Genomic DNA, 115,343 nt, shown 5'->3' on the forward strand with positions numbered 1-115,343 from the left:
CTCCGATGGTGAAATTTCGGTGGTGATATCGTTTTCAAATCTTACCTTGTAATAGTTTGGCTTTGCAACCTCATCCTGGTGACTAAATTTAGCTTCGCGCTTATCTTCGTTTACCTCCAGTTCATCAACCATGGGCATTAGAGAGAATACCGCATAGTCCCTTGTCCATGAGCTGCACTGGTGCGCCTGCTGAAAGCCCCTTATTTTATCTTTAAAGTATTGGTACTTCCAGCCATCGCCATTTTTACCGGTTTGGGGTGTCCAGGTGTGCATGCCAAACGGCAGTGCCGTTGTTGGGTAGGTGTTGCCCCGGGTAAGTTCGTGTTTAGAATTGGTACCCTGCAGGGTGTTTACATATTGAACCCAGTTTTTCTGCTGCGCCAATAAACCTTTGGTAGCGAGGCAGCATAAAATGGATATGATTAATTTAAATTTCATTTGTGTGTTTGGTTTTCTTTGTCTGGCCAATTAACCTCTATCTCACTTGTCTTTCACCAGTCGCATTGATCATTATAACCTGACCGGGAGATTGATATAAGCGTGATATCAGATTAATGAAAAAGCAAGCCCGATATTCTTGACTTCTGCAATTAAAAAATAACGAGGTTTAACTAAAGGAGAACTTTTTCATAACTAATATTTGGTCACTTCCACATATAAATCGTTTTACTAAACCTCATCTATTAATTCCAAATTTCAGGGAAAGAAAAACCATTAAATGATCGCTGGTTTAACGGGATGATGTTTGTTTGGTATCGATTTAACGTAAAACGATTTAGCAATCCAATATTAATAAAAAAACAAACAGCTTTTACTGTTTAAATATGTAACATATAGGTTACATATTTTTCGGATGAGAAACTATCTCATCATTTTTTCATAAAATACAAAGCCGCATCATAGTTTGATTTATGATGCGGCTTTTTTTAACCTAAATTATTTATTAATTGTAACCTGGGTTTTGTGCCAGGTTTTCATTAAGCGTACGCTGAACCTGAGGAATTGGAAACAGATTTCTGAATGTTGCAGAAGGGGTATGATCCCACCAGCTAGCTGTAGTGAATTTACCAAACCTGATTAGGTCATTTCTTCTAAAACCTTCAAAAATAAATTCCCTTCCTCTTTCAGATAAAAGTTCATCTAGGGTTAATGTTGCTGGTGTGTAAGCCCTAGTTGCCCAATCTGCGTCTTTAAATGCTCTCTTTTTACAATCATTAATTAATTGTACAGCTTCAGCAGTAGCTACCCCACCATTTTTACGCATAATCGCTTCAGCCTTGGCAAAGTATATCCATGTCAAACGGTAAATATTCCAATCTGTGTTATTGTAATTTGGATCGATAGGTACTGTCACTCCATTTACAACGCCAGCAACCTGATTACCTAATTTATATTTGTTAAAACGAACGCCACTGTTTTCTTCACCTTCGCTCATATTAGATACGGTAGATCCGATTTTATTTTTACGGATGTTATCTACAAAAACGATCTGTTGACCATCATATTCGTTTCCGCCTCTGGCAAGCGCTGGTTGACCATTATCAAATCTAAACATTGGGCCTTCCAATAACCAACCTCTTTTTCTTAGATCGGCATCTTCATAATTAGTAAATACTCCGGGAACTACTACGACACCATCATTTCCATTCCGAGAGCCGCCATAGATTTGATCTTGCTGGAAATGATAAAACTCACTTGTCCAGGAAGGTTGAAAAGAAGCTTTTTGGAATTCATAAGCAATTGAAAAGATTACCTCCTTAGATAAATCGTTACTTGGTTTAAACTGATCAACAATATTCGGGTCTAGCTGCATTGTACCATTTTGGGCACCACCATCACCTGAAATTAATTTATTTGCCGCTGCGATACAATCATCCCATCTAGCTGTGCCTGTCCAAATCTCGGCATTAAGATAAAGTTCAACTAACATGGCATAACCACCAGCTTGGCTCATCCTACCGATCATGTTCCTTGATAATTTTGGTGCTTTATCAATATTTTCTTTAATTTCCTTTTCGATAAAGGCAAAAACTTGTGCACGTGGTAAGGTGGTAGGTTTTGCAGGTATCCCCACTTGTGTAACCACGGGAATGTTACCAAAAAGATCCATCAGCTTAAGGTAGTGAAAAGCCCTAAACAACTTTAGTTCTGCGATATATGCATCTTTCTCTGCTTGAGTAATGCCCATCTGTACCAGACTACGTTTTTCAAGATTTCCTATTGGATCATTACATAGGCCCATCCCCCAATACATAAGTGACCAGGCATTATTTAAAGGCACGTCACCACTTAACCAGTTGTGGTAATGTAATCGTTTCCATTTACCATCGTCTTCTCCATGGCGTCCTTTCGTGGGCCATGCAAGCTGATCTGCCGATAATTCGGCAGGGCGCCACCAGCCATCCTGACCAGAAGGAGTAACCCAAGCATTGGCGTGGGTATATGGTCTTAAAACGGCTGAAAGTACCTCATTTTTATTATTATAGAAGTTATCACTAACCAATTCACTATACACTGTTTCATCCAATTTTGTACATCCATTTATTAAGAAAACAGAAGTTATTAAAACGGATGCCAAAATAATTTTTTTATAATTTTTCATCTTGTTCAATATTAAAATCCAAAGTTCACGCCGAATAGGAATTGTCTGGTCGCCGGATACGGGCTTCTTGTATCAATACCCAAGCTTCTTCCGTTTATCTCCTGCCCCATTCCTACGTCTTGAATATAATCTGGATCATTTCCAGTATAAGAGGTGAATGTTACCAGGTTCTGTCCGGTTGCATATATTCTTAAATTTCTGAAAGACTTAGAGTTCAATTTGAAAGTATAACCCAGGGTAATTTCGTCAATTTTCAAGAAATCACCTTTTTCCAGATAGTAATCGGCATACATATAAGTATCCTTTATTTCAGCATACTTTGTGAACGCACTATTTAAAAGATTGGTGGTCGCTCCATTTTTATTTCCATAAGAAATTGCAGTAGTATTTAACACATCAAAATCTAGTTTACTTCTTAGGAAAACCCTTAAATCGAAATTTTTATAGGTAAAGCTATTTGTTAATGATAGATAGTATTTGGGGATTGCATTACCAATTACAGCTAAATCAGTCTGATCTCTGAATGGCGAAGTATTAATGTTTTGGTTAGAAACAACCGCACCGTCTTTGGTATAGAATTGCCATTTACCGTCTGGCGTAAATCCAGCAAACCGCTTGCCCCAGAACTCGCCAATGTTACGTCCTTCGTAAGTTCTGAATGCATTACCTAAAGCTCCAAAACCTCCTATAGAACCAAACTCTTTCATATCTCTTCTATACTCATCATTGGAATAACTATCTAACTTATTATCTGTTGTACTTCCGGCAAAATCAATTCTCCACGTAAAATCACGTTTTTTAATTGCAGAATAGCTTAGCGTCAACTCGATACCTTTTGCAGACACTGTTCCAACATTAGTGTAAATTGATGATTGAATAAAAGGAGGTTGGGGAGACGTATAGGTATCCAAAAGATCCTTTGTTACCCGCTTATATAGGTCGATGGATCCAGTAAGCTTGTTATTCAACACGGTAAAATCAATCCCGATGTTGGTTTCTCTTTTACGTTCCCATCTCAAATTTGGATTAGGGTTTCTGCTTGGCCCATATGTTTGCTGATATTCTCCTGTCGGGAACAAATATATTCCACCTGGACCAAGAGTTACCAATGATGCATAATTGGCAAACCCTGAGTTGCCAGTTTCTCCGTAACCAACTCTAAGCTTCAAGTTATTTACAAACTTTACATTCTTCATAAAGTCTTCTTGGGTGATATTCCAACCACCAGAAATTGCGGGGAAAGTTGCCCATTTATTATTCGCACCAAATCTGGATGATCCTTCCCTTCTGATAATTGCCTGAGCAAAATACTTGTCGCCAAGGGCATAATTAATTCTTCCGAAAAGTGCAATAAGTGTGTTGTCGTTTTTAAAGCTACCCAATCCAACTGTATTCACCTTAATTGGCACACTTCCTAAGTTATTATCTTCAAAAAGATCGTTCACATAACCACGGTTATTTGCATTGAAGCCCTCATTCACTTCGTAACGATAGCTATAACCACCAATTGCCGATATCTTATGCTTGCCAAATAACTTTGTATACTCTAAAGTCGGCTCTATGTTAAAATTTTGATTAAGTTCTGTTACCCGTGATGCATAACCTCCGTTAGGAGCATCGTTATTTTCTACCGAGTTTTGACTTGCTCTATCACGATATTCGCTCCATATCCTGGAGTCGCGTTGTACAGCGCCAAAAACAGATGCTTTAAGATCTTTAATTATCTCCAATTCCAGTTTACCATCTGCCGAAGTAGTCTGTTGCTGAACCCCATAACGCTCCTGCTCTAATCTAGCTAGCTCATTCGTAATAGTTCTGGTAAATTGATAAGTGCCGTCAGGATTATAGTAAGATTCTGTTGGATTTTTAGTCAATACATTTTCCCATCCGCCACCACCTAATAAATTGGCTTTATTAAAATTGGTCGCTAAATTAAACTGCGCACTTAGTTTATTTTGAAATCCTCTTTGGGTTAAACTTAAACGGGCACCATATTCTTTTCTACTGTTTTCTTTGGCAAAGCCTTGCAGTTCACGGTAGTTAACACTTGCCCGGTAATTCGAATTCTCGCCCCCACCTGACACAGCGAGATTGTGATTGTTTGATAAGTTGTTTTTATTAATCAGATCTTGAAAATAATCAAAATCGCCCCCTTTATCTGAAGCCTTATATTCACCACTGGCAATCCGAGCTCTCCATTGCTCGGCAGTCATAAAGTCCGGTCTTTTTACTAAACTTTCATGTCTTACATAAGCATTGTAATTGAATACAGAAGGTCCTTTTTTACCCTTTTTTGTTGTAACGATGATTACACCAGCATTTGCTCTTGTACCATAGATAGCAGCGCCAGAACCATCTTTTAATACACTGAAAGATTCAATATCATCCTGTTGAAGCAAATCCAGATTACCACCGGGGATTCCATCGATAATAATTAAAGGACTTGAGGTACCAGTAATAGTAGTTACACCACGTAGTTGGATACCAACACCACTATTTGGGTTACTACTATTTCTAGAAATTTGCAGACCAGCTACTTTACCAACCAGTAAGTCAAGCGGATTACGAGATCCGCTCTGCCTGAATTGTGTGGTATCCACTTTCGCAATTGCTGAGGTTATTTCTTTTTCTTTAAGTGTACCATATCCCACCACGACTACATCATCTAGCTTCGTGTCAGATGATATTGCTAGTTTAATATTTAGTGAGGTTTGGTTTGCTACTGTGATGTTTTGAGTGATATAACCTACATAACTGATCCTTAGCACATCGCCTTCATTCGCCTCTATATTAAATTTTCCGTTACCATCAGTTACAGCACCCTTACCTGATGTGATATTTTTAATACCCACGCCCGGTACTGGCTGATTGTTTTCATCGACAATTGTTCCGGAAACAACTTTCCTTACCGAAACATGCTTTGCCAGCCGGCGCTCGCCCGATCGCCCTCCTTCGACTCCCGATTTTGTGTTCATTGAAAATGCAGGACTATTCAGCAATACAATTGCAGCCGACAGCCCCGTAATTTTAAGTAAATTAATTTTCATCAACGGTTTTGTTAAATTATTATAAAAGATTAGTTATTTTTTTTCCTGGTATTGGTTTATCTGGGTTAAAATGACCGCGCGAAACAAATTGCCGGACATTTTAGGATGTAATATGATTTAAGGTGTTGGATTTGGTGACGACATAAACGAATGAAACAAGCCATTCTACTTTCTAGCTTCGGTAAAGCCGGTTAAAATTTTGTAAGGAGCTGCTGTAATTTTCATGAAAAATTTAATTGGTTAGCCTAAAACGATTTAGCACACCAATAATAGGGATTATTAATTAAAATAAAACGATTTAGTATGTAAAAAAAATATTACACCTTAACCGAGAAGCATTTTTCAATTAATCCCTTAGTACCAGGCGGGTGGGGATAATCAGTTCTTCAGCAGGCAGTTTGCCTTTCGATGAAAGGCGGTTTAAAATCAGTTTAATAATGGCTTCAGCTATTTCTTCCAAAGGTTGCTGGATGGCTGATATGCGGGGAGTATGCAGTTCAAAAGCTTCATGGTCATCGTAGGCAATTACGGCAAAATCATCGCCTATTTTTTTATCAATCTGCTTAAGCGCTTTTAAGCCACTAATGGCCAGATAATTGGTTACAAACAATACGGCATCCACCTTTTTGCTCTCCAATAATGATTTAATCTGTACGATGGTTTCGTTTTCTTCCTGGTTAAAATGGATTTTTAATACCAGGTCATCGTCATAAGCAATTCCGTTATCTTCCAGTGCTTTTTTGTAACCATCGTGGCGTTCTGTAATCTGCGCTACATTGATATCCGTGGTTACCAAAGCAATGTTCTTTTTGCCCTGATCAATAAAACTCTGTATGGATTGGTAAGAGGCGTTAAAATGATCGGCACCCACATAACTGGTGTCAACATCGGGCAAATTTCTGTCGAAAAAGATTACCGGGTTACCGTCATCCAGCAGCATCTGAACATCTTCTTCTATCCCTTTTATCGGGGAGATGATGTAGGCATCAACTTTTCGCGATTTGAACAGGTTGATCAGTTCCTTTGCTTTATCAACATTGTTTTCTGTACTGGAATAAATAATTTTATAACCTCTTTTATAGGCTTTATCCTCAATTAACCTCGCAATCCTCGAAAAAAAGGAATTGGAAATATCTTCGATAATCAGGCCAATGATGTTAGAATTGCCCGTTCTTAAACTCCTGGCAATCTGGTTGGGTTTGTAACCGCTTTCTTCAATAATTTTCTTTACCTTCTCAATTACCGCTTCGCTGATCGACTTCTCTTTGGCTTTACCATTGATGATGAAGGAAACGGTGGTAATGGATACGTTTGCTTTTACGGCTATATCTTTGATAGAAAGCGATTTCATTTGGTTGGAATTTCTGTAAGTTAATTAATTCAAAGCTAAATAAAAAATGCAGCTTTTAAGTTTTTGCCATTTATAAAGGCGCAATTTAACATTTTTTGTATTAATCGTCTCAGAAACGTTTATTAATAATCCAGGTTCTATCTATTATATACGCTAAAAAAAATAAACTATCCAGTTGCCTGAATAATTTCTTAGGGCAGGTAACCCGGTATCGCCGCGGCCGGCTTTTCCCTTAAGTTCCGCGCCAATTTGGTCAACATTCCTTATTTCAGATAACCGGTAATCAATCCGGCCGTTTTTGCCGAAGCACCCGGTTTCCCCATCAGTAAAAGCAGTTCGTCATAATGTTTTAACATCGCCTCCCGTTCTGCTCCTGCTATAATCAAATCAAGTTCGGCTTTTACTTTTTGTGTGTTGCAATCTTCCTGGATCAGTTCGGTAACGATTTTTTTGTTTACGATCAGGTTCACCAATGAGATGAACTTAATTTTAACCAATAGCCGTGCAATGGCGATTGAAATGGTACCGCCTTTATAAACCACTACCTGCGGCACTTTAAATAAAGCGGTTTCCAGCGTTGCCGTACCCGAGGCAACAATTGCAGCATGCGCATGGTGCAATAGGTTATAGGTTTGGTTAAAAAGCAGTTTTACTTTTTCATCTCCGGTAAACTGCCGGTAATAGGCTTCGGTAAAGTTTGGGGCAGCAGCAATGGCAAATATATAATCCGGGTAATGTGCGGTAAGGCTTAGCATTACCGGCAATAAACGCTCTATTTCCTGCCTCCTGCTGCCAGGCAACAGGGCTATAATTTTTTCATCTCCAAGCTGGTGCCCGTTGCGAAAATCCCGATCTGGTGTAAACTGCGCAATTTCATCTAATAAGGGGTTGCCTACATAATCTACCTTCATGCCCCATTCCTGGTAAAAATCCACTTCAAAAGGCAGGATACAGAACATATGGTCAACAACCTTTTTAATTTTCAGTACCCGTTTCTGGTTCCAGGCCCAAACCTTGGGCGAGATATAATAACATACTTTTATGCCATTGGCTTTTGCAAATTCGGCTATTTTTAAGTTAAAACCCGGAAAATCGATCAAAATCAATACCTCAGGTTTCCATCTCATGATATCCTCCTTACACGCCTTCAGGTTTTTAAAAATGGTACGCAGATTTAACACAACCTCGGTAAAACCCATAAAAGCCATATCGGCATAATGTTTAACCAGTTCTCCCCCTTCAGCTTCCATTTTATCGCCGCCAAAATACCTGAACACCGCTTCGCCATCCTCCGCTTTTAAGGCTTTCATTAAATTGGCGCCATGTAAATCGCCTGAGGCTTCGCCGGCTACGAGGTAGTATTTCATGTTTATTTTTTTTAAATCGTCATTGCGAGGAGGCACTACAGCCTGTCCCGACCTTTCGGGGAAGCAATCTTTTATGCTATTATTTATTTCCCGATCTACCTTTTCTTAGAAAGATTGCTTCACCCAGCCCGCAATTCTCTTCTTCAGTTCGCAATGACGGCCATTTCTATCTAAAAAACTTTATACGCAAAAAACACAAAAGCGCACAAAAAAGTGGCCGCCAATATGCCCCTGCCAATGTTTTCTTTATTGTATTTAAAAAATGTTTGCATGGTATAAGCGTTTACCGCAATACCACCAATATACAACAGATCGGCTTTGGCCAATGATGCTACATGGTGGATAACATACCAGGCAATAGCACAGCACATGGCCGGTACCAGTAAACCAATGCCCAGGCCAATCCACACTGAATTATTTAATTTTCTTAAGCGCTCCATTATGGCAGTTAACCTAAATTTAGGCCATCGGGTGCACTCACCTTGCTGCCAGCAGCTTTCGCATCACGGCCCCCTATAAAGTCCCAACTGTTTAAGGCCTGTATGGCATGGTGTGCCGTTAAATCAAACTGCACCGGCACAACCGAAACATAACCATGCTCCAATGCCCAAACATCGGTATCTTCTCCTTTATCAAAATTTTCGAAAACACCGGTCAGCCAATAGTAGGGGCGTTTGTAAGGGTCTGTCCGCTCATCAAACTCTTCCATCCATTTGGCATTGGCCTGGCGGCAAACCTTTACCCCCTTTAAGTGTTCACCCTTCGGAAAATTCACATTTAAAAGGGTACCTGCCGGCAAACCGTTGGCCAAAACCTGCTCACAAATATTTTTAATGTATTTTTTGGTATGGCTAAAATCGGCATCGGCTGCAAAATCATCGAGCGAAAAACCAATGGAAGGAATTTTTTCTATCGCCCCCTCTACCGCTGCAGACATCGTGCCCGAGTACAGTACATTAATGGAATTATTTAAACCGTGGTTAATGCCCGAAACACATAAATCGGGTTTTTTACCCTTAAAAATCTTGTTTACGGCAAGTTTAACACAATCAACCGGGGTGCCGCTGCATTTGTACATCTCTACCCCACCGTAAAGGTCAACCTTATCAAAACGGATCGGTTTGCCTATGGTAATGGCATGCCCCATTCCGCTCTGCGGGCTATCGGGCGCCACCACCACCACATTGCCCAGTTCCTGCATTACTTCCATCAGGTTTTTTATTCCTGTAGCGGTAATCCCGTCGTCATTTACCACTAAAATAGTTGGTTTTGTGCCGTGTTTTGTCATGCCGGTAAAAATACAGATTATAATTTCAAGGCACAATAAACCAGCATCGATATGCCAAAATCATTTATTACTGACTTTTTAGTTTAGAAATCAAAATTATTTCTTTCCCTGCAATAAAGCCTTTATATTTGAGCAAATAACTTATTAAAAATGAATGCTGTATTTAACCCCGGCCGTAAAGCCTCAAATACTTATTCATTGTCATAAACCAAAAACAAATCAATGAAATTTAAATTATTTACTTTGGCTTGTTTTCTCATTACGGGTGCAGCGGCCATGGCGCAAACCACCTACCAATGGAAAACAGGAACCTCTGGCGGTTACAGTTACAAATATGTGACCAACGATCCGACCAAAACCCGTTTTTACACCTTAAAAAACGGTTTAACGGTTATCTTATCACAAAACAACAAAGAGCCCAATATTACCTATAAAATGGCAGTAAGGGCGGGCAGTAATACCGATCCGCGTACCAATACCGGCCTGGCCCACTACCTGGAGCACCTGTTGTTTAAAGGCACCGATAAGTTTGGCACCTTAAATTATGCCAAAGAGAAACCGCTTTTAGATAAAATCGAAGCCCTTTACGAAACCTATACCAAAACCACCGATCCGGCCAAACGTAAAGAAATTTATAAAGAAATCGATAAAACCTCGGGCGAGGCTTCCAATTATTCTATCGCCAATGAGTACGATAAAATGATGAAATCCATCGGCAGTAACTCTACCAATGCACATACCTCGGTAGAAGAAACCGTTTACGAAGAAGACCTTCCATCAAACGCCATTGATAAATTCCTGGCCGTACAGGCAGAGCGTTTCCGCGCACCGGTTTTCCGTATCTTCCATACCGAGCTAGAAGCGGTTTACGAAGAAAAAAACATCGGTATGGATAACGATGGCCGTAAAATGTACGAGAAAATGCTGTATGCCCTTTTTCCAACCCATAACTACGGACAACAAACCACCATTGGTACCATTGAGCATTTAAAAAACCCTTCATTGGTCGAAATCAGAAAATATTACAACAAATATTATGTGCCCAACAACATGGCGCTGATTATGAGCGGTGATATCAATTACGATCAGCTGATCAAAAAAATCGACAAAGATTTTGCCTACATGGTTCCTAAACCGCTTGCCCTTTACAACCCGGCGCCAGAGAAACCGTTAACACAGGTGCAAAAGGTTGATATTTACGGTCCAAGTGCCGAAAACCTGTACATTGCCTACAGGGGTTTTGCACAAAATACCCGCCAGAGTTTACTGTTAGATCTGATCGGAAGCATCTTATCAAACGGCAAAGCAGGTTTAATGGATATCAACATCAACAAACAACAAAAAATGTTGCGTGCAGGTGCGGGTTACAACTCCATGAAAGATTACGGGATGTTCATTTTATCGGGGTCGCCAAAAGCCGGACAAAGTTTGGAAGAAGCACAAAAATTATTATTAGAGCAGGTAGAATTGCTTAAAAAAGGCGAGTTTGACGAAAGCCTGATCAAAGCTACCGTAGCCAATATCAAATTTGCCGAATTACAGGGTTTTGATAATAACGATGTACGCGCCAACGCCACCATGAATGCCTTTATCTTAAACCGCGGCACCGAGTGGGATAAAATGCTCGCCTCAACTGATGATATGGGCAAAGTAACCAAAAAAGAGATTGTAGATTTTGCCAATAAATTTTTCATCAATAACTATGTAGTGGTTTTAAAACACAAAGGTGAAGATAAAAGCATCGTTAAGGTAGAAAAACCGGCCATTACAGCGGTAAAAACCAATACAAACGAAGTTTCGCCATTTACCAAAAGCATTATTGATGCGCCGGTAAAACCTATTGCCCCTAAGTTTTTAGATTATAGCAAAGACCTTAATTTTGGTAAAGCCGGTATTGCTGATGTAATTGCCATCCAAAACACCGAAAATGGTATTTTCCGCATGAGTTACCGTTTCGATATGGGTTCTTACAACTATAAATTGTTGCCTTACGCGGCGCAATACTTATCTTTTCTAAGTACCGATAAATATTCGGCTGAAGAGATCAGCAAGGCCTTTTATAACATTGCCTGCAGCTACAGCCTTAACGTAGGTAATGATGTAACCACGGTTTCCATTACCGGTTTACAAGAAAATTTCGATAAAGCAGTAGCTTTGGTTGAAGATGTACTGGCCCATTGCAAACCGAACGAAAAAGCGCTTGAAGATTTAAAAGGCCGTTTGTTAAAAGCGAGAGAAAACGCCAAACTGAATAAATCTTCCATCCTGGGCGGTTTAATGAGTTATGCACAATATGGTGCCGATAATCCTTTCAATTATGGCTTAACCAATGATGAGATCAAAAACATGAAATCGGCTGATCTGATTTACCTGTTGCATAACCTCACCAATTACAAACACACCATTACCTATTACGGCCCTAAAACGCTAACGGCATTTTCTGCTGATATTGTAAAGGCCCATCCTTTGGCCAAAGAGTTTACTGATGCCGCGCCGATCAAAAAATTCGCCTACACCAAAACCGATTCGAACAAGGTTTATTTTGCCGATTACGATATGGTACAGGCCGAAATCCGCTGGATACGCAACAGCGGTTTGTACGATCCGGCCAATGCCGCTAAAATTGCTTTGTTCAACAATTATTTTGGTGGTGGCATGGGTTCAATTGTATTCCAAACCATCCGCGAATCTAAAGCGCTGGCTTACTCTACCTTTGCGGTATATTCATCACCAAGCAGCAAAGATAAAGAGAATGCCATTGTGGCTTACGTAGGTACACAGGCCGATAAAATGAACGAGGCAGTAGCCGGCATGAACGATCTGTTAACCACTTTACCAGAGTCTGATAAATCATTCGCCCTATCGAAAGCCAACTCTTTAAACGGCATCGAAACCAGCCGCATCACTAAAGATGATATTATTGCCAGCTACCTGGCCGATAAAAAATTAGGTTTCGATCACGATTCGCGCATTGATGAGTACGCCAACCTTAAACCGCTTACTTTTGCCGATATCAAATCGTTCCACCAGAGCAACCTTTCGGGCAAACCATACAACTATTGTATCGTAGCTTCCGAAAAGAAAATCAACATGGCCGATGTAGCCAAATTTGGCCCGGTAACCAAATTAACCTTAGAACAGATTTTTGGATACTAGTTAAGCTGAAAGACCAAAGCTAAAAGTCTAAAGCTGAAAGATCAAAGCGATTCCCGGAAAACGGGGATCGCTTTTTTGTTGGGTATATTTAAATAGTTGTGTAATATTTAGAACCTGAATACTAACCCTTAATCAAACAGGGTAAGGTCTGGCCCTGATGGCCTGTTATTGTCTTCGTCCTTATTACGTGCATTGTTAATCCGCGGATCAACCTGCCAGCCCCTTAACAAAGAATTATCTATAGGATGTAGCACTTTTAACCGCTCGTTAACAGGTAACTCACGGTCTAACCATACAGCACTTTCACTTTGCGATAAAATACAGGGCATCCGGTCATGGATTTTTCCAACATAGTCATTTGCAGATTGCATAATCATCGTGCAAGATGGAATTACGATGCCGGTTTTTGGATCTCTCCAACTGTCCCAGTAGCCAGCAAGTAAAAGTATTCCCCCGTCGGTACGCTCAAAATAATAGGGCTGCCTGCTACTGCACGATCGGTCCCACTCATAAAACCCCTCAACCACAAATACGCAATGTCTACGCCCAATCAGATTTTTATAGCTGGGCAGAGAAAACATCGTTTCAATACGGCAATAAGTTGTAGAAAATTTAGGTATTTCTTTTGATCCTGATGGGATCAGTCCCCATTTCACATAATGTAATCTACCAGGTCTTGCATCCAGTATTACCGGCATATCTGTTCCAGGTGGGCGGTTGGTATCTTTTTCCCGTGCATCTCCGCCAAGTAGCAGGCCTGCCTTTGCAGCCATTGCCAAACTTTCACCTATTAATGTTCTTCCGCACATATCGTTTTCGTTAATTGTTTTTATTCAACCTTTATAATATCGCCCCACCTGGTGGTGTAGCCTTTTGAGAGGTATTCATGCTTTAACCGCCATTTTTTCTCATAACCTTCAGTGGCCATCCTCAGGGTTCCCCTACCATAAGCAAGGTTGAGTTTGTCCAGCACAGCAGATACCGTATCCTTTTTACCATAGTCATGATCATAAAAGGCGTTGAGCTGCAGTTCACTTTCTGGTACAAGCCCTGTTGCAATTACACCAGCCTTCCTGTATTTTATCCCTGGCCTGAAAAGCCTTGCTGATACCCTGACTGCAATACTTACCAGATCGGTGGTACTATTACTTGCAATCAGCAGTTTGTGGGTATGGCTTGGGAAATGCTGGGGATGGTCTTCCCTGTTCTTGTTTGTGTAAAGAAATATCTGCAAATAAAGGCAACGTAGTTTATCCCTGCGTAGTTTTTCTGCCAAACGGCTCGCGTATAGTGTTAATGCCTCGGCCAAAATTCCAGGGTCCTCTATGTAATTCCTAAAAGAACGGCTAACGGTAATCCCCTTTTTCACTTCACTTACCACTTCAAGCGGAATAGCGGGCCTGCCCCAAAGTTCGTTCCACATCCGTTGCCCCATAATGGTCATATTTTGTTTAAACCACATCTCGGGCATATCCCTCAGTTCAGCTGCTGTACGTATGCCCAGTTCCTCAAACTTTTTGTAATGCTGTCTTCCAACGCCCCAAAGTTCATGTACCGGAAACTCCCGAACTGCTGCCGTTATCTTTTCATGACTATCCAACACCAACACTCCTCCAGTCTTTTTAGACATTTTATTGGCCAATTTGGCTAGTGTTTTAGTTGGAGCTACCCCGATCGAAACCGGAATACCCGTATTGCGCACAACCGATTCCCTGATTCTGGGCACATAATTCTCCAAATCTTTAACCCCGCCAAGCCATCCAAAAGCCTCATCGATACTATATACATCCAGCCTCGGAAACCACCTCCCTAAATTATGCATTACCCGTTCACTCATATCCCCATAGAGTACATAATTGCTGGAGAAAACCTGGATTCCAAACTTTTTGATCAGGTCTCTTACAAGGAACTCTGGATCACCCATCTTAATTCCGCATGCCTTGGCTTCATCACTCCTGGCAATCACGCAGCCATCATTGTTACTCAGCACCACAACAGGCTTACCATTGAGTTCGGGTCGAAAAAGCCTTTCGGCAGAGGCATAAAAGTTATTGCAATCACAAAGTGCAAACACGGCTGTACCTCCCTACCTTCAATGATTTGGGCAGCATGTTCCTGCAAACAGATGTTACAACTCCCCAAATCTGTAATGTGCCCAATTCGGTTTCCGCAAGCGTCCCGTTATCACCCTTAAGCAAAACGGCACCCTGCTCCAAAAGAAACAGCCTGCAGATAAATGCCCCTGCAGGAAAGGCTATGACTATTGCACCATGCCGGGCAGTAAGCGAACGGTCAACAATGAGTATATCCCCATCTAAAATCCCACAGGATTCCATTCCCCCTCCCTGCATCTGAAAATAAAAAGTGGAATGCGGATCGATCACCAACCTGTCTGAAATATCAAGCCGTCCTTCCAGATAATCTGCCGCCGGGGACTGGAATCCCGAAATCTTCTGCTCTGCTCTTTTCTCAAACGACCTGATCATAAATCCATTTACTTTGTGTAACACAAATTTATGCTAAAATTTTTAGCAAATAAAACCTTCCCGTGATAGAAAACACAACCCAATGGAATAATCAATTTTGAGGCTCCTTAATCAGCGAAAATTTGTCTGAAAATAGTTTACCTATGGAAGGCAGCCTTACCGGATGAACCTGAAAAGTTTTATCTTGATAATACGTCAAGTGATATAACCAATGATCAATCCTGAGTATATTGTATATAGATAGTGATATGTAGAAACATAAGCATATGACAAAAAAAATTTAGAATATCGCTGAATGCCATCAGACTTAAGCATCGGTAAGTTTCCAGAAATATACCAGACTTAATCTCTCAAGGGGGATGGAATATAGTTAGCCCCCCCCGAGACATATCTCTAAGTTATTGTTTGCTCGAAATTGAAATCCCTTTCCAATCAACGGTATCATTTTTGAGAAAATATTGAGAAACTTCGCCGGCATCAAGCAGTTTTGGTTCTTTACGAATCCCAATGGAATTCAGGTAATTTAGATAATCTTTGTGATCTTTAAACCCCGACACTTTGTGGTTCTTAGCATTGATCACAAACCACGCTGCCTCAACCTCTTGATCGTTCAAAATGGTTTTTTTTCCAAAGATCAAAATAAGGGAATCTATAACATTTACCGCCCTGACACCTGGCATACTTAACGGCATATCAGTAGTATCCACAGATCTGGCACCCCATTCTTCTTCCCTAAGCGAGACTATCTCATACGGCTTGATGAGTGGAACCCGTCCCCAATCCATGCCACCTTTATCAGTATAAAATTCATCCGATTGTTTGCCATTTTTCGAATTGCTGCTACAACCGGCTATGGAAAAAATGGTAATTAGTAAAAAAATGTACTGTTTCATTTGTTATCGTTTAATCGTTTCTGTCCAATTAGCTTCAACTTTCATATCCATGCTTCCACCCCCGAGCCCATGGTAGACTGTACCAGTTAAGAAGCTGGCGACATTATAACTGGCCGATCTGGTCTCTTGTGGTGTGAGATCTAAGGTGTCGGATGTGCTGAATTGAACTACAATAGTTCCGTCAGGCTTAATTATCGCATCAGCTTTTACCCATGAATGACGAATTGCCCAGGTTAAAGTGTTCGTAGTTACACTTAATTTGTTACCCTCTTCCCACTTTCCTCCAAACTCTACAAGGTCAGTAAATGGCACTTTTTTCAAGCCAGGGTTATTTTTTATCTTTTCCATCAACTTTCTCCTAAACCTAACCATTCCAGGATCTTTTTTCAACTTTTCTAAGAGACCGCCAGTCAAATTTGTTTTACCTCTCTGCATACTTGAATTAGCCAATACCATAAAAAAATTGGACGAATTACTACCTACATCAAAGTGATCCAAAGTTTTGCCAACTATAATTCTACCAAATCCATTTGTCCACATCATAAGCCTTTCATAACTACGGGCTATACTACTCGCGGTTATATTAACAGTTCCCAGATTTTTGGCTTTGGCAGTATCTAATCCAAACTTATCAATGAACAAAATTGGATTATTCGCGCTAAAGGTATACGGCGAAGTCGCGTGAAACATATCTGCCAGTGGATCAGTAATATTCCATCTGCCAATGACAGGGTTATAGAATCTTGCACCATAATCATATTGTCCTAGTTCTTCCTGTATTTCCTTCCCACTGTAAAGATACTTGTTTGTTCCGCCACTCACAACTCTCCTTTGTCCAAACGCATAGTAATCGTCTCGCTGGATTGGTTCCAAAATTCCCGATACAGGATTTTGATGAAAACTTGTGCGAACATTATCCAAATGGTCCTGAAGATTATATTCATAGCTAAAACTACCGTTATTATTCCTCGCAATCCCTTCCTCCGTTTGGATGAAATCGATTACTCCGTTAGCTTTATAAGTGATGCCATCCAGATAATTTGCAGTGACCACTCCAGCATTTGTCTTTGCAAGTTTTTTCCCAGACGCATCGTAAGTGTAAGTGATATTCTGTCCCCCACTCACCGTTACAGGAAGGTTTAGATAATTATACCCAATGGTCGTTCCGGAAGGACCATCACTAATCAGATTTCCGTTTTCATTATAAACATAACTACCATTGGTAAAACCGCTAATAGTCTTCAACTGGTTGCCTTTATATTGGTCAATATGATAATTGTACCGGAGGAAGGCTTCGAACGCCTGCAACACTTCTACAGGCTACTAACCAATAATTATTATCTGACTTTAACTGTTCAGATCAACCGCCATTTCCGCCATATCCAGTACACCAGGCCAAGCACTACCAGCGCGCCTGCGCCAATCAGGCCCGGAGGCGGCTTCCAGCTCTTATCAACCTGTTGCAGCTTTGTTTTTGAGTTGGTGCTGCCTGAATTAACATTCCGGACCTGAAGCTGACGTCCTTTTTGCTGTTGCCCCTGCAGCATGCGCCTGTTGTTGGCCTTTCCTTTAATCACCACCTTCTCGGCCATCCCTTCAAAACCTTTTTCCGCACTGTAGAAAAATTTCCCCAATGGCGTAATTTGCACCACATATTCGCTGTTACTGGTATCAAGCAAAAGGGTATTGCTTTTTGCCCAGCTTTGCTCACTGCTGCTTTCCCGGCTGTCATGTTTTACCTCAAGGTCCTGTTCATGCAACATTTTTTTGCTTTTTAGTGTTGCACATGCCGAAAGCAAGAGCGTACAGGCCGCCAGGCATTTGATCAATTCAGTTTTCATTATCCGCTCCTTTCCTTTTCGCCCAGTCGGCAAAGTATTTAACGGCTTTTAAATGCCTGCGTTTACGGTACACCCCATCTCCTTCCCTGTTTCCTGCCGGGTTCGTATTGCCCTCAATGGTAACTATCCAGTCACCGTACTGCCGTTCAACCAGGCCACAATGGGCAATGCGTTTTAAGTGGCTAAAGTAAATGCCAAACACTACGGCCGGCATGATCTCTTTGGTGCGCTTGCTTAGCGGGAATAAGGCGGGGCTCCAGGCGGTGCGTGGTACCGGGTAACCGGCCTGGCCAAAAACCCAGCTCACAAAAGCTGCACACCAGGCACTGCCCTCCGGTACATTTATATAACTGAGGTATTCGGCAACCCGCGGGCCATCGTTTTTGCCCGAACGTTCGCGCACGCCCAGTTCCTTTTCAGCCACCTGCAACAGTCTTTTCCTATCGGCAAGCGCGGGGTCTTGCCGCAGGTTTATACTATTGCCGCCAGGCAGGCTATCGCTGCCAGCAAGAGCAAGGCAAACGATGCCCAGAAAAAACTTAACTGTTGCCATGAGGTTAACTGTTTAAATAGTGAAACCATATCTGTTAATTTATACAGGCCGAGGCTTTGCCAAAAGCGTTGCAACAGCCACCACGATAGCTGCAACAGGGCAGCATAACAGAGCAGGGCCAGCAAGATCAGCTGCCATATGCCTGCATCAAGCAGGGCCGCGGTGGGCTCAATGGTTCTTAACACTTTTGGGAGGGTATGCCAGCCCAGCACCAGTATTACGGCCAGCATCAGTTTTTCGAGGATCTGCTTTTTCGGCAACAGCGCCGTTAAAGCCGGTTTTAATGTTTTCATATCTTTTTAGTTTAATAGCCCAAACCTGGCATGGCTGGGTTTGGGCTTGTTCATATTAGTTAAGGAATGGTATAGGTACCCAGGTATTGGCTGTTTGCAACCGCAGTGGCATCGCGGTTTACCGCAAAGGCCCAGGCGTGGAAAACATCGCCGCTAAAGTTTGTACCGATTACCGCCGTGTAGGTCAGCGCAGCGCGCTGGGCTTCCTCGTACACCATATACATGTTTTTGGTAGCATTAAACAGCACAACCGTCAGCACATCATCCGCAAAGGCATTATAGCGGTTTATAATGCTCTGCCAGTTCAACAGCAGATCTGACCCCTGCAGGCTTCCGTTCAGGCCGTGCATTACCGAAAGCGAACCCTTGCTCAGCACCACCTTCGAAAAATCGATCTCAAAATCAGGGTAGTCGCCTGTAACGGCCTGGTTTAAGAAAATTTTTACCGCGGCATTGTAACCGGTAATCTTGTTCAGTTGTTTATCCTTAAAGCCGATATTTAAAATATCCTTGATGGGGCTCAGGTACCGGGCCGCAAGGGCAAACCTGGTGCGCTGCGCCAATTGAGGTTCGGTACTGGCTTTACTGCTTTTTTTAGGGAGTCCCCTCAGGTAATCTACACTGCGCCAGCTGCTGCCGATTACACTGCCTACCTTGCCCGAGAATGCGCCGTTGGCGCCTTTTGAATACGTTGCCATAATTTTTGTTTTTTAAGTGAAAAAATGTTTAATTCATCGGATTTCTGCTATACCGGTATGTTCAAATCCATGATCAAACCTAGGCGCTTTGAAGTAATGGCACCTCATTTTGGACTCAAATGAGCTAAATTGAGCTGATTATGGGCCATAATGAGCTAAAATGAGCCATGCTAATGCCGGCCATCCAGGCAAAGGAGCAACCGTAAACAACCTGCCTGCCCCCGGGCAGCATGGCCATAACCCCCGTAAATGTTTACCCCGGAAAAACCCATTGTTTACCTTTTAGGTAAGCCATGGGTAAACAACAGGTAAAGAATAGGTAACCAACAGGTAAGCAAAAGGTAAACAACAGGTAAGCAAAGGGTAAGCCAGGGGTAAGCCTGGTACCAGTGGCCTATACCGGAATAAGTTTACAGTAAAAAGTCTTATTACTGATTTGTGTTTACTATCGAATTTGTTTTTACTGTATTGGGTTTACAATGTTATGTTTTCTTCCTGATACTTGTGTACTATACTGGAATAAGTTCACAGTAAAAATCAGATACGGCCTTTTCGCTGGCTCTCCAGGTAGGCAGCCAGCAGGTCTTTCAGGTAAAAACGATCGCCGCCGGGCAGTTTGATGGGCTTTAAGGTGCCATCTTTCACTTTACGTTTGTAGGTACTTTCGCTGATGTTGAGGTAATCTTTTACCTGCTGCCGGGTGAGCTGCGTTTCAGGGTCGCCGAAGAGATCGATAAAGGTAAATTTTAACTGTTCTTTGTTCAGTACAAGGTATATGTTGTACAAGATCTGTACTAGTGCATCAAGGTTATTCATAGGGCGTAAAGTTTAAAAACAAAAACATATTGCAGCATGCTGATGGGGCATGCTGCAACCATATCTGGAAAATGTTTCTGTGCCGTTATCAGGGCGGCTAACCGATGGTGCCGGAGCGACTAAAATTGGTTAGAAAATTTGGGTCTATCTTAAAATTTTAGCGTCAAACAGCGCCAAAAACTGTTCAACATTCCCAATAATATGGAGGTTAATTAATCGGTATATAGATGATCATGAATGTACAGGGCACACAATGGCCAAAGCAATGGGTCGCCCCGGCTGGGGCACACCAGCCGGGGGTTAAACAGGATACAAGCCTTCCTTTGAGGGTGGCTTTGCCGTGCATGTGCGAGCGTTCCATGCAGCGGGGTAAATACAAAAATAATTAGGGATGAAAAAGCAAACAGGTAAGGTTTTTCCATCTTCTGTAAACTTAATCAGTAAATAAATTAGTATTATGGTTACATCTTATACCCTGTATAACGACAACTTATCTCAAATCGTATATCAATCAGGTTGTTTTACTGTAACCAGAAGCGCCAAATCGCTTCAGCAAAGCAAGGTAAAAAACTTTCGCCCAGCCAACAAAACCGCCTGTGCAGGCAGATAAAACAATTTAGCTAAAGCCTATGTCTGTGCCTCAAAATGGTCGGTCAGCGCATGGATGTTGCGTAAAAAAATTTTCAAATCAGGTTCACCCGGCAGGCAAAACAGGCATTTTTTTCGCAGATATCACGCACCTCAAGTTCCTGATCTACCCGTCCCGTGGTAAGAAATCACTCTTATCAATTTGAAAGATACTCTCCATGTAGGTACATACGGGTTGACGATATACCAAAAAATTAAAAATGATCGGTTAAAATGCCGGGCCATGGGATAAAATATAGATATGTACCCAAACATCGGCCGGGTTGCCCGGGGTTGCCAGCCCGGCAACTTGACAGGAGACCAAAAAGCTTTTTTCTTTAGGTAAAAAACAGATCATGGAAGAAAACGACTATTTAAAAACCATCCGGAACTACATCAGCCCATCTTTTGGGTTAAGCTGTTATTTAAACCTCCTGCTCAAAGAACGTACATTCAAAAAGAAAGAAACCCTAAAGCTTGCTGATGAATATTGTGCGGTATTACTTTTTATCAGCAGCGGTACGTTAAGGTTATATGCCATTGATGCAGAAGAAGAAACAACCCTCCTGTTCTGGCATCAGCACCAGTTTATTGTCCCCTTGGCCACTTTGGGTAATTACACCGAAGGCGAGCTGTTTATCGAATTCCTTGACGATGCTACACTGACCGGTTACAGTGATAAACACACCGCCAACCTTTATAAACTATTTCCCGAATACCGCGTACTGATGAACAAACTTTACCAGCACCAGCTTGCAGCATTACTGCTGCATACCACAGCGCTTTCCAGGCTAAATGCCAATGCCCGTTTCAACCAATTGATGCACACCAGGCCGGAACTGTTTAACCTTTGCGACCTTAAAACCATCGCCAGTTATCTGGGCATCCATCCCAAAGTTTTAAGCCGGCTGAGGTCAAAAGCGGTAAAAAAGTAACATCCGCTACCTGCATTTCATTGTTTGTAAGCCTTTTGGCAACTTAAATGGCCTTCACCTGGCCTGTTCTGCACCGAACTTTATACCAGTAATTTAAACTGTATAAGGTAAACCGCTTAAAATGATCAGGCCATGCAATTAAATCTAAGTAAAAGTGTTTATCAGCTCGGCTGCCTCTTACTCATTATTTTATGGGCTACTACTGCGGCCAGCAAACTTGGTAATCTAAACCAATTCAAAACCGAACTGGCCAAACAGGTTTTTTCTGAACGCTTTACTGCCTGGTTACTTATTGCCGTACCCGCTTCAGAAATGATTGCCGCTACCCTTTTGGCCTTTAGCAAAACCAGGTTATACGGCCTTATTGCTTCACTCCTGCTAATTACGGCTTTTACCCTATACATCGCAATGGTGCTGGCAGGCTATTTCAACAAGGTGCCCTGTAGTTGCGGCGGTGTTTTAAAATGGCTCGGCTGGAAAGCACACCTGGTATTTAACCTGGTGTTTACCGCAATAACGCTCATTACCCTAATTATTCACTTAAAGCGGGAGGTTCGTGACAAAGAGTAAGCAGCACAACCGGATACCGGTCCTATCCAATACAGCAAAAATCAACCGATCGCCAGACCACCGAAACAGATCAATTTCATTTATCCTCCTAAACGGAGATCATTTAAAAACTAAATACCATGTTAAACAAATTAAACCTTGGCCTTGTAGCCCTCGTATTGGGGTTCGGCCTAACCATTACCACCAGTGCATTTAAATCAGTCAAAGTAAGCGAACAAAAAAGGGATCAGTATAGGTTCGTTTATAATCCGCCCAGTTCTTCGCCCTACAGCGTGGCAAACGTTACCAATCCATCGCACTGGTTGTATGCTCCGGATAGCGAAGGTTGTTCAGGAGAAGAAAGAGCCTGTTCCATTGTTATCGACCAGGCCTATGTAGACCTGAGCGCTACTCCGGCCTTAAAGTCATCGGCCAATCTGACCGCGTCTTTTAATGCGCCAACCAATACCGCTTATGTTACCGGTTCTGCAGATGGCCTGATGCAGATCGAAAATTCCGATCAGCCTTAAACCAGGCATAGCAGTGAGGCCATGTACAGGAAATTGCTGTGCATGGCCTCTTTGTTAGTTTTGGGCAATTCCGGTCTGTTCTATAATATCAACCGGAATAGGCAGTGCATAATAAGCCGCATTTGGCTGCAGGCTGACCAGTTTACCCCTGATATTTCTGGAAATCACCAGGTTTTCACCTTCCCGGTTGTACCGTTTCAGGTCAATCCACCGCATCCCCCTCATCAAAAGTTCCTTTCTCCTTTCGGTCCTGATCTTCTTTAGCGCCTCGGCACGGTCAGCGGCCGTTAAGGGCACAAATACCGTCCCTTTCTTCCAACGCGATTTCAGCAGCAGGTTCAGGTCGTCCATGGCCGGAGCAACATTCCCTAAAAAAGCATTGCACTCCGCCCTGTTCAGGTAAACCTCATCGTTGGCAATACCGGTAAAAAATACCGATGCGCTTTCTGCATAACTTCCTTTATACTGCGGGTAACCACTTACCATTCTGAAAAAAGCCGTCCGGCGGAGATCGGCGGATTGATAGGAAGCATAAAGCACCGTATCTATCCTGGCCCTGCTGGTGGCATGCAGGGTAAACGAAGGGGCCATTTCGGTATAAAACAATGTTTCGCCGTTAAACTTTCTAAAGGTTACATTCGCCGTCAGATTGATCACACCCGGATCACTGTTATAATCCATCAGCTTACTGTTGATCTTCAGCGATTCATTGGCCCATTGCAGCCCAAGGTCGTACCTGCCCATATAAAGATAGGCCCTTGAGAGCAAAGCACAGGCTGCCGCTCTCGATGGCCTCATCACATGGGCCGGAACATCGGGCAACAAACCTGCAGCCTGCTGCGCATCCTGCAGTACACGGTTGTAACATTCGCGCACGCTTGCCCTTTTTCCCGGCAGGTTAAAATCAGAAGCCGTCCTGAGTATAATCCCCGGGTCGGCATCAGCCGTAGCCTCATTGTACACCCTGGCATAATTAGCGGTAAGCAGCAGGTAATAATATGCCCTGAAAAAAAGGGCAGAGCCTTTAACATTGTCCCAGGCCGTGGCATTAACATTCGTCCGCTCAATTTTCTCCAACAGCTCAAGGCCGATATTGCAGTTAAAAACCGCCTGGTAAGTATAGTTCCAGTCGTTGCCAAAACGCGAATCAAAAGGCTGCCACCGGTAAAGCCCCTGGCTTATCGCACTCTGGGAATTATAGGTGGCAGGCAACCAGAAATAGTCGTCTGCAGAACTCTCGGGTAAGCTTGGCGTGGTTTTCGTATTCATGGTCGGATAATCATCCAGCAGGGCCTGGATATCCTGCAGGCTTTGCGGGGTAACAAGCTTCGCATCCGACTTTACATCCAGGTACTTTTTGCAGGATACCAGCGAAACCGCCAGTACCCCTGTCAACAGCAATAATAATTTATTTTTCATCATATTTTCATCTAATTAAAAACTGCCCCTAAGCCCCAACAGGTAGCTTCGCGAAGGAGGGATATTGCCGGCATAATCTGGGTCAACCCCAAACTTATTGGCACGCCACATTATGCCGCCGTTCTGGAGCGCCGAAAACACCTCGAGCGCACGGAACACTTTTTTAAGTTTGCGCAGGCCCACTTTATACGAGAGGTTGATATAATCCAGCCTGATATTGTCGGCCCTGATGATGTTCACCTCCGAAGAGGTATAAAAGAAATCCCTGTTCTCATCAACCGGGTATACAAACGAAGGAACATTGGTTTTTAACTCATCGCCCGGGTTCTTCCACCGCAAAGCAAAATCACTGTGCCCGCTGCCGTTTAAAACCAGGCCGGGGTAGCTTATGGTAGGTTTTGAGGCATAATAACCGAGCTTGTAACTGATGTTTACAGCCAGGCTCAGCCTACCGTAAGAAAAGGTATTGATCAGCGAACCAAAATACAGGGGACTTGCCGAACCGTAGTAAACAATGTTCGCCCCCGTAGCATTGGCCTCGGCAAAAATGGCCCGGTAATCTTTGCTTACCTGCCCTGCCAGGTAACCCTGCGGGTTTCCGCCGGCATCAAGCCCCGCCCACTTCAGGGCGCCTACCGCATATAAAGGTTTGCCAACAATCGGGGTAATCTGCGTGCCGGTATTGAGCAACTGACTCAGACCGTTGGGCGTACTGGTGTAATACTTTACCGTTTTGGAGATACTGTAAGTAAAATAACCGTCGGTTCTCCAGTTAAAATCCCCTGCACGCAGGTTAAGCGAGTGCAGGTCAAGCTCAAAACCGTTGCCCCTCATATCGGCCACGTTCCTCACCAGGGTTTCGGTACGTCCCCAGCCCGTATAATCATAAGGGGCAGGGCCGTAAAGGTCAGTCCCCTTTTTGATAAAATAAGCCACCGATCCGCTCAGCCGTTTATCCCTGAAAGCAAAATCGGCGCCCAGGCTCAGCTGCGAAAGCTGCTCCCACCTCAGGTCGGGATTATTGATACTGGAAATCCGGGAGGTGAGCAGCCCGGTAAGCGGACTGGAAGCATAAGCGGCAATAGGGAGTGCCGTTTTGGTGAGGTCAACATTTCCGCTGTAGCCGAAAGTAGCTTTGAGCCTGAGTTCGGGCAGGAGTGCGCTTTTATAAAACTTTTCTCCCGAAACCAGCCATCCAAGCCCTGCAGACCAGAGCGGTTTCCAGCGGTCGTTGGTATTGGCGCCAAAAATATTAGACCCATCCCTCCTGATGCTGCCCGATAAGGTATACCGGCCATTATAGGTGTATGCGCCATTGGCATAAAAACTTAGGAAACGGTAGCGGGTGGAGGTGTAAAACTGCCCCGACCCCATCGAAGAAGCACTTCCCCTTAAAAAATCAGGATAATTATTGACCAGGTCTACATTTACAAAAGTAAGCGGATCGGCCGTATAGCCATACTGCGTAAGCGAGGCCGATGAGGCATCCGTCTGTTTGGCCTCGCCCCCCAAAATCGCATTGAGCTGATGTTTGCCGAAAGTACGCAGCAGGTTCAGCTGCGCCCTTGCCGTAGCAGATGATTGCCGGGCTTCGCTGCTGTTCAGCACCCCACCCCTTGGCACAATATACCTCACTAGCCCTGTAGCGCGGTTAAGCTGGCTGTAACTATTAATCAGGTCACGGGCATAATAACTCTGTTCATCCGAAAGCAGCTCACCGTCCGTCTGCTGCCGCTGGTACTGGTAGCTTAAATCCAGGTTCAGCCCCCGCAGGAGCCTGTACTTCAGCGCAACGGTTGCAAAAACCTCCTGCCGGGCAGACTTGTTGGTCCGGTGCAGGTAATCATCTGCAGGGTAATATTTCCAGTCGAGCAGTTTGCCGCTGCCGGCCGTATCGGTATAGGCCGCCCTGTAGGCAATGGCCACAGGCAGGGCATTCCCCGCCCCGTCCCTGAATTCCAGATAAGGGACCACCCTGCCGGCGGTAGTCAGCGAACCAAAAGCCGGCCGCCCCGAGGCCGTTTTATTGCCCGTAAAATAAACCTTTGTGTTTAATGTTAGCCTGCCGGTTACCTTAAAATCGTTAGACAGGCCGATATTCACCTTATCAGAAGCGGCATAGGTTTCGCCCAAAGACCGGTCATAGCTTACCGAAAGGCCAAAGGCATGTTTGCTATCGCCCCCCTTCAGGTTCAGCCCGTACTGCTGGGTCAATGCATGGGTATAAAATTCATCCAGGTAAGATTGCCGCGCATCGATACCTTTCAGCCTGTTCAGTGCCTCTTCGGCCGCCTGGGCGGAGAGGGTCCCGTTTCTTTTGGCCAGTAAAACCTCAACAGCAGGCGTGAGTGCAGAAAACGGTGTACTGCTTATCTGCGCATCAAAATAACCGCTGTTGAACATCGTGCGCTCTACCTCGATATAATCGGCACTGCCCATCTGTGGCGACCTGGACAGATCAGGCAGGGCAGCAACCAGCACACTGGATGAAAAAGCAGTTTCATAACGCTGGTTAAACTTTCCTTTTTTAGTGGTGATGACGATCACGCCGTTACCGGCCCTTGCGCCCCAGATCGAAGCTGCCGAAGCATCCTTCAGGATTGATACATTTTCGATATCCAGCGGGTTGAGGTTGGAGATATCGCCGTCATAAATAAAACCGTCAAGCACAATCAGCGGATCAAGCGGGCCGTTAATGGTGCCCAGCCCCCTGATGGAGATATTGGTTTTGTTCTGGGGGTTGTTGGGGTTGGTTTTGCCGATATTCAGCAGCAGGCCGGAGCTCTGCCCAACCAGCCTGTCGAGCAGGTTCAATCCTCCCCTGGCATTCAGCTGGTCGCTGTTGATCACGGCCACCGTGCCGTTGGTTTCATTGGGACGCAGCAACTGGTAACCCGTATTTACCTGCACGTCACCCAAATCAAAAGCCGCGGGGCTTAACTCCACATTGATCGCCTGATCTGTAGCACCTACCACCAGGCGCCGCGTTTGGTAACCGACTGCAGAAAAGATGAGCGTATCAGGCAGTGCTGAAAGCACCACACTAAACCTGCCCAACTGATCGGTCTGCGTGCGCGCCCCTTTTGCCCCGGTTACACTTATGGTAAGCCCTTCCCCTCCTATTGCGCTGGCCCTGCCCGATATTTTAATGCCCGTTCTATCTTGCGCAACAACAGATAATACCGAAAACAACAGGATCAGCACAGCAGATACCATTAACAACAGGTTCCACTTAAATTTATGTGTATTAGATTTTAAACCGCCCATATCAAATCCCCTCCTTTCCCATCAAGAGCTGCCCGCCCGCCAGAAAGCGACGAATATTCTGCTCATGGAGCGTACCATATCCGGTGATGGCCTTTATGCGGCCATCACCGCCAACCCACACATAACAGGGCAGCCTGCTGATCTTAAAATACCGGGCAAACAGCTCGTGCTGCGCTACAAACGGAACCGAAAAACCCGGATGGTCTTTTAAAAAGGCATCGACAAACCGGGCCAGTTTTCCTGCATCCCGGTCGCGCGCTGATGCATTCACCAGTACAATCCCTAAGGCCTGCCCGTTCGCCTTTAGCAGGCTGTCTGCATGGGGCAGGCTTTTGATACAGCTCCCGCACCAGCTTGCCCAAAAATCGAGGATGAAAGGCTTCCCCTTAAAATTGGCCAGTTTAAAAGCAGTTCCTGCCCCGGCACCCAGTAATTTGAGTGCTGCATTTAATAAAGAATCAGGAAGGGCCTGGCCAACGGAAAGTCCTGTGGCCTGGCTGGGCTCCTGTGCTGCAGCCCTATTTGCGGTTAGGGCCAAAATCAGCATAAAAACGGTGAATATTTTTAAAACGCTATGGTTAAGATGAAGGCATAGCCTGCCCCTTGAGATAGCCATTGTAGATGGGTTCATAAGTTTTGGTTAAGTTGATTAGAAAAAGATCCCGGCCTTAAAAAAAGACAGGGACTAAAAGCAAATGCAGGGGACTGCATTATTGTTACATCATTAAAAAACCTAAAGCCTGAATTCTATTGAACATGTGCTTTACTTTGGATTCAATTGGCACCTTGCATGAACGGTCGTCACCCTGAACTTGTTTCAGGGTCTTTAAGGCTAGCCAATTTGTCTTACTAAAGTATATTAATTGAACCCAGGGTAAAGCCCCCTGCACCGCCAAAACCTATACCGGGTTTTTCGGCTTTAAGGCATAAAGCCGATCGAAAGGATAACAACTACTGATCTCCATGGCCCACTCCTTCCTGCTCCGTTACATAATAAGACACCAAAAAATTGAGGTTACAATTAAAACCCCAGGCTTTATTTCCATAAAAAGTACAGAAACAGGTAAAATCATCAGGTACTGGCTTTTTGCCTTGTGGATGCTGCGACACCTGTTCAACCTGGCTTTTCTCCGCCACAACCTGTTGATGCCCGCCAGCACCTGCCAGCCAAATGCTCCATACGGCAAAGGGGCTGTACAAAAAAGCCCAGCAAAGGAAAAAAAGCGGCAGGTAACGGTTATTGGTGCTCATGGCAGATGGTTGGTTAGGTAGATTGGGTTGGCATTAACAGCAGAGCGCTCCCTTTATTTCATCACAAAAAAAGGGCAAAAGCCAGCCCCTCTGCCTAAAAACAGGCAGATACGGACACACCGTATTGCAAATGAGGAAAAAGATGCTTACCTTGGGAATGCGAATAACCACAGTAATGCACCCTTGCCTAACAAGCAGAAAAGGCTGGCCCCAGGCTAAATTAACCCACCGGGAATAAGTGCTCTCACACCAACCCCCTGTTTTTTATTGGGCTATTTTATACCTGTAATTCTGGCACTGGCATTACGATGGAGAACAGATGACGTTCTTTAACAATAGTTTTAGGGAATAATCTTTTATCACTTCCTGGAAGTGACAAAAGTTGATGGCGGTTAATTTTTTCGTTTTCATAAACGTTTAATTTTATGTAAAACGATGAGACTCAATAAAAGCAGAATGAAACCAGATTGGAAAGAAACCAATAGGGCGAACTCCAATGCTTTTGATAGAGGTACCGTCAAGAACCGCTTAAGCTGAAGGCTTAAGTTTCCCAAAAGACTGACATGAAGCCCGCCCTATTGAATATAAGATATCGCGAAGATAACAAAATCCAATAGATACGGCGAACTCACGGTCGGCTCATGGGAAAGTTTGACGGTTTTCTATCATGAGCAACATCGTTAAAGCCAGGATAACCCAACTCTGTTTGTCGCTATAAATAACTGATAACGAAGATAAGTAATATTTATTTATCAACCAACATGTAGGTTGATTTATTTTAAAAAAAATATGGAAAAAAAAGTAATCTCTGAAATAGATTACCTGTTAATAGAAGAAGTTAAAGCATTAAGAATAAAGAAGGGCATATCAAAAGCAAAGCTTAGTTCCAAACTTAAATTGGCTGGAAGCTTTGTTGGTAAGGTTGAAGACCTAAGCCAAAGAGATAAATATAGCATTAGACACCTCCCTCTTTTAGTAAAGGCTTTGGGTTTGAAATCAATTGGACAACTTTTTCCAAGTACGCCTGTCAAAAACATGATTGAAATAACCTATGAAAAAATTCCGAAGCTGAATAAGGACGGAAGTGAAAGTAAGCAATTTGTGGAAAAGATCATTCAGATCATAGAGGTAGAAGAACAGTAACCGAAGATCAATAAAATAAGAAGAAATAGGGAGTTTGTTTTACTAGCTGAGCAATTGGCATGGGAAACAAGCTCCCCCCTAATTGAAAATAGAGATAATCACTAACTTTGCACTAAAAATTACTACTTAATTCACTTATTTCAGATACTGAGAATGAAAGTCTTAAAATTAAGTTAAAAATTATTATTATAGCAAATATCCCATATTGCATTGAAAGCACTTACTGGCTAAAAGGCCATCATACTATCTGCTATTAAGGCATTCAGGAAAGTCCGACGATCTAAGGAATAAAAAAGCAATAATTCAATTTATGCCCAATCAAATGACTTCTTAATATCCTATAAGTGAATGGCTTCAAAATCCTTGGAAGGCTACCATTTCTGCACTTTTAACTGCTGTAACTTTTTTTGGAATAGGGTAATGGTAATATTAAACCTTTCGAAAAACGAGATAAAAACAGAAGTAATTCTTGGTTTGGTTCTGTAAAGAAATAAAAGAGACTAGTAATAAAAATGTCTCTTTTATTTTAAAGTATTTTTGCTTTTAGGGTAAAGATTAGGGTGACTTTAGCCTATTGCGGCCAAATGGAAAGTGTAAAGTAATATATCAGCCTAGCGTCCCATTCTTTTTAGTAATAATTATGGTTTTACAGACTGATCTTTTTTTAAGATTTTAATGTTGGCTCGGTTGTTCGGTTATATATCTTCTAGCTTTTCTGCCATCTCGCGAATGACTTCAGGACGAGTATAAATTTTACCTTTATTTGCTTGGACAATTATTGATGATCCTAGTTGATATAAATCCTCATCCGTTAGTTCATTTATCCTAAGGTCAAAATTCAAAGTATAATTCGCAGTCGCTAAAGAACCTTTAAGGTCATTTGCATCAGCATTTTTTTCAGTACTTAAATCAATGCCCATTCGCTTTAAACGGGCTCTTAATACAGGATTGATTTTATTAATATTATTCTTATAATTCTCCACCTCTTTATTCATCACAAAATTAAGCTGACTAAAAAATTGTTCTGGCGAGGGAGTTGTTAAGCTGGCTCCTTTTCTGAAGCGCTCAAAGCCAATATCGATGCGGAGTTTTCTATTTTTTGCTTTTCCTAGAGCCCTTGGCTTTATATCGTTAGTCGATGATTGTACTTCCTCAAATAAATGCAAATGAACTAATGTATGAGGAAATTTATCCTTAAATTTGTCCAAAAATTCTGTTATATATGTGGAAATCTTTGAATCCCGTATGAATGAATCCATACCGTGATTGATTTCAAGTTCGATTTTTTGCGCTTCCATTAATTTTTTGTTTTATATTGAATATTATTATTTATAGATGATTTTGCAATTTGGCACAGACTTTCCTTTCTATCTGATTCCTTGCGATTCTGAATATGAGCTGCTGGGCGCGAGCAATAGGTTAATACTCGTTTTTTTTAGATTAAATGTATTGTTTATAAAATTGCTTTTTTATTCTTAGTTCAATGCCTCATATGCTTAATTAATATCATAAGTATCGCCCAGCATGAAGCTATTGAAAAATCATGAGGATGATTAGCCTGCCTCAATAATTATATTGGGGCATAGCTAATAGAAGTTAAGGCATATTATAGCCTGCATTAAAATGGGAAATTAATTCGGGGGCTACCGCAGCTCTAATCCGGGCCTCATTCTGTGGTGAGCCAATCACGAAGCCTAACTCTATCAATGCGTCAATAAGTTCTATATTATTAACTCGGGTATCATATATATCGTAACCTGGTCTTCCTCCTGTTGTTGCTATACTTGCGAGTGAAGCAGGAAAACTCCCAGGATCAGTGACGTATATGTAACACCTCATTTCTCTTCCCCATTTGTTACCACCTGGCGGGATTACATAAACCGAAGGGTCTGCAGATCCTGGAAATGGAAGGCCTGAAGCAGCTAAGTAAATCGCTGAATATTTAGCTACCATCACCTGCGGCAGTTCTACTTCCAAATGGGTAAGTCTATTGGGATTTGCTAAATATCCGGCAATCTCGGTAATTTCTTGAATAGTCATATGAGCTTAATTTTGATTTAACTCAAATCTACGCTTTTAAGCGATATGAAAAAATAGTTAATATCAGAACACAGTTTACAAAAGGTAAGAAATAACAATATCCCGTGTTAAAATAATATCTTTATGCAAGTTTTTATTTCGTGGCTAGCAATATATTAATAAAAGAAATTTTTCACTAAATTGGATTAATTTTGGAGCACACTCAATTTGAATATGATAAATAATACAATTGGTCTCCGAAAGGCACTCAACAAGGCATTCCTAAAAGTGAAGCCCCACAGAAGTGAAATTGAACTTTTTAAGGGTAACCTGATCGATCTCTTAAACCAAATTAATGAAAGTGAATCGGAAGAATATCATAAGAATATACTTTCTACATTTTTGAATAAAACTTATTACGCATCACGACACTATATTAATACTAAAGGCAGAAATGATCTGGTAATCCATCATGATGATAATCCAAAAAGTGATGTAGGAGTAATTCTTGAAGTAAAAAAGCCCGCAAATAAATCTGAAATGTTAAAACTTGGAAATCTAAATACCAAGGCATTTCACGAGTTGATCTTATACTTTTTAAGAGAAAGAATTAGCTTGAAAAATAAATCTCTCAAATATCTGATCATCTCCAACATCTATGAATGGTTCATATTTGACGCGCAAATATTTGAGCGTTATTTTGCTGAGAATAGGAATCTAGTAAGACAATTTAAGGATTTTGAAGAAAAAAGGCTATCTGGAGTCAAGACTGATTTTTTCTACAAGGAGATTGCTCAGCCAATTGTTGCTGAAATCGGCCCTTTGTTAGAATTCACTTATTTTGATATAAATGATTATCAAAAGGCGCTAAGGAGTGATAATAAAACCGATGACAGGCCTCTAATTGCCCTGTATAAGCTTCTATCTCCACAACACATTTTAAAACTTCCTTTTGCTAATGATAGTAACACTTTAGACCGCAACTTTTATTCTGAACTGCTTTACATTATTGGATTGAAGGAATCCAATGGTGATAAGCGGATTATTACCCGACCTGCCAAGGGAGAACGAAACAATGGCTCACTTTTGGAAAATGCAATTCAGGAGATTGAGAGTATGGATAAAATCCAAAATCTAGAAAGACCATCAGAATATGGATTGACACATGAAGATCGTCTGTTCAATGTGGGGCTTGAATTGGTTATTACTTGGATAAACCGTATTCTGTTTCTAAAGTTATTAGAAGCACAACTACTTTCTTACCATAAAAAAGATGACAACTATCAATTTTTGAATTTAAAAAAAATTAGAAATTTTGATGATTTAAATAGTTTATTTTTTAGTGTTCTTGCTATTCCGCAGAACCAACGCAATAGTGAAGTTAGAGGGCTTTTTTCTAACATACCATATTTAAATAGCACATTATTTGAGGTTTCAGATATCGAACATAAGACTATTGCAATAAGCAACCTAAAAGACGATAGGTTTTTGCCGCTTTTTGTGCGTTCAGTATTAAAGAACCAAGATGGTAATCTTGTAAAAAAAACAGAACTAAGTACATTGGAATATCTCTTTGAGTTCCTTAATGCATATGATTTCAGTAGCGAAGGTTCCGAGGAAATACAAGAGGAGAACAAAAAACTAATTAATGCATCTGTTTTGGGGTTGATCTTTGAAAAGATAAATGGCTATAAGGATGGTTCTTTCTTTACACCCGGTTTTATTACCATGTACATGGCCAGGGAAACAATTAGGAAGAGTGTAATTCAAAGATTCAATTTGATCAAGGGCTGGAACTGCTCCTCTATGGCTGAGATTTACGATCAGATAACAGACAAAAAAGAAGCTAACAAGATCATTAACAGTCTTACTATATGTGATCCCGCAGTTGGCTCCGGCCACTTTCTAGTCTCATGTTTGAATGAATTAATCTTTATTAAAAGTGAGCTTAAGATTCTTTTAGACCAGGAGGGCAGAACCCTTCGAGACTATAATATTGAGGTGGAGAATGATGAGCTGATTGTAACCGATGATGATGGTAGGTTATTTGAGTATAGACCCGGAAATCTTGAGAGTCAGAACATTCAGCGTACTCTGTTTAGAGAAAAGCAGACAATAATAGAAAACTGCCTATTTGGGGTTGATATTAATCCTAACTCTGTAAGAATATGTAGGCTAAGGCTTTGGATAGAATTATTAAAAAGTACTTATTACAAAACTCCTACTGAGCTCGAAACATTGCCAAATATTGATATTAACATTAAATGCGGCAATTCTCTAGTTGCTAGATTCGAATTGGACTCTGATTTAAAGGGTGCTTTCAAGGAAACAGGTTATAGCCTCAATGACTATAAGGAGGCTGTTTATAATTATAAACATACGAATGATAAGGCAGAAAAAAAACGTCTAAATCAGATTATCGAAAAGATTAAGACTGCCTTTAAAAATAATATTGACAATAAATTCAGAACAAAGATTGCAAAATCACGTGGTAACCTGATCAATCTTGAGGCAGAATTGAACCGGAAAATGCAATGGGGAGAAAAAATTCCGAAGAAACTAATTGATGAAATTAAAAAGGCAAAAGTTAAGTTTAATACCAATGAGCTTGAACGTAACGATCGGTTGCATAATGCCATCTACATCAATGCATTTGAATGGAGATTTGAATTTCCGGAGGTTTTAAATGATGAGGGTGACTTTATTGGTTTCGACATTATTATTGGTAACCCACCTTACGGGGTAAAACTAAGCAAGAAAATAATTAAAAATTTACGCGAACGCGTCTTTCAATCTTCAGAAACAGCTATACTTTTTATTGCCCTTGCAAGAAATCTATTAAAAAGCCAAGGTCTTAATGCTTATATCGTTCCAAAAGCATTTACTTTTTCTTCGAACTATAAAACGATTAGAGATTTAACTAAAAAGGAACTTTCCATTGTAGTTGATTGCCATAAACCATGGCAGGAAGTAAAGTTGGAGGCCTGCCTCTACATACTTCAGAAAAATGTAGAATTCTCTTACTATGGCTCCTATACAATCATAAAAAATGAATTTATTTATCAAACAAACATAGATAAAAGTCTGATAGATGATTTTGATTTTATACTGAATGGCCTACTTGACCAGGAAATTGCTCTAGCTAAGAAAATCTTATCAAAGTCGGTGTATCTTGGAACAATATCCAGTAATAAACGAGGTGCAGGAATACAACGTGATTTAAGTCCCACTGGACAATTCGCAGTTCTTGGGGGCATTGATATTGCACGAAACAACATTCGTGATTCTAATCGTGGATATATTGTATCTAAGCAAAATTTAGATCCTATTGCTATGATAAATGATAATTCTGTATTAGTTCAGAATATAGTAGCCCATTTAACAAAGCCCGTTCCCCATTTAAAAATTATTTCAGCCGTGCCACCGGAGGACCGCGAAAATTATGTCATTTTAGATACTATTAACCAAATTACTTTTAACGAAGGGATTGATAAATATTTTGGAAATGCACTTTTAAACAGTCAAGTTATTAACTGGTATGTCTATAATTTTATTTACGGTAAAGCTATTAGAACGATGCACTTCGATAATGTGGTTACAAATAGGATTCCTTTTCCAAAAAAATATTATGACGAGAAAGCAGTAGTTGACGAGCAAATTCATGCCGATCCGGATCATACAATATTCAAGCTCTTCGAACTAGATCCACTAGAAATTGAGATAATATCAAAAACGTTTTAAACCAAATACAATTTATGAGTACAGACAAGCACTATTGGAAAGACGCCTATAAGGAATTTTGGGATATTTCTAGCGAGAAGGAAAAGACAATTAAATCTATCATTGAGAAAAGCACTGGCATGAAAGTCATTGAAATTGGTCTCGGAGCAGGGACAGCTGACTATATCAGGGGAAATGCATTAGATAACAATCTCCAAATTGGAGATGCAGACCTTTATATTCCAGAAAAGGATATTTATATCGAGGTGACTGGCCCCAATATACCCCTTGATTTCAACTTGCCACTTTGGATCCGTCCTGATAAACTTAACAATACAAGAGCAAAATTAAAAAGTGGTAAAGGGAAACTGCATGTTGTGTTTCACATCTTGACACAAAAAGGAACAGGAAAAAAAATTATTCGTGTTATAAAACTCGACGAGGAGTTTTACAAATACCTAGATGCTGGGCACTTTAAAATTGCAAAACCTTTCATCAGAGGGCGATACGAAAATTATATTGAATTACCACCTGAACATGTAACCATATTGACCCTTGATGAATTTTTAGCCCTAGTAATTAAGTAAATAATTGAAAGAATATATTTTTTGTATCAGAATGATTTTGTGCTAAAAAATTCTACCTTTGCAGCTCTTTAAGATTCCGTAGCTCAGCTGGTAGAGCATTACACTTTTAATGTAGTGGTCCTGGGTTCGAATCCCAGCGGGATCACAAAAACCCAATAAATCCTCTGTAAGTCAAACCCTTATAGGGGATTTATGTTTTGCAGCCACTATTAGTGTGAAAAATTTAGAGAGTTAAGCTACCTCTTTAATCATAGAATATATTGAGAGCAGAAATACTGTTATTAAAAACATTAGCCTAGAAAAAGCTTTATTATGGATGTAATCGTAAAACATTAAATCACTTAGATGTATAATTTATTTCTTTCCTCCACATAGATATATTATTGTGTTATTTTTAGTTTATCAACTATTAACGCCCATAATTATCAATGAAAATCAAGGCCTATTTTGGAAATATCAAAAATGAAATTGTAACATTAATAAAATCGGCAGAACATTCAGTACGGGTTGCGGTTGCATGGCTAACCGATGAGGATCTGATTCGGGAATTGACTACTATTAGCCTGAAAGGCATTACTGTAACCGTTATCCTAAGTAACTCAGAACAGAACTTCATTTACCCCCACCGTTTTAGAAAGTTTTTAGAATCTGGTGGTAGTCTTTACGTTTGCACAACAATTTTTATGCACCATAAATTTTGCCTTGTAGACAATAATTATCTCATTAACGGCTCTTACAATTGGTCATACACCGCTAGAAATAGCGAAGAAAATATAATTGTCATTGACATTTTTGACGATTTTGTAGATACTCTTTTATTCAAGCAATTTTCGTTTAGATTTGAAAAGATAAAAAATGAACATTCGCTTAAAGTAGATCATTATAGCAACTTAAACAGTATTACCTTGCTTGATAAAGAAAAGGTTCTAGATCCTGAAGAAACAAGATTGATGGAACTCCATAAAAAATTGGAAGAGGCTATTCAAAACTCAATCACCACTTCGAGAAAAATAGGAGTTCCGCTAAACTATGACGACTTACAAGCCAGAATTATAAGAGACGGTGGCGGGGCTAATTTTATCCACCGTATTTTAAGAGAGGAAATGGGGCAGAATGAAATGAAGTCAGGCTTTCGCAAACTAGAAGAGTTTATTCCACATAAAGTAGAGCTTTCACTTGAGTATCTTGTATGCATTCCTGAATACAGAGAGCTATTTACAAAAGAGGAATCAGATTTTTGTTTAAAATTGATGAAAAAATATGACTTCTTTTTGAATAGTTAAACTCATGTCCCCATCCCTTGTATGGAGGTTCTAATAAGTGTATTGAATAAAAAAATACTGCCACGATAGAAACAAAGGTCTAATTTATTTTTTCTTGATAATTGTGGAAAAATCCAACATCAAATGGTACAAAGTAACCTTTATTTTGCGATTTGTAGTATGAGAAGAGGTGTAACTAAACTCAAAATCATCAATAAATGGATATTTTTTTAATGAGGGAATTTTTAGTGAATTTTCATTGATTTTTAGAGGTTTGACTATAAACCCCAGCATTGCATTAACCTTCCTATTACTAGGATATCGATCCTGAATGAACCGGTCGATACCATTTTCAGTATACTTATCATTAAGTGTTTTTGATCCATCAATTCTCTTACATTCAATGATATAATATGCCAATTCATCCTTTACGTAAGTTAAACTATTATATACCATAAAATCCGTTCTGGCACTTTCATTATACTCCGCATCAACTTCTGGCACTTCCGGATGAAAAATATAATGCTCTAATCCTAAGCTTTGTTTGACCGAAACTTTTTTCAAATAATCTCTATACAGGCGATTTCTTATTTTATTTTCATTATTTTCCACCTCGGCATAATCTACTAACATGTTTTGATAGCACATGTAAATACCTCGAAGGATAAACTCAAACTCTCTATCCAAATAGATATGGCTTTTGGAGAAAATCGAAGCATTAAGGTTATTCATAGTCGGATTGCGTTTGATGAATAGCCTCAATAATTTCACTTAAATCCTGATACGCCAAAGCCTCATGCCAGCATTTATACTGGTTTGGCTTAATAATGTAAAAACCATCCTTCTCAAATCCTTTTATATCCTTTTGCATGAAAAGATCTTGACTAAGGGTAGAAAAACTCAGTGTTGTAAAAATTGTCAACAATCGATTGAAATCAGTTTTGACCCAATTGATCTGGCTCTCAAAGATAGACGGTTGAGGAATCACCTTACAGTAAATCCCTATAGCGTATTGGGATAAGAAAATTTCTATCTCAAAGTAATTATCATCTTTATAATAAATGTTGTTAAAATGCTCAATAAACACCCTTGCATATTTTGCTAAAAATAATCTATCAACTGCCCCTTTGAATTTGGCTGGGGAGAAATCATTTAGTGCTGGAATCACAAAATCAATTGTATATGAAATCAAAGAAAGCTCTTGTTTTGTTAGTCCGTATATCTTAAATAGCTCTCTAGTAACCTGTTTATTTAATGAAGTAATTAATTCCGCTAACTCTTGCCTTTCAAAATCATGAAAGTCCTTTTGATAATAGGTCATTGTTGCAGCAGTAATATCATCTGTCAACTTAATTAAATGGGAATCAATACCATTGTAAACAATCGGCATTGAAAACTTATCCTCCTTATCATGGGTTTGTTCTCTCTCTATACCTACAGAAGAATTTGTTTGAATAAGATAGTAGCTAAAAAGGTCAGAATTAAATAGAGCCAGTAAAAACTTTAGAAAACTGAGATCACCTTCTAAGGATTTTATAGATGTTATAGCATCTGTAAAAATTACATCTCTATCTGATATCGCTGCTTTTGCCTTAAATTCCTTCGTAATACCTTTGCCTACGAGTAAAGTAGGTGCCTGATAAAGTGCAAGCTGTCTAGGTCGGTGTACAAAATTTAGATTAGAGAGAAAGTTTTTTGTATAGTTAATATGATATGGCGCTAAACCTCTTTTCTTTGAATCTATCGAACTGTTTATTTTTTTATGTTCAATGATAGTATTTTCGTCGCCACCATTTACGCAGATTCCCTTCCCGTAGATAAACTTAGTGTCGTCGGAGAGATAATCATTTATTGAATCGTGATCCTTAAGTCTCTTGATAAAATGAAAATCTAACACGTTTCCATACACAAGGACTTTCCAAAGCCAGTCGTTATCGATAAAAAAAGATTGTTGCACTTCTTTATAATCATACTTCTCGATTACCAGCAATTTAAAAACCTCAAAGTACAAGTTGGGCTTTAAAGATATATGAGTAATGATATTAGTTTTATTATTGCTTTTTTCCTCCGTATTTTTAAAGAAGATAATAGATGCGGGTGCTACAGCGCTATCATTGGACTTATCAAAGACATGCTTTCGAACAGAGGATAGTTCCAATAATTTCCTTATTGTAAAATTATTGAGGAAGTAACTGCGAAAAGTAATTGCCTTTATATTGTATAAAATCTTGCTTGTAATAATAAGAGCACACTCTGAATATTTAAAATCAGAAACCCTGAGCAAAAAGGCCTGAGCAATTTCCCTATTGCTAAGCTTTATTACCGATTTTTCCTTTTTCTCCTTAGCTTCCCAATATATCTCGAATAATTGTTTGCCCACAGGATGTTTCGATGCCCAGGGAGGGTTACCTAAAATGAACTGAAAATGATGAGCATTTAAGATATTATTATAATCCGCAGATAGATCGAAAAAATCATTGACAAAAAAATTATTACCTAATAAAAACGGAAATTGGAAATTAACGATACTACTTGGTTTCAAATAATCCAATAAAGTAATGTAGAGGGAAAAGATAGCAACGCTAATTGCGTTCTCGTCTTTATCAATTCCATATATATTGTCTGTTAATAATTTTTTGAGGGCCTTTTTATAGCCTTCTGTATTGTGCTCTAGACTATATTCTGGGTTATTTTTCTGATACTGATAAACGATCTGACGCAGGGTTTCCACAAGAAAAATTCCTGAGCCACAAGCTGGATCAAGCACTTTACAATTGAATTCCAAGTGATTTTTATCAAAATACTTAGTAACTGTATCCTTTTGGATATAATCAACTAAAAAGAGAGGAGTATAATAAGCTCCATGTTTAGCTTGTTCGCTCTTTCCTATAAATTTCTCATAAACATTGCTTACAAACTCTATCGGTATGATAGAAAAATTGTAGACATCAAATAAAGATATCTGTTCGTTACCAATTATATTACCTTTTAGCAGGTCGACAATAACATTTAAATGCTGCTCGCTAACCGTATCACTTTCATTTACGTCGACGTCCTCAATCTTATACTTTAACGGAAAAAGATTCCCATTAAAATCTTTTTGAAGATTATTGAAAAAAGTATAAGCCTTTTGTTTAGAAACTAATATCTGATAAAAATCATCTTTGGATAGGATTCCGTATTTCTTGAGTTCGACTTCTCTATCTATAAGGTACCTGATGAATATAATTCTACCTATAAGAAAATTAGCTGTTTTAGCTGGTAAATTAAAATTATCAATTAATAAAGATCTTGCCGAATCAATGTTCTTGAGCAATTTGCTGTCGACACGATTCCGATTGTCAAATTGGTGTTTATAATTTTCCCAGGACTCTCCAGTAATTAATTTAAAATATTCAAAGTCAGTTGGATCTGTGGATAAAACATTTAGACCTACGTTCTTAAGGTAGCTAAATCCATTTAATATCCGCACATTATCATCCTCAATAATAAATACGACTGGTGCCTGATTAAAATTCCAGCATTGCCTTTCGATAGTTAAGCTATCAAGTGGATTATCAAAAAATAATATTAGAGGTTCGTCATTAATGCTAAAAAAAGCATCTGGACATAACTCACTCAGACTTTGCGCGATTCTTTTAGATAGATTTGATGCACTACGCCAACTTGAATCTGAAAGAAAGAACAAGCCTTCTTTACCGTATAAATTTAACTTTTTTATTAACGCGTCTAGTGGCACAATCAAAGATATAGAAATAGAGAAATAAAACTAAAAAAAATAGTAATAATCATGAATCATCTAAATTTACTACTAGATCAGTCATGTGGATAACCAAGAGACTAGTTACAACGCCCCCATATTTACTCAAATCTTAAGTGAGAATAAAGTTAGTGATGTGGAATAAAACTTTCTGCTTTTTCCAGAACAAACTTTAAACCTGCCGGATTTTTACCTCCTGCTGTAGCATAAAACGGCTGTCCACCGCCACCGCCCTGGATTTCTTTACCCAGTTCGCGAACAATATTTGAAGCATTTAATCCTTGTTTCACCAGCTGATCAGCCAGCATCACTGTTATTCCTGGTTTGCCATCAATTTCTGTCGTGAAAACCAGGAAAAGATTATCAACCATATCTCTTAAAGAGAAAGCCAGGTTTTTAACGGCCTCAGCGCTTTGTAGATCAATGTGTTTAGCAATCAGGTTAACGCCATTTATACCTCTTACATGATGTACAATATCTTGTTTCAACGTATTTACGCGTTCTATCGTCGATTTTTCGATCTCCTTTTTCAGTTTTGCATTTTCATCAAGCAATGCCTGCACAGCTGCAGATAAATCTTTACTCCCGTTTAGTAAAGCCTTTAAATGACCCAATTCTTTTCTTTGATCAAGGAAATACTGCTCAGCTTTATCAGCAGTTATGGCTTCGATCCGGCGAACCCCGGCTGCAACAGCGCTTTCTGAAACAATTTTGAACGAGCCGATCTGTCCGGTCGCTTTTACGTGCGTACCGCCACAAAGCTCTTTGGAAAAATGATCGTCAAAAGTGATCATGCGCACAAAATCGCCATACTTTTCGCCAAATAAAGCCGTAACACCACTTTCAATGGCATCCTGATAAGGAACATTACGTTGTTCTTTTAATTTAATGTTTTGTCTGATTTTCTGATTTACAATTACTTCAATCTGTGCTAATTCCTCATCAGTCACTTTAGCAAAGTGAGAAAAATCAAAACGCAGGTAATCTGCATTCACCAAGGAACCTTTCTGGTTGACATGTTTGCCCAGCACCTGTTTTAAAGCGGCGTGCAACAAGTGCGTAGCCGAGTGATTATCTTCAGTTAAGATCCGTTTATCTTCATCTACAACTGCCCAGAATTTTCCTTCCAGATTATCTGGCAATATATCGGTAAAATGAACGGTCAGACCGTTTTCTTTTTTTGTATCTGTGATGTCTACCCAAAACTGGCGGCTATGGTCTTCTAAACGTCCGGTATCGCCTACCTGACCACCGCTTTCAGCATAAAATGGCGTTTGGCGCAATACAATCTGATACTGTTCTTTCCCTTTAGCTTTTACTTTACGGTATTTTAAGATCTCGGTTTCAATTTCCAAATCATCATAACCCACAAACTCACTTTGATCATCAGCATTTACGATAATCCAGTCACCAGTATCAATGGCAGTTGCGGCACGGCTATCGTCTTTTTGTTTTTTAAGCGCCTGTTCGTAGCCTACAAGATCAACACTCCAACCGTTTTCGCGAGCCATTAATTCCGTTAAATCAATAGGGAAACCAAAGGTATCTGATAATTCGAAAGCAAAACCGCCTTCAACCACATTATTTGCAGCCTGGTATTTTTCGAAACGCTGAATACCTGTAGATAAAGTTCTCAAGAAAGAAACCTCTTCTTCCAAGACTACTTTTTGTACAAAATCCTGCTGCGAAATCAGTTCATCAAAAACACCTTTAAACTGCTCTGCCAATAGCGGAACCAATTGATTTAAAAATGGTTCTTTAAAGTTTAAAAAGGTATAGGCATAACGTACAGCCCTGCGTAAAATCCTACGGATAACATAACCGGCTTTATTATTAGAAGGCAACTGACCATCTGCAATCACAAAGGAAATGGCACGGATGTGATCGGCCATGACGCGCATGGCAATATCGGTTTTCTCGTCGGCACCATATTTAATACCCGATTTTTCTGCAATGAATTGAATCATCGGTTGGAAAACATCGGTATCGTAGTTGGAGATTTTTTCCTGTAAAACGCGCACCAAACGTTCAAAGCCCATCCCGGTATCAACATGTTTGGCTGGCAAGCTCTGCAATGAACCATTTTTTAAACGGTTAAACTGCATAAATACATTGTTCCAGATTTCGATTACCTGCGGGTGATCTGCATTGACGAGCGTAGCTCCATCAATCAAAGCCCTTTCTTCATCCGTACGGCAATCTACATGGATTTCTGAACATGGTCCGCACGGCCCTGTATCGCCCATTTCCCAAAAGTTATCTTTTTTGTTTCCAGGTAAAATATGGCTTTCATCTACATATTGTTTCCATAAATCGTAGGCTTCCTGGTCTTTCTCCAGCCCTTCTTTTTCATCGCCTTCGAAATAAGTAACATATAATTTATCCTTAGGGATTTTATAAACCTCCGTCAACAATTCCCAACTCCAGGCAATCGCCTCCTTTTTGAAATAATCGCCAAAGCTCCAGTTGCCCAACATTTCGAACATGGTATGGTGATAGGTATCAACACCAACCTCTTCCAGATCGTTATGTTTACCCGAAACACGTAAACAGCGTTGTGTATCTGCAACCCGAGAATATTTTATAGCGGCTTCCCCTAAAAAAAGATCTTTAAACTGGTTCATACCGGCGTTGGTAAACATTAAAGTGGGATCGTTTTTAACTACTATCGGTGCCGAGGGAACAACATGATGTTGTTTCGATTCAAAAAAACTAAGGAATGCCTGTCTAATCTCTTTTGCTATCATTTCAATATTATTGGAGGGAACAAAATTAAATTATTAAATTAATAACATGGTGGATTGCTAAATCTCATCAGAAAACAAATTTCGGAAAGTTCTTGCGAGATTACAACGGATTTCCGTTTGAGTCATAGTCATTTCGATTATTCTGGACTTTTAATGAATGATTTAAACTCGTCCTTTCAATATTTCTATAAAATTCTTTTAAATGTATATCTAAATTTAGTCAACAATGCTCCTGAATCAGGTCATTTTTTGCTGATTCATACCAGCAAAATTGAATTTTCAGTAATAGTTATTAATATGCCCTGAACCGGTGATATTTAAAAAAACTAAATTGATTAAATCACCTTTGATGGCTAAATTTGTTTAAGCCTACGGGAAAACTACCCATGTTGAATAAACCGGATTTGAGATAATGTCCCATCAAAATTTAATTGAATGACCATGATTATCGGGAGAAGACTTAAATGTTAACCAAGGAAAGACCAAAGCGTGAGCAAAAGGCCCGGTAAGTTAATGGTCAGCACCAATTAAAAGAACGGTCAGGTGAGTCAGAGCTATTGCTAAAGGTAAGACCTATTTTGTAGAAAAACGCCTGACCGTACAGGATGGGAAATAAAACCCTCACCTATGGATGCATTAAATAAAACAAAAAGGTATGTCTATTTCATCGGGATCGAAATATCAAAAGAAACCCTGGATATCGCTGTGATGGTTCAGGGATCTGTTTTGACGGCTAATGCTAGTGAAAATCTCTAAGTGACTGAATAATGTTGTTTATGCATTAAGCCTTGAAAAAATATTTCCTTAATCTCTATGTATTGAATATCTTGCCGCTGTATGATACCTATCGACGAACGCTTACCTGTAAACCTTTTAGCTGCAAGTTTCAATAACACATCTGCAACCTATAAATATTACTGGCTGTTATCCATTTTATCAGAACTAGAAGCAGGAAAGACCGTAATACCTAAGCATCACCTTTTTGCAGGCATGGTTTCGTTAGCCTGGTATACCGTAAATTATTTCCATATCTCATTCGGCAAGCAAGACCAATTGCAACGGGCCATAAGCCAGATCCGTGAACTGGAAGGTATTACCATTGATGAAAAACAGGAAGTGGTTAAACAGAAAATTATTAATAGCCTGAACCCGTTAACGGCCAGAGCCATACAGTATTTTGATAACGAGGTACCGCACCGCTACCTGAGCCCATGGTTTCCGGAATTAAAAGGTAACCGTGCTGAAATATACCGCCTTTCGGCAAATTTTGAAAATGATTGTCCATATGCCCTTGATGAGCAAAACCTTACCATAAACCCCCTATGGCATGGTTACCTGGTTGAGCATGCCGGTATTTTAAAGGCATTTTGCTACTGGCACCTGAGCATTTACCTGCAAAAACATAACCCCAACGTTCCTGATATCCCGAATAAACTGATTAAACCTGCACGCCGGAACAACCTGCTCAACCAGCGTAAATTCTGGAACAGGGTTTTAGACCATACCGGCCCGTTGGAATGTATATACACGCATAAAAAACTGGTACATGGCAGCTTCGCCGTTGAACATTTTATACCCTACGCCTTTGTATCGCATGATCTGATCTGGAACCTCATCCCGGCCGATCCATCATTTAACAGCCGCAAGAATAACAAGTTGCCCAGGATGGAAGATTACTTTGACGGATACTATCTGCTGCAAAAAACGGCTATACAAGTGATGACCGAAAACTACCCCAAAGAGCCCATAATGGAAGATTACCTGAGCCTGTTCCCTAATGCCGATGCACAGCAATTGCCTGAAACGGATTTACGGGGAAGGTTTTTAGAGAATATACAGCCGCTGCTTACCATTGCGAACAATAATGGTTTTGAGTATATGGGGAAGTTTTTGTAGCTTAACCTGGCTAAAATACAACACTATTTCTTCCAATACAGCGTTAACCTGATCCGATAGGTACCGGCCCCAAATATCATATTCAGATCAGTGTGCACCGCATCAGTTTCCCAAAGTGTTTTTTGGCTGAGGTAGCTCTGCCCCTCAAAAGGAACCGATTTCGGTTTTTCATCAGCCTGGTTAGGTTTGCCAAACGTTTTAATAAGCTGTTCCCTGATCCTTATATATTCACCTATATAGATGTCCAGTTTCCCGCCTTCCTCCATCCGGCTCTCCAGTACATCTTTCAGGTCTCCATAACGGCCCTTTTCCCAATCATAAGAAACCAGCCGCAATAGCGAATCTTTGTCCGTATAAAAATATTCTGCATAAACCTGTAATGCACCAACCGCCTTACGCTGAACAATAATCGGGTCTACCGTTTGATAACGGTCGCCGAGCGGATAATATTCCTTAGCAAGTGACACATGGTAGGAAAGAAATTTCGCATCAGGATCAAGCTTCTTTTCAAAAGCAATTACCTCGGTAATCTTAGTCTGTTTTGTCCAGATACTTTCCTGTGCAAAAACTGTCCTGCCAGAAACAAACAGTACAAGCGTAAACATTAATATTCTCATAATATGGGGCTGTAAATTGAGTGATAAAAAAAGCTCCTGCATTCTTTTCATAATTACACGATGCCAGGCACTTCATAATGAATCTCTTGAAGATTATTTCTTTGGTTGAGCCAAATACGCCCTTATCCGGTGCGTGGAGATCCTGAAAGCATGGGGCTGTGCCTGATGATAATTGGAAATTGCCGTATACATCAACACATCAACCTGGCCGTTAGTATTCCATTTATCGGTACGGGTTAACCCGCCAAGGCTATCAATTTTTGCAAGGTTAGTTAAATCTCCTTTGGCAGTACCAGGGCCATATTTTTTGGTAAAATACGCTAACAGCCCATTATAACGCTCAATTAAAACTTTATCAAAGGAGATAGGCTTAACGTTATGATCTGATTCATTAAAATTCCTGGCATCCCACTCATATTCAATGTTGCGGATAACAGAGTCGTTTTTGCTAAAGGTATATTGCACAATGAGGTTGGGGATATTTTTTTCTTCTCTGAGGTAACGGATCGGAAAGGCCATGTCTTTTGGTGTAAGGATATCGCCCCCACCTTTATAGATTTTACTTTTGAGCTGTTGTTCTTGCTTAACGGCTACAGCTATCTTTTGCCCCATCAGCTCTGGATGAACGATTTGACCATAACCGGCTATACCAGCAACCAGAAAGGTAGTTAAAATGAATAGTTTTTTAAACATGAGGCGCGTAATTAATGCTCAATAATAGCTAATTATTTCAGGATAGCAATTATACCTCGCTTCTTTTGTTGAAATACACCAGGACAACTGAAACCAGACGTTAACTAAAACTGACCCATAAGAACCAAACCGATTATGGAATTAGTCAATCTACCGCATCCTATATAAAACCTAAATCCATGAAAAACCTGCAATTGATTTTGACCAAGCCATGCTTACAGCAATGGAGCGGCATTGAGCAGCCTGACGGCAAACATTATTGCGGCAAATGCGAAAAAAACATCGTAGACCTCACCACCAAATCAGATACGGAACTGCTGGATTTTTTTAAGCACAAAAGCGATAAGGTATGCGGACGCCTGCTGGCCAGCCAGATGAACCGCGACCTGATACTGCCCCCGGCAAAGATAGGCTGGCAATGGCTCGTGCCACTAGCCCTGGCCGCAATGGCCGTTGGCCCGGCACAGGCACAAAAGACAAAACCGGCAGTGGTACAAACCGAAGCCCAGCACAAAGACGCCAATGAAACCACAGCATCATCGGCCAACCTCCCCACCTTACTAATTAGCATAAAGGGAACAGTAGTTGACCAGGAGAATGGTAAAGCACTTGCCTGTGTTAAAGTAAGGCGGATGGGAGAAGACGATGTAATGGCGATAACCGATTCACTTGGCAGATTTGAACTAAACCTGGCTGATCGCGACAAATTATCCAAATTCATCATCAACCTGCCAGGCTACACCCCTATCGAAACCTATCTGAATGATAACATGGTAATTAAATTAATCGCTGAGAAAAGGATCATGCTCGGCGGTATATCGACAATTTCCCTGAACAGATCGCCGCTTTACTTGATCAGGGCCGGAAATAAAAGCTGTACAATTGATGCCTCAAAAATAGCTGAGCTATCACCAGACTGGATTGAAAAAATAGAAATACTGAAAGATGTAAAGGCTACGGCCATTTATGGCGCAAAAGGCGCTAATGGGGTGATCCTGATTGACATCAAAAAAATGTACAGGAAGAAGATCAGGTTTTCAAAATGAACACACCCCAATCGTGAAGAGTATCGCGGGAATGGATATGGAAAACTTTTAATAGATAAAATTAATTTAATCCCGTAGTGGTGTATTTACATTTTTCCATTAACAAGCTTATCTTTTGTTCCACCTAAACCAGAAATTTGATCTTTCATTGTGATTGCGATTGCGTATTTTGTAAAATATTCGTTGCGCCTGCCATTATTGTATGTTGTTCATTACAAGTGTGTATATTCATATCATTAAACATTAAATCGTTTTACGGCTAACCAAATACATCCCAATCTATAAACATCAGCTTCAACTATGAAAAAGAAAATTACCATTAAGCCATGGGGGTTAAATACCTACGGACTGAAATTGAGCAATAAAAAACTTTTGGCAACCATATTCGCCTTCGGCTGTTTGTTTACTGCCTGTAAAAAAGATCAGTCGGATAGCGCACTGTTATCACCTGAAAAAAGCGCTCTCCATGCAACATCTAATGCGGTGGCAACCCTTTCCATACCTGCAAAGAGTGATGCCTTACTGGCCATGCAGGTTTATAACAACCATTTTTATAATCAATACGGTACATACGGGCCTTCATATAAAGCATATTACTGGAAAGATGATAACCATACCGGTAGAATGGATTTCTGGACCCAGCAGGAAGCGATTGAAATGCTGATAGATGCCTACAATATCAATCCCGGCACCGATTTAAAAAATAAGATATCTTATTTATACAATGGCGTAAGGGATGGTTATGGTTTACTGTGGGCCGACAATAAATTTAATGATGATATTGTTTGGGGGGCACTAATGTGTGTAAGGGCTTTTAAAATAACCAATGACGGCGGCATGCTGGATATGGCAAAAAACAACTTTAACATGATGTGGAACCGCGCCTGGGATACCCAATCGTTAGGTGGTGGCTTATGGTGGACTACCGATAACCAGACTAAAAATACCTGTGTAAACGCGCCGGCAGTAATATGTGCGATGCTGTTGTACCAGGCAACAGGCGATGTAAGTTATAAAAACAAGGCTAAGCTTATTATGGATTGGATGGTGAACAGACTTTACGATTCATCAAGCGGTGAAGTTAAAGGGGCAATAAACAAGGCCGGTACCATTACCGAGGGTGCGCTTTCTTATACGCAGGGAACTTTTATTGGCGCATGTGATTTATTACGTGCTGATTTCCCTGCAATAAACTACCTGGCAATGGGTACCAAAGCGATGGATTATGCACGCAATAGCCTTTGTAATACGCCCGGAGGAATTTTAAAGGATGAGAATGGCATTGCTGATACACAGGGCATGAAAAGTATTTTTGCACGCTGGGCCTGCCTTTTTGTAAAAAATACCGGTACAGCAGGTAATTACGGGTCCTGGCTTGATGCCAATGCAGCACAGGCATGGTCTATCCGCAATAACCAGGGCCTGATGTGGAATATATGGGGAACCCGTACCCCGGAAAGCACACGTAACGCTTTTGAAACTACCTGCGGCGTTGCGATGGTTAACGGCATTTATTATTATCGTTAATGATTAAGGCGTAATAAAAATGCAAGGGCTAAGGTGGCCGCTGTAATCGTCCAGCGGGCTAGCGATGCTATTATTTAAGTTAAAGGAAATCTATGGAAGTTTGGATTAATTGTCGCCTGACAAGGATGGCGCTTTAAAGCTGATACGCTTGAGGAAATCTAACAGCACTTTTTCACCCTGTTCCCTATTCTCTGCTTTGTATTGAACGCTTCCTGATATTCCCTTCAATCCTTTTTTGTCGGAAATAAAGGAACTGTAATATTCATCATCGTTCTTTAACGACATGATAAGGAACCTGGTATTGTTAATCTTGATGATCTCCGCCCTGTCGATATTGGATTTTAATCCAAGCTCGTTCATGCCTCCAAGCCATTCGTCCCTGCGGTCCTCCAGTGCCTTTAAATTGTTTTTTGTTTCGTTGTAATCTGAAAATGCCAGAAGCACTTTGTCAACCTCATATAGGTGTTTGTACTGCGATATGGCCATAGTGGATTTAAACCTGTTTTTTGTATCTGCAGATAGGTTATTATTGTTGATCCTTTGCGATTTTTGGGGAAGCTCAACATTGGCTACCTTGCTTAACGGCTCTTCCTGCTGTAAGATGGAAAGGCAGCTCAATAATGCTGCAATTAGTATTGTTTTCATGTCTGTTCTCTTTTTTGTTTATTATTCCACTGATCCCGGGTTACAATTAAATTCAGTAACATTTCCATCCGAACCCAGAACCATGGGCTTCATCACATTGTTGCTGTCGGATTTATAAAGATTGATCGCATTGCCCAATAGGCCAAGGATTGCCTGAGTGCTTCCTCCTGGCTAGCTCATCAGCAGGGCATAGTTTTCATTATAGGCCGTGATATCATTCTTATAGGTTGCATAAGCCGCGCTTAGCTGGGTCCAGTCCTTAACAGTTACTACATAGTTACCACCAGAAGTAAGTACCGTAATAGAAACATTCTGTTTGTAAAATGTAATATCAGCCGCCCCTGCATTCTGGAGAGCCGTATTGTTGAGATTTTTCACCATACCGAAAATATCGGCCGGTGAAGGAGCTGAACCAAGAGGATGAGTATGTACGTCCCCAATCGTATACCCATTTGTAGCATTCCAGCTAAAATTGGAATTAAATGAATTAGTACTGTTGTCAGTGCGCAATTCAATGTTTTTATAGGTACTTCCGTTCACGCTGGTCAGGTTTTGCTCATAACCATATTCATTTCCGGTTGCCGCTGTGCTCATTCTGGCATCGGTATTTTTTTTCGCAAAAGATGCATTCGAAGCCACAGCATGTACTTTCGCCAACCGGTCGCACAGGTTATAAGCATCTGGTGTCGGAGCCGTAGGCGGACTTCCGGTACTTCCGCCACCGGTACCACTACCACCACCCGTGTAACTTCCATCTCCGCCTGCCCCGTTACCTCCAGAGCCATAGCAAGTAATTGTCGAAACAGAATAGGCAAACTGGTAAGAGCAGTATGTTCCGTATTCAGGATGCCCTTGGATGTATACGCAGGTCTCGTAATAATAATCCGTAACAGATACATCGCAGTTGGTGTTGCTGTCATACAGCATAACGCGGTCACCGGGTCCATTACCAACAACATTTTTTCTTTCCTTCAGGTTGAGCAGCTGGCTCGCGGTCAGTGCCGATCGGGTGATGGTCTTCGCGACCTTTCCCGAACTGATTACATAACCGTTCTGGAACGAACCGTCGATATTGAAATATTTAATTGTACCACTATACTGCCCGAAGTCCTTGTAGTGAACGCTGGTGGGGGACTGTTTTTCATTGCCACGAAGCAACATATAGGCTGCGAATACGGCTTGCGAGCCTGGCCGATTGAAAAAGAGCAGTTTTACTTGTGTTTCAGTGGCAGCACGGTCTTTATCAGCGTCACCGGCAACTGTTGTTCCTGTAATTTCGGCAACTTTGTTGGGGTTGCTGAAACCGATCTCGGTGACCGTGTAACCCTCTTTTGAACTGGTATAGCTTCTTTCCCAGTTAGGAATGTAGCCTGCAAACATACTTGTCTTGTTGTCCAGTATCTGTTTGGAATACCAGCTTTTCAGCTCGCTTATACCCAGGCAGGAGATTTCCTCTTTGTGGTCCTTTTTACAGGAACCGATGAAGAGCAACAAAAGGCATGAGATGCCCGTCTGCCATAGCGTTTTAGATTGTCTGAGATTCATTTTTTTTCTAAAATGAAAGAGGTTAATGAATGATTAATTACAATAATATCATTCATTAAATATATACATATAATATCAAAAAACACAAGTAGCGACTTCTTTTGCGAACATACACTCCTCATAATAAAACTTACAGTAATATAATAAGTTAAAGCTCTTGATTAAGACCTACCCCGGCATTGCTAAAGCCTTCTTTAGCCCGAGCATTGCGAAGCAATTGCCTGAAACAGATTTGAAAAATAGGTTTTTAGAGAATATCCACCCCTTGCTTACCATTGCGAACAATAATGGGTTTGAATATATGGGGAGGTTATAATATCATTTAAAAAATATGATGAAAGGCACTGGAGGAAGAAAATGGCCGGTTTAAACTAAATGTTTACGTAAAAAAAGGTTTTATGAAATGTGGTTCAGAAGCCGCATAGTCAAAAATAAATCATGGCCGCACTGCTGTTCTTTTTATACTTAGAAGATAGCGGATTTATACACCTTCTTAGCTGCTAAACCCCTAATTATTTTTATTTACAATCCGGTAACCAGACGTTTATCGTACCCATGATGATCTATTTTGCCTTTAATTCTGTAATGATCTCGGCAGCTTTTTGTGCGTAGGATTTATCAAGGAACTCGTTGTTATACCAAAACTCCAGTTGATCTACTATTTGAGGCAGGTAGCGGTAAAAACGTTTGTCTACATTGTCTTTTAAGATTTCGTCTGCTTTTAGCTTATCGCCTAACAATCTCGCAATCATCACTTCATTTGCCCGGTTAAAATGTTCATACAAGCAAATTTTCCATTGGTTATAACCCTGCTCACTCATCTCCTTTTTAATGGGTTCAAATAAAGGAGCACTGGCACTAATGATTTTTTCATCAACCAGATCTATTGCCGGATTAACAAAGGCATGCCCAAATTCATGGACGGCTATGGTGCGTAAAGATAAACTATTGTCAAAACCAAGTTTCAGCTGCTTGATATCATCAACTTCTTTTGGTTGGTTAGTGCTTGCAAATATATTTCCTATTGTATTTTGACTTCCTACCGCAAAACCGGAACTGAAGGGCATGGTTAAACTTGGGTAAAGCACATAATGTTCTACCTCTTTTCCAAAAAGATTCTCCATTTCTACAATGAAGTTTGAGGCGGGCATGTTCAACTTAATTTCTTTCTGGACAGTTTCATAATAAGGCTTAAAATCCACCAAAAATTTCTGAAAATTTATTTCCAGGAAAAAGTTGTTAAATGCAGCTGTAAATCTTTGTGCATCTGACAAACTGGAAAAGGATTTCATAAAACGGTTATCTTTTTCTACCGTGGCATTCGGAAAATCCGGTAGGCTTATAACAAAGTTTGCATAATGCGCATAGAAATCTTTATCGAAATAGGTTTTGATTACCTTAAGATTTTCTGATTTTAAAAATGATTTAAAGGTGTTGGCTATTTTGGTAGTTAAGGCATAAAGCGCTTTAACTTTTACGGGTTGACCATTAATTTCAAATGACTGGTCATCAGAAAAGCCTGTAAAATCATCATAGTTTACTAAAATATAACTCAGTGCCAATAATTCGATGTTGGAATTATAGCGAACCTCAATATTTTTTTTGGCAAATTGAGGATAATTTAACCGAAAAGAGCCTTTGGCGTGGTTTCCTGCCAATTTTATCAGCAGTTTATTTTTTAAATCCAGCTTATGGTGGCTAACCGGATTGGGATGAGTTAACCTTTTCTCATTAGCAAAAAGCTGTAATGATCCCGAAGTTGTAGCCAGTTTAGCATTAAGATATAATATATGATCTTTATGAGGGGGAAATTTTAGCTTTTCATTCCCGCTAAAATCCTGAAACGTTGCCTCCCAGGATTGTTGGGTTTGCTTGCTATTCCACTGCTTGCTTACCGTACAAGCAGTGAACAATAATGAACCTGATAATAAGGTTAAAACTTTTTTTAACATGGTTTGATCATCTTTTACACAAAAAAAAATGTTATAACCTTCCAGGCCACTACACTTTAGTGTAAATTTACATAAACACGAACATAGACCTGAATAAACATCGGGGCAGCACCTTTTAACAAAAAAAACAAACTTACAATCATTACCGGGGCTGATCAATACCGAATCGAAACAAGACGTTGACCAAAACTGGCCAATAAACACCAGACCTGTTATGGAATTCCCCACTTTACCGCATCCTGTATAAAACCTAAGCCCATGAAAAGCCTGCAATTGATCCTCACCAAGCCATGCTTACAACAATGGAGCGACATTGAGCAGCCAGACGGCAAACATTATTGCGGCAAATGCGAAAAAAACATCGTAGACCTCACCACCAAATCAGATACGGAACTGGCAGACTTTTTTAAACACAAAAGCGATAACGTATGCGGGCGCCTGCTGGCCAGCCAGATGAACCGCGACCTGATACTGCCCCCGGCAAAGATCGGCTGGCAATGGCTCATGCCACTAGCCCTGGCCGCACTCGCCATCAGCCCGGCCCGGGCACAGAAGACAAAACCGGCAGTGGTACAAACCGAAGCCCAGCACAAAGACGCCAATGAAACCAAACCATCAGCGGCCAGCCTCCCCACCTTACTAGTTAGCATAAAGGGAACAGTAGTTGACCAGGAGAATGGTAAAGCACTTGCCAGTGTTAAAGTAAAGCGGATGGGAGAAGACGATGTAATGGCGATAACCGATTCATTTGGCAGATTTGAGCTAAACCTGGCTGATCACGAAACATTATCCAAATTCATCATCAACCTGCCAGGCTATACCCCCACTGAAACTTATTTGAATGATAACATGGTGATCGGATTAAGCGTGGAGAAAAGGATCATGCTTGGCGGTATATCAACAATCTCCCTGAACAGATCGCCACTTTACCTGATCAAAGCCCGCGATAAAACCTGTACAATCGAAGCCACGAAATTGGGTAAGCTATCGCCAGACTGGATTGAGAAAATAGAAATACTCAAAGATGCAAAGGCAACGGCCATTTACGGCGCAAAAGGCGCTAATGATAAACATAAAAATAAGTCTGCAGCTGATAAATTGGGAACATATTGTAATTGAGAAACATGAAGAAAAATATCACTTTATTATTGCTGTTAATATGTTCTTTTTGTTGTGCACAAGAAAAAAAGATACAGAACGATATAAGGCTAGTAATTAACAAGGTGTTATAAAGCATCTGGACAATAAGCTTCTTTCAGCGACACCAAGCGATTTTGTTCACTTATATTCAATTACCCTAGCGTTTGACAAAGCCGGAAAAATTAAGGACGTTTATTTTCCGAAAGAGGTGATGAACGAAACAACCAGAGCGATCAGACTGGATACCACATTAATTAAAAAAATAAAATCACTAAATGTTACCTACGAACAATATGCTTCAAAGCTTGTCTTGATTCCTTTTTTTCATTATCGAACCACTGATAAGGGGATAAATTATAATAGCGGTTTTTTAAATGCTTTAGAAAATCTACAGCCAAAAGTAGATAATAGCAAAGGACAAATAGATTTGGTTGTATTAAATGTGGTTATAAACCCATTTAATTTGATTATTAACTGAGAAGATAAAATCGATAATTGATTTGGGTATAGCCATTTTTTAAAAAAAAATTGACCAGGCTATAGAATGACGGAGGCAGAGTAATTATTAGTTGCAATTTGTATACCAACTGATAAATTAGCTCCATGCCCAACGCTTCGCCAACAGATGTTCTGCCTTGCATATGCTCCGACTTTTCATTCAATTCAGATGATGTATGAATAAAAAGGGAGAGCTTGAACCTCTCCCTTTTATTGTTCAACACTACCAGATAAATACATGCCCGCTATAATTGCCTGAGCCACCACGGGCTGAAGACCATGTAAGCGGAATGCTGGGTTCGCTCGTAGTGCCTGTAGTAACAAGGTTGGTATCAGAGCCGGTTGCAAAGTAGGCACTTACCGCGCCCGAGGTAGTGTAGCCACCCACTGTTGCATTGTTCCATACAAGGTTAGGTGCTGCTGGGGTAAGATTGTTCTGCGTTACAATAGTACCACCGATAGATACTGTTACATAGATTTGCTGTGCAGTTGTAGAAGGTGTACCTGTAATTACAAGCGGTCCATACGTACTGACTAAGTTTGAAGATGTGACGTTAACTGATTCCATGAGTTTTAGTTTAGATTATTAAAAATTTATATACTAATTTAATTATAATCATTTATTATTTACAGTGAGTTCAGGATAAGAAGCAAAGGATTTAGAGGATGTTGGCTATATAATATTTGAATTTCAATATTTAAATTTATTTTAGAGTTTGCTTTTGGGTAATCACTTCTTGTTTAGTCCAAAATCGCAGTGTTTAGGAAAAACTCAAGAATACTCCCTGGCAATCCTCAATTGAGCATTAAAGGTGAGGGAACCAATACCTCTATTGTTTTCATAAAAGATAACCACAGTTGGAACGATTTAGATTGCAAGGTAATGCTAAAACTACTTCAGCTATCTTTTATATTTGTAACGGTTTCCCGGGTTTTCGGAGTTGTTAATATCACCATTAATTTGATTTAGCTTTTTGCCGAAGAAGCCGAGGCCAGGCATTGTTTCGAAGATCTGTGTAAGATAGAAATAGAGACTAACATATTGTTACACACAATTAGCTGAAGTTATTGTTTGAGGCATCGGGTTTAAGCAACAGGGCGCTTTATAAAAATCACAGCCAACCAAATTACTAATCTTTCAACGATGATTATTCAACTCTACAAAGTAATTTACAATTATTATTTAAATAAGGATGGCTATAGCAGTGTGCTACCATTTCTAGCCTCGACAATTATTGCAGGCCTAATTATGGTTACTCTGATTGGGGTTTTGTCACTTGTGGGTTTAATGTTCAATTCTACTTTTTTATACATCAGTAGTTTTAATAAAGGAATTGCTTCAATTTTAGTGCTGATCTATATCCTTGGCTTTAATCTTTTCCTCTTTTATATATTAAATATCCCAATGAGGGGAGAAAACATAGACTTTACTTTTAACATATCTCCGGAGGCAGTGAAAATTGCGAAGACCACCATTATTTGCATGTTAACTTTAGCTTTTTTGTCAATAGCATTGTACATTACAAAGGTTAAGGCCCTGGGTTAAGCATTTTTAACAGTAAGTTACCGTGAAGCTACAATATTAACTATTAACTGCTTTGTTATACTTCCTGCAGGGATATTGCTTTTAAAACACGTGCAAAAATTAATTAGCCACGGAAACACAGAAATCACGGAGTATTAAAATTTTTCCGTGTTTTTCGTGCTTCCGTGGCAAACATAAACGCTTAGGCATGCGCAGAAAGAGCTAGAACTAACAGAGAAAAGTTAAAAGCGATTTTCCTGATACTTCCTGAACCTTCGGTCGGCGTGAACCTTCTTGTGTTAAGTATTTTCTGTTATTCCACTTCCGAACTAAATCTGCATTCGAGATGTTTGCTCAAATTGGTGTATATAAGTGATTTCAGGTTTCGCCAAACCTACTGCGCTAATTGCTGTTGCTAATGGTATACAATGGCTAAGTAATGGAGAAAAAGAACAACACCAATACGATACGGGTAAAGGGTGCGCGTGAACATAACCTGAAAGATATTTCTGTTGACATCCCGCGGGATAAACTGGTGGTATTTACGGGCGTTTCCGGATCAGGAAAATCATCGCTTGCATTCGGTACACTTTATGCCGAGGCGCAACGGCGTTACCTTGAATCTGTTTCGCCTTATGCCCGCAGGCTTTTTAACCAGATGGATGTACCCGAAGTAGACGCCATAGAGGGGTTGCCACCAGCAGTTGCCCTGCAGCAGCAACGTTCAGGAGCCTCTACCAGATCGTCAGTTGGTAGCGTAACCACTTTATCGAACCTGCTCAGGATGCTTTTCTCCAGGGCGGGAGACTATCCTCCCGGTCAATCCATCATTTATGCCGAGGGCTTTTCTCCGAATACACCTGAAGGTGCCTGCAGCGAGTGCCATGGTATGGGCAGTGTATTTGAAGTGAACGAGCAAACCATGGTACCCAACGATACGCTGAGCATCAGGGAAGGCGCCATCGCCTCCTGGCCACGGGCATGGCAGGGCCAAAACCAGCGCGACATCCTGGTATCCATGGGTTTTGATGTGGATACGCCATGGAAAAAATTGCCAAAAAAGCAAAGGGATTGGATACTGTTTACCGAAGAAACGCCCACAGCGCCAGTTTATCCCGGCCTTTCGCCGGAAGAAACTGCTGTAGCGGTTGCCAAAAAGCAATCGCCTGATTATATGGGTACCTTTATTGGTGCCCGCGCTTACGTATTAAAAACCTTTGCATCAAGCCAGTCTGAACTGATGAAAAAAAGGGTTTCGAAATATATGATCAGCAAGGCATGCCCCGTTTGCGGGGGCAAGCGGCTAAAAAAAGAAGCACTGTCTGTAAAATTTAAGGGCAAAGATATTGCAGAAACGGCCCGATTAACATTAGCCGAACTTTCCAGGCTGTTTAGTGAACCTGCCGCGAATAAAAAGGAGGTAAAACCAGAAGAAAAGCAGCTGGTGATACAAAGAATTGCGGCTGACATACGCGCCAGGATCAGTGTGATGCTGGAGCTGGGCCTGGGTTACCTTACCCTTGACAGAAGTACCCCTACCCTTTCTCCGGGCGAGTTACAGCGCCTGCGTTTATCAACCCAGGTACACTCCAATCTTTTCGGTGTGGTTTATGTGCTTGATGAGCCCTCGGCCGGATTACACCCGGCAGATACCGAAGCTTTATTAAGTATACTGGAGAAATTAAAAAGCGCAGGGAACAGCATATTTGTAGTGGAACATGAAATAGAAGTGATTAGGCGCGCAGACTGGATTATTGATGTAGGGCCGGGTGCAGGCGCGCAGGGCGGGCAGATTATGTACAGCGGCACCGTTGCCGGGCTGAAAAAAAACACCGCCTCTGTTATCGCAAGGTTTCTTAAGGGCACCAACAGCCGTACCGAACACCAGCCCAGAACACCCAAAGGGCAGCTCTGCCTGCGGGGTGCCAACAAACACAATTTGAAGGATGTGGACGTTGACTTTCCGCTGGGTGTGATGACTGCTATAACGGGAATTTCGGGTTCGGGAAAAAGCAGTTTGGTGAGCCAGGTACTGGTGGAGTTACTTGCCAGGCAATTGGGCATGCCGGCTGAACCCGATAGCGAACCTACAGATGAAGGTGCGTTAGCAGACAGCACAAAGCCGGCGGGAGGAAAAATAACCGGCGGGGCCGGGCAGCTAAGCAGATTGGTAGTAGTAGATCAGCGCCCCATAGGCAGAACCCCCAGATCAAACCTGGCTACCTATACCGGAATTTTTGACCACATACGCAAACGCTTTGCCGACACACCTGCGGCCAGAAAAAAACGCTACGATGCCGGGCGCTTTTCTTTTAACCTGGCCAAAGGCCGTTGTGCCAATTGCCAGGGCGAAGGTTTTGTAATGGTAGAACTGCTGTTTTTACCGAGTGTATATACCCCCTGCCCGGCCTGCGGAGGTACCCGGTACAACCCCGAAACCTTACAGGTAACCTATAGCGATAAAAATATTGCGCAGGTTTTGGAAATGACGGTTGAGGAAGCCTGCCACTTTTTTGATGAAGACCTGCAGATTTACCAGGGCCTTAATGTGGTACGGGAGGTTGGCCTTGGTTACCTGAGGCTCGGCCAATCGGCCACTGAACTATCTGGCGGGGAGGCGCAGCGCATTAAATTAGCAACTGAACTGCAAAAAAATAATAAAGGCTCTTCACTGTACATTCTTGATGAGCCCACAACGGGCCTCCACCCGGCTGATGTGGAACTGCTGCTGTTACAGCTGAACAGGCTTGTAGATAGCGGAAACACCGTAATTGTGGTGGAGCATGATATGCAGCTGATTGCACAAAGCGACTGGGTAATTGATATTGGCCCCGGGGCCGGAAACGAAGGCGGAAAGGTGGTGTTTGCGGGCTTTCCTGAAGCGCTATGCGAAAACCCTGACAGTAAAACCGCCAGGTACCTGAAAGCGTATAAAAACCAGTAATCAGTTTTATGGATATTGCTTTTAGAAAATATAGTGGATAGAACTGTTGAGTCTGTTTGGCGCAGTACCTGCATTGCTTATTGCACAAAACAAAACCAGGCCTGAAAGGGCCATTATCATTTTACGTAAGCTGCCTGCCGTTACTTGCCCCTGAATACCATGTCCGGTTATTGTATTAAGCAGTAAAGACGTCTATGTAATTACCCATAGCCATAAGGCGAAAGCCTGTGGCATTTCCATAGGTGCGCCATTCCTTTCAGATTCGTTTTTGCGCCTGCCTTCTGGCAGTTGCCAACCCAAAACAAGCATAAAGAGAAGCCGACCTGTAAAAAACATCCGGTACCCGGTCTCCGAAGCGTTTTGTTAATATTAATTTAACATTACCGCTGTTTTTTATTGATACCTTCGCCCCCGCATTTTAAAATGATCTGATTAGCGCCAACTCGTTAGACATTTAAAAAACAATGAAATTTAAAAACATCCTTATCTATTCAGGATTTATCGGAGTCCTGTCCCTATCTGCCTGTTCGAAAAAAATAGCCGTTGAAGGAGAAACACCCGTAACCCCACCAAAAGCGCCAACGGCTTACACCATTACCGAAACTTTTGAAGCCGGAACCAAAGCCAGTTATGCATTAGACAGTGTACAGTTGTTAACCGGTAAATGGACCCTGAGTGATGCCCTTTTGGGCAACCTTGCCGCTGATGCCAAGAATGGCACAAAATCTATCCGTTTAAGAACAGGTTATTTGGCGATGAACTTTGATGTGGCAGGTGCTAAAATGCTTTATGTATCGCATGCCAAATACGGCACTGATGCCAATTCTACCTGGCAGCTTTTAGCTTCTACAGATGGCGGAAAAACCTATGCCCAGCTGGGTACCGATATTACCGAAACCAGTACCACGCTGGTAACAGATTCATTTAAGGTGAGCACGACCGGAAAAATCCGTTTCCAGATTAAAAAAGCGGGTACCACCAGAATTAATATTGATGATATTATTTTTAAAGGTACGGGTGACCCGGGTATTACGGTAGGTGCCCCGGATACCGACCCAACAGACAATGGCAATACCGGCACTGCTGCACCGGGCAGAGGTACGCCTGATGCCGGTGCAGATGCACCACCGGCAGGTGGCGACAATTCTAACCTGTTGTTTGGTAATCCCTCAGGCGCGCAGGCCAATATTATCTCAGCAGAAAATTACCTGATTGATCAAAAATATTATGTAGAGAGCTATAGCATGACCCGCGGTATACCGAATTGGGTAAGCTGGCATTTAGATCCAAACAATTTTAACGGGGCCGTAACCAGAAAAGACGATTTCGCTTCTTTTACCGGCCTGCCGAGCAATTGGTACCAGGTACAGAGCAACAGCTATTCGGGTTCGGGTTTTGACAGGGGCCATAATTGCCCAAGCGGCGACCGTACCAGCTCTAGCGGCGCCAACTCCGCTACATTTCTGATGACCAACATGATCCCTCAGGCACCAAACAATAACCAGAAAACCTGGGAATCGTTTGAAAGTTACCTCCGTGCCCAGGCCTTAAATGGTTATGAAGTTTATGTAATGATGGGTAGCTACGGCACCGGCGGAATCGGCTCTGCAAGTGCATCGGTAATCAATACCATTAACAACGGAAAAGTAACCGTTCCGGCCAATGTATGGAAAGTGGCGGTACTGTTAAAAACTGGTGATAATGATTTAAGCCGCGTAACGGCTTCAACCAGGGTAATTGCCATTAATACTCCTAACGTAAATACCATTGGTGCCAACTGGAAAGATTATATTGTAACGGTAAGGGATATTGAAAGCGCAACGGGCTATAACCTGCTTTCTAACCTGCCACAAAATATCCAGGATGTGGTGGAGAAAGTGAAAGACCCGGGTAACTAATTTAAATAATATAAAACACCCCAGGCCTAAGCGCATTTAATACCATAACAGCCGTATCCCTAAAAAAGATACGGCTGTTGTGATGTTGGCCAAGTAAAAACAGCCCGCATGGTTTTGCTATCTGCAAACCGTATATCGGACCTGACCTGCCTTTAGCACATGGAGCCCGGCAGTATTGCCCTTACCGGGGGCATGTAACCTGTTTATCGGCTGTTTATGCCCTGCGCCGGGTAGCAGGATATGGCACCGAATTTAACGCCTGAAGATTCCGCCCCTGCAATACACCAGGTTCCTCATTCCCGCACACCAAATTAAAAAAACCTATCCCTTATTTTATTGTTAACCATTAAGCTTAGTTAACAAAACCACTATGGAAACAGATCTGCAGCACCCGCATCCCCAAGGGATGGAAACCCATTTAATTACCCTGAAGATAAATGGAAAACAACATAGCACCAATATCCGCCCCTGGGTGAGCCTGTTAGACTGTTTACGTGACCACCTGGATCTTACCGGAACCAAAAAGGGCTGTGACCACGGGCAGTGCGGCGCCTGCACCGTAATATGTGATGGAAAACGCATTTTAAGCTGCCTGAGCCTGGCGGTGATGAAAGACGGGGCAGAAATTACCACAGTGGAAGGAATTGCAACGGAAAACGGCCTTCACCCCCTGCAGCAGGCTTTTATAGACCATGATGCCTTCCAGTGCGGCTATTGTACACCAGGGCAGCTGTGCAGTGCTTTAGGCCTTTTATCGGAAGGCAGGGCTTCCTCGCGTGAGGAAGTAAAAGAACTGATGAGTGGCAACCTTTGCCGTTGCGGGGCCAATGTGGGCATTATAGATGCGATTATGCAGGTAAAAGACGGAGGAAGTGATGAATAGTTTCAAGTTTCTCACCGCGCCCGATGTACCTGCTGCCATTCAGCTTACCGATGATCAGCCCCTTGCTGCTTTCATAGCCGGCGGCACCAACCTGCTCGACTTATGGAAGTACAATCTGGTTAACCCTACAGCGCTGATCGACATCAGCCAGCTGGCCGCACTCTCAGCATTGCGTGAACTCGAAAATGGAGGGTTTAGGCTGGGTGCTGCTGTAAAAAACGCCGATACCGCCTACCACCCTATCATCGAATCCCGATATCCACTGTTATCAAAGGCCATACTGGCAGGTGCTTCGGCGCAGATCCGCAACATGGCCAGTAACGGGGGCAATCTGCTGCAGCGTACGCGATGTTATTATTTTTATGACCATCAGGTACCCTGCAACAAAAGGGTACCCGGCTCGGGCTGTCCGGCCAGGGAGGGTTATAACCGGATGCATGCCATACTCGGTGCCAGTGAAGCCTGCATTGCCGTGTTCCCATCGGATATGTGTGTAGCATTGGCCGCACTGGAGGCCCGGATAAATGTAACGGGTATAGACGGCGAACGCAGCCTGGCATTTTCAGATTTCCACCGCCTGCCCGGCGAAAGGCCCGAGCTTGACAACAACCTGAAACCAGGTGAACTGATTACCTCGATAGATCTGCCTGAAAAAGGCTTTCCCCTGAATTATTCCTACCTGAAACTGCGTGACCGCCACTCTTATGCTTTTGCGCTGGTTTCAGTAGCTACCGCACTCGAAATGGATGGCCATACCATCAAAGAGGCCAGGATTGCCCTTGGCGGGGTGGCCCACAAACCCTGGCGTTCCCTGGAAGCGGAAGAATTTCTTCGCGGAAAAACGGCATGCCGGGAAAACTTTGCTGCGGCGGCAGATATTATCCTTGGGGGAGCGGTGGGACTTGAATATAACCGTTTTAAGATTAAACTGGCAAAGAATGCCATTATACGCAACGGCATGATGGCACTTGATCCGGATGCACAGCTACCAGGCGCACAACCCTCCTTGTAATCAAATACCTAACAAGATCAACATGAATACAGATAAAAACGTAGGCCGGCCGATTAGCCGTTTGGAGGGAAGGGAAAAAGTTACCGGAGCAGCCAGGTATGCTGCTGAACACCCATTGGAAGGCCTGCTACACGGCTATGTGGTGAGCAGCCCGATTACCAAAGGAAAGATTGTGGAAATTGATACCACGGAAGCCATGGCCATACCGGGCGTGGTGGATATCCTCTCGCACCTTAACCGGCCCAAACTGGCCTGGTTCGATTTGCAGTATACCGATATGGACGCCCCTCCGGGAACCGTGTTTAAACCCCTCTATGATGAAAACATCCTTTATAACGGCCAGCCTGTTGCCCTGGTGGTTGCCCGTGACTTTGAGACGGCCAGGTATGCATCCACCAGAATAGTTTTACGTTACCAGCAGGAACCGCACCAAAGTTGTCTGGAAAAACACCTGGATAAGGCCAGAGCGCCTAAAAAAGGATTAGCTACCGCACTTAAACCACCACCCCCGCCCCCGACAGGGGATTTTGAAAATGCGTTCGAAAACGCTGCAGTAAAGGTAAGCGCAACATACCGCCACGGCACCGAACACCATAACCCCATTGAACTTTTTGCCACCACAACCCTTTACCAGGGGATGGAAAGCTGACCATTTACGATAAAACCCAGGGCACCATCAATAACCAGCTTTTTATTGCCAATGTGTTTGGACTCCATTATAAGGACGTAAGGGTACTTGCCCCGTTTGTAGGGGGTGCATTCGGTTCGGGGCTGAGGCCACAGTACCAGTTGTTCCTGTGTGTAATGGCAGCCCTGCATTTAAAAAGCCATGTACGTGTGGTACTGGACAGAAAGCAGATGTTCTCGTTTAGCCACAGGCCGCCGGCGGTACAACAGATGCGTTTTGCCACCGATATTAACGGAAGACTTACCGCGCTTGGCCACAGCACAATTGCCGAAACCTCGAATTTTGAAGACTATACCGAACCCACCTCCAACTGGAGCCATAAACTCTACCCTGCCCCGAACACGCTTTTTGAACATAAAGTTGTGCCATTGGATGTTTATACCCCTATGGATATGCGCGCACCCGGTGGTAGTACGGCCCTCCATGCCATTGAATGCACCATGGATGAACTGGCCTATAAGCTTAAGATAGATCCATTGGAACTCCGCCTGCTCAATTATTCGGATGTTAATCCATCGGCAGGAAAACCATATACCAGCAAAGCGCTCAGGGAATGCTACCTGGAGGCGGCAGCAAAATTCGGATGGGACAAACGTAGTGCTGAACCACGTAGCATGCAACGCGGCAATAAACTTGTTGGTTACGGCATGGCGACCGGGATCTGGGATGCTTTCCAGTTTCCTTCGAGGGTGCAGATCATGATCAACAGCGAAGGGAAAATGGTGGTTGACAATGCCACTACCGATATTGGTACGGGAACCCTGACGGTGATGACCCAGATAGCAGCAGATGAACTGGGACTGGAGATGGCTGATGTGGAATTCAGGTACGGGGACAGCAAAAAACCCTTTTCGATGTTCCAGGGCGGATCAGCAATCACCTCTTCAACAGGGGTTGCCATTGTGGTTGCCGCCAGATCGATGCGTAAAAAACTGTTAAAAAAAGCAGCGGAGATGGAGGGTTCCCCTTTCAGGAAGGCAAAGGAAGAAGATGTCGTTTTTTCTTCGGGCCATATCCATCTTAAAAACGATCCCACCGTAAAAATAAGCCTGAAGGACATCGTTGCCTTTAATAAGGGGGCGTCCATTAAAACCACAAAAATGGGCAGGCCCCACATGCTTAAACTGCGGAAATACAGCCTGGCCACCCACAGCGCTTCGTTTGTGGAGGTGGAGGTAGATCGCGACCTTGGAACCATCACCCTCACCCGGGCAGTAACCGCTGTTGCGGCCGGAAAAATCATCAACCCCAAAACAGCTAAAAGCCAGATCCTCGGCTCAATGGTATGGGGTATTAGTAAGGCACTCCATGAGGAATCGATTATGGATCCGCAGCTTGGCAAATACATCAATGCCAACCTGGGAGAATACCATATCCCCGTACATGCCGACATTGGTGAACTGGAAGTGATATTTGCCGATGAAAAGGACAGCCTGATTAATGAGCTGGGCACCAAGGGTGTTGGTGAAATCGGATTGGTAGGCATGCCGGCCGCAATCTCCAATGCCATTTACCATGCCACCGGCAAACGCATTTACAAACTTCCGATCCATTTTGATGAACTGATCTGACCGCTGGCAAAAACGCCACGGAAAAGGATAGCGAAAGTTAAGAAATTGATGGCAGGAAACTAAAGGATTAAATGGAAAGAAATGATATCAAGGCCGGGCGTTTGCACCAACCCTTAAGAAACGACCGCTGTTAAAGACCTTTTCATTTTTTAAACCAAATCAATAAAAATGAGTATACAGAACATAGATTACCTGGGTTCCCTTTTAAATGCAGATGAGCTGAACTCACTTAAAAAAGCGGCAGAACGGCATTCGCAGCAGTCGAATATGGATTTCAAAATCGTTTCTGTTGACGATAAGATGGTAGAAATAGAGACAACTCAAGGGGAGACCGCCTCAGGCAAATATGCTACCCAGCAGGTGCTACTGAAAAGAACAGCAGAACTGTTTAAAAAAAGGCTACCAGGATCAAAGCTGCAGATCACGGCAAATGCTGTTCTACCCGCTCCGGCCGATGTAGTTGATGTTTCCTGGATTGATCAGAAAATGCAGGAAAAGGGACTGCGGATCAAGCAGATTGCCTTTGAAACCGGTATTGACCGCGAAAGTATTTCAGACTGGGTAACAGGTAAAAAAGCTATGGGCAAAACCGTTAAGGCGATGTTTTATTTTTACCTGTCTGGATAATTTGCAGATCAGCCAATCCAAACGGAGAAATTAAACCAAAAAACCTATACAATTGATCAAAATGAAAGAACAAGGCAAAAGCATCCAGCCGTTTGAGATGGATATCAATCAGGATGGTGATCGTAAAATAATCAGTATACAGGAGGAAAACGGTGTATTTGAGATTATTCATGAGGGAAGGTTGATCGGTGCACTCAAGCCACCAGGGGAAGAATGGCAGCTACTTGATTATAGGGAAATTACCGGGAAGATTGCATTGTTTGAACCTGACCTTGAAGCCGAAAAAAAAGGGATCGAACTGCACTCACCCCTGGTCAATCAGATCGTTGGTGAAATCGAGAATCACCTGAAATAGCCGCTAAGTTATCGTAATAGTGGCCAGCTTGACCGGAATACAGTTTGGAGGCTTTGATTAATAAAAGAATATCGGAGCTACAGGAGATCAACCTGGAATTTAACCGGCCGGAACGATTATATAAAAAGAGTTTAGCACCGAAAAACGTGCATCATATTGCTATGGCAAATTAGAAATTCCGAAAAGACATTAAAAAAGGTGATGATAAATACTCTGCAACAATCAACACATTTTGAAATGGATATTCGCCGTGCTACCTTTACTCGCCAAAGAGAGATTGCAGCTTAAAAATTAGTCGGGATGAGAAGATTCGAACTTCCGACCTCCAGCACCCCATGCTGGCGCGATACCTGGCTACGCTACATCCCGTTTAACAATTCAAGCGACCGCAAATTAAAATAAATACATCAATATCTCTTAAAATTCCGAAAAAAATGTTGGATCAACCAAACCTCAATAATTCCATTGAATCCATCGAATCAAACGCCATGGATAATCATGAAATGGTCTGCCAAACACTTCATACCTGTAAAGATTTAGTAATTCGGTAACAGGATTAGTTTTGTAAACGGCTAATTATACCTGATGCGAATAAACATGAATGACCTTCCCTTAAAACGCAATTATTTAAGCTGCGTAACGGCTTCGACAAGGATAATTGCCATTAATACCTCTAAAAGCAACCCTATCGATACCGATTGGTAAGATTATATCGTAGCGGTAACCTGCTTTTTAACTTACCACGAAGTATTCAGGATATATGGAGCAAGCTAAAGTCCTTGATAACTCATTTAAACCATATAGAGACCCAGGCATAAGCAGAAAATCATAACAGTAGCATTACCACATCTTTCAGGCCTCCGCCTTTTATTGTTCGCAGCAGTCTTAGCGAGATGCTAAGACCAAAACGGACGGAAGAAAATAGTATCCATGAATATTAACGTAATTATATTACTGATTGACTTCTTGTCGGCAACCTAAAAAAATCAGAAAATATCACAAAAAAAAATTACTGTATAATTCACTATTCATAGCTGGTAATCGTAAATCTTAGAATTGGAGCAATCTTATATTTTTGACTTGCGCCCTCATTAAATGTAAATTTAGGTTATTAATATATTTTATTCAAATTCAACATCAGTATACCCTACTTACCTTAATTCCAATTTATATCACTGTAGAAGCATCGGCACCAAGGCCAGGCTAAAGTAGATTTTTAAAGTAAAAATCACCTAAAGCATTACCAATCTGGTCTTAGCCAAAGCCTAAGAACTAGTTATAGTAATCATTTTTCATTTATTAATTTTTGTTCTTTATGTTTGAACCTCAATTAAGTACTGACATCTTTTAAAACATCTTAACATAAATGTCTTATTCATAGCCAAAAATGTCAGAATTCAAAACATGGTTAAAGACAAACTCCTCAAGCTGGCAAATTCAATGACGCAGAATGTCAACCCAGTAAAACCATGATAGGATAAATCAATATAGAATGAACAAAGAACAATTATTTTGGGATTGGTTTAAAGCAAATGAAGCCCAGTTTTTTTTTCTTAATCAGATTAATGATACTAATGAGAAGGAGAGGATTTTAGAAGAATTTCTTCATCATCTACACAAATATTGCGACCAATTGTTTTTTGAAATTGGTGGTCATCCAAATGACAAGCAAGACCTCATTATTACTGCAGAAGGTAACAGCGCTCTTTTCGACAAAGTTGAAACACTTGTAAATCAAGCACCTTTGTTAGAATACTGAAATTTAATTGCGCTTAAACCAGCTATTGGAAATGGTACCATTGAATACAACGAGATTAAACTTGATCCACATACAATATACTTTATCCCGCTAAGCAGTAATGCTTCAAAAAAAATCGGCATAAGACTTTATATAGAGGATTATGACCCAGCTAACCTAAAGGATTTTTTAACCGCGGCTTACTTCCTATTAGACAACATTTTAGGAGAACGGTCAAACGCATTAGATATTGGCCATTTAGAGATTGAAAGTCTCAATGTTCATACGAAAAGAGAAGAATTGATAGAACTCGTTAAACTTCCTAAGTATATTAAATGGAAGAGGGCTCAGGCAGAAACCTAACAACGTGAGAGATTTTTTATTTCTTCCATAGTGTGAGAAAAATGTTTTTTATTAGAGAATGCTGCATATCCCAAACCGATGCATGGAGTTATATCAGCATCAGCGATATCTGATGAAAATTACGCAACGATTTGGTCCTAGTGTTCCCGTTATCAGCAATGATTTAAGATTAACTGAAAGATGCCCGGAACTCAACCGGAGTGAAATCGGTTTTACTTTTAAATAATTTGCTAAACGACTGGGGATAGTCGAATCCCAGCGCAAAAGCAATTTCCCCAACGGTAAGTGTGGTGGTGGAAAGTTTTTCTTTTGCTTTTTCAATGATCTTTTCGTGAATGTGCTGCTGGGTATTCTGACCGGTAAGGGCCTTTAAAATTCCACTCAGGTAGTTGGGAGAACAATGCAGAAGTGCCGCAATATAGGGTACGGTAGGCAATCCTTTATTGATCATGTTTTCATCATTAAAATAGTCATCGAGAATTTTTTCCAGTTTATCCAGGATTTGACTTCCGGATATTTTACGGGTAAGGAACTGACGCATATAAAAGCGGTTTGAATAATTGAGGAATGATTCAATCTGGGAGATGATGATCGACTCACTAAATTTATCGATGTGTGAATGGTATTCCTGTTCGATATTTTTGATAAAACTTCGCAATACCATTTCTTCTTTCTCAGAAACAAACAGCGCTTCATTTATTGCATAGTTGAAAAACTCATATTTTTTGATGGTTTTGGCCAATGGATTTCCCCAAAGGAAGTCAGGATGAATGAGCAGCATACTTCCTGCACTCCTGAAATCATCATCTGCTTTGAATGAAAATACCTGATTAGGGGATATAAAGAACAATATCCCCTCATCAAAATCATATTTTTGCTGCCCGTAGCCATACTGTACATCTCCGGCCTCCACTTTTTTGAGTGAGATCAAATAAAAGTCGAATACCACCCTGATGGTCTCTTCACTCCTGTAAGGTGTTATTTCGGCTAGATCTATAACACTAATCATAGGATGTTCAGGATGGCCTATACCTAGTATTTTATGATATTCCTTGATTGTTTTTATTCTGTAGGGCTGCTGCAAAATCATTCCGGTAACGTAAAAGTTCTAAATATAAGATTATTCCACATCAACTCTTTTCAAAGTCAGCCCGCGATTTAAGCCAAAGAAAGAAAGTCCCCAAAAACCTTTGATATTGAGGCTGCCGTTTTTGGTCATGGTCAGATATGAATCATAGGTATTTCCCTTTTCCCCATCGTAATCATAGAGCTTTCCCTTCCACTTGTTCTTCTTATCATTGAAAGTAATTTCTTTTAACAATAAAATTCCTACCAAAGGCCGTTTCCGTTTTTCCTTATCAGGATTATTGACATCTAAAACGGGTTTTCCATCATGATCAACAGCATGTTTTAAATAGGTTAGCTTGCCATAATAATTGTTACCGTTTTTAAATATCTGTACATTGCCCTCTTTTACCGGACTGTACCATACACCAACAATATCATCGGCTTTTGACTGTGAAAATAACATGGTAGAAAAATTTAGAAAGAGGATGGTTAGAAATAGCTGTCTCATTGCTCGTTATATTTTAAGGCGAATGCTTTCGCAAAATCATTCATTTTTGTTTTACCCAAAATGGCTGGCCTGTTTTTGAAATAATCCTCAAACAGACTACCATGATGCATCGCCGCATTCATTTCCGTAAATGCTGTGGCGATTTCGGACGATGCCCCTATTTTCGTAAACGCGTCAGTCATTTGCTTGTCACTGATCAGCACCCATTTTAAGTAGGGCTTTCCGATGGCCTTTCCCAAAACAGTGGCTATTTCCTGGCAGGTTAGTTCTTCACTGGCAACATATCTCACTTTCTTTCCTTCCTGCTGAGCGTTAACTTCCTCGGCGATAGCGGATGCGATATCTATCGGCGATACCCAGGCGATTTTGTCAGTTCCACCATAGTTCGACAATATGATGCCTGAATATCCTTTGAAAAGACCTTTCAGACCATAATGCCTGAAGTAAAGTAATTTGCCGATAAAACCTTTCAAAAAGCCTTTGCCCTTAACCATATCCATAAAGGCGTACAAATTATAATCGAAAGAGCCCGGGCGAAGATGGGTAACTGCTACATCCTCAGGAAGTTGTTTAAAAACGCCTTCTGCAATATGATGAAAAACCAGTACCCCAGCCCCGGTGGGCCTTTCAGCACCCACACTGCTCAGCTGTACTACTCTTTTTATCCCTGCGTTTTGAATCGCCTGAACATAATTTGTGCTGATGTTAAGTGCCTGCTTCTGATAATCAAGCGTTTGATCCCCGAAAAAGTTAAAGGGCGGAAGCATACAGTAGGCGGCATCATGACCATCAAAGGTTTTAGTTAAAAAAATGGGGTCCTCTAATTCTCCGATCGCAGCCTTTGCACCCAACTGCTCTATTGCTGCTTTCCTTGCGGCTGAGCTGCTGACTACGGTAACCTGATGCCCTTGTTCAATCAATAGCAACACCAGCGGTTTACTGACATTTCCTAATGAACCTGTCACGACTATTTTCATATTAATTTAATATTTATTTCCAATGCAAAGCTCAGTCAATTGAATTGAGCCAACGTATTCAAATCCGCTTTTCTTGTGTTCAAATACACGCTTGTACTCTTTGTAGATAAATATTTAACGCCCGAAATTATATAACTGAGCCTGATGCCAGCTACTGGTTACGTTTCCACCAGTCTGCCCTTTTAAAAACAGACGTACCCAGTACCCGTCCCCGCGGCCCCATCAGCTTGTCCCATTCAGCATTTGGTGCAAACCATGCGCTGACCTTTGAAAAATCGGGGCTATTTTCCCCTTCAAGTTCACCCAATTCCTCCAAAAACTCATCCTTAAAAGCGATAAAATCAATCCGGGTATCGTATGTATGTTCCAGAACAGCCTTGACCCTGTGCAAGTCATCAAATAGCGCATGCAATTCAAATGCCTTCCAATAAGCTGCTTTAGATAAACCAGGTTGAAGTTTTTTGTTACCGAAGAGCCAATTGAACATCGGGCATGAGACCAACAGTATGAGCGTTAAGATGATGATTTCCATTATATCCTGTTAAAAAAGTAAATTCAGTACTATTGGTTTTGCAGTCAATACCATTAATATAGTTCCACCTGGCCATTGCTATTCCAGCCAGTATGGTTGGCCACTGCCTAATAAGTTTGTGCCAGGTTAATAACATTCCCGCCTTGGCAGCGATTTGTGATCGAAAACGAAGTTCGTAAAAAATATTTCCTGGTTCACCGTTTGGTGATAAAATAAACAGGGAAATATTCTTTTATTATTTGTTGAAATAAAAAAAATGATAATTTGCAGCATCAGAGTCGGAATTTAGGGTTCTCTGAGCAAAATTTGTTAATCGAAACCATGAAAAACCGGATGTGGATAGCGATAGGAATGATGATTGTGGTGGCCGTATTCTACCTGATCAAATGGAAAAATGCTGGCGTGCTGGAACGCAATAAGGTGCCATTGGATCAGGCGTATCTGGATTTTCAGGAAATTAATGAACACTACCAGTCAAATAAGTTTAAAATCGAAAAACTTTGTACCGTAGCAGTGCGCAGTGCCTCATCACCTGAGCCCATCCGGGTATTTAAGACGGTAAATCAACAGCTGATTATAGATGCGGATCCGAAGGTAAACGAAGAAACTAAAAATGATTACCGCTATTATAAACTGGACCGGCAAGGAAGCCTGGTTGATTCTATTTATATCAAATATGAAGGTTACTGGCCAAAATTTATAGACCGTTTTATGGTTTTCAGTAATCAACGAAAAGCGTATTACACCACCTGGCCGCTGGATGGAGATACGACCCGGCATCACTTTGTTAGTTTAAACGCCGACTTTAGCTGGCCCAGGGATAAGATTGATCAAAAAATCAGGGCGGTTAAAAACCGTGGTGATTATTACTTTTTCAGTGCTTTCAGGGATAATGAAAATGACTTCAGATGGCTGGCGTTTTATGAGCAGGAGCATTGGTATATACTTTGGGAAAAGATGCCGGGTTTTACGCAGGTTGCTGACGGGGAATCGGGCTATCGTTTTCGTTCAGATGTATTTCATACAGGTAGACCTGATCCGGTGATACCTGAAGACGTGAGGCTGATACATTTCTATCCTGAAGAAAAAATGGAATATAAACATGCAATTGGAGGAGGAACGTCACCATCGTCAGCTACGAACTGGCGGGGAAAAGGATTTTTTTCAACCGTTATTGCAGGCAATAGTTTTTCTTTTAAGGTAGATCAGTTGGTGGTGGAGAAGGAACGATTTGACAAATTTAAAACCCGTTTGTATACCTTGAAGGAGCCGGGCGGCTTGGCAAGGATTTATGAACCCGCTTTTTACCGTTCAGAACAGGGCTTTGCGCTTTATTCTGGTAACTGGGATGAGCTTTATATCATCAAACCTCAACCATAATTTATCCAGGTGTGCCAACAGCCGTGATTGCAAAACTTTTCCGTTAAGTTTTAAACAGCTGGGATCAAAAAAGGCAGATATATGCCTAGTTCCCCATGCCAATCCTTTCAGGTTGATCATTTAAATCTGATTAGCCAATTGATTCTGTACATCATCAATCACCATCCTTTTCGGTTATCTGATAAATCTGGTCAAATCTTGCTTTTTTATTGTTAAGTCCACCGATCAAAAACGCTTTAGCCAATCAGATTAATGACTTTAACCAATCTAAAATTTGTTAAAATTCCTTAAATCTGACTACAATAAATACCAATTGAACTACTTTTTGCAGCGTGGTAATCCTGAATTTTGAAAGTGAAAACAATTTATTTTCAGTAATAACGAAAAGACAGCGTGATGCAAAAAAGAAAATTAGGAAATCAAGGATTGGAAGTTTCTGCTTTGGGCTTTGGCTGTATGGGCTTAAACTTTCTTGATGGAAAGGGGATGGAGAAAAATGCGGCCATATCGCTGTTGCGCGATGCTGTTGAGCGTGGAATTAATTTCTATGATACGGCGGAAGCCTATGGACCTTATACCAACGAAGAATTGGTTGGCGAAGCATTGAAGCCTTACAGGGATCGGGTGGTTATCGCCACCAAATTCGGCTGCAAAGAGGCCAGTCCGGCAATAGGCCTGGATAGCAGACCAGAAACCATACGGGCAGTGACCGATGCATCTCTGAAAAGGTTAAAAACTGATTATATTGATCTGCTGTACCAGCACAGGGTTGATCCCCATGTCGCGATAGAAGAAGTAGCCGGAACAGTAAAAGACCTGATACAGGAAGGCAAGGTGAAGTATTTCGGTTTATCGGAAGCAAGTACCAAAACGATCCGAAAAGCACATGCAGTTCTGCCGGTATCTGCACTGCAAAGCGAATATTCATTGTTCTGGCGCGGGCCAGAAGTGGAAATTATTCCCACTCTGGAAGAGCTGAGAATTGGTTTTGTTCCTTTTAGCCCCCTGGGTAAAGGCTTTCTTACAGGAGCCATCAATACGAAATTAGAAGCTGCAGACCGTAGAAATGTGCTGCCGCGCTTTACCGAAGAAAACATAAAGGCGAACCTGGTTTTGGTGGAAGCGCTTTCTGAAATTGCGCGAGAGAAAAAGGTAACGACAGGGCAATTAGCATTAGCCTGGCTGCTGGCTCAAAAACCCTGGATTGTTCCGATTCCCGGAACAACAAACCTGCACCGCCTGGCAGAAAACATAGCCAGTGTACAGGTTGTATTAACACCAGATGAACTAACAAAAATAGGCACCACAGTGGATGGAATTACATTGACAGGCAACCGGTATCCAGAATTTTTAGAAAAACAGATAGATAAAGACTAACAGATCACTATGGAAAATATTAAAGGAAAAGTAGTAGCCATTACCGGCGCCAGTAGTGGAATGGGGAAATCCATCGCCATAACATTAGCGAAAAATGGTGCAAAAGTTGTTTTAGGAGCAAGACGCACAGAACGACTGCAACAACTGGCAGAAGAGATCAAGGATAAGGGTGGTGAAGCCACCTTTATTACAATTGATGTGAAGAGTAAAACTGACCTGGTTCAGCTGGTTAATACCGCCCTGCAAAAATATGGAAAACTGGATGTGATGGTAAACAATGCCGGTATCAGCCAGCTTGGCCGTATTGATGAGCTGGATGTTGAAGGGTGGGAAGAAATGATTGACATTAACATTAAAGGTGTTTTATACGGGATGGCTGCAGCAATTGCTGTTTTTAAAAGGCAGCAGGCTGGCCACATCGTCAATATCATTTCCACTGCAGGGCTCAAAATTACGCCCATGATGGGCGTATATGCCGGGACAAAAAATGCCATTCGTACCATTTCAGAAGCTTTTCGGCAGGAATCTGATGGCAGCGTACGGATTACGGGCATTTCACCGGGATATGTGAACACTGATTTTGCCAGCAACATTAAAAACGAGGAAATGAAAACGGCCGTTAAGCAGGGCATGCAGCAAATGGCCATTGATCCCGTTGCCATTGCGAACGCGGTGCTGTATGCTGTGAGCCAACCGGCAGACGTTGAAATTGGCGAAATTGTAATTCGTCCATCAAAACAAAATTAATTAAATTAGCGATATTAAATGCAGCCATCAACTGACATCCATCACATCGCCGGTATATCGCAGCTCATGCGGTTGCTGGAACTTCGGCCACCCTCCCACCCGCTGATTGCATTGGTAGATTATAATGATGTACCTATTGAAAAGTTTCCGAAGGGGCAAAAAATAAGCCTGGACTTTTATAAAATTTCCTTTAAATCTGCTTTTAAAGGGCAAATAAAATACGGACAGGGTTATTATGATTTTGAAGAAGGCGGATTGGCATTCTTGAAACCAAGACAGGTTGTTTTTCCGCCGGAAGACAGCGCAAGCTACGAAGGGTTTGCACTGTATTTTCATCCAGACTTTATCAGGAATTATCCATTGGGAAAAACTATAAACCGATATGGCTTTTTCTCTTACGACGTTGCTGAAGCCTTGTTTTTATCAGCACATGAAAAGGAAATCATAGCTAGCCTATTTACTTCGATAATCAATGAGCTGAAGAACAATATCGACAGTTTTAGTCAGGACGTGCTGGTGTCGCAACTGGAACTGTTGTTAAATTACAGCAATCGTTTCTACAACCGGCAATTTATTACCAGGAAAGCCGTCAATCATGATATCGTTACTGCGCTCGACCAGTTATTAAACAGCTATTTTGATGAAGGGGTGGGTTTAAAGAAGGGCCTGCCTTCGGTAAAATACATCAGTAGCGAGTTAAAGCTTTCACAACGTTACCTGAGCGACATGTTACGCTCATTTACAGGATTAAATACGCAACAATACATCCAGAACACCCTTATAGAAAAGGCTAAAGAAAAACTATCCTCAACAAATCTGTCGGTTGCTGAAATCGCTTATCAACTTGGCTTTGAGCATTCGCAGTCGTTCAGCAAACTTTTCAAAACCAGGACCAAGGTTTCCCCATTGGCATTCAGACAATCATTCCATTAAGTATTGTGGTTTATACTGCTAACACTCCATTAACCTCATCTATTTAAGCCAGAACATTACATCAACGGCTAAAAATAGTTCAGCTTACTCAAAATCTCCTCAACAGAAAACCTGGCGCCACATACAAACTCATCGGCCGCGCCATAATAAATGGTGAGTTCATCACCATTAACCACGTGGCCATTGGTAAATACCACCTCGCCAAAAAAACCATGTAATTCATAATCTTCCTGAGGTACCATAATGGGGTCTTCAGTTCGCGCCAGTACTTTAGATGGGTCATTCAAATCCATTAAAAACGCGCCTAAACCATACTGGTGTTTTTCGTTGGCACCATGGTAAATTTCGAGCCAGCCGGCTGCGGTTTTAATGGGTGCGGCCCCGGCACCTACACGGGCACTATCCCAAAGGTTGGCCCTGGTTTTAATAATACACTGGTGTTTGCCCCAATGGATGCCATCGGGCGATTCGGCCAGCCAGATATAATTGCCACCCAACGCTACGCTGCTGGGGCGGTGCAGCGCATAAAATTTACCGTTAATCTGTTCTTCAAACAGGGCACAATCCTTATTGTGCGGAGGGATGATCATGCCATGATGCCCGAATTTTTTCCAGTCGGCTGTAGTCCGCAGCCCCACCCCCACGCCATCCGCCGAAACGGCCGTATAGGTTAAATAATAAGTTTGGCCAATTAAGGCTACGCGGCAATCTTCAATACCAAAGGTTTCATCTTTGCCTTCGCCCTGTAACAGCGGGTAACCTTCGGGTTCATAAAAATGAATACCATCATCACTGCAAACCAGCCTTAAATGTGATAGGGTAGTTAAATAATCGGCGCCTTTATAATTAATTACCCTGGGGTCGGTGGCATTTACACGGGGATCGTTTTCTTCAACCGCCAGAATTTCAATGCCACCTTGAGTTAAAATCGGGAAAGAAATGATACCCTGAGTTTGTTCCGGCCTTTCGGCTACCCTGATGAGTAACCATATTTTCCCCGCAAAAGTGAAAACACCAGGATTAAGCAAACAGGCAATTTCCAGTCCTTCTTTACTGGGCGGCAGGTTTTGGGGTGCGAGTAAGGGGTTTTGCGGAAAGCGCTGGGCAATATCGGCCATAAAAAATGCTTTTAAAACACACAGGCGACCAATTTTTTGATCGCCTGTTTTTGCTATTGATTCGAGATTATAAAGAGTTGATCCATTTTACCAGTTCATCTCTTCCTTTACCTGTTTTTTGTTGGAGCCTGCCTAATAACTCATCATCCTGCCCCTCTTCATGTTTTAAATCATCGTCTGTTAAATCAGCATAAGCTTGTTTAACTTTTCCTTTTATTTCGTTCCACTTTCCTTTTAATTCTAACTTATCCATGCCTTTATTTTTTTGGTGAATATTCTGTTTTGATATATGAATTAACAATTCTACCTCCGCTTTGTTTGGTTTTTTACTGCACTATACCAATGATTGATCTATTTTATCTTATTCGCCAAGGTTTTATGTATGTTTTTAATTATATTAAGGGTATTATTTCTATCCATTACTAAACATTACTAACTAAAACCAACAATTTGATGAAAAAACTACTCTTTAGTATGATTTTATCTCTTGGATTAATTTCGTTTGCTTTCGCGCAGGGCAAAGTCATTACCGGGAAGGTGACGTCGGCCTCGGGACCAGTTCCGGGTGTTAGCGTATTTGTAAAGGGCTCGCCAGCCAACGGCACACAGAGTGATGCCACCGGGGCCTTTAAATTAACTGTTGCAAACGATGCTAAAACGCTTGTTTTTAGTTTTATCGGTTACAAAATCAAAGAAGTGCCCATTACCGGGTCAATCCTCAATGTAAACCTTGAAGAAGAGAACAATACCCTATCAGACGTGGTTGTGGTGGGTTACGGTACGCAGAACAAACGGGATGTAACAGGATCAATTGCAAAGGTTACCGCAGCTGATTTTAAAGACAGGCCCGTACCTACCATTGAAGGGGCGCTGCAGGGTAAAGCACCTGGTGTTTTCATCAACTCGGGCAGTGGCAAACTGGGACAGGCGCTTCAGATCAGGGTAAGGGGTATTTCTTCTATTTCGGCAAGTAACCAACCCTTATTTGTAATTGATGGCGTTCCGATTGTAAGTGAAGCACTGGGTACCTATACCGAAGCCGATAACCCGCTTGCGGCGATAAGTCCGGATGATATCGAATCGATGGAGGTATTAAAAGATGCGGCTTCTGCAGCTATTTATGGAGCAAGGGGATCAAACGGGGTAGTACTCATTACCACAAAAAAAGGAAAGCAGGGCAGAACCAACATTGATTTTGGCTATTATGCCGGATTTAGCGACCCTACAAAAAAGGGGCAGTTTTTAAATGCCGACCAGTACCGCCAATTGCTTGATGCATCTTTTAAATATAACAATTATGATGGTGGTGACTATGCCAATGCTGCAGAGATGTGGAAAGATTATACCGGTACTGATGACTGGACAAGCAACAACAATACGAATTGGGTTAACGAAGCTTTTAGAAGAGGGCATACACAACAATATAACCTGAACATTAATGGCGGTGATGCAAAAACCCGGTTCATGTTATCAGGAAACTTCAATAACAATGATGGAATTATTGTGAGCAACCGCTATGTACGTACCGGTGGACGCTTAAGTGTAGACCACACCGTTTCTAAAATTTTAGACGTTGGCGGATCCATCAATGTTTCAAAGGTAGATAACTATCGGATCCCTACGGATAACGCCTTCTCTAATCCCCTACAACTAAACGCCTTACCCCCTATCCAACCGGTACGTGATGCATCTGGTCAGCTAAATGGTTCTACGGTTTATTACAACAGCTTAATCGATTATGAAAATGGCAAAAACCTATCAACCACTTACCGAACCTTTGCAAATGCTTATGCAAGCTTAAAAATTACGCCAGACCTGGTTTTGAGAAGTGAATATGGTTTTGATTTTAATAACCTGGAAGAAGAACAGTTTTTAGGATCGAAAACACAGGATGGTGGTAGTACAGGAGGCTCTTCAACGGATTACATGGCCAAATCTATCAACTTTAACACCAACAATACCCTTAACTACACCAAAACTTTTAATGAAAAACATAACTTAAATGTATTGGCTGGTTTTGCCTTTCAGGATACAAAATTCAGGTATTCATCGGTAACCGGAACCACTTTACCATCAGACAGTTTTACCAAAATTGCAAGTGCGGCGGTAATTGCTGCAGGAGAATCTTCAGAAACGAGGCATACTTTTGTTTCTTACCTGGCCAGGGTAAATTATAAATATGAAGATAAATACCTGTTCAGTGCATCGATAAGAACGGATGGTTCATCAAGATTTGGTGTAAACAACAGATATGGAACTTTCCCCGCACTTTCGGCAGGCTGGATTATTAACCAGGAAGATTTTTTACAAACCAGCACCTGGCTAAGCCTGTTAAAATTAAGGGCCAGTTATGGTTTAACCGGTAATGCCGAAATCGGTGATTTTGCTTCGCGTAACCTGTACCGTGGCGTTAATTATGCAGGAGTTGGCGGTACGCGCCCCAGCCAACTGGGAGACCCGAACCTGAGCTGGGAGAACACTACAAATTATAATATCGGTTTAGATTTTGGCCTATTCTCCGACCGGATTTCGGGTACTGTTGAATATTATAAAAAGAAAACGACCGATTTATTGTTAAATGCCCCGATTGCAGCAACAAACGGTTTTTCTTCAATTACACAGAACATTGGCGATATGCAGAACAAGGGTTTTGAATTCTCTTTAAATACCAGAAATTTTGTTGGAGCGTTTAAATGGTCTACCTCTTTCAACATTTCGTTAAACAGGAATAAGGTTTTACGCTTAGTGGACGACCAACCGATTTATACAGGCGGAAGATTTTTGGGCAGAGTGGCCGTTGGAGAACCTTTAGGTTACTTTTACGGTAAAGCTTATGCAGGTGTAGACCCGGCCAATGGTGATGCCCTTTATTACATTGATGCATCGAGAACAGCTACTACCAACGACTATTCACTTGCGCAAAACCAAAAACTGGGAGACCCGAACCCTAAATTCTTCGGGGGTTTTGGAAACCACTTTTCTTTCAAAAACTTCGATCTGGACGTTCAGGCACAGTTTGTATCCGGCAATGATATTTATAACATGGCAGGCGTTTTCCAATCAGCCAATGGCGATTATTTTGACAACCAGACCATTGATCAGTTAAATTACTGGACACCCACCAACAGGAATACACCTATCCCACAACCGAGGTTTGGTGAAGGAAATGGAACAAGCCCCTCATCCAGATGGATTCAGGACGGCTCCTACCTCAGGATAAAAAGTGTGGTTTTTAGTTATAATATCCCTAAAACATTTGCCAATAAATATAAATTACAGAATGTTAAATTATTTGCATCAGCCCTTAATCTGTTTACCATAACCGGATATAAAGGTTACGATCCTGAAGTAAATACCCCTAGCGGTGGCAATCTCCAGTCTGACAACATCCAGCTGGGCCACGATTTTTATACGCCACCACAGGCAAGAACCATTACTTTCGGCGTAAACATTGGCTTATAAAACATTGAGTATATGAAAAATTATAAAAATATATTGGCTGGAGTTTTCCTTTTGTTAAGTATATCCAGCTGCAAAAAGCAATTAGAAATAGATCCCAAACAGAACATCGACGCCAATGTGGCACTCAATACCACAGCAGATGTTCAGAATGCCTTAATAGGTGCATATACTTTTATGGCCACCGGAGATCTTTATGGCAACAACCTTGTATTTATACCAGATCTGTATGCCAGCGACAATTACCTGACCTGGCGTGGTACTTTTACTACCTACCGCAATATTGCAAGCAAGGCCATCGTAGCTGATAATGCTGATGTACGGAGAACCTGGATCACCGCTTACAGTGCCATTAATACCGCAAACATTGTGCTTTCTGCATTAAATGTAGTTAGTGATGCCAATACAAAAAGCGTAATAGAAGGCAAGGCATTATTTATCAGGGGCATTATGCACTTTGAATTGGTAAGATTGTTCGGTTTGCCTTATGATGCCAGCGGATCCAATACCAACCTTGGCGTTCCTATCATGACCAAAGCGGTAAAAACCATAGATAATGTAACCAATTCGGTGGCTAGAAACACCGTTGCCGAGGTTTATGCTGCAGTGGAAAACGACTTAAAATCGGCCATAACAAAATTGGCTTCAGTTGATGACCAATATGCAGCAAAAGCTTTTTTGGCCAGGGTTTACCTGCAGGAAGGAAAATATGCTTTGGCAAGAGATGTTGCAAATGATATTATTACCAACAGTCCATACCGCTTAATTACCAATTCACTTGAAGCACCGTTCAGGACCAAAAACTCAAGTGAGGGTATTTTTGAAATCAAACAGAACGAACAAAGTAATGCAGGTACCTCTAACGATGGATTGGCAACTTTTTATGCCAGTTACCAAAATGCTACCGGTGGAAATGTAGGCCGGGCTGATGCATTGGTAAACACCACATTTTACAATTCGTTTGAAACCGGAGATAAAAGGCAGACCGAAATGATTTACGAAGGCACTGGCGCCAGAACAGGTTTTTTCACTAAAAAATGGTATAGCTTTTATGATAACATACCCGTTTGCAGAATTACCGAGCAATACCTGATCCGGGCAGAATGTAATTTTAGGTTAGGCACGAACGTTGGCGCTACCCCTGCTGATGACATTAATACATTAAGGACGAGGGCCGGATTGGGAAATGTGGTTCCAACCCTGGATATTATTTTAAACGAACGAGAAAAGGAACTGGATTATGAAGGTTTCAGGCTGCATGATTATAAACGTACCAAGCGCACTATCGGTACTTTTGCTTATGATGATCCTAAATTGGTTTTCCCGATTCCTGATCGTGAAATAAATGTAAATAAAGCTTTAAAACAAAACCCGGGTTATTAGATGAACTGCTTATAAACCAAAGCCTCCGGATGTAATTCCGGAGGCTTTGTTGTTAAATGGTTTTTTATTAAAGTTTCTTCGCAGCTTCAATAATTTCTTCTACCACACCCGGATCAAGCAAGGTAGAGGTATCGCCTAAATTACCGGTATCGCCTTCTGCAATCTTGCGTAAAATCCGACGCATAATTTTGCCCGAACGTGTTTTGGGCAAACCAGATACAAACAAAATTTTATCAGGCTTGGCGATGGCTCCGATTACGCGGGTAACCGTTTGCAAAATATCTTTTTTAGATAATTCAGCTTCGCCATGCATATCAGGATAAATAACAAAAGCATAAATGCCCTGCCCCTTTACATCATGCGGATAGCCCACCACGGCGCTTTCTACCACACCCGCGTGCATGTTAATGGCATTTTCTACCTCTGCGGTACCAATTCTATGCCCCGAAACATTTAACACATCATCAACGCGGCCGGTAATCCGGTAATAACCATCCTCATCGCGCAAACAGCCGTCGCCGGTAAAATATAAATTCTCGTAAGTAGAGAAATACGTCTGCTTGCAACGTTCGTGGTCGCCATAAGTGGTACGCAACATACCTGGCCACGGGAATTTAATGCAAAGATTTCCCATTACCCCGTTTCCTTCAATTTCATTGCCGTTTTCATCTACTAAAATGGGCTGGATGCCGGGTAAGGGCAAGGTAGCAAAACTAGGTTTGGTTGGGGTTACGGTTGCTATAGGTGAAATCATGATTCCGCCGGTTTCGGTTTGCCACCAGGTATCCACAATGGGCGCTTTGCCATGTCCGATCTTCTCATCGAACCAATGCCAGGCTTCTTCGTTAATCGGTTCTCCTACCGAGCCTAAAACACGGATAGAGCTTAAATCTTTCCCATTAAGCGGATCATCGCCATAACTCATTAAAGAACGGATAGCCGTAGGTGCCGTGTATAAAGTATTTACTTTGTATTTTTCTACAATATCCCAGAAACGTGATGGTGTAGGGTAAGTGGGGATACCCTCGAAAAGTACCGAAGTTGCACCCTGCGAAAGCGGTCCGTAAACAATGTAGGAGTGTCCGGTAATCCAGCCGATATCGGCCGTACAGAAATAAACTTCGCCGGGTTGATAATTAAATACATTGGCAAAGGTATAGCCCGCATAAACCATGTAACCGCCACAGGTATGTACTACACCTTTGGGTTTGCCTGTAGAACCCGAAGTATACAAAATGAAGAGCATGTCTTCAGCATCCATTTCCTCTGCTTCGCAGATATCGTTTACGTGCTTCACTTCATCTTCCCACCATACATCACGTCCTTTCAACATCGAAACAGGCGTACGCACATGGGTTAACACAATACATTTCTCTACGGTTGGACAGCCGATCAATGCATCGTCAATTACATCTTTTAAAGGAATCTGTTTGTTGCCACGGTAAGAACCATCAGCGGTAATCACCACTTTGCATTGCGAGTCGTTAATCCTGTCGGCAATGGATTTGGCAGAGAAGCCACCAAAAATAACCGAGTGTACCGCACCGATGCGCGCGCAGGCCAAAACAGCAATAGCCAGCTCGGGCACCATGGGCATATAAATGCAGATACGATCGCCTTTTTTGGCACCATTGCGTTTTAACACATTGGCAAAACGGCAAACACGCTCATGCAACATTTTATAGGTATAGGTAACACTTTCTTCTTCCGGGTTGTTCGGTTCCCAAACAATGGCTGGTTTATCGCCATTGGCAGCAAGGTGCCGGTCCAAACAATTTTCGGTGATGTTAAGCTTTGCCCCTTCAAACCATTTGATATCGGGTTCGTTAAAGTTCCAGGATAATACCTTAAACCAGGGTTTGCGCCATTGGAAGTTTTGCGCCACTTCGCCCCAAAACTGCTCAGGGTTTTCTACGCTTTTCTTATAATCTTCTTCGTATTGCTTAAAAGAGGTAATTTGCATCGCTAGTTTTTTATATTTTTGGATTTAGTGGCAGCTAATTTAACTAAATAATGCCAATGAAAAATAGTCTTATCGTATCAAAATGGAGATCAAATGTTAAGCAGACTGTTTATTTTAAAAGCTGATAATTTAAATATCCGGAATAACGAACATGGCATGAACCTTTACCGGCTGCAAATATTAATTATAAAAAATAATTAGCTAGGCTATTGCTGTTTACAATTATTATTCAGATATTTGCAAACTCTTAAAAAAATTAAGCGGACGATATTAACAACTATATTTACAAGTCATGTCAAGAGTTTGTGATTTAACAGGAAAAAAAGCAATGGTAGGTAACAACGTTTCTCACTCGAACGTTAAAACCAAACGCAAATTTTACCCAAACCTACAACTTCAGAAATTTTATATTCCTGAAGAAAACCGTTGGATTACGTTGAAAGTTTCTACTTCAGCGATTAAAACCATCAATAAAGTGGGCATCAGCGAAGCAATTAACCGTTTCGTAAAAAAAGGATTTTTGTAAAAAACATTAACTGTTGAGATTAACAGTTTTCAATTTATATTAAAATGGCAAAAAAAGGTAACAGAGTTCAAGTTATTTTAGAATGTACTGAACACAAAGAAAGTGGCATGCCGGGTATGTCTAGATATATTTCTACCAAAAACCGTAAAAATACTACTGAAAGATTAGAATTGAAAAAATTCAATCCAGTATTGAGAAAAGTAACCGTACATAAAGAGATTAAATAAGGCTGAAGGTAAAAGGCTTAGGCTTGAGGGGTTAACCACTCATTCAATCCTTCTATCATTCAATCATTTAAAATTATAAGAACATGGCAAAGAAAGTAGTTGCAACCCTTAAAACAGGTACAGGTAAAGAATATTCGAAAGTAATTACAATGGTAAAATCACCAAAAACCGGTGCTTACTCATTCAAAGAACTTATCGTACATAACGACCACGTAAAAGATGCTATCGCATCTAAATAAGGTTAATATTTTTTAATATAAAATATTACAGGCCGTTCCGTTTTTAACCGGAAGGGCTTTTTTTGTTATATCAAATTTAGATATGGGTTTATTCGATTTTTTCAAAAAGAAAGAAACTGCGCCTGAAGCTCAGGAAGCGCTGGATAAAGGTTTAGAGAAAACCAAAGACGGTTTCTTTAATAAAATTACCAAAGCTGTAGCCGGTAAATCGACGGTTGATGATGAAGTTCTTGATAACCTGGAAGAGGTTTTGGTTACTTCTGATGTGGGTGTAAGTACCACCTTAAAAATCATCAAACGCATTGAAGAGCGTGTAGCCAAAGATAAATACCTGAATACCGCTGAGCTTAATTTTATCCTTCGTGATGAAATTCAATTACTGCTATCCGAAAACAACAGCAATGATTTCCGTCAGTTCGAATATGGCGATCATAAACCCTATGTAATTATGGTGGTTGGCGTAAATGGCGTGGGCAAAACCACCACCATTGGTAAACTGGCACATAAACTAAAAGAATCGGGTTTAAAAGTTGTTTTAGGCGCAGCCGATACCTTTAGGGCTGCAGCCGTTGACCAGATTAAACTTTGGGGCGAACGTGTAGGCGTAAGGGTTGTGGCACAGGCCATGGGCTCTGACCCTGCTTCGGTTGCTTTTGATACCCTGCAATCGGCCGTGGCCAATGGCGAAGATGTAGTGATTATTGATACCGCCGGACGTTTGCACAACAAAATTGGTTTGATGAACGAGCTGGGCAAAATTAAACAGGTGATGCAAAAGGTAGTACCAGGTGCGCCGCACGAAATTTTATTGGTATTAGATGCCTCTACCGGCCAGAATGCCTTTGAACAGTGCAAGCAATTTACCGAAGCTACCGATGTGAATGCATTGGCCATTACCAAATTAGATGGAACAGCAAAAGGCGGTGTGGTGATCGGGATTTCTGATCAGTTTAAAATTCCGGTTAAATATATAGGTGTAGGAGAGAAAATAGGCGATTTACAGCTTTTCGATAAAAAAGATTTTGTGAATAGTTTGTTTAAGTAGCACTTCGTGTATGATTCCACTGATTTAGGGGATCATACGGATTAGTAGATTTCATCGATTTTATATAGATTTAATAATGATCAAATATGAAAAAGATACGCTAACACAAAAGATCATCGGCTGCTGTTATGAAGTTCATAATCAGTTAGGACCAGGTTTTTTGGAAAAAATATATGTGAATGCATTAAAAATTAAACTCCAACAAAAAGGTTTAAATTACATTGCAGAAAAGGAATTTAATGTAATATTTGAAGATATTATTATTGGGAAATTCAGATGCGATCTTTTTGTTGAAAATAAGGTAATTGTAGAATTGAAATCCGTTACGGGGTACCAACCTAAGTTATTTCAAAGTCAACTTATATCATACTTAAAAGCCAGCAAAATTAAAACAGGATTATTGATTAACTTTGGCAACACAAGCTGCGAAGTAAAAAGACTGTCCGTTTAATAATATCTCATCGGTACTTCACCTGATCGGTGTAATCATTTTATATCGGTGCTATTACACATAACATGAATACCAAAACAATAAAAAAAACAACAATCAAACAACCTAAAATCAATGTGATTACTTTAGGCTGTTCTAAAAACATATACGATTCGGAAGTATTGATGGGACAGTTGCGCGGCAACAACCTCAACGTTACCCACGAATCAGACAAAATGGGTAAAGATGATATCGTAGTGATTAATACCTGCGGTTTTATTGATAATGCCAAACAGGAATCAATTGATACCATTCTGCAGTTTAGCGAACTTAAAGAAGCCGGCAAAATTGGCAAAGTGGTGGTTACAGGCTGCCTTTCTGAGCGTTATAAACCCGAACTGGAATCGGAAATTACCAACGTGGATGCCTTTTTTGGCACCAACGATTTACAAAATATTTTGCACGAGCTGGGCGCGAATTACAAACATGAACTGATTGGCGAACGTTTGCTCACCACCCCATCACACTTTGCCTACTTCAAAATTGCCGAGGGCTGTAACCGTCCATGCTCGTTCTGCGCCATACCGTTAATGCGTGGCAAACACATGAGTAAACCGATGGAAGAATTGGTTAACGAGGCTAAAATACTGGCTAAAAACGGCACTAAGGAATTAATTTTAATTGCGCAGGATCTTACCTACTATGGCTTAGACCTGTATGGCGTGCGCAAGCTGGATGAGCTGATGCGTCGCCTGTCAGATGTACCGGGTATCGAATGGATCCGCCTGCAATACGCCTACCCTTCTGGTTTCCCAATGGAAATTTTGGATGCGATGAATGAGCGCGACAATATCTGTAAATATCTGGATATGCCCTTACAGCATATTACCGATAACATGTTAAAATCGATGCGCCGCGGCACCACTAAGCAAAAAACCATTGACCTGGTTAACCAGATCAGGGATAAAGTACCAAATATTGCCATGCGTACCACTTTAATATGCGGTTACCCCGGCGAAACAGAACGCGATTTCGAAGAAATGGCTGCATGGGTTGCCGAAACCAAATTTGATCGTTTAGGCTGCTTTACTTACTCGCATGAAGAGAAAACACATGCACACTCATTGGTTGACGATATCCCTGAGGAAGTAAAACAACAAAGGGTAGACGATATCATGGAAATCCAGCAGGGCATATCATTTGATATTAACCAGGAAAAAGTAGGTAAAACCTTTAAAGTGCTGATTGATAAAAAAGAAGGAGATTTCTTTGTAGGCAGAACCGAATTTGACTCGCCAGAGGTGGATAATGAAGTGTTGATCGATGCGGCAACAGGTTACGCCGCTAACGGAAGCTTTGTTAATGTGAAAGTTGACAGAGCGGAAGATTTCGACTTATACGGAACGATCGTTTAAAAAAATATAGTCAACAAAAAGTCGCAAAAGCAAGCTTTTGCGACTTTTTGTTTTTAAAGCTTATTTAGTCGGACATGTCACGTTAAACCAGTTTGAATGCCTCCTAAAACATTTGAACAGTTCTTGTAGACAGATGACCATTCCCTATTTAGGGAGTGCTGACTAACTAATTTTTAGAAGCGGGCCTGTTTTTAATCTGACTAGGTTTTAACCAGATTTTAGCGCCTTTTGAGTTTACATAGTATTTCTCATTTTTTGCGTTAATGTAAACATCAGAGCCATCTGGTGCCATTTTACCTTTCCAGGTTTTATCAGCTACCTTCGAACTACCTTTTACCGCTACTTCAGCCGTTTTATTTCCTACTGATTTGGCACCTTTACCAATGGCTTTCCCGGTTTTGTCTAATGCTTTACCTACCTCAGTTTTTTTCTCTTGTGCGTTTACGCTAAGGGTTACACCGCCAAATAAGGCCATTGTTAATAAACCCATTACTAATTTCTTTTTCATGACAGCTATATTTTTTATTTAAACTGATAACAGTTGATGGTAACATTTGTTTTATTTCTGTTACATGAGTAGAGATAAAGTTTTAATATTATTTTTTGAGCATGTAAAATCAAGTGTACAGGATAGGAAAGGGCGATGTCAGCTTAAAAGCAGCAAGCCCTAATTTACAAATAATATTTATTCTTTTTTGGAGCGCAAAGACTGTAGCAACTATTAATGTCTGTTCCCGTGCTTCGCTATATCCCTCGCTGCGCTTCGGGGATGCCGCTGCGCCCGGGGCTAAAAACTCAGTCGCTGCAAAGAACAAAATATAAACTTTCAATATCGGGCAAAATACTTCTTGATTTCTTATTCTGTCTCCCCTTCAATAAACCTTATTGAAGCGGCTATCCTTTTTGGTGCACCAATCAAAATGTTCCTACTAACCCTCACAAAAAGATAATAGCGGAAAGAAGGACTGTACGAACCGAAAAGCAGCAAGCCCTGATTTACAAATAATTTTTATTCTTTTTTGGAGCGCAAGGGCTGTAGCAACGATTCATGTCTGTTCCCGTGCTTTGCTATATCCCTTGCTGCGCTTCGGGGATGCCGCTGCGCCCGGGGCTAACAACTCAGTTGATACAAAGAACAAAGTATAAGCTTTCAATATCAGGCAAAACACTTCTTGATTTCTTATTCTGTCTCCCGTTAAATAAACCTTATTGAAGCGGCTATCCTTTTTGGTGCGGAAACAAAAATTTGCATACAAACCCTCACAAAAAGATAATAGCGGAAAGAAGGACTGTACGAACCGAAAAGCAGCAAGCCCTGATTTACAAATAATATTTATTCTTTCTTTGAAGCGCAAGGGCTGTAGCAACGATTCATGTCTGTTCCCATGCTTCGCTATATCCCTCGCTGCGCTTCGGGGATGCCGCTGCGCCCGGGGCTAAAAACTCAGTTGTTGCGAAGAACAAAGTATAAGCTTTCAATATCAGGCAAAACACTTCTTGATTTCTTATTCTGTCTCCCCTTCAATAAACCTTATTGAAGCGGCTATCCTTTTTGGTGCACCAATCAAAATGTTCCTACTAACCCTCACAAAAAGATAATAGCGGAAAGAAGGACTGTACGAACCGAAAAGCAGCAAGCCCTGATTTACAAATAATATTTATTCTTTCTTTGAAGCGCAATGCAACGATCGGCATTAAAACTATTCCCCGGCTACTTGAATCTAAAAAGCAATGCTAATCTTTATTCTATTTAACTCAATTTCTCGGCTAATAACTTCATTTCGATCTGTGGGGACCGTTTCTCGTAAATAATGTTATGAACGGCCTTACAAATTGGCATATCTACATGATACTCCTGGTTTTTGATGTGCATACATTTAGCAGCATAATAACCTTCGGCAACCATATTCATTTCCAGCTGAGCCGATTTTACAGTGTAGCCCTTGCCCACCATATTACCAAAGGTTCGGTTGCGGCTAAACTGCGAATAAGCTGTAACCAGCAAATCGCCCAGATAGGCTGATTCTTTAATGTCGCGGTCTATTGGGTGAACCACATCTACAAAACGTTTCATTTCGCTTATGGCATTACTAATCAGCACGGCCTGAAAGTTATCGCCATAACCTAAGCCATGGCAGATACCACTGGCTACCGCGTAAATATTTTTTAAAACCGCAGCGTATTCGGTACCGAAAATATCGTCAGAAACATTGGTTTTGATATAGCGTGTACTTAAAAGAGAGGCAAATGCGGCTGCTTTTTCTACATCGGTACAAGCTATGGTGAGGTAAGATAGTTTTTCAAAGGCTACCTCTTCGGCATGGCAGGGACCGCTTACCACCAAAATATCATGGTATGGGATGTTGTATTTCTCGTGCAAAAATTCACCGATAATCAGGTTATCTTCCGGCACGATCCCCTTAATGGCTGAGACTATTTTTTTGCCTTTTAAATCATCTGGTGTTATGGTAGAAAGGGTTTCTTTTAAAAATGCAGCGGGTACATTTAAAATCACAAAATCGGCCGATTCTATAATCGATCGTATATCAGACGAGATATGGTCATGATTGAGCTTTAACTCAACAGAACTGAGGTAATGCGGATTGTGTTTAAATTTTTTAATGTGCTCAATGGCAGTTTCATTACGCATCCACCAAAAAATCTCTTTTTCAGACAAATTATCTGCAAGCATTTTAACGATAGCAGTAGCCCAGCTCCCGCCCCCTATCATTGCTATTTTAGGTACCATGATTATAGAAAAGGTTTTAGGTAAAAGATGTAAGGCAAAGGGTGTAAAACTTAAGGTTTAAAGCGAATGCCTTAAACCCTAAACCTTACACCCTAACCTTAGGAATACACCTTAAAGACGGCAAGTTACTATTTCTTACAGACATTTACGAGAAAAGTGTGAGGCGGACAGGCAAAACCTTACACCTCACACTTTTAACCTTATACCTTAAAAGGCTACTTCTTACCGTCTTTGCTGAACAATTGGTCTTTAGCAGTTTTTTCTACCACCATTCCGTCTTTCAATTTGTTCTGAATAGCCGAATACGGACCGGTTACAATTTCCGCACCAGCTTTGATACCCGATTTTACAATGATAAACTGATCGTTCTGGATACCGGTAGTGACCTCTGTCTTTTTAACTTTTTTACTCTTGGCATCGTAAGTATAAACATATTGCTTTACCTTTTTGTCGGTCAGTTTCGATTTTTGCTTATCGGTATTTTCCTGGTTGCCCTGATTATTGTTGTCGCCCGATTTCGCATTATCAGTGAAAACCGCCTGAATTGGAATGGCCAGTCCGGTTAACGACTCACTTTCAATATCAACCGTTGCCGACATGCCCGGGCGGAAAATAGACTGTTGTTTACCCTCCATTTCTTCGCTGATACGGATTTTTACCGAGAAGTTGGTCACCTGATCAACAGAAGTAGATGTTGTGGTTCCAACAGCTGTTGATGAACTTGCAATTTCGGTAACCACACCTCTGAACTTTTTATCAGAAAAAGCATCTACCTCGATCGAAGCTTTATCGCCAATTTTAACACGGGTAATGTCGTTCTCGTTTACATCAACATTTACCTCCATTGATGAGAGGTTAGAAATACGCATAATTTCGGTACCCGCCATTTGCGAAGTTCCCAAAATACGGTCGCCCAGCTCAATTGATAGTTTAGAAACTACCCCATCAACCGGTGCATAAATAGTGGTTTTAGCCAGGTTAGCACCTGCTTCTTTAACATTTGCACCCGTTTGCTCTAAAGTAAATTTGGCACCGGTTACATTCTCTTTGGCACTGGCTAGATTTGCCTTTGCGGTTAAAAATGCTGCTTTGGCTGCATCGAACTCTGAAGCTGAAATTACTTTTTTATTAAAAAGCTCAACATTACGTTTGTAGGTAGCTTCTGCATTGATAAAATTGGCCTGGTTTTGGGCAAGTTGTTGTTGCGCCGCAGCTACACTTGCTTTTTGTGCGTTAAAAGTAGCCACCGTTCTTTCATAACCCGATTGCAATACATCCGGACGTACTTTACAAAGTAATTGGCCTGCTTTAACAACATCACCTTCTTTTACCTTTAATTCTACCACCTCTCCAGATACCTCCGAACTTAATTTAACTTCGGTTTCCGGCTGGATTTTTCCGCTTGCCGTAACTGTTTCCACAACAGTTTTATCTGATGCTTTTTCTGTAGTTACCTTTTCGGTTTTGTTTCCACCGATTACGCCGGTCAGTTTTAACACAACCAGAAGGGCTACGATAGCAACTACGGTAATAATAATGTGCTTCAGTTTCATAATTTGTATTGTATTTCGTTTGTCTATTAAAGTTCTAATGTTAAAGTTAAAACGTTTTAAAGCTGGAAGGCTTAAGGTTTCCTTTTGCTGTCGGCGTTAGTTTTTGTTAAAAAACAATCTGTTTGCCTAAATAGTAATCAATTACTTTGGCCCTAAATAATAAGTCGTATTTAGCCTGGATAAAGTCAATCTCTGCTTTATTTCTATTGGTTTGCGCTGTACTATAATCAAGTGAATTAACAAGGCCAACATTATAACGTTGTTCCACAACATAAAAAGCATCCTTTTGGGCATTAAACGCATTCTGAGTTGAACTGTAGCGACTTTCGGCTGCCCTTAAATCAGTTGTTGCCTGAAAAATGACTTTATTCAAATTATTTTTGGCCAATTGCTCCTGGGTTAAAACATTGTTATAATTAATTTTCGCTCTCCGCACATTTGACCTGGCAGTAAAACCATTAAAAATAGGGATCTGCAAGTTCATTCCAATACTTTGACCTAAACGTTGATTGATTTGATCAGCAAATGAGGATTGTGGAAACTGGCCACTGTAGTTGAATTGATAAGAATAAGAAGTATTTAATCCAGCTCCCAGACTTAGCGATGGGTAATACGATCCTTTTGCAACAGCTATGGCTTGCTTTGCAGCCAATGAACGCAAACTGGCCAGTTTGATATCAGGAAAGATGTTTAACGCATTGTTATAAATTTCCTCTGCACTTTGGTTTGTTGGTGCTGTTTTAACATTATCAATCAGCGGCGCTTGAACAACGAACTTTTGATTAGGCTGCATTTCCATGAGCTGTCCTAAAGTTAAGTATGAAATGGAAAGCGCATTTTGTGCATTGGTTAAATTTAATTCAGCCGTAGCCACTTGCGATTTAGCCTGAGAGACATCCGCAAGGGTCTTATTTCCTGCATCTAATAAGGCATTCTCCCTTGCTAAAGTTTTATTAGCAATATCCAGCTGTTCTCTGGATGCCCTTTCTAAATCGGTATTGTATAAAACCTGTAAATATGCCGTAACAACATTTAGAACTAAGTCATTTTTTATTTTTTCAACATTACTTTTGCCAACTTCGAAGAGTGTTTTATTCTGCCGAATCTGATTAACTTTAGCAAAGCCTCTAAATACATCAACATTTGTACCTAGGTTTGCACTAGTAAATAATGAGGTTTGATTGGTTACCTGAAAGGTTGTTTGATCCAAACCGCGACCAAACGTCAACGTTGGACCTACAGAAGCATTTAGGTTAGGATAAAGCGCATATTTAGATTGTGTTAAATCCTCATTTGCCAATGCTGCACTAAATTGAGCCTGTTTAATCGTTAAGTTATTATTTAACGTGTTTTCAACCGCTTGTTGAATGGTGATAACCTGCTGGGCATTTACATTAACAGCAAAGTTCAATAATAATACTAAAGCAGATCCGGTAATTAACTTTTTATTGGTAAACATCTTCATAATTTGTTTCGATTCTAATATAAACAACTTTTAATCATTTCAATCTGTTCAGGCATTTACTAACTTTGAAGTTAAATGTACCTGATCAAATCACCGCTTCTGCTAAAATGGTATTATCCATCGCTGTTATGGAATAAACCCCGCACCGAAAAAGTTATTTATCTGACCTTTGACGATGGACCTATACCCAATGTTACAGATTTTGTATTAAAAACTCTGAAAGTCTTTAATGCTAAAGCTACTTTTTTTTGCATCGGTGATAATATTGTTAAACATCCCAGGGTTTTTGAACGTGTAAAAACCGACGGGCATGCCATTGGCAACCACACTTTCAATCATTTAAAAGGATGGAAAACCGATGATGAAACCTATCTGGAAAACACGCTTAAGTGCCAGGAACTTACACAATCTAATCTTTTCCGTCCACCTTACGGGAGGATCAAAAAGTCCCAAGTCCGAAGTCTAAAGTCTAAAGTCCTAAATTTCGGGTTTGACTCAGGACTAAAGACTACCGACTTAGGACTAGAAATCGTCATGTGGGATGTACTCAGCGGTGATTTCGACATTAACCTCTCGCCCGAAAAATGCTACCAGAATGTGATCAAACATACCGAAAATGGTTCTATCATAGTTTTTCATGATAGCTTAAAAGCATTTGATCGTTTGGAATATGCATTGCCCAGGGTTTTAGCCTATTTTACCGAAAAGGGTTTCACTTTCGCTACGCTTTAGCGATTGTTGTGCCAAGTCAGGCATACCTGCTCCAGTAAGCTGAAACAGGCTTTCTGCCAGATTACCAATGAGAAGCTGTTCGAAAACGGACAAAACTGTACGGAATTGAACGATATTATTTGGATATGGCATACTTTAAATTATCAAATAACCTTTCCATTAGCTTCCTATCCGATGTAATAATTTCTGCGGTTCCCTTTGTTTCAGGCTTGGCTTTCAAAGCTGTCCCATAATTAGTTTTTAACTCGTTAGGGAAATCAACTAAAACCTGATATGATTCTATATCGCCTTTTTCTACTTTAGTTAGATTTGAAGTTAATGATATAGACTTTACTTTTCCGGTAACGGAACCATATTCATTATATGGAAAGTTATCCAATTTTACAATAACCTCTTGCCCTTCCTTTACCTTTCCTGCACCTTGGGAAGCAATTGTTAACTGTCCAATCAGCTGATCTTGTTTAGGAATAACCGTAAAAACTGGTTCTCCGCTTTGAATAAATTGATTTTCAGTATAAAATTTAAGAAACTGTATTTTTCCATCAAATGGAGCCTTAAATAAGTACTTTTGTTCCCAAACTTTAATATTGTCTACCAAGTCATTATAAGATGAAATAAGGGCTATTTTTAACTCCTTTTCTTTTTCAGGTTTTGTAATATATAGTTCATCTAATTGATTGGTTGTTTGTTGAAGGTTTTGCCTCAGGCCAGTCAGATTACTTAAGGCACTTTGATACGCATCTTTAGCCGAAATATAGTTGATTTGTGTTTTATCTAATTCGGCTTCGCTAATTACTTTCTTGGTGAATAGAATAGAGTCGCGCCTAAAAAATTTATGAGTAAAATTCAAATTATTTTCGGACATGGTTATTCTTTGTTTCGCGACCTTAATTGCTTTTTCCTGTTCGTTTAAGATTTCTTTCAAGCTAGCATCTTTTTTATCATAAAGATGATCTTTCTGATAATTAATATATAGTTGAAGTGCTGACGTAAATGCATAATATTTAACGTTTAAGTCTCCTAATGAAAAATTCTTAGGCAGATGACTAAACAGCTCCATCACATTGCCGCCATTTGGATTATAGTCTTTAAGCAGTTTAGATATATAATCAACATTTTTAGGTTGCGTTGCATTTTCAATATAAGCTATAATTTGTTCTGCCTTTACATTATCCATAGATCTGACATTCACTATTTTCAATTTACCATAGGTATTAGAAACTAATTTTAATGGTGCGCTATTAGCATTAATGGTAATCTGACCTTGAACTACATCTGGATAACGCACTATCCAGCCGAAAACAGCCATCAGCATAAACAAAAAAAGTACGATCAGCGTTACCCAGATACCGAAACGGTGAGGCATGCGTTCAATAATATGCTGCACTTCTTCACTTCTTTCAGATTGAAGTGCTATATCTAACTTAGTATTTTCCATCAGATCGAGATTACAGGTGTATTGATTAAGTTTTCAAAGCCTTCGAGTCCTGCAATTTGAGATTGAACGAGTTGGAAGTAGCGACCTTTCCTTTCCATCAGTGTCTCATGATTTCCAATTTCCACAACCATACCTCCCTGCATAACAATAATCTGGTTTGCCTTTCTTATGGTACTCAAACGGTGTGCAACCACAATAACTGTTTTTCCTTTGAAAACATCATCAAGTGCGTCGGTTATTTTTTTCTCATTGATGGTATCTAAAGAATTAGTTGCTTCATCAAAGAAAAGGTAATCCGGATCTTTATATAATGCTCTTGCGATTAAAATTCTTTGTTTTTGCCCTCCGCTTAAACCACGGCCTTGTTCTCCCATCATAGTCTGATACCCCAAGGGCAAAGCTTCGATCTCCTGTGCGATATTGGCGGTACTTAAAGCTTTTTTTAACTTTTCATAATCTATATGTTCATCATCCAATACAATGTTGTTTAAGATAGAATCATTAAAAATTTTTCCGTCCTGCATTACGGCACCACATTTATTTCGCCATTGCCTGAGGCTCACATTGTTGATATTCATATCACCAATTTTGATTTCTCCATAGCTTGGTTTATATAAACGCAGCAATAGTTTTAATAATGTAGATTTTCCACTTCCGCTATCTCCAACTATTGCCGTTACTTTACCTTCAGGTATAATAAGCCTGACACCTTGCAAAACTAGCTTTCCTGCAGGTGTATATTGAAAGGCAACATTATTAACAATCAAACTTTTATTTTCAGGCAGCTCTACATGGTTTGTGCCAACATGATCATGCTCGTCTTCCAATTGATGAATTTCATTGAGGCGTAGAAAACTCAATTTTGCAAACTGAAAAGAAATGATAAACTGTATGAATTGCTGCACTGGCGCATTAAGCATTCCGATAATAAATTGAGTTGAAATCATCACCCCAAAAGTGATTTGACCATTAATTACCGCTTTGGCGCAATAAAAGGTTATAAAAAGATTCTTTAGCTGATCAATAAACTGAGCTCCTAAATTTTGTGTGTTGGTAATGCTTAAAACCCTAAGGTTGACCTTATAAAGCCGTGCCTGAATATTTTCCCACTTCCATCTTTTCTGCTTCTCATAATTGTTAATCTTGATATCTTGTATGCTACCAATGGTTTCTACCCAATAACTTTGGTTTTTACTAACCAATTCAAAATATTCCCAGTCAAGTTTTTTGCGAATACTTAGAAACGCCATTACCCAAAGCACATAGATTGCACTACCGCCCAGAAAAATCCAAAAGATGGTGGTGTTATAGATGAACATGATAACTCCAAAAACCACGAATGTTAAGGCAGAAAAAAGCATACCCAACGAATTGTTCATGATAAAGGCCCTGATGCGTTCATGATCCTGTGCCCGTTGTAGAATATCACCCGCCATTTTATTTTCAAAAAAGGTTATAGGTAATCGCATTAATTTAATTAGATAATCAGAAATAAGCGCAATATTGACACGGGAAGTTACGTGAAGCAGAATCCAGTCGCGCACCATGTTACTCAACAATACACTTATTATAATGGCGATATTGGCCAATAATACAATATTTATGAAATCAAGATCATGTGTCTGTATCCCTACATCAATAACAGACTTACTGATAAATGGCAGGAACCCTTGAAGTATTGTAACGAGGAGCATCACGATAAACAGGTTTGCAAAATTTTTCCGGTACGGATGAAAGTAACCTATAAAATTCTGAAAAGTCTTTTTACGTTCTGTTTTTTCGCTATCGCTTCGTTCATAAAAATCGGCCATAGGTTCTATGGCCATTAATACGCCCCTACTAGCCTGAACCCCTTCATAAACACCTTCGGTATTTACTTTAGCTTCTTTCTTTAACCACTTCGAGGCGAACTCAGTTGCTGAATATTTAAGATGGCCTTTGGCTGGATCAGAAACATAGATAGTAGCATCAGCATGATCATAAGGGTTTAGGTGCTCTGTATTATTATTCGTTCTTTTTGCCTTAGCCTCATAAACAACAATAAAGTGACTATTGTCCCAATGGACAATAACCGGTAATGGAACTTTATATAACAAATCATCAATGCTACATTTTAAAGATAAACTTCTCAAGCCAATTTCTTCCGCAGCATGACTAAGATCTGCAAAAGAAACACCCTCTTTGGTTACCCCGCATTTATCCCGGAGGTATTGTAAACTATAAAATTTTCCATAATGTTTGGCGATCATTTTCAAACAGGATGGACCACAGTCCATCATATCCATTTGACGATCAGAAGGGAAAGCACTGTATTTCATGCGTTAAAATTAGATAGCACAAAAATGTTACTTTAAGCTGATGATTACCAAATAAAGTATTCCAAATCAGAATAAATGTCAATATCTAATAAGTATTGGTTAAAATATGAAAATTCGCCATAATGTTGTGTGTTTACATTTACCACCTAAAAAATTAATAGCACTTAATCAATATTATTGATGATAAAATCTAAAGCAAGGCTCGCATTCGAAATGTTAGAAAAAGAAATGGAACTTCTTATTCCAGAAGAAACAACCCGGTATCTTGGGGGTACCAGTAGTGATGGCAGTACCATTTGGGGAATAGACTCACAAGGAAACTTCTATTACAAATACGAAGGTGAAACTACCTGGACAGCCTTTAATCCCTTGAACGAGGTAACCGTTACGAGTAATGGCAATAGTACGTTAAACAATATGTACAGCGATTACCTGTACTGGAAAAATCAAACATCTAGCACAGGTTATAATACCGGGCAATATTCTAGTACGGGTTATAATAGTAATGGTTATAACAGCAACGGATACAATAGCAATGGAAATTACGGTGGTGGTGGAGGCGGTGGAGGCATTAGCTATCTTGGAAATAGAAATTCAAATAGTGGCAGTTACTTAACCCCTCAAAGCGGTGGAACTCCAGGATCAATATCTTCCGAGTTAATGCAAACCTTAACGGATATTTGGAATGGGCCAGTTATGAGGGCGCTAATTCCTGATTTAATAAGTATTAATGTTTCTGCCAATTTCGTTCCACTTATTGGTAGTGGACAAACATTAGCTATTAACTTTATAACAAGAGGTGATGCTAGTGTATCACTAACATGGAGTGGTAGTTTTCGAGCAGGATTACACGCCGATGCATCTGCAAACCTTTCTGTAGGCCGTTTTCTGGGCGATGCTGAAAATATTTCGTTAAATTCATTACTAGGTACGGGATATGATGCATCATTAGACTTGGAAGCTGTTGGCGTAGGAGGATGGATATCACCATCCAGCAATCCTAACACTATTGTTCCAACTTGGATTGGAGCATCTTTAGGAGTCGGACCAGGAGCTGGCGGTTCAGGAGGTAAAAGTGAAACGTATTTAATTTATATAAATGGTAAACCGATGGTTTGGGATTTTTAATATTAAAATTAGATGAGATCTTGGCAGATTATTTTTATATCTATAATTTTGATTGTCATGATGATAATGATATTCAGTACTTTTCTGGAAAAAAGAAGAGTACTGAACGAACAATTTAAAGGCAAAATTGAAAAAATTCTTTATTATGAAAAGAATGAAGTTTCAGTAAAAGTGAATGGCCAATATTTTTTTTTAGGATCCGTGAGACAAGAATTTTTTGATAAGGTTAGGATAAATGATACCATAATTAAGAATAAAGGAAATTTATACTATGTTATCATTACTCAAAATGGTAAGTCACTTAAATTTTAATAATTAATATTTGTCATGCGCAAAGTTGCATTTACCAGATACGAAATATATTATAAATTAGCCTTAGCCTTTTCCACACTTGTCATCATCTCATGTACATTCACTACAAGTAGAATTAACCAAAAAGAGGATCAGCATATGGCAGTAAAAAGCATAAATCAATTTTATGATCAACTCAAAAAAAATGACTTTGCTAACACATTAAGTTTTTATTCAGATACTTTCAAAAGAAAATTAGATACTACAACTTTATACAGTTTTTATAGGAGTTATTATACCAGAATTGGTGGAATTAAGTCAGTTGATTTATTAAACTGCCAAACGCTTGCGAGTAATAATAATGGCCACTTGTTTAAAACATTTGTGATAACTTACAATGTACACCGAACCAAGGGAAAAACAAAAGAAAGATTCATCTTGAAATCCTATGATGATGAATCTCCTAAAATATCTAGGTATGACATTTTGGAGAATGCAATAAAAAACTAACCGTATAATTTTTGTTCAAGTGGAAAAGTATTATCAGGCGATCTTCAATTTTTTTTAAAAAAAGATGGGTATAACAATCTTACCCATCTTTTAGCTGCCATGATATTTTCGCTTATGCTAACGATAACTTTATTAAGTCTTACTATTATCGTGGATATATTATGGCCTGGCATAATCAATTTTCATTTTCAGAAACCATGGCTTTATATTGACGTTATAATTCAGTCGATTTTGGCTTACCTTATCGTTTTTTACATTTTTAAATTTAAAAAGAAGGGAGATAATGAAGATTACTCTTTCACTATTAGTAAAAAAAGCAGAAATACGGTTAGATTATTTATTGTTCAGTTTGTAATATTTTTAGTTTTATCCCTCTTGAGAGATTTTTTAAAAGGATAAAACTATTTGCCAAACTATTTAAGAAAAGTACAAACAATATGAAACCTAAAACGCCTCAAACCACTATTCTTATTCCATCCTATAATTGTGGGAATTACCTGCTGGAATGCTTAGGTAGTATTTTACGTCAGAATTATGATGATTATGAAATACTCCTTATTGATGATGGAAGTACTGATCAAACAGAAAAAATTATAAGATCACTAGAAATTACAAATCTTCGGTATTATCAAAATAAATCTAATTTAGGAATCGTGCCTACACTAAACCGTGGACTTAAACTGGCGAAAGGAAAATACATTGCCCGCATGGATGCTGACGATGTTATGCTGGGTAACCGATTGACAGAGCAAATTGAATTTTTGGAGAACAACCCCGATTTTGGAATGATTGGGGGAAGTTATCAGATCATGGATGGAAGCGGTATCTATAGAGATACCGTTCATACCCGAAATGACCCTGACTTTTTAAAGCTTTCGCTGATGTTTAGGAACCAGTTTCATCATGCTGCAATAACAATGCGCGCTGAAATAGCCAAAGAGTTAAAATACAGCACTAAATTTCCATATTGCGAAGATCATGAATTATGGATAAGGTTTTCAGAAGTTTCTAAAGTAAACAATCTAAAAGGAATTTATTTAAGTTATAGATGGCACGTCAATAACAGCTGCAGCAAAAATCAAGCAACGCTAAAAACTTCTGTGTTATCACTCATGTCCAGAGAATTAGATAAAATTACTGTTGAACATAATGCCAGAGAACTCATGCTTCATGGATCTGTTTGTTTTGGGATGGGGAATTTTAAATTTAGAGATACAGTGAGCGTAGCTGAATTAAAGAAATGGTATGATAAAATTTTTACCTCTACAATCTTAAAACAGCAATATTCCAGCGAATGGCTCGAAAATTTCAGAAAGGAAATTCTGAAGTCTTATTGTGGAATAAACGAATAGTATTAAATAACGCATCTCATCATGACAGCTAAAGCTCATTTTCCCAAAATAACCTATTTGATTTTGGCACATAAAATGCCCTTGCAAATCAGTCGTCTGATCAATGCACTTAGAGGTCCCGAAGTAAATTTCGTCATACACATCGATGCATCAGTTTCTATTGACGACTTTCATGAGGTGCTCAAGAATGATAAAAAAGTATATTTTTTGGACAAGAGGGTTAAAAGCAGCTGGGCAAGTTATGATATGATTCAGGCGTGCCTTAATGCTTTTCAATTCATCTTAAATAACCTAACAACAGATAGAATTATATTATTAAGTGGGCAGGATTATCCGATTAAATCATCTAAACATATCCATTCATATTTTTCGGCGAACAGAAATAAAATTTTCATAAACTATGTAAAATTGCCCTTTTTAAAAAGACTTGGGGGCGGTTTGATGAGATTTCCTAAAATTCCGAAACCACAATATATCGAGCATTTATATTCAGGATCTCAATGGTGGTCATTTCCGATAAACTTGATCCATTATATATTAAATTTCCTGGAAGCACATCCCGATTATATCCGTTACTTCAAACAGGTGTATTTACCCGATGAAAGCTTCTTTCAAACCTTGCTTTTAAATTCAACTGAAAATTTCATTAAGCAAAACCTAGTTAATTCTTGTTTGAAGATGATGCGGTGGGATGCGCCTTTTATGCATCCAAGGATGTTAACCTCTTCTGACAAAAACATTATAACCAGAAGTAAAGCACTTTTTGCTAGAAAATTTGATATTATCGAATCCAGGTCAATTTTAAAAACAATAGACGAGGCCTTTTTAAAAAGCGGGAAAATTCCGGACGGACAATCTTCTGATAACAAGGGAGAAGTATTCTTATTTATTATTTCTGGAAATGATAAAAGCCCAATTATTAAGGCCAAAAAATTTTTATCGTCCAAAACAACTCGGTTGCTCTACCATCAGGATAGCAATTCTGAACTTCTTAAAGGTTGGCCACTTAAAGATTGTATTGCTTTTAGCAATGACATCCTTCACAACCTCGGATATTTTGCAATTTCAGAAGATATATTTCCTGCAAATGTGCATTTTCCCTTGCTCAGAGTTTTTCTGGAGTATCCAGACTATGAATATTATTGGATTATAAATTCAGAAATTTATTCATCTGATGAATTGAATCACTTTTTCCTACACATTGAACAATCGGATGCAGATTTTCTTTCCCTCTCGTTTAAAAGCCGGGAAGAATTAAAGGATTGGCCCTGGTGGCAAAGTTTAATTTATAAATTAAAACCAATAGCTGATCAGGAACTAATTAAATCTGATAATACCATTTATAGGATCTCCAATTCGGCATTGGAATTTATACATTGTTGCCTTTCTGCTGGCTGGTCGGGCCATCATGATGTACTTTTACCAAGTCTTTTAAACAAAGCGGGATTCAACCTTGGAAAGATAAATATAATTGAGTAGAAAATACCTACTCAAAAAATAATCCCGATAAAGATAAAAAACAAGTAATCTATGTTAATAAATTGCTATATCAATGTAGCTAAAATTATTATATTATTAATCTCTTAAAATTAACGATTATGAACAAATCTAAAGCAAGGCTCGCATTCGAAATGCTGGAAAAAGAAATGGAAACTCTTTCTCAAGAACAGCAAAGAAATTTAAAGGGTGGCGATATCGGAGCTGTTACTTCAGGAACAGGTACAAGCAATGACCCTTTTATTATTACAATACCTATTTATTATGGAAATGATTTATCACTTGATATGCAAAATAGTATACATTCATCGATAAACAGTATTAATACAATAAGTTCAAATGGACTTACAGTGAATGGGAAAATGTATAGATATAATGCAGTGGCGACCATATCTGCAAATACTGCTTCAGCTCAAAACGATGCCGGAGCAAATAGCAGTTATTCAGGACTAATAAAAACGGGTAATCTAACAAGTTCAGTTGGTGGTGCACCTATTTTGGGTGATGCTGGTTCCGTAGTCGCAACTATTGATCCATTCAATGTTTCAATGAGTAATAGTTCACTTTCAAAAGTTATAAGTCATGAAATAGGTCATTTATTAGGATTAAATCATTCAACAAGCAGTAGTTCAGGGATGACGGCATCTGTAACCGGCAACTCTAATTCTGGGCTAACACAAGAAGATTTGGAAAATGTAATTCGAAATAGAAATTGGTAATATAATAACAATTGAAAATCCTCAAATAAAGATGAGGTTTTGTTAAAAAGTAGATAATAAACTATCGTTGGTTAGATAAAATAAATATTAGTTGTGATTAACTAAAATGCAATTAGGATGAAAATTTATGCAACCATAATTATGATTGCAATAAGAAAGCAAAAGGAGTTTAAATAGTATAGTTTGTCTCTACAAGAACTACTTTTTCTTTCTTGTAAGGATAATCATACTCCATTCCATACACTAGCAAGCAATAATATTACTCACGTAGATATGGAAAGGCACGCTGTGCAGCATCCATATAATATCGTTAATGATAAACTACGGTGAGCAATTGTGAAAAGAATAATAAAACGTCCGTTTACATAGGTTAGGTTGTTATTAAACCGAAAGCAGAATATATTATCCTGCCTGAATATAAAGATTTGCTAGTCTATGACCTGTTAAGAAATCATCTAAAATTATTGCTAAACCTTCGACAATAACACCGCTACAAACAAATTTAACAAGCTTTCATTAAATATTTATCTAATCTAAAAATTATGTTCTATCGAATCACTCCCTCAACCCACAAAATCTGTGCATTTATTTTATTGTTGATATGCTCAACAGCTGTAGCTGCACAGGTTAAAACCGACACCGTAACCATGTCGGTATTTTTCATACAGTTAAAGACAAACCAGGATACGCTAAAAACACCTGTTGATGATAACAGAAAATTAATCACCATCAGTGATTTGAACCAAACCGTGCCTGATCTATTAAAGAACATTACAGGAGATCAGCCAGATCAATTTAATGGAATGTTTATCACTTCTATAGATGATTTAATAATAAACGGTGGTGCCTTTATAGATCGTACTCAAGATGGCATCAGCATTTCTGATTTTAACAAAAATATTTCCTATTTAGAAGCACTAAAATTTTCCAGTTTCACGGCTTTACCCAAACCTATCCCTCCTTTCAATGAATATGCTATTGTTAAGGCAAAAGTGAAGTGGGTTAAATATACCAGAAAAAACCTAAAACCCACCGAAAACAGGTATAAGCAATCCTATTTAAAAGTTGTTAAAGGTGCAGACCAGATTCATTACCATTACTGGATACCCTTTCAAATCATTCATCAAAGTATAATCAATAACTAGGCACCATAAGTTCTGAAAAATAAATGACGAATGCCTTGGCGTTTTTAATCTGGTAAGGTAGTTATAATATTCATGAACTGTACTCGCGTTGTTTCTTGTTTTCTTAGCTAAAGGATCACAGTTTAAGGCTCAATCGGCAATTTAGAACAATTCCAAATTACGTAATCACCTACTCATGTCCGATAAAAAGATTGCTTTTTATTATTTTTGTTCCATCCAAAAAATTCACTTTTTTGGCCTATAACCACAAATTAATCACAATTAATAGTATTCTTTGGGAAAGTGTATTGATATATAACACTCCGCGAAAAAGGATAAATAGCTAAGATGAGTATTTATAACGATTATATTAAAGAGATTGAAGAACGTAAAATCCAGGGTCTTCATCCTAAACCTATTGATAGCGCCGATTTATTAAGCGAAATCATCGATCAGATCAAAAATGTAAATAATTTTAACAGGGCAGATGCTGTTAATTTTTTCATATACAATACCTTGCCGGGTACCACGGCCGCAGCAGGTGTTAAAGCCCAGTTCTTAAAAGAAATTATTGCAGGTGAAACTGTTGTTGCAGAGATTACACCTGATTTTGCTTTCGAGCTCTTATCTCACATGAAGGGTGGTCCTTCCATTAAAGTTTTGTTGGATATTGCCCTGGCAGACAATGGTGATAAAGCCAAAAAAGCTGCCGATGTGCTTAAAACACAGGTATTCTTATACGATGCCGATACCGACCGTTTAAAGGAGGCTTACCACAACGGCAATGCCATAGCCAAAGAAATACTGGAAAGTTATGCCAGAGCCGAATTTTTTACCGGATTACCTCCTGTTGCTGAAGAAATTAAGGTAGTAACCTTTATCGCGGGTATTGGCGATATTTCTACGGATTTATTATCTCCGGGTAACCAGGCGCACTCGCGTTCTGATCGTGAATTACACGGAAAATGCATGATTACACCAGAGGCACAACAGGCCGTTAAAGACCTTCAGGCACAACATCCCGATAAAAGCGTGATGCTGGTAGCCGAAAAAGGTACCATGGGCGTAGGTTCTTCACGTATGTCGGGCGTAAACAATGTGGCCCTTTGGACAGGTAAAAGATCAAGTCCTTATGTGCCATTTGTAAACATTGCACCAATTGTTGGTGGTACCAATGGTATTTCGCCTATTTTTTTAACCACAGTTGATGTGACAGGTGGTATTGGTATCGACCTTAAAAACTGGGTAAAGAAAACCGATGAGAATGGAAATGTAGTGCGCAATGAAAATGATGAACCGGTTTTAGAAGAAGTATATTCAGTAGCTACCGGAACGGTGCTTACCATTAATACCAGAACCAAAAAATTATATAACGGCGATCAGGAGCTGATTGATATTTCAAAAGCTTTAACGCCGCAAAAAATGGAATTCATTAAAGCGGGTGGCTCTTACGCCATCGTTTTTGGCAAGAAAATCCAAACCTTTGCGGCCAAAACTTTAGGGATAGAAGCTCCGGTTGTATTTGCTCCGGCTAAAGAAGTATCTGTTGAGGGTCAGGGTTTAACTGCTGTAGAGAAAATATTTAACAGAAATGCGGTAGGTTTAACACCAGGTAAGGTTTTACATGCCGGTTCTGATGTGCGCGTAGAAGTAAACATTGTAGGCTCGCAGGATACTACCGGTTTGATGACGGCTCAGGAATTAGAGGCTATGGCTGCAACGGTAATTTCACCGATTGTTGACGGTGCTTACCAGTCAGGTTGCCACACGGCATCTGTATGGGATAAAAAAGCACAGGCAAACATCCCAAAACTGATGAAGTTCATGAATGATTTCGGGGTGATTACGGCGCGTGACCCTAAAGGTACTTATCATTCAATGACTGATGTTATCCACAAAGTATTGAATGATATTACAATTGATGAATGGGCAATCATCATTGGTGGCGATTCACACACCCGTATGTCAAAAGGTGTGGCTTTCGGCGCCGATTCTGGTACAGTGGCGTTGGCACTAGCTACCGGCGAAGCCTCTATGCCGATTCCGGAATCAGTAAAAGTAACTTTCAAGGGCGAGATGAAAGCACACATGGATTTCCGTGATGTGGTACATGCCACACAACTGCAGATGCTGCAACAGTTTGATGGTGAAAACGTATTCCAGGGCAGGATCATCGAGGTACACATCGGAACTTTACTGGCCGATCAGGCCTTTACTTTTACCGACTGGACTGCTGAAATGAAAGCAAAAGCTTCGATCTGTATTTCGCAGGATGATACTTTAATCCAATCGCTGGAAATTGCAAAAAACCGTATCCAGATCATGATTGACAAAGGTATGGACAACCATAACCAGGTGCTTCAGGGATTGATTAACAAAGCGAACAAACGTATCGAGGAAATTAAAACCGGTATTAAACCCGCTTTAATGCCTGATACAAATGCCAAATATTATGCAGAGGTAGTAATCGACCTGGATTTAATCAACGAACCTATGATTGCCGACCCTGATGTGAACAATGCGGATGTTTCTAAACGTTATACGCATGATACCATCAGAGATTTAACTTTTTACGGTGGTGATAAAAAAGTAGACCTTGGTTTCGTAGGTTCTTGCATGGTACACAAAGACGATTTGAAAATCGTTTCACAATTATTAAAAAACGTAGAGAGCCAAACTGGTAAGGTAGAGTTTAAAGCACCACTGGTAGTGGCTGCTCCTACTTACAATATTATTGATGAACTCAAAGCAGAAGGCGACTGGGAATACTTACAGAAATACTCAGGATTTGAGTTTAGCGATGCCTTGCCTAAAAGTGTAGCGCGTACCGAATACGAGAACATCATGTACCTGGAGCGCCCTGGCTGTAACCTTTGTATGGGTAACCAGGAAAAAGCTGCTAAAGGCGATACTGTGATGGCTACTTCTACCCGTTTATTCCAGGGACGTGTGGTAGAAGACAGAGACGGCAAAAAAGGAGAATCATTACTGGCTTCTACCCCTGTTGTGGTGCTTTCAGCTATCCTGGGTCGCATTCCAAGCATCGAAGAATATAAATTAGCAGTAGATGGCATTAACCTAACCAAGTTTACCCCTATTTCTACAAAACAATAAGAAACAAAAAAGCATATTATTTGTTAACTTTTAGAAAAGGCTATCGGAGAAAATCTGATGGCCTTTTATTTTGCATAAATAATTGCATAGAATGGTTTTAAATAAGATATTATGACAAATCTCAAAAATTAATCTGTTTAAAATTGTTTACTTTAGAGAGTACCTTATTGATAATAATTATAAAAATTTAAGTATGGCTTTTGATATAGACATGATTAAAAAGGTGTACGCAAACTTCGGTAGCCGCGTAGAGGCTGCACGTAAAGTTGTGGGCAGACCTTTAACATTATCTGAAAAAATATTGTATGCACACCTTTGGGATGGAGATCCTAAAAAGGCGTTTAAGCGTGGATCTGATTATGTAGACTTTGCACCAGACCGCGTAGCGATGCAGGATGCTACCGCGCAGATGGCTTTATTGCAATTTATGCAGGCGGGCCGTCCGAAGGTTGCTGTGCCTTCTACTGTACATTGCGATCACTTAATTACAGCCAAAGAAGGCGCGGCGATAGATTTACCTCACGCCAAAACGGAAAGTGCAGAGGTTTTTGATTTCTTATCATCTGTATCCAACAAATATGGTATCGGTTTCTGGAAACCAGGCGCTGGTATCATCCACCAGGTAGTACTGGAGAATTATGCTTTCCCGGGTGGAATGATGATCGGTACCGATTCGCACACGGTAAATGCCGGCGGTTTAGGCATGGTGGCTATTGGTGTTGGTGGTGCTGATGCCTGTGATGTAATGGCGGGTTTACCATGGGAACTAAAATTCCCTAAATTGATCGGGGTAAAACTAACCGGTAAATTAAACGGCTGGACGGCTGCCAAAGATGTGATTTTGAAAGTAGCTGGTATTTTAACCGTAAAAGGTGGTACCGGAGCTATTGTAGAATATTTCGGCGATGGCGCTACTTCCATGAGCTGTACCGGTAAAGGTACCATTTGTAACATGGGTGCCGAAATTGGTGCAACCACATCTACTTTTGGTTATGATGAGAGCATGGAACGTTACCTACGCGCTACCAACCGAAACGAAGTGGCAGATGAAGCAAATAAAATTGCTGCTTATTTAACGGGTGATCCGGAAGTTTATGCCGATCCTGAAAATTATTTCGATCAGGTGATCGAGATTGATTTAGATACCTTGGAACCTTACTTAAACGGCCCTTTTACACCAGATTTGGCTACTCCGGTTTCGCAAATGAAAACGGAAGCAGAGAAAAATGGCTGGCCATTAAAAGTAGAATGGGGTTTAATCGGTTCTTGTACCAACTCTTCATACGAAGATTTATCGAGAGCAGCTTCTATTGCCAACCAGGCCATTGCTAAAGGTTTAACCACCAAAGCAGAGTTTGGTATTAACCCGGGTTCTGAGCAGGTGCGTTATACTGCAGACCGTGATGGTTATTTAAAAACTTTCGAAGATTTGAATGCAACAATATTTACCAATGCCTGCGGTCCATGTATTGGTATGTGGGACCGTACAGGTGCAGAGAAAGCGGAAAAAAACACCATTGTACACTCATTTAACAGAAACTTTGCCAAACGTGCCGATGGTAACCCGAATACTTTCGCTTTTGTAGCTTCGCCGGAAATGGTGGCAGCCATCGCCATTTCAGGTAATTTAGGATTTAACCCATTAACAGATACCTTAACTAACGATAAAGGCGAGCAGGTTAAATTAGACCCGCCTACCGGCTATGAATTGCCAACCAAAGGTTTCGCGGTAGAAGATGCAGGTTTCCAGGCACCGGCAGCTGACGGCTCGCAGGTACAGGTTTTGGTTTCGCCAACTTCGCACCGTTTACAATTGTTAGATCCGTTTGCACCTTGGGAAGGCACCGACCTGAAAGGGCTTAAACTCCTGATCAAAGCTAAAGGTAAATGTACAACCGACCATATTTCGATGGCAGGCCCATGGTTAAAGTTCCGTGGCCACCTGGACAATATCTCTAACAATATGCTAATTGGTGCGGTAAACTATTTCAACGATAAAACAGATACCGTTAAAAACCAGTTAACTGGCGAGTATGGTCCGGTACCAGCTACACAACGCGATTATAAAGCTGCTGGTTTAGGCTCAATCGTAGTGGGTGATGAAAACTACGGCGAAGGCTCATCACGTGAGCATGCAGCCATGGAGCCACGTCACCTGGGCGTACGTGCCGTATTGGTAAAATCTTTTGCCCGTATCCACGAAACCAACCTTAAAAAACAAGGTATGCTGGCCTTAACTTTTGCCGATAAAGACGATTACGATAAAATTTTAGAAGGTGATACGGTAGACATTTTAGGTTTAACCGAGTTTGCTCCTGACCAACCGTTAACACTGGTATTACACCATGAAGATGGTACTACAGAGCAGTTTGCTGTTAACCATAGTTATAATGCACAACAAATTGAGTGGTTTAAAGCTGGTGGTGCGTTGAACATCATCAGGGCTGAAGCAGCGGCGAAGGCAGCGTTATAGTCTGAAGTCCGCATGTAGGATATCAATCCCGTTTTGTTAAGTCAAAACGGGATTTTTTGCTAAAACTCATCACCCTGGTATTATAGACGTCACCCTGAATTTATTTCAGGGTCTTTCCTGCTAAAAAGATGCTGAAACAAGTTCAGCATGACGATTGCCTTAGGAATATGTATTAAAAACTTTCTCAAAATAAAGGAAAGATAACAAGATAAAATCTACTCAAACTCATATCCACAATCATAACAATGATGGCACTTATTGGCTTTGATTGGGGTAGTAAAAGTTAAAAAAGCTAATATGGTTGCCCAAAGACTATATTTTTTATCGGTTGCCATACCATAGCCTACGTTGGTAGAGCCGCATTTTTCACAAACGGTTTTACCTTCGGCTGATTTTTCTTCACCGGTAATTTCATCTGTTGATTCAAAATCCAAACTATTGTCTTCAGCCAACAAAGCATTAATGGCTTCCACATCGCGTTCAAAAACAATGAGTTTAACACCACCAATGGCCTGGTTGTAGAGCGGCTGGATTGTGGAAACATTTTCATCAGCCAGGAAACAGGCAAATCCGCTATCTTCCAATTTGGCTTTTATGATATTGGCCTCCATCGGGTTATAATAGGTGCTATAAACTACGGTTCTATCATCCATACTCCAAACATAAGAATTTGTTTTATAATCAGAATGGCTGAAAATCAATTATGTTTTGAGAAATTCTTTCCACCAGTAGCCCGAATCTTTAATGGTACGTTCCTGGGTTTTAAAATCATTATAAACCAGCCCAAATCTGGCGGTGAAACCCTCGGCCCATTCAAAATTATCCATTAATGTCCAGGCCATGTAACCCGCGATATTTACTCCTTCATTTTTTAGTTTGAGCAGTGCTGAAAGGTAAAGTTTAAAATATTCTATCCGTTCCGGATCATTTACACGCTTATCAATTAATTTATCGTGGTAGGCAGCGCCATTTTCGGTAATGATAATATTTTTGATGGCCGGATAGGCTGCAAACTGTTTTACTATATTGTAAAAGCTATCGGCATTAATTTCCCAACCCATTGCCGTATGCGGTTTTTTTCTGCTCTTGGCTTTCACTTCCCAGGCCTGGATGACCGGGATGAAAGCATTGTATTTCACCGTTAACGGAAAATAGTTTTGAAGACCGACAAAATCAAAGTCGAACTTCATCCTTTCCTGCAATCGCCAGGTACCATACTCAATCTGGAATTTTTCAAGTACATCCCAATCTGCCGTAGGAAAACCCATGCCTAAGGTAGGCTCTACAAACAAACGGTTCATTAAACAATCTATCCGCTTTGCAGCCAGTACATCATTATCGCTTTCGGTATAAGGGATTATTTCTGAGCAGGAATATGTAGTTCCGATGTTAGCATTGGCCACCTCGGCACGTAAAATTTTGGCGCCATCGGCCTGTGCTAAAGCCGTATGCAATACTGCAGGAAAGAAATTGGTCAAGCCTGTTTTCCCCGGTGCATGTATTCCAAGCATATAACCCAAAGAAGTATAACCAAACGGTTCATTCAGTACGATCCAGTTTTTTACTTTATCGCCATATTCTAGTGCACAGATCGTAACAAAGGCATTAAAGGCTGCATTAATGCTAAAGCTCGTCCATCCACCCTCATCTTCTAAGGCCTGGGGCAAATCCCAGTGATAGAGTGTAACATAAGGTGTGATTCCTTGTGATAGACATTCATCAATAAGATGATGGTAAAAACGGATGCCTTCCTCGTTTACTTCTCCTCTTCCATTGGGCAAAATCCTTGCCCATGCGATAGAAAACCTAAACACATTAAATCCCAGATATTTAACGAGCGCGACATCTTCGGCATAACGATGATAAAAATCGCAGGCAGGATCTAATTTATGGTTCTTTTTAATCTTTCCGTTTTTTGCCGTAAAGGTATCCCAGATGGATGGGCCTTTACCGTACTGTGTTGCTGTACCTTCTATCTGCGCCGCAGCAGTCGCTACTCCCCACAAAAAATCCGAACCAAAATCACTTGCTTTAACCATTGTTTACCGATTAATTGCCATAAGTTGCGAGTTTAATATTAACAAATCATTAACAAGCAAAATGATTCGAAATAAAAACAATTTTTAATATTTTTACCCATGCGCTACTCATTCATTTCTTTTCTATTGGTATTACTAAATCTCGCTGCCTTTGGAAAATTTGCACCACCTCTTAATGATGAACTGATAAATGCCATAAATATTACCAATACGAGTGCATATTGTAGTGCGGATGCCGAATTTAACAATTTAGAAGCTACAGCAAGTAACTATAATAAAGCCCTAAACTGGCCATCGGTTGGAAAGGATGTATGGTATAAGTTTACCGCATCTAAGTTTGATGTTAATATTTCTGTTAGCGGAAAAATTGATGCCGCTAGTAAAAATACCCTGATTGCCCCATTGGTGGCCCTATATTCGTTTGATGCGGCAACAGGCTCGATAAGCGAGCAGGCTGGCTCGCAAGCTACATCAAATAATGTTATTTCATTATACAAAGGCGCTTTAACAGTGGGCCAGGTATACTATGTTAGGGTAAGTGCAGCGAACGATGCTACCGGTACCTTTAAACTTTGTATTGATAATTATTTCCCACCCATACAACCGGGGCAAGATTGTGGAACCTTCTCGGTACTATGCACAAAAGAAACCTTTACACAGCTTAATGTAACGGGAGCAGGAGTTAACAATCGAGAATCGGCCGGAACCTGCCTGGGTAAAGAATCTAACTCCGCCTGGTATATGTTTAAGGCTTCCAAGTCCGGTGATTTGACTTTTGTAATCACGCCTACGGTAACCTCAAATGATATTGATTGGATTTTTTATGATTTAGGCATAAACGGAGATTGCAGTAAAGTTAGTGGCGCAACAGCTATACGTTGTGCATCGGGCAGTGGTGTAGATTGCAGTCCTTCTTATTATAAAACCGGCCTGAGCATGACGGAAACAGATTTAACTGAAGCATCAGGATGCCCTGCTGGCCAAAATGGCTTTGTGAAATACGTAGAGCTCGAACAGGATCATGTTTATGCGCTACTCATCGATAATTACTCGGGAGGTAATAATGGCTTTACTTTAGAATTCGGTGGTACGGCAGATTTCGCGGGTCCAACTGCCGAAATTGATGTGCAAAAGTTAAATCCATGTACCAACAGCCAGGCCTACATTTTTGAAAGCAGAGCATCAAACTTCGCCACCTTAAAATGGTCTTTTGGCGAAGGGGCAAGCCTGGCTTCTGCCACCACATCAGGGCCATTTACCATAACATACAGCACTCCGGGAGAGAAGATTGTGGTTTTAGAAGCCAAAGGTACAAACGGTTGCAATGTAGTGACCACGCAAACGTTTATTGTAGCAAATACACCTGAAAAACCAGCAATAAGCGCATCAAATGTGAATTTATGCCAGGGGGACGTACTAAAACTAAGTACTCCCTTTTTAAATTTGGCGAGCTACCACTGGTCAGGCCCAAACAATTTTAATTCGACAAGCCAAAATCCCGAAATTCCGGCAATCGGACCTGAGATAGCTGGTACCTATAAGCTTTATGTTCAGGTTGGGGATTGTGTGAGTGAGATAAATTCGGTGGAAATCTTATCGGTCGATTTAAAACCTGAAGCAATGTTTTCGATTGAGGTGAATAATAAGTGCGAAACCGACCAATCTTTTTCTTTTATCAATGCCTCTAAAAATTATACAAAGCTTACCTGGGATTTTGGCCGGGGAATAAAAAGCCAGGTTGCCACGGGTAACGACAGCAAAACAATAACCTTTACCAACCCTGGACTTAAAACAATCACGCTAACAGTTGAAACCAATAATGGCTGCCTATCAACTTTTACAAAAGACATTTTAGTAGAAGTGAAACCGGAAAAACCAGAAATAACTATTAATCAACCTGCTTTTTGTTTAAAAGATATTATAAAATTATCGGTACCGGCACAAGAAGGGATCACTTATGCGTGGACCGGGCCAAACAATTATTCTGCCAGCACAAATGCCATTGAAATTCCGATAACAGATTTTAATGTGGCCGGAGAATATCAGGTCGTATTAACATCAGGATCTTGCAGCTCTGCCCCTGCAACTATCGTCATTCCGGCTATTGCCAGAATTCCAATTTCTAACTTTTATACCGAACCCTC

General features: G+C 40.6%; 93 protein-coding genes and 2 tRNA genes (2 of these 95 running past the window's edge). 47 read left to right on the forward strand and 48 right to left on the reverse strand.

What is annotated here, in order from left to right; translation table 11 throughout:
• The 7 genes from DV942_RS08500 to surE all read right to left on the reverse strand — a co-directional run.
• Positions 1–438, reverse strand: the 5' portion of a protein-coding gene (locus tag DV942_RS08500) for a GH92 family glycosyl hydrolase (protein WP_145856813.1). It extends 1,830 nt beyond the left edge of the window; 438 of the gene's 2,268 nt are visible here — the first part of the coding sequence; it begins with the start codon at positions 436–438; its stop codon lies beyond the left edge, outside the window.
• A gap of 505 nt (positions 439–943) precedes the next feature.
• The gene (locus tag DV942_RS08505) at positions 944–2,602 is read right to left on the reverse strand and encodes a RagB/SusD family nutrient uptake outer membrane protein (RefSeq protein WP_134204128.1); all 1,659 of its coding nucleotides are present in this window, start codon (positions 2,600–2,602) and stop codon (positions 944–946) included.
• A gap of 11 nt (positions 2,603–2,613) precedes the next feature.
• A complete protein-coding gene (locus DV942_RS08510; RefSeq protein WP_134204129.1) occupies positions 2,614–5,649 on the reverse strand; it encodes a SusC/RagA family TonB-linked outer membrane protein in 3,036 nt (1,011 codons plus the stop codon).
• Between the two features lie 346 nt (positions 5,650–5,995).
• On the reverse strand, positions 5,996–7,000 hold the full coding sequence (locus DV942_RS08515) for a LacI family DNA-binding transcriptional regulator (RefSeq protein WP_134204130.1): 1,005 nt from the start codon (positions 6,998–7,000) through the stop codon (positions 5,996–5,998).
• A gap of 263 nt (positions 7,001–7,263) precedes the next feature.
• Entirely contained in the window at positions 7,264–8,367 is a 1,104-nt protein-coding gene (lpxB, locus tag DV942_RS08520; RefSeq protein ID WP_145856815.1) for a lipid-A-disaccharide synthase, read from the reverse strand.
• 170 nt (positions 8,368–8,537) lie between these two features.
• Positions 8,538–8,807 carry a stationary phase survival protein SurE gene (locus tag DV942_RS08525; protein ID WP_244950859.1) on the reverse strand — a complete coding sequence of 90 codons (270 nt, stop codon included), beginning with the start codon at positions 8,805–8,807 and terminating at the stop codon, positions 8,538–8,540.
• A gap of 8 nt (positions 8,808–8,815) precedes the next feature.
• Complete coding sequence (gene surE / locus DV942_RS08530; protein WP_134204133.1) at positions 8,816–9,655, reverse strand: 5'/3'-nucleotidase SurE; 840 nt, start codon at positions 9,653–9,655, stop codon at positions 8,816–8,818.
• 222 nt (positions 9,656–9,877) lie between these two features.
• Between surE and DV942_RS08535 the strand changes: the two genes are divergently transcribed.
• A complete protein-coding gene (locus DV942_RS08535) occupies positions 9,878–12,811 on the forward strand; it encodes a M16 family metallopeptidase (protein WP_145856819.1) in 2,934 nt (977 codons plus the stop codon).
• Positions 12,812–12,939: 128 nt separating this feature from the next.
• Here the strand turns inward: DV942_RS08535 and DV942_RS08540 are convergent, their stop codons facing one another.
• The 10 genes from DV942_RS08540 to DV942_RS08585 form a co-directional block, all read right to left on the reverse strand.
• Positions 12,940–13,620: an SOS response-associated peptidase gene (locus DV942_RS08540; protein WP_145856821.1), complete on the reverse strand. Its 681-nt coding sequence runs from the start codon at positions 13,618–13,620 to the stop codon at positions 12,940–12,942.
• Between the two features lie 20 nt (positions 13,621–13,640).
• On the reverse strand, positions 13,641–14,885 hold the full coding sequence (locus DV942_RS08545; RefSeq protein ID WP_145856822.1) for a Y-family DNA polymerase: 1,245 nt from the start codon (positions 14,883–14,885) through the stop codon (positions 13,641–13,643).
• Positions 14,869–15,321 (reverse strand): LexA family protein, encoded by a 453-nt coding sequence (locus DV942_RS08550; protein ID WP_145856824.1) that lies wholly within the window; start codon positions 15,319–15,321, stop codon positions 14,869–14,871. The genes DV942_RS08545 and DV942_RS08550 overlap by 17 nt, the downstream gene beginning before the upstream one ends.
• A gap of 374 nt (positions 15,322–15,695) precedes the next feature.
• Positions 15,696–16,190 (reverse strand): hypothetical protein, encoded by a 495-nt coding sequence (locus DV942_RS08555; protein WP_145856826.1) that lies wholly within the window; start codon positions 16,188–16,190, stop codon positions 15,696–15,698.
• Positions 16,191–16,193: 3 nt separating this feature from the next.
• Positions 16,194–17,435, reverse strand: a complete 1,242-nt coding sequence (locus DV942_RS08560; RefSeq protein WP_186462456.1) for an RHS repeat domain-containing protein — start codon at positions 17,433–17,435, stop codon at positions 16,194–16,196.
• Between the two features lie 110 nt (positions 17,436–17,545).
• A complete protein-coding gene (locus tag DV942_RS08565; RefSeq protein WP_145856830.1) occupies positions 17,546–18,031 on the reverse strand; it encodes a hypothetical protein in 486 nt (161 codons plus the stop codon).
• Entirely contained in the window at positions 18,021–18,584 is a 564-nt protein-coding gene (locus DV942_RS08570) for a C40 family peptidase (protein ID WP_244950860.1), read from the reverse strand. The genes DV942_RS08565 and DV942_RS08570 overlap by 11 nt, the downstream gene beginning before the upstream one ends.
• Complete coding sequence (locus DV942_RS08575; protein ID WP_134204630.1) at positions 18,503–18,877, reverse strand: hypothetical protein; 375 nt, start codon at positions 18,875–18,877, stop codon at positions 18,503–18,505. The genes DV942_RS08570 and DV942_RS08575 overlap by 82 nt, the downstream gene beginning before the upstream one ends.
• A gap of 59 nt (positions 18,878–18,936) precedes the next feature.
• Positions 18,937–19,575: a DUF6266 family protein gene (locus DV942_RS08580; RefSeq protein WP_145856834.1), complete on the reverse strand. Its 639-nt coding sequence runs from the start codon at positions 19,573–19,575 to the stop codon at positions 18,937–18,939.
• Between the two features lie 537 nt (positions 19,576–20,112).
• Positions 20,113–20,391, reverse strand: a complete 279-nt coding sequence (locus DV942_RS08585) for a helix-turn-helix domain-containing protein (RefSeq protein ID WP_134203701.1) — start codon at positions 20,389–20,391, stop codon at positions 20,113–20,115.
• 983 nt (positions 20,392–21,374) lie between these two features.
• On the opposite strand from DV942_RS08585, the gene DV942_RS08590 reads away from it, so the two are divergent.
• The 3 genes from DV942_RS08590 to DV942_RS08600 all read left to right on the forward strand — a co-directional run bounded on the left by DV942_RS08590 (position 21,375) and on the right by DV942_RS08600 (position 23,032).
• Positions 21,375–21,953, forward strand: coding sequence for a Crp/Fnr family transcriptional regulator (locus tag DV942_RS08590; protein WP_145856835.1), 579 nt, complete (start codon positions 21,375–21,377; stop codon positions 21,951–21,953).
• Positions 21,954–22,085: 132 nt separating this feature from the next.
• A complete protein-coding gene (locus tag DV942_RS08595) occupies positions 22,086–22,523 on the forward strand; it encodes a MauE/DoxX family redox-associated membrane protein (protein WP_090980735.1) in 438 nt (145 codons plus the stop codon).
• Between the two features lie 119 nt (positions 22,524–22,642).
• Positions 22,643–23,032: a hypothetical protein gene (locus DV942_RS08600; protein ID WP_145856836.1), complete on the forward strand. Its 390-nt coding sequence runs from the start codon at positions 22,643–22,645 to the stop codon at positions 23,030–23,032.
• 54 nt (positions 23,033–23,086) lie between these two features.
• Here the strand turns inward: DV942_RS08600 and DV942_RS08605 are convergent, their stop codons facing one another.
• From DV942_RS08605 to DV942_RS08620, 4 genes are all read right to left on the reverse strand, one after another.
• On the reverse strand, positions 23,087–24,454 hold the full coding sequence (locus DV942_RS08605) for a RagB/SusD family nutrient uptake outer membrane protein (protein WP_145856838.1): 1,368 nt from the start codon (positions 24,452–24,454) through the stop codon (positions 23,087–23,089).
• A 12-nt stretch (positions 24,455–24,466) separates the two neighbouring features.
• Positions 24,467–27,718 carry a SusC/RagA family TonB-linked outer membrane protein gene (locus tag DV942_RS08610; RefSeq protein ID WP_145856840.1) on the reverse strand — a complete coding sequence of 1,084 codons (3,252 nt, stop codon included), beginning with the start codon at positions 27,716–27,718 and terminating at the stop codon, positions 24,467–24,469.
• Between the two features lies 1 nt (position 27,719).
• The gene (locus DV942_RS08615) at positions 27,720–28,349 is read right to left on the reverse strand and encodes a TlpA family protein disulfide reductase (RefSeq protein WP_222431179.1); all 630 of its coding nucleotides are present in this window, start codon (positions 28,347–28,349) and stop codon (positions 27,720–27,722) included.
• 320 nt (positions 28,350–28,669) lie between these two features.
• A complete protein-coding gene (locus tag DV942_RS08620) occupies positions 28,670–28,969 on the reverse strand; it encodes a hypothetical protein (RefSeq protein WP_145856844.1) in 300 nt (99 codons plus the stop codon).
• 789 nt (positions 28,970–29,758) lie between these two features.
• On the opposite strand from DV942_RS08620, the gene DV942_RS08625 reads away from it, so the two are divergent.
• Entirely contained in the window at positions 29,759–30,112 is a 354-nt protein-coding gene (locus DV942_RS08625; protein ID WP_145856846.1) for an XRE family transcriptional regulator, read from the forward strand.
• 695 nt (positions 30,113–30,807) lie between these two features.
• On the opposite strand, the gene DV942_RS08630 is transcribed toward DV942_RS08625, so the two are convergent.
• Positions 30,808–31,410 carry a hypothetical protein gene (locus DV942_RS08630; protein WP_145856848.1) on the reverse strand — a complete coding sequence of 201 codons (603 nt, stop codon included), beginning with the start codon at positions 31,408–31,410 and terminating at the stop codon, positions 30,808–30,810.
• A gap of 298 nt (positions 31,411–31,708) precedes the next feature.
• Complete coding sequence (locus DV942_RS08635) at positions 31,709–32,152, reverse strand: hypothetical protein (RefSeq protein WP_145856850.1); 444 nt, start codon at positions 32,150–32,152, stop codon at positions 31,709–31,711.
• Positions 32,153–32,365: 213 nt separating this feature from the next.
• On the opposite strand from DV942_RS08635, the gene DV942_RS08640 reads away from it, so the two are divergent.
• The 4 genes from DV942_RS08640 (at position 32,366) to DV942_RS08655 (ending at position 37,721) form a co-directional block, all read left to right on the forward strand.
• On the forward strand, positions 32,366–35,872 hold the full coding sequence (locus tag DV942_RS08640) for a DUF7149 domain-containing protein (RefSeq protein ID WP_145856852.1): 3,507 nt from the start codon (positions 32,366–32,368) through the stop codon (positions 35,870–35,872).
• A gap of 14 nt (positions 35,873–35,886) precedes the next feature.
• Entirely contained in the window at positions 35,887–36,438 is a 552-nt protein-coding gene (locus tag DV942_RS08645) for a hypothetical protein (protein WP_145856854.1), read from the forward strand.
• A 72-nt stretch (positions 36,439–36,510) separates the two neighbouring features.
• Positions 36,511–36,583, forward strand: a tRNA-Lys gene (locus DV942_RS08650).
• 283 nt (positions 36,584–36,866) lie between these two features.
• On the forward strand, positions 36,867–37,721 hold the full coding sequence (locus DV942_RS08655) for a phospholipase D-like domain-containing protein (RefSeq protein ID WP_145856856.1): 855 nt from the start codon (positions 36,867–36,869) through the stop codon (positions 37,719–37,721).
• A gap of 84 nt (positions 37,722–37,805) precedes the next feature.
• Here the strand turns inward: DV942_RS08655 and DV942_RS08660 are convergent, their stop codons facing one another.
• The 3 genes from DV942_RS08660 to alaS form a co-directional block, all read right to left on the reverse strand.
• Positions 37,806–38,432: a hypothetical protein gene (locus DV942_RS08660; protein ID WP_145856858.1), complete on the reverse strand. Its 627-nt coding sequence runs from the start codon at positions 38,430–38,432 to the stop codon at positions 37,806–37,808.
• The gene (locus DV942_RS08665) at positions 38,425–41,439 is read right to left on the reverse strand and encodes an Eco57I restriction-modification methylase domain-containing protein (protein WP_145856860.1); all 3,015 of its coding nucleotides are present in this window, start codon (positions 41,437–41,439) and stop codon (positions 38,425–38,427) included. The genes DV942_RS08660 and DV942_RS08665 overlap by 8 nt, the downstream gene beginning before the upstream one ends.
• Before the next feature lie 149 nt (positions 41,440–41,588).
• Positions 41,589–44,207 (reverse strand): alanine--tRNA ligase, encoded by a 2,619-nt coding sequence (gene alaS, locus DV942_RS08670; protein ID WP_145856861.1) that lies wholly within the window; start codon positions 44,205–44,207, stop codon positions 41,589–41,591.
• A gap of 627 nt (positions 44,208–44,834) precedes the next feature.
• On the opposite strand from alaS, the gene DV942_RS24000 reads away from it, so the two are divergent.
• Together DV942_RS24000 and DV942_RS08675 are read left to right on the forward strand one after the other, a co-directional pair.
• A complete protein-coding gene (locus tag DV942_RS24000; RefSeq protein ID WP_280525562.1) occupies positions 44,835–44,963 on the forward strand; it encodes a hypothetical protein in 129 nt (42 codons plus the stop codon).
• 81 nt (positions 44,964–45,044) lie between these two features.
• Positions 45,045–46,103, forward strand: coding sequence for an HNH endonuclease domain-containing protein (locus DV942_RS08675; protein ID WP_145856863.1), 1,059 nt, complete (start codon positions 45,045–45,047; stop codon positions 46,101–46,103).
• Between the two features lie 23 nt (positions 46,104–46,126).
• Here the strand turns inward: DV942_RS08675 and DV942_RS08680 are convergent, their stop codons facing one another.
• Both DV942_RS08680 and DV942_RS08685 read right to left on the reverse strand, forming a co-directional pair.
• A complete protein-coding gene (locus DV942_RS08680) occupies positions 46,127–46,720 on the reverse strand; it encodes a hypothetical protein (protein WP_145856866.1) in 594 nt (197 codons plus the stop codon).
• A 93-nt stretch (positions 46,721–46,813) separates the two neighbouring features.
• On the reverse strand, positions 46,814–47,413 hold the full coding sequence (locus tag DV942_RS08685; protein ID WP_145856868.1) for a hypothetical protein: 600 nt from the start codon (positions 47,411–47,413) through the stop codon (positions 46,814–46,816).
• 179 nt (positions 47,414–47,592) lie between these two features.
• Here DV942_RS08685 and DV942_RS08690 point away from each other — a divergent pair, with 179 nt between their 5' ends.
• Positions 47,593–48,459 carry a hypothetical protein gene (locus tag DV942_RS08690; protein WP_145856870.1) on the forward strand — a complete coding sequence of 289 codons (867 nt, stop codon included), beginning with the start codon at positions 47,593–47,595 and terminating at the stop codon, positions 48,457–48,459.
• A 300-nt stretch (positions 48,460–48,759) separates the two neighbouring features.
• A complete protein-coding gene (locus DV942_RS08695) occupies positions 48,760–49,986 on the forward strand; it encodes a glycoside hydrolase family 76 protein (protein WP_145856872.1) in 1,227 nt (408 codons plus the stop codon).
• Between the two features lie 105 nt (positions 49,987–50,091).
• Here DV942_RS08695 and DV942_RS08700 read toward each other — a convergent pair whose 3' ends face one another.
• The 3 genes from DV942_RS08700 to DV942_RS08710 form a co-directional block, all read right to left on the reverse strand.
• Complete coding sequence (locus DV942_RS08700) at positions 50,092–50,631, reverse strand: hypothetical protein (protein WP_145856874.1); 540 nt, start codon at positions 50,629–50,631, stop codon at positions 50,092–50,094.
• 171 nt (positions 50,632–50,802) lie between these two features.
• On the reverse strand, positions 50,803–52,176 hold the full coding sequence (locus DV942_RS08705; protein ID WP_145856876.1) for a hypothetical protein: 1,374 nt from the start codon (positions 52,174–52,176) through the stop codon (positions 50,803–50,805).
• A gap of 563 nt (positions 52,177–52,739) precedes the next feature.
• On the reverse strand, positions 52,740–54,128 hold the full coding sequence (locus DV942_RS08710; RefSeq protein ID WP_145856878.1) for a DUF4932 domain-containing protein: 1,389 nt from the start codon (positions 54,126–54,128) through the stop codon (positions 52,740–52,742).
• A gap of 258 nt (positions 54,129–54,386) precedes the next feature.
• Between DV942_RS08710 and DV942_RS08715 the strand changes: the two genes are divergently transcribed.
• Together DV942_RS08715 and DV942_RS08720 are read left to right on the forward strand one after the other, a co-directional pair.
• Positions 54,387–55,247, forward strand: a complete 861-nt coding sequence (locus DV942_RS08715) for a hypothetical protein (protein WP_145856881.1) — start codon at positions 54,387–54,389, stop codon at positions 55,245–55,247.
• Positions 55,248–55,479: 232 nt separating this feature from the next.
• Complete coding sequence (locus DV942_RS08720) at positions 55,480–55,746, forward strand: hypothetical protein (protein ID WP_145856883.1); 267 nt, start codon at positions 55,480–55,482, stop codon at positions 55,744–55,746.
• Positions 55,747–55,989: 243 nt separating this feature from the next.
• Here DV942_RS08720 and DV942_RS08725 read toward each other — a convergent pair whose 3' ends face one another.
• Positions 55,990–56,334 carry a hypothetical protein gene (locus tag DV942_RS08725; protein ID WP_145856885.1) on the reverse strand — a complete coding sequence of 115 codons (345 nt, stop codon included), beginning with the start codon at positions 56,332–56,334 and terminating at the stop codon, positions 55,990–55,992.
• A 576-nt stretch (positions 56,335–56,910) separates the two neighbouring features.
• Here DV942_RS08725 and DV942_RS08730 point away from each other — a divergent pair.
• The 9 genes from DV942_RS08730 to DV942_RS08765 all read left to right on the forward strand — a co-directional run bounded on the left by DV942_RS08730 (position 56,911) and on the right by DV942_RS08765 (position 67,269).
• On the forward strand, positions 56,911–57,312 hold the full coding sequence (locus DV942_RS08730; RefSeq protein ID WP_145856886.1) for a hypothetical protein: 402 nt from the start codon (positions 56,911–56,913) through the stop codon (positions 57,310–57,312).
• A gap of 418 nt (positions 57,313–57,730) precedes the next feature.
• Positions 57,731–60,235, forward strand: coding sequence for an excinuclease ABC subunit UvrA (uvrA, locus tag DV942_RS08735; protein ID WP_145856889.1), 2,505 nt, complete (start codon positions 57,731–57,733; stop codon positions 60,233–60,235).
• A gap of 464 nt (positions 60,236–60,699) precedes the next feature.
• Complete coding sequence (locus DV942_RS08740; protein ID WP_145856890.1) at positions 60,700–62,133, forward strand: DNA/RNA non-specific endonuclease; 1,434 nt, start codon at positions 60,700–60,702, stop codon at positions 62,131–62,133.
• A 370-nt stretch (positions 62,134–62,503) separates the two neighbouring features.
• Positions 62,504–63,016 carry a (2Fe-2S)-binding protein gene (locus DV942_RS08745; protein WP_145856892.1) on the forward strand — a complete coding sequence of 171 codons (513 nt, stop codon included), beginning with the start codon at positions 62,504–62,506 and terminating at the stop codon, positions 63,014–63,016.
• Positions 63,009–64,028: an FAD binding domain-containing protein gene (locus tag DV942_RS08750; protein WP_145856894.1), complete on the forward strand. Its 1,020-nt coding sequence runs from the start codon at positions 63,009–63,011 to the stop codon at positions 64,026–64,028. Before DV942_RS08745 ends, DV942_RS08750 begins: the two co-directional genes overlap by 8 nt.
• A 22-nt stretch (positions 64,029–64,050) precedes the next feature.
• A complete protein-coding gene (locus DV942_RS23785; RefSeq protein ID WP_244950861.1) occupies positions 64,051–64,677 on the forward strand; it encodes a hypothetical protein in 627 nt (208 codons plus the stop codon).
• 26 nt (positions 64,678–64,703) lie between these two features.
• Complete coding sequence (locus DV942_RS08755; protein ID WP_244950885.1) at positions 64,704–66,287, forward strand: xanthine dehydrogenase family protein molybdopterin-binding subunit; 1,584 nt, start codon at positions 64,704–64,706, stop codon at positions 66,285–66,287.
• A 168-nt stretch (positions 66,288–66,455) separates the two neighbouring features.
• Positions 66,456–66,914, forward strand: coding sequence for a helix-turn-helix domain-containing protein (locus DV942_RS08760; RefSeq protein ID WP_090983865.1), 459 nt, complete (start codon positions 66,456–66,458; stop codon positions 66,912–66,914).
• A gap of 61 nt (positions 66,915–66,975) precedes the next feature.
• The gene (locus DV942_RS08765; protein WP_090983867.1) at positions 66,976–67,269 is read left to right on the forward strand and encodes a hypothetical protein; all 294 of its coding nucleotides are present in this window, start codon (positions 66,976–66,978) and stop codon (positions 67,267–67,269) included.
• 295 nt (positions 67,270–67,564) lie between these two features.
• Here the strand turns inward: DV942_RS08765 and DV942_RS08770 are convergent.
• Positions 67,565–67,638 (reverse strand) — tRNA-Pro (locus DV942_RS08770).
• Positions 67,639–68,761: 1,123 nt separating this feature from the next.
• Between DV942_RS08770 and DV942_RS08775 the strand changes: the two genes are divergently transcribed.
• Positions 68,762–69,028: a hypothetical protein gene (locus DV942_RS08775; protein WP_145856896.1), complete on the forward strand. Its 267-nt coding sequence runs from the start codon at positions 68,762–68,764 to the stop codon at positions 69,026–69,028.
• Positions 69,029–69,539: 511 nt separating this feature from the next.
• Here DV942_RS08775 and DV942_RS08780 read toward each other — a convergent pair.
• From DV942_RS08780 to DV942_RS08795, 4 genes are all read right to left on the reverse strand, one after another.
• A complete protein-coding gene (locus DV942_RS08780; RefSeq protein ID WP_134204162.1) occupies positions 69,540–70,460 on the reverse strand; it encodes a helix-turn-helix domain-containing protein in 921 nt (306 codons plus the stop codon).
• Between the two features lie 30 nt (positions 70,461–70,490).
• Positions 70,491–70,946 (reverse strand): DUF2147 domain-containing protein, encoded by a 456-nt coding sequence (locus tag DV942_RS08785; protein WP_090983873.1) that lies wholly within the window; start codon positions 70,944–70,946, stop codon positions 70,491–70,493.
• Complete coding sequence (locus DV942_RS08790) at positions 70,943–71,923, reverse strand: NmrA family NAD(P)-binding protein (protein ID WP_145856898.1); 981 nt, start codon at positions 71,921–71,923, stop codon at positions 70,943–70,945. Before DV942_RS08790 ends, DV942_RS08785 begins: the two co-directional genes overlap by 4 nt.
• A gap of 151 nt (positions 71,924–72,074) precedes the next feature.
• Positions 72,075–72,455 (reverse strand): hypothetical protein, encoded by a 381-nt coding sequence (locus tag DV942_RS08795; protein ID WP_134204164.1) that lies wholly within the window; start codon positions 72,453–72,455, stop codon positions 72,075–72,077.
• Between the two features lie 321 nt (positions 72,456–72,776).
• Between DV942_RS08795 and DV942_RS08800 the strand changes: the two genes are divergently transcribed.
• From DV942_RS08800 to DV942_RS08815, 4 genes are all read left to right on the forward strand, one after another.
• A complete protein-coding gene (locus DV942_RS08800) occupies positions 72,777–73,835 on the forward strand; it encodes a hypothetical protein (RefSeq protein WP_145856900.1) in 1,059 nt (352 codons plus the stop codon).
• A gap of 396 nt (positions 73,836–74,231) precedes the next feature.
• On the forward strand, positions 74,232–75,212 hold the full coding sequence (locus DV942_RS08805) for an aldo/keto reductase (RefSeq protein ID WP_090983881.1): 981 nt from the start codon (positions 74,232–74,234) through the stop codon (positions 75,210–75,212).
• A 9-nt stretch (positions 75,213–75,221) separates the two neighbouring features.
• On the forward strand, positions 75,222–75,959 hold the full coding sequence (locus tag DV942_RS08810) for an SDR family oxidoreductase (RefSeq protein ID WP_090983882.1): 738 nt from the start codon (positions 75,222–75,224) through the stop codon (positions 75,957–75,959).
• A gap of 18 nt (positions 75,960–75,977) precedes the next feature.
• Positions 75,978–76,892 carry a helix-turn-helix domain-containing protein gene (locus DV942_RS08815; protein WP_090983884.1) on the forward strand — a complete coding sequence of 305 codons (915 nt, stop codon included), beginning with the start codon at positions 75,978–75,980 and terminating at the stop codon, positions 76,890–76,892.
• A gap of 68 nt (positions 76,893–76,960) precedes the next feature.
• Here the strand turns inward: DV942_RS08815 and DV942_RS08820 are convergent, their stop codons facing one another.
• Both DV942_RS08820 and DV942_RS08825 read right to left on the reverse strand, forming a co-directional pair.
• Positions 76,961–78,010 (reverse strand): glycoside hydrolase family 130 protein, encoded by a 1,050-nt coding sequence (locus DV942_RS08820; protein WP_145856902.1) that lies wholly within the window; start codon positions 78,008–78,010, stop codon positions 76,961–76,963.
• A 67-nt stretch (positions 78,011–78,077) separates the two neighbouring features.
• On the reverse strand, positions 78,078–78,263 hold the full coding sequence (locus DV942_RS08825) for a CsbD family protein (RefSeq protein ID WP_090501239.1): 186 nt from the start codon (positions 78,261–78,263) through the stop codon (positions 78,078–78,080).
• Between the two features lie 200 nt (positions 78,264–78,463).
• Between DV942_RS08825 and DV942_RS08830 the strand changes: the two genes are divergently transcribed.
• Both DV942_RS08830 and DV942_RS08835 read left to right on the forward strand, forming a co-directional pair.
• Positions 78,464–81,472 (forward strand): SusC/RagA family TonB-linked outer membrane protein, encoded by a 3,009-nt coding sequence (locus DV942_RS08830; protein ID WP_145856904.1) that lies wholly within the window; start codon positions 78,464–78,466, stop codon positions 81,470–81,472.
• Between the two features lie 12 nt (positions 81,473–81,484).
• A complete protein-coding gene (locus tag DV942_RS08835; protein WP_145856906.1) occupies positions 81,485–82,852 on the forward strand; it encodes a RagB/SusD family nutrient uptake outer membrane protein in 1,368 nt (455 codons plus the stop codon).
• Positions 82,853–82,919: 67 nt separating this feature from the next.
• Here DV942_RS08835 and acs read toward each other — a convergent pair whose 3' ends face one another.
• Positions 82,920–84,815: an acetate--CoA ligase gene (gene acs / locus DV942_RS08840; protein WP_145856908.1), complete on the reverse strand. Its 1,896-nt coding sequence runs from the start codon at positions 84,813–84,815 to the stop codon at positions 82,920–82,922.
• Between the two features lie 292 nt (positions 84,816–85,107).
• Here acs and rpmB point away from each other — a divergent pair, with 292 nt between their 5' ends.
• The 6 genes from rpmB to rimO all read left to right on the forward strand — a co-directional run bounded on the left by rpmB (position 85,108) and on the right by rimO (position 88,697).
• Positions 85,108–85,341 (forward strand): 50S ribosomal protein L28, encoded by a 234-nt coding sequence (rpmB, locus tag DV942_RS08845; protein WP_025145121.1) that lies wholly within the window; start codon positions 85,108–85,110, stop codon positions 85,339–85,341.
• A gap of 44 nt (positions 85,342–85,385) precedes the next feature.
• Positions 85,386–85,568, forward strand: coding sequence for a 50S ribosomal protein L33 (rpmG, locus tag DV942_RS08850; RefSeq protein ID WP_010599807.1), 183 nt, complete (start codon positions 85,386–85,388; stop codon positions 85,566–85,568).
• 83 nt (positions 85,569–85,651) lie between these two features.
• On the forward strand, positions 85,652–85,807 hold the full coding sequence (locus DV942_RS08855) for a DUF4295 domain-containing protein (protein ID WP_010599808.1): 156 nt from the start codon (positions 85,652–85,654) through the stop codon (positions 85,805–85,807).
• Between the two features lie 82 nt (positions 85,808–85,889).
• A complete protein-coding gene (gene ftsY, locus DV942_RS08860; RefSeq protein ID WP_090983894.1) occupies positions 85,890–86,852 on the forward strand; it encodes a signal recognition particle-docking protein FtsY in 963 nt (320 codons plus the stop codon).
• Between the two features lie 76 nt (positions 86,853–86,928).
• The gene (locus DV942_RS08865) at positions 86,929–87,303 is read left to right on the forward strand and encodes a GxxExxY protein (protein WP_134204166.1); all 375 of its coding nucleotides are present in this window, start codon (positions 86,929–86,931) and stop codon (positions 87,301–87,303) included.
• Between the two features lie 65 nt (positions 87,304–87,368).
• Complete coding sequence (rimO, locus tag DV942_RS08870; protein ID WP_145856910.1) at positions 87,369–88,697, forward strand: 30S ribosomal protein S12 methylthiotransferase RimO; 1,329 nt, start codon at positions 87,369–87,371, stop codon at positions 88,695–88,697.
• 166 nt (positions 88,698–88,863) lie between these two features.
• On the opposite strand, the gene DV942_RS08875 is transcribed toward rimO, so the two are convergent.
• From DV942_RS08875 to DV942_RS08890, 4 genes are all read right to left on the reverse strand, one after another.
• Positions 88,864–89,205: a hypothetical protein gene (locus DV942_RS08875; protein ID WP_090983898.1), complete on the reverse strand. Its 342-nt coding sequence runs from the start codon at positions 89,203–89,205 to the stop codon at positions 88,864–88,866.
• A 1,242-nt stretch (positions 89,206–90,447) separates the two neighbouring features.
• Positions 90,448–91,446 carry an NAD(P)H-dependent glycerol-3-phosphate dehydrogenase gene (locus tag DV942_RS08880; RefSeq protein ID WP_244950862.1) on the reverse strand — a complete coding sequence of 333 codons (999 nt, stop codon included), beginning with the start codon at positions 91,444–91,446 and terminating at the stop codon, positions 90,448–90,450.
• 215 nt (positions 91,447–91,661) lie between these two features.
• Entirely contained in the window at positions 91,662–92,999 is a 1,338-nt protein-coding gene (locus tag DV942_RS08885) for an efflux RND transporter periplasmic adaptor subunit (RefSeq protein WP_145856912.1), read from the reverse strand.
• A gap of 106 nt (positions 93,000–93,105) precedes the next feature.
• Entirely contained in the window at positions 93,106–94,458 is a 1,353-nt protein-coding gene (locus tag DV942_RS08890; RefSeq protein WP_450091371.1) for a TolC family protein, read from the reverse strand.
• Between the two features lie 81 nt (positions 94,459–94,539).
• On the opposite strand from DV942_RS08890, the gene DV942_RS08895 reads away from it, so the two are divergent.
• Positions 94,540–95,196 (forward strand): polysaccharide deacetylase family protein, encoded by a 657-nt coding sequence (locus tag DV942_RS08895; RefSeq protein ID WP_145856917.1) that lies wholly within the window; start codon positions 94,540–94,542, stop codon positions 95,194–95,196.
• Positions 95,197–95,311: 115 nt separating this feature from the next.
• On the opposite strand, the gene DV942_RS08900 is transcribed toward DV942_RS08895, so the two are convergent.
• Together DV942_RS08900 and DV942_RS08905 are read right to left on the reverse strand one after the other, a co-directional pair.
• Entirely contained in the window at positions 95,312–96,634 is a 1,323-nt protein-coding gene (locus tag DV942_RS08900; RefSeq protein WP_145856919.1) for an HlyD family secretion protein, read from the reverse strand.
• Positions 96,634–98,952 (reverse strand): peptidase domain-containing ABC transporter, encoded by a 2,319-nt coding sequence (locus DV942_RS08905; protein WP_145856922.1) that lies wholly within the window; start codon positions 98,950–98,952, stop codon positions 96,634–96,636. Before DV942_RS08905 ends, DV942_RS08900 begins: the two co-directional genes overlap by 1 nt.
• Positions 98,953–99,132: 180 nt before the next feature.
• On the opposite strand from DV942_RS08905, the gene DV942_RS08910 reads away from it, so the two are divergent.
• The 8 genes from DV942_RS08910 to DV942_RS08945 all read left to right on the forward strand — a co-directional run bounded on the left by DV942_RS08910 (position 99,133) and on the right by DV942_RS08945 (position 111,160).
• Positions 99,133–100,080 carry a hypothetical protein gene (locus DV942_RS08910; RefSeq protein WP_145856924.1) on the forward strand — a complete coding sequence of 316 codons (948 nt, stop codon included), beginning with the start codon at positions 99,133–99,135 and terminating at the stop codon, positions 100,078–100,080.
• Positions 100,081–100,407: 327 nt separating this feature from the next.
• Entirely contained in the window at positions 100,408–100,881 is a 474-nt protein-coding gene (locus tag DV942_RS08915) for a hypothetical protein (protein ID WP_145856926.1), read from the forward strand.
• Positions 100,882–101,318: 437 nt separating this feature from the next.
• Positions 101,319–102,233 (forward strand): glycosyltransferase family 2 protein, encoded by a 915-nt coding sequence (locus DV942_RS08920; RefSeq protein WP_145856928.1) that lies wholly within the window; start codon positions 101,319–101,321, stop codon positions 102,231–102,233.
• A gap of 21 nt (positions 102,234–102,254) precedes the next feature.
• Positions 102,255–103,712, forward strand: a complete 1,458-nt coding sequence (locus tag DV942_RS08925; protein WP_145856930.1) for a beta-1,6-N-acetylglucosaminyltransferase — start codon at positions 102,255–102,257, stop codon at positions 103,710–103,712.
• 119 nt (positions 103,713–103,831) lie between these two features.
• Positions 103,832–104,449, forward strand: coding sequence for a matrixin family metalloprotease (locus DV942_RS08930; protein ID WP_145856932.1), 618 nt, complete (start codon positions 103,832–103,834; stop codon positions 104,447–104,449).
• A 542-nt stretch (positions 104,450–104,991) separates the two neighbouring features.
• Positions 104,992–105,594: a hypothetical protein gene (locus DV942_RS08935; RefSeq protein WP_145856934.1), complete on the forward strand. Its 603-nt coding sequence runs from the start codon at positions 104,992–104,994 to the stop codon at positions 105,592–105,594.
• Positions 105,595–105,921: 327 nt separating this feature from the next.
• Complete coding sequence (locus tag DV942_RS08940) at positions 105,922–108,687, forward strand: bifunctional aconitate hydratase 2/2-methylisocitrate dehydratase (protein WP_145856936.1); 2,766 nt, start codon at positions 105,922–105,924, stop codon at positions 108,685–108,687.
• A gap of 193 nt (positions 108,688–108,880) precedes the next feature.
• On the forward strand, positions 108,881–111,160 hold the full coding sequence (locus tag DV942_RS08945) for an aconitate hydratase (protein ID WP_145856938.1): 2,280 nt from the start codon (positions 108,881–108,883) through the stop codon (positions 111,158–111,160).
• A 215-nt stretch (positions 111,161–111,375) separates the two neighbouring features.
• Here the strand turns inward: DV942_RS08945 and DV942_RS08950 are convergent, their stop codons facing one another.
• Both DV942_RS08950 and DV942_RS08955 read right to left on the reverse strand, forming a co-directional pair.
• A complete protein-coding gene (locus DV942_RS08950) occupies positions 111,376–111,813 on the reverse strand; it encodes a putative signal transducing protein (protein ID WP_145856940.1) in 438 nt (145 codons plus the stop codon).
• Positions 111,814–111,861: 48 nt separating this feature from the next.
• Positions 111,862–113,199 carry a GH1 family beta-glucosidase gene (locus tag DV942_RS08955; protein WP_145856942.1) on the reverse strand — a complete coding sequence of 446 codons (1,338 nt, stop codon included), beginning with the start codon at positions 113,197–113,199 and terminating at the stop codon, positions 111,862–111,864.
• 99 nt (positions 113,200–113,298) lie between these two features.
• Here DV942_RS08955 and DV942_RS08960 point away from each other — a divergent pair, with 99 nt between their 5' ends.
• On the forward strand, positions 113,299–115,343 hold the 5' portion of the coding sequence (locus DV942_RS08960) for a PKD domain-containing protein (protein ID WP_145856944.1). The gene runs 496 nt beyond the window's last position; the window shows 2,045 of its 2,541 coding nt (coding positions 1–2,045); it begins with the start codon at positions 113,299–113,301; the stop codon falls past the right edge of the window.

This window comes from Pedobacter suwonensis, from assembly GCF_007833675.1.
In the GTDB taxonomy this organism is placed as follows: domain Bacteria; phylum Bacteroidota; class Bacteroidia; order Sphingobacteriales; family Sphingobacteriaceae; genus Pedobacter; species Pedobacter suwonensis.

What these genes read in the sequence shown, in the direction of transcription:
- DV942_RS08750 (WP_145856894.1), top strand. Translation starts at nt 63,009, where the DNA reads ATGAATAGTTTCAAGTTTCTCACCGCGCCCGATGTACCTGCTGCCATT.
- DV942_RS08625 (WP_145856846.1), top strand. Translation starts at nt 29,759, where the DNA reads ATGGAAAAAAAAGTAATCTCTGAAATAGATTACCTGTTAATAGAAGAA.
- DV942_RS08535 (WP_145856819.1), top strand. Translation starts at nt 9,878, where the DNA reads ATGAAATTTAAATTATTTACTTTGGCTTGTTTTCTCATTACGGGTGCA.
- rimO (WP_145856910.1), top strand. Translation starts at nt 87,369, where the DNA reads ATGAATACCAAAACAATAAAAAAAACAACAATCAAACAACCTAAAATC.
- DV942_RS08620 (WP_145856844.1), bottom strand. Translation starts at nt 28,969, where the DNA reads ATGAGCACCAATAACCGTTACCTGCCGCTTTTTTTCCTTTGCTGGGCT.
- DV942_RS08700 (WP_145856874.1), bottom strand. Translation starts at nt 50,631, where the DNA reads ATGAAAACAATACTAATTGCAGCATTATTGAGCTGCCTTTCCATCTTA.
- DV942_RS08745 (WP_145856892.1), top strand. Translation starts at nt 62,504, where the DNA reads ATGGAAACAGATCTGCAGCACCCGCATCCCCAAGGGATGGAAACCCAT.
- DV942_RS08575 (WP_134204630.1), bottom strand. Translation starts at nt 18,877, where the DNA reads ATGAAAACATTAAAACCGGCTTTAACGGCGCTGTTGCCGAAAAAGCAG.
- DV942_RS08600 (WP_145856836.1), top strand. Translation starts at nt 22,643, where the DNA reads ATGTTAAACAAATTAAACCTTGGCCTTGTAGCCCTCGTATTGGGGTTC.
- DV942_RS08820 (WP_145856902.1), bottom strand. Translation starts at nt 78,010, where the DNA reads ATGGCCGATATTGCCCAGCGCTTTCCGCAAAACCCCTTACTCGCACCC.
- DV942_RS08915 (WP_145856926.1), top strand. Translation starts at nt 100,408, where the DNA reads ATGCGCAAAGTTGCATTTACCAGATACGAAATATATTATAAATTAGCC.
- DV942_RS08615 (WP_222431179.1), bottom strand. Translation starts at nt 28,349, where the DNA reads ATGAACCCATCTACAATGGCTATCTCAAGGGGCAGGCTATGCCTTCAT.
- DV942_RS08780 (WP_134204162.1), bottom strand. Translation starts at nt 70,460, where the DNA reads ATGATTTTGCAGCAGCCCTACAGAATAAAAACAATCAAGGAATATCAT.
- DV942_RS08605 (WP_145856838.1), bottom strand. Translation starts at nt 24,454, where the DNA reads ATGATGAAAAATAAATTATTATTGCTGTTGACAGGGGTACTGGCGGTT.
- DV942_RS08830 (WP_145856904.1), top strand. Translation starts at nt 78,464, where the DNA reads ATGAAAAAACTACTCTTTAGTATGATTTTATCTCTTGGATTAATTTCG.
- DV942_RS08810 (WP_090983882.1), top strand. Translation starts at nt 75,222, where the DNA reads ATGGAAAATATTAAAGGAAAAGTAGTAGCCATTACCGGCGCCAGTAGT.
- alaS (WP_145856861.1), bottom strand. Translation starts at nt 44,207, where the DNA reads ATGATAGCAAAAGAGATTAGACAGGCATTCCTTAGTTTTTTTGAATCG.
- DV942_RS08905 (WP_145856922.1), bottom strand. Translation starts at nt 98,952, where the DNA reads ATGAAATACAGTGCTTTCCCTTCTGATCGTCAAATGGATATGATGGAC.
- DV942_RS08885 (WP_145856912.1), bottom strand. Translation starts at nt 92,999, where the DNA reads ATGAAACTGAAGCACATTATTATTACCGTAGTTGCTATCGTAGCCCTT.
- DV942_RS08890 (WP_450091371.1), bottom strand. Translation starts at nt 94,458, where the DNA reads ATGTTTACCAATAAAAAGTTAATTACCGGATCTGCTTTAGTATTATTA.
- DV942_RS08565 (WP_145856830.1), bottom strand. Translation starts at nt 18,031, where the DNA reads ATGAAAACTGAATTGATCAAATGCCTGGCGGCCTGTACGCTCTTGCTT.
- DV942_RS08815 (WP_090983884.1), top strand. Translation starts at nt 75,978, where the DNA reads ATGCAGCCATCAACTGACATCCATCACATCGCCGGTATATCGCAGCTC.
- DV942_RS08945 (WP_145856938.1), top strand. Translation starts at nt 108,881, where the DNA reads ATGGCTTTTGATATAGACATGATTAAAAAGGTGTACGCAAACTTCGGT.
- DV942_RS08570 (WP_244950860.1), bottom strand. Translation starts at nt 18,584, where the DNA reads ATGGCAACAGTTAAGTTTTTTCTGGGCATCGTTTGCCTTGCTCTTGCT.
- DV942_RS08705 (WP_145856876.1), bottom strand. Translation starts at nt 52,176, where the DNA reads ATGAATCTCAGACAATCTAAAACGCTATGGCAGACGGGCATCTCATGC.
- DV942_RS08510 (WP_134204129.1), bottom strand. Translation starts at nt 5,649, where the DNA reads ATGAAAATTAATTTACTTAAAATTACGGGGCTGTCGGCTGCAATTGTA.
- DV942_RS08765 (WP_090983867.1), top strand. Translation starts at nt 66,976, where the DNA reads ATGAAAGAACAAGGCAAAAGCATCCAGCCGTTTGAGATGGATATCAAT.
- DV942_RS08880 (WP_244950862.1), bottom strand. Translation starts at nt 91,446, where the DNA reads ATGGTACCTAAAATAGCAATGATAGGGGGCGGGAGCTGGGCTACTGCT.
- DV942_RS08865 (WP_134204166.1), top strand. Translation starts at nt 86,929, where the DNA reads ATGATCAAATATGAAAAAGATACGCTAACACAAAAGATCATCGGCTGC.
- DV942_RS08910 (WP_145856924.1), top strand. Translation starts at nt 99,133, where the DNA reads ATGATAAAATCTAAAGCAAGGCTCGCATTCGAAATGTTAGAAAAAGAA.
- DV942_RS08875 (WP_090983898.1), bottom strand. Translation starts at nt 89,205, where the DNA reads ATGAAAAAGAAATTAGTAATGGGTTTATTAACAATGGCCTTATTTGGC.
- DV942_RS08675 (WP_145856863.1), top strand. Translation starts at nt 45,045, where the DNA reads ATGATACCTATCGACGAACGCTTACCTGTAAACCTTTTAGCTGCAAGT.
- DV942_RS08925 (WP_145856930.1), top strand. Translation starts at nt 102,255, where the DNA reads ATGACAGCTAAAGCTCATTTTCCCAAAATAACCTATTTGATTTTGGCA.
- DV942_RS24000 (WP_280525562.1), top strand. Translation starts at nt 44,835, where the DNA reads ATGGATGCATTAAATAAAACAAAAAGGTATGTCTATTTCATCGGGATC.
- DV942_RS08690 (WP_145856870.1), top strand. Translation starts at nt 47,593, where the DNA reads ATGAAAAACCTGCAATTGATTTTGACCAAGCCATGCTTACAGCAATGG.
- DV942_RS08555 (WP_145856826.1), bottom strand. Translation starts at nt 16,190, where the DNA reads ATGAAACAGTACATTTTTTTACTAATTACCATTTTTTCCATAGCCGGT.
- surE (WP_134204133.1), bottom strand. Translation starts at nt 9,655, where the DNA reads ATGACAAAACACGGCACAAAACCAACTATTTTAGTGGTAAATGACGAC.
- ftsY (WP_090983894.1), top strand. Translation starts at nt 85,890, where the DNA reads ATGGGTTTATTCGATTTTTTCAAAAAGAAAGAAACTGCGCCTGAAGCT.
- DV942_RS08640 (WP_145856852.1), top strand. Translation starts at nt 32,366, where the DNA reads ATGATAAATAATACAATTGGTCTCCGAAAGGCACTCAACAAGGCATTC.
- DV942_RS08740 (WP_145856890.1), top strand. Translation starts at nt 60,700, where the DNA reads ATGAAATTTAAAAACATCCTTATCTATTCAGGATTTATCGGAGTCCTG.
- rpmG (WP_010599807.1), top strand. Translation starts at nt 85,386, where the DNA reads ATGGCAAAAAAAGGTAACAGAGTTCAAGTTATTTTAGAATGTACTGAA.
- DV942_RS08730 (WP_145856886.1), top strand. Translation starts at nt 56,911, where the DNA reads ATGATTATTCAACTCTACAAAGTAATTTACAATTATTATTTAAATAAG.
- DV942_RS08685 (WP_145856868.1), bottom strand. Translation starts at nt 47,413, where the DNA reads ATGTTTAAAAAACTATTCATTTTAACTACCTTTCTGGTTGCTGGTATA.
- DV942_RS08935 (WP_145856934.1), top strand. Translation starts at nt 104,992, where the DNA reads ATGTTCTATCGAATCACTCCCTCAACCCACAAAATCTGTGCATTTATT.
- DV942_RS08505 (WP_134204128.1), bottom strand. Translation starts at nt 2,602, where the DNA reads ATGAAAAATTATAAAAAAATTATTTTGGCATCCGTTTTAATAACTTCT.
- DV942_RS08805 (WP_090983881.1), top strand. Translation starts at nt 74,232, where the DNA reads ATGCAAAAAAGAAAATTAGGAAATCAAGGATTGGAAGTTTCTGCTTTG.
- DV942_RS08725 (WP_145856885.1), bottom strand. Translation starts at nt 56,334, where the DNA reads ATGGAATCAGTTAACGTCACATCTTCAAACTTAGTCAGTACGTATGGA.
- DV942_RS08955 (WP_145856942.1), bottom strand. Translation starts at nt 113,199, where the DNA reads ATGGTTAAAGCAAGTGATTTTGGTTCGGATTTTTTGTGGGGAGTAGCG.
- DV942_RS08900 (WP_145856919.1), bottom strand. Translation starts at nt 96,634, where the DNA reads ATGGAAAATACTAAGTTAGATATAGCACTTCAATCTGAAAGAAGTGAA.
- DV942_RS08825 (WP_090501239.1), bottom strand. Translation starts at nt 78,263, where the DNA reads ATGGATAAGTTAGAATTAAAAGGAAAGTGGAACGAAATAAAAGGAAAA.
- DV942_RS08515 (WP_134204130.1), bottom strand. Translation starts at nt 7,000, where the DNA reads ATGAAATCGCTTTCTATCAAAGATATAGCCGTAAAAGCAAACGTATCC.
- DV942_RS08630 (WP_145856848.1), bottom strand. Translation starts at nt 31,410, where the DNA reads ATGGAAGCGCAAAAAATCGAACTTGAAATCAATCACGGTATGGATTCA.
- DV942_RS08540 (WP_145856821.1), bottom strand. Translation starts at nt 13,620, where the DNA reads ATGTGCGGAAGAACATTAATAGGTGAAAGTTTGGCAATGGCTGCAAAG.
- acs (WP_145856908.1), bottom strand. Translation starts at nt 84,815, where the DNA reads ATGCAAATTACCTCTTTTAAGCAATACGAAGAAGATTATAAGAAAAGC.
- DV942_RS08940 (WP_145856936.1), top strand. Translation starts at nt 105,922, where the DNA reads ATGAGTATTTATAACGATTATATTAAAGAGATTGAAGAACGTAAAATC.
- DV942_RS08590 (WP_145856835.1), top strand. Translation starts at nt 21,375, where the DNA reads ATGGAAGAAAACGACTATTTAAAAACCATCCGGAACTACATCAGCCCA.
- DV942_RS08660 (WP_145856858.1), bottom strand. Translation starts at nt 38,432, where the DNA reads ATGAATAACCTTAATGCTTCGATTTTCTCCAAAAGCCATATCTATTTG.
- DV942_RS08760 (WP_090983865.1), top strand. Translation starts at nt 66,456, where the DNA reads ATGAGTATACAGAACATAGATTACCTGGGTTCCCTTTTAAATGCAGAT.
- lpxB (WP_145856815.1), bottom strand. Translation starts at nt 8,367, where the DNA reads ATGAAATACTACCTCGTAGCCGGCGAAGCCTCAGGCGATTTACATGGC.
- DV942_RS23785 (WP_244950861.1), top strand. Translation starts at nt 64,051, where the DNA reads ATGAATACAGATAAAAACGTAGGCCGGCCGATTAGCCGTTTGGAGGGA.
- DV942_RS08710 (WP_145856878.1), bottom strand. Translation starts at nt 54,128, where the DNA reads ATGTTAAAAAAAGTTTTAACCTTATTATCAGGTTCATTATTGTTCACT.
- DV942_RS08950 (WP_145856940.1), bottom strand. Translation starts at nt 111,813, where the DNA reads ATGGATGATAGAACCGTAGTTTATAGCACCTATTATAACCCGATGGAG.
- DV942_RS08720 (WP_145856883.1), top strand. Translation starts at nt 55,480, where the DNA reads ATGAACGAAACAACCAGAGCGATCAGACTGGATACCACATTAATTAAA.
- DV942_RS08785 (WP_090983873.1), bottom strand. Translation starts at nt 70,946, where the DNA reads ATGAGACAGCTATTTCTAACCATCCTCTTTCTAAATTTTTCTACCATG.
- DV942_RS08655 (WP_145856856.1), top strand. Translation starts at nt 36,867, where the DNA reads ATGAAAATCAAGGCCTATTTTGGAAATATCAAAAATGAAATTGTAACA.
- DV942_RS08715 (WP_145856881.1), top strand. Translation starts at nt 54,387, where the DNA reads ATGAAAAGCCTGCAATTGATCCTCACCAAGCCATGCTTACAACAATGG.
- DV942_RS08585 (WP_134203701.1), bottom strand. Translation starts at nt 20,391, where the DNA reads ATGAATAACCTTGATGCACTAGTACAGATCTTGTACAACATATACCTT.
- DV942_RS08800 (WP_145856900.1), top strand. Translation starts at nt 72,777, where the DNA reads ATGAAAAACCGGATGTGGATAGCGATAGGAATGATGATTGTGGTGGCC.
- DV942_RS08920 (WP_145856928.1), top strand. Translation starts at nt 101,319, where the DNA reads ATGAAACCTAAAACGCCTCAAACCACTATTCTTATTCCATCCTATAAT.
- DV942_RS08930 (WP_145856932.1), top strand. Translation starts at nt 103,832, where the DNA reads ATGAACAAATCTAAAGCAAGGCTCGCATTCGAAATGCTGGAAAAAGAA.
- DV942_RS08525 (WP_244950859.1), bottom strand. Translation starts at nt 8,807, where the DNA reads ATGGAGCGCTTAAGAAAATTAAATAATTCAGTGTGGATTGGCCTGGGC.
- DV942_RS08895 (WP_145856917.1), top strand. Translation starts at nt 94,540, where the DNA reads ATGTACCTGATCAAATCACCGCTTCTGCTAAAATGGTATTATCCATCG.
- DV942_RS08835 (WP_145856906.1), top strand. Translation starts at nt 81,485, where the DNA reads ATGAAAAATTATAAAAATATATTGGCTGGAGTTTTCCTTTTGTTAAGT.
- DV942_RS08610 (WP_145856840.1), bottom strand. Translation starts at nt 27,718, where the DNA reads ATGGGCGGTTTAAAATCTAATACACATAAATTTAAGTGGAACCTGTTG.
- DV942_RS08695 (WP_145856872.1), top strand. Translation starts at nt 48,760, where the DNA reads ATGAAAAAGAAAATTACCATTAAGCCATGGGGGTTAAATACCTACGGA.
- DV942_RS08580 (WP_145856834.1), bottom strand. Translation starts at nt 19,575, where the DNA reads ATGGCAACGTATTCAAAAGGCGCCAACGGCGCATTCTCGGGCAAGGTA.
- DV942_RS08680 (WP_145856866.1), bottom strand. Translation starts at nt 46,720, where the DNA reads ATGAGAATATTAATGTTTACGCTTGTACTGTTTGTTTCTGGCAGGACA.
- DV942_RS08775 (WP_145856896.1), top strand. Translation starts at nt 68,762, where the DNA reads ATGAACAAAGAACAATTATTTTGGGATTGGTTTAAAGCAAATGAAGCC.
- DV942_RS08645 (WP_145856854.1), top strand. Translation starts at nt 35,887, where the DNA reads ATGAGTACAGACAAGCACTATTGGAAAGACGCCTATAAGGAATTTTGG.
- DV942_RS08635 (WP_145856850.1), bottom strand. Translation starts at nt 32,152, where the DNA reads ATGACTATTCAAGAAATTACCGAGATTGCCGGATATTTAGCAAATCCC.
- rpmB (WP_025145121.1), top strand. Translation starts at nt 85,108, where the DNA reads ATGTCAAGAGTTTGTGATTTAACAGGAAAAAAAGCAATGGTAGGTAAC.
- DV942_RS08855 (WP_010599808.1), top strand. Translation starts at nt 85,652, where the DNA reads ATGGCAAAGAAAGTAGTTGCAACCCTTAAAACAGGTACAGGTAAAGAA.
- DV942_RS08795 (WP_134204164.1), bottom strand. Translation starts at nt 72,455, where the DNA reads ATGGAAATCATCATCTTAACGCTCATACTGTTGGTCTCATGCCCGATG.
- DV942_RS08790 (WP_145856898.1), bottom strand. Translation starts at nt 71,923, where the DNA reads ATGAAAATAGTCGTGACAGGTTCATTAGGAAATGTCAGTAAACCGCTG.
- DV942_RS08595 (WP_090980735.1), top strand. Translation starts at nt 22,086, where the DNA reads ATGCAATTAAATCTAAGTAAAAGTGTTTATCAGCTCGGCTGCCTCTTA.
- uvrA (WP_145856889.1), top strand. Translation starts at nt 57,731, where the DNA reads ATGGAGAAAAAGAACAACACCAATACGATACGGGTAAAGGGTGCGCGT.